A 115343-nucleotide genomic window follows, 5' to 3' on the forward strand; every position below is an offset into this window, starting at 1 on the left:
CCTGGCGTACGGACGCCCAGACGCCCGCCCAAACCTGATCACGATGTAGCGGATACAGCACCGCAATCGGCTGACCGTCGCCTTACAAGTTCGATCACCCCGCTACCGCAATCGGCAGCGTCCGGGATGCACAGGCCACGGGCGGCTACTCAAAGCCATCGCCGTCTGCTGGCGTTGATGTCAATGACTGATGTCAGCCGCAGAGAAGCGGCCGGGTGTAGATGGCGGCCCAAGCTCGGGCATGGCCCGTACTGGAAGGTTCCGCCGATCATCGCAGGGGCCAACAATGCGTGATACTCCAGCTCCTCAAGTCACTCATCTACTGGCATAATCATGAATGCGTCGTCAAAGTTTTCGCCACCGTGGTGCTTATCGTAGGCAACGAGCCCGTGTCCATAAACACCGGTCCACAAGCCTCCATGCAGCGAAATATTATGGTCAGGTACGCGGACGCCATCAGAAGAAATCTCCATGCGCAGCCCTCGATGCATGAATATGCCACGCTGAAGATTCAATAGACGCGGAGGGCCAAAACCTACCCGAGCTTGAATCTTCCTCTCTCCTTCCCTGATCGTTAAAGCTCGCCCAACAAACTCAACGTCCCAGCTTGCCGTCTTGTAGGTGAGCTCGTTCTCGGTGATCAAAACCAGAGGAGACCCTTGCGCGTCATAGAGCTTCAAGGTGACCAGTAGATTTCCCTCCTCAAGCCTCAACCCCAAGAGAGTTTCAGAATTAACGTTGATCAGACTGCAGGCACCTTCTGAGTTGAGCCTCTGGGTGAATTTAAGTGATCCCAGAATCACCTCGAAGCTATCTCCGAAATAATGCAATGCGTGAACAGGGGATGATTCGCGCGAGCGATTAAAGGGCGTCGCATTGGCCTGCCTCACTTTCCCTACCGGGAGCAGTTTCTTCGTCTTCTCCTCGTGATGACTAGCGCAGAGCAGGGTCAAGTTTTCAGCATCGTGGGCACCGCCAAGCGCCCAATCGTGCATATGGTCATACTGATAGATCGGGGAGCCGCACAGTACACACCCGAACCCGCATCGCCTTCTGACTTCTCGCTTAACGTCCTCCGCAATCGACGGCCGTTCAGCCACCTGTACCCTCCTCTACTCCTTACATGGTGTCCGGTCCATGGTCTCTTACCTCGCGGCTCCCGGTCCGGCAGATGGAGAAATAGGGAGAGGTCGACGGAGCGGCTTTGGGCGGGAGCTGCCTTGAGGCGAGAGATCGGGGCCCGTAAGCTTGCAGCGACTCGGGCGGTCTGTGGACCTGCCCGCTAATGCCCGATGTGGGCCCCGATCTTCGAGGCTCGCCCCAAGGTGGCTGCCTAAGAGCGTGTCCTATGTGGTGAGGCGGATCAGTCGCTTGTAGCAGCAGAGGGCTGCGGCCAGGCCGAGGAAGGCCAGGTAGTTGCGGGGATGGCGTTCGTAGCGAATGGTGAGACGGCGGTAGCCGGCCAGCCAGGCGATGGTGCGCTCGATGACCCATCTGCGGCGCCCCAACCGCTCACTGGATTCGACGCCCTTGCGGGCGATTCGCACTCCGATGTGTTTGCCCCATAGCCATTCCCGCAGGTGGGGGACGTCGTAGGCCTTGTCCGCATGGAGACGCTGGGGCTTGAAGTGGCGACCGCGGTGAGGGTCGTGTCTCGTTTGGTGACCGGTCACCATCGGCTTCAGCGCGAGGCTGTCGTGGGTGTTGGCGGCCGAGAGGCCAACGAGGAGGGGCAGCCCTCCTGCATCGGACAGGATGTGCATCTTGGAACCCGGCTTGCCCCGGTCCACGGGGCTCGGACCTGCAAGTTCGCCCCCTTTTTCGCCCGCACGTGGGCGGAGTCGAGCACCACACGGGTCACGTCGATCAGCCCGGCGTCGTCGAGTCGATGGAGCACGGCCTCGTGCAGGCGGCCCCAGACGCCGGCCCGGGACCAGATCAGGAAGCGGCGGTGGGCGGTGGACTTGGAGATGCCGAAGCACGGCGGCAGTGCCCGCCAGGCGCAGCCGGACACCAGGACGTAGACGATCGCGGCGAACACCGCCTCATCAGGGGTGTTCTGGGTCCCGCCGCCCTGCGGCCGCGCCCTCGCCGGCGGAATCAGCGGCTCGGCGAGCTCCCATAGCCCGTCCGGAACGATCCATCCCCACCGGTTACTCCCCATGCCCGGCCCAACGAGCCGACCGCCACATAGGACACGCTCTTAGGCAGCCACCTTGGGGCGAGCCTCGAAGATCGGGGCCCACATCGGGCTATTGCGGGCAGGCCAGGAGCCAGCCCGATTCGCGGCCAGCGTACGGGCCCCGATCTCTCGCCCCAAGGCAGCTCCCGCCCAAAGCCGCTCCACCGACCTACTGCTGCCCCCTGCGCTCCATCTGGGCTCGGCCTTTCTCCAAGGCAGGCGCGTTGTCCCCTCGGAGCCGGGCACGCCACTTCCACCGAGCAACCAACACCGTGACCGGATGGCCAATCAAGATCAACAACCCGACTGTCAGTGCCCAGGCACCTCGGGTGGCCTGTTCGACCACCCAGTCAGGCCCAAAGTCCGTGAGAAGCAGACCAGCTCCTAGAAGGACCGTGCCCACGGTACTAAGCGTCAGTCCAGCCCAGAAGAACGATGCGCGGAAGCTGGCTCCCTTCCAGCCGTACGAAATCTTTGCCTGCATCCTCGGCCCATCCAAGACCCGCAGCCTTAGGTGACCTTGCCTCCGCATCCGGCGGTACCGAGCAATCCTGTCCGCTTCTACTGCGGTCATGCGCCCTCTACGCCGACGTCTTCCCACCCACGCTCCCGCCACCCGACATCGCCTGCCGCTTACGAAAGTAGCCGACCGCTAACCCACAGGTCAGATGGTCAGCCGATGCAAGGGGCCAAGGCCAGCGAGCTACGGCGTTCTTCGGCTTCTGCCCGGAGCCAAGTGTGCCCCGTGCCCCTCCCGTGCCCCATCGAGCGGGGAACCACGGGGAATGGCGGTCACCGACAGTCAGCGGGCACGGCGACGGCCCCCGACCGTGTGCGCCGGTCAGGGGCCGTGGAAGTGCGGAGGCTGTGGGATTTGAACCCACGGTGGTGTCGCCACCACGACGGTTTTCAAGACCGTTCCCTTAGGCCGCTCGGGCAAGCCTCCCCACGCCGCGCCGTGCGGTACGGCGTGGGGGACAGCCTAGCCGGTTCGTCAGTCGCCCTCGCGTGAACCCAGGGTCAGTTCGGCCTCGTTCTCCCTGCCGCCGCGGGTGTAGGTGATCGAGACCTTCTCACCCGGTTCATGGGCCCAGATCTCGCTGATCAGGGTGGGGCCGCTGTCGATCGAGACGCCGTCGAGCTCGGTGATCACGTCGCCCGGCTTCAGGCCCGCCTTGTCGGCCGGGCCGCCCGGGGTGACGGGCTCGCTGCCGTCGTCGGTGTCCTCGATGATGCGGGCGCCGTTGCCCTGGGCGCGCAGGTCGACCTGGACGCCGATGACCGGGTAGACGGGCTCGCCGGTCTCGATCAGGGCCTTGCCCACGCGCTGGGCCTGGTTGATCGGGATGGCGAAGCCGAGGCCGATGCTGCCGGGCGAGCCCTGGCCGAGGCCGCCGCCGGCCGACTGGATGGCGGAGTTGATGCCGATGACCGCGCCCTCGGCGTTGAGCAGGGGGCCGCCGGAGTTGCCGGGGTTGATGGAGGCGTCGGTCTGGAGGGCGCTCATGTAGGAGGCCTTGGAGCCCTGGCCGTCGCTGGAGGCGACGGGGCGGTTCTTGGCGCTGACGATGCCGGTGGTGACCGTGCCGGACAGGCCGTACGGGGCGCCGATGGCGATGGTGGCGTCGCCGACCTGGACCTTGTCGGAGTTGCCGAGCGGCAGCGGGGTGAGCTCGGCGCCGCCGGCGTTCTTCAGCTTGATGACCGCCACGTCGTAGCCCTGGGCCCGGCCGACGACCTCGGCGTCGTACTTGCGGCCGTCGGAGAAGGTGGCGGTCAGCTCGCCGCCGTCGGCCGCGCTGGCCACCACGTGGTTGTTGGTCATGATGTGGCCCTGCTGGTCGTAGACGAAGCCGGTGCCGGTGCCGCTCTCGCCGCCGCCCTCGGCCTGGATCGTCACGACGCTGGGCAGGGCCTTGGCCGCGATGCCGGCGACGGAGTCGGGGGCGCGGTCGACCCGGTCGAGGCTGCCGTCGGCCGAGATGGTCGTCGAGCCGCGGTCCGTGCGGTCGGCGGCCCAGTAGCCGACGCCCGTGCCGACGCCGCCCGCGAGGAGGGCCGCCGCCGCGACGGCGGCGACCAGGCCGCCGAAGCGGCGCTTCTTCCCGCCCTCGGGGGCCGGCGGGGAGGCGGGCGGAGCGCCCCAGGGGGAGGCCGGCCCGCCGCCGGGGGTGCCGGGTGCGCCGGGTGCTCCCGGGGCGGGCTGCGGGGTGCCGTAGGCGTCGTAGCCGCCGCCCGGTGCGCCCCACTGCCCGGCGGAGGGGTGGGGGGCGGGGGAGGCGTACGCGGCGGGGGGCTGCTGCTGCGCGGCGGAGGGGTCCTGCGGGGTGTGGTGGCCCTGCGGAGGTTGCGGGGCGGGGTGGCTCTGCGCAGCGGGGTCCTGCGCGGTGGGGGGCGCGGGCTGGGCGGCCTGCTGTGCCGTCGGCTCGGGGCCTTCCGCCTCGACCTTCCGCAGGAGGGTCGTCGACTCGTCCCTCGGCGCCGCTTCGGGAGCGGGCGCGGGCGCCGGGGCCGGTGCCTGGAGGTCGTAGTCCTCCGGCGGGTTGTCGGTCGGTGTCCTGGGCGCGGCGGCGCCGTTCGCGGCGGACCGGTCGGCCGGCGGGTGCGGCACGGGGGCGTCGGCCGCGTGCTCTCCGGCGGCGCCCTCGTTCTCGGTGCTCACAGCTCTCTCCTCAGGTACACGACAGTCGCACGTCTTTCCGGGGACGGCGTGCGTATTCAGGTGTATGGCGTCAAGCTTCTCCCACCGCACGTCAGACCGGCGTAAGCGCACCCGTCCGGACGGACGCCCGGGCCGCCGCGCACGGGGCGGGGTGGCACCATAACGCGGTGAGCCCTGATCAGCCCCAGGGGTCGCCCGGATCCCGGCGCCCCATCTCAGTCGTCGCCCACCGCGGGGCCTCCGAGGACGCCCCCGAGCACACCCTGGCCGCGTACCGCAGGGCCGTCGAGGACGGCGCCGACGCGCTGGAGTGCGATGTGCGGCTCACCGCCGACGGGCACCTGGTCTGCGTCCACGACCGCCGCGTCAACCGTACCTCCAACGGACGCGGCGCCGTCTCCTCGCTGGAGCTGGCCGAACTGGCCGAGCTGGACTTCGGCTCCTGGAAGGGCCGGCTCGGCGACGAGGAGTCGCCCGAGACCGAGAGCCGCGAGCACACCTCCGTCCTCACCCTGGAGCGGCTGCTGCGCCTGGTGGAGGAGCAGGCCGCCGCGGGGCGCCGGGTGGAGCTGGCCATCGAGACCAAGCACCCCACCCGCTGGGCGGGGCAGGTGGAGGAGGAGCTGCTGCGGGTGCTGGCCCGCCACGACCCGGCCATCCCCGTGCGCGTGATGAGCTTCTCGGCGCGCTCCCTGCACCGGATACGGGCCGCGGCGCCGTGGATCCCCACCGTCTACCTGATGCAGTTCCTGCTGCCGCGCCACCGCGACGGCAGGCTGCCGCCGGGCGTGGGGATCGCCGGGCCGAGCATCCGGATCCTGCGCAACCACCCCGAGTACGTGGCGTGGGCGCACCGCGAGGGCCACCGGGTGCACGTGTGGACGGTGGACGATCCGGCCGACGTGGAGCTGTGCGCGCTGCTCGGCGTGGACGCCATCATCACCAACCGGCCCCGGCGCGTACTGGAACAGCTCGACGAGATGTTCCGGGACTGAGCCGGCCGGACCCCGCGGGCGGGCCGGTCGGCGCACTACGGCGCACTCGGTCCCGCCGGTGGTGAACAGGCGGTGAGGGCTGCGTCACGGTACCGGGTCAGGCGGTTTCCGCCTTCGGGCGAAAGGGCATCCATCACGTGGCGTGGGGCGAACAAGGAGGTCTCGGGGGTGGCGTTGGTGGTTGCACAGGAGGCGCCGACGTCGTCGACGATGGCCGTACCCCACGGTCCGGCGGGCGTGGGTGCGGCGAGGCGCCGGATGCGCGAGGAACTCCTCGACTCCGGTACGCCCGAAGCCGTCGTGGACGACGCGGTTCTCATTCTTTCCGAACTTCTCAGCAACGCGTACCGGCACGCCAGGCCGATCGGCGTGAGCGACTGCGTACGCGCGGCCTGGGGCCGCACCGCCGACGGCGGGGTGAGCGTCTCCGTCACCGACGGCGGGGGCCCGACCAGGCCCCGGCCGTCCAACCCGTCGGTGACGGCGCGGGGCGGCAGGGGGCTGTCGATCATCACCTCCCTCGCCCGCGACTGGGGCGTGCGCGACGACCGGGGCGGCCGCGGGCACGGCCGCGGCCACGGCCACGGCGGAGTGACGGTGTGGGCGGTGGTGGCTCCGTCCGAGAAGGACGCGTTCGCCTCCTCGATGCGCTTCGACCTGTCGGAGCTCGAGGGCCTGGAGGACTTCTGACGTAGCCGTTCCGGGTGGTCTCTCCCGCGTACGCGTGCCGTCCCGGCCCCAAGGGCTAGGCTCGCGCCGACAGCGTCCGTACGACCGGGAGACCCCACCCCATGGCCAAGAAGCGCCGACCCCAGACCAAGGCCGCCAAACCGCAGCTCGCCGACGGTGAGATCCCCGTCGTCGGCGCCCGCGAGCCCTGCCCCTGCGGATCCGGCCGCCGCTACAAGGCCTGCCACGGGCGCGCCGCCGCGCAGGCGGTGACCGAGCTGGTGCGCCGCCCGTTCGAGGGACTGCCCGGGGAGTGCGACTGGGTGGCGCTGCGCGAGCTGGTGCCCGCCGCGACGGTGCCGCTGAAGCTGAGGGAGGGCCTGCCCGAGGACGTCCCCTCCGTGACGCTGGCCACCGTCCTGCCGATGGCCTGGCCCGCGCTGCGCCGCGACAACGGGGCCGTGCTGCTGGGCGTGCAGAACGACACCCCCTCCGGCGACATCAGCCGCGATCTGGCCGACGTGCTGCGGCGGGCCCTGACGGCGAAGCCGGGCACTCCGGTGGCCGCCGAGCGCATCCCCGCCGACGCCCCGCGCCTGCAGGACCTGCTGGACCTCGACGCGCCCTTCGTGCCCGAGGTGCACAGCGGCTTCGAGTTCTGGGTGGAGGACGCCGGCAACCAGAGCCCGGAGGTCGCCGCCTCGCTGGAGCGCGCCAACTCCGCCGCCCTGCCCACCGCCCGGCTGGAGGGCGTGGAGGCCGCGTACTGGTGCGAGACCCCGGAGAAGAACCACCTGCGCTGGGTCATGCCGCACCCGGAGGAGCGGCTGCTGGACGCGCTCGCCCGGCTGCACGCGGCGGGGGCGTCGTCGCTGGGCGAGGGCACGCGGCTGGTCGGTTCCTTCCGGGCGCACGGCCTGATGGTCCCGGTGTGGGATCTGCCGAGCGCGATGGGCGCGCAGGAGTGCGAGAAGCCGGCCGCGGCCTTCGCGGAACGGCTAGCCGAGGCGCTGGAGGCCACCGATCCGCTCACCGCGGAGGAGCGCCGGGCGCGCAGTGGATTCACAAATCGCCAGATCACTCTCAACTGACAGACGAATTCCGGCGAGTACGGAGAGAAAAAGGCAAGTGATTCCCGTCACAACGGGACGTACCCGCAGGTAGATCGGCGGCCGGAAGAGGTCGGTGGAATTTGCGAACGGGCCGTTACTTGTTACGGTTCTTTCAGCCCGGTCGCTGGTGCATCCCCCGTCGCCAGCGACCGGGTCTTTTCATGTCCGCACTTCCGCATATGGGTTCGGCGCGTGCGGACGGCCACTCAACTCCCCTATTTCCACATGGGGCCGGTGCCCCGGTCGCCATCGCCGCCTCCGGCACCCCCGGCGCCGCCGCTTTCGCCGCCGGTTTCACTGCCGGTGCGCAGCAGCAGCCCCTCCCCGTCCGGTGACGCGATCTCCGCCACCGCCGTGTACGGCCGGCCCTCCGGGGACGGGGGCGAGGGCGGTGACGTCCGCTCCGCGCGCCGGCGCGGGGTGTCGCACACGCCCGCCCGGCCGTCCGCGGGCAGTTCGCAGGGCGCGGTGACCGCGCGTCCGCCGGGGCCGAGCAGGCTCAGGGCGCCGTACAGCGCCTCGCCCGTGGTGTTCCGGTGGTACATCCGCCCCCAGACGGCGCCGCCCCGCGTCAGGACGCAGGTCTGCGCCCGTACGCCCTGCGGGGACACGCCCCGGGGGCCGCAGACGGCGGAGGTCTCCGGCAGGTCCGCGCCGGACGGGCCGGACGGGCCGGACGGGCCGGACGCTCCGGGGGAGGGGAGTCCGTGCGGGAAGAGGAGCGGGGAGCGGTCGGTCCCGGGCGCCGGCTGTGGACGCGGCTCCCCCGAGGCGCCGGCTGTGGAGACGGCGGTGGCGACGGCCGTACGCCCGTCGCCCGGACGCGGCTCGCCCGGCCCGGCGGTCGCGGCGGCGAGCGGCAGGGCCGCCGCGAGCGCGATCCCGGCGGCGAGCGCGGTCACACGGAGGTCCGGGCGCTGCTGCGGCTCGGGCATGGCTGTCCACCTGCAACTCGCTGGAGGGAAGGGGGTCTTCGGCAGCCCGAACATATCGGCACGGAGAAGGCGCCCGGCGGACGGAACGCCTGTTTCCCCCCAACTCCGGCGCACCGCCACCCGTAAGAGTGGACCGGGCAGGGGCCGGGCCTGCGGGCCCCTGCCCGCCGCCGACCGCCCGCCGTACGTCGGTGCGCCGCCCTTCAGTACGCCAGCCGGCTGCCCGTTTCCGGGACGGCCGCGCTCGCCCGCACCAGCACGTCCACCAGTGGCTCCATCCTCGGCAGCCACGGCACACCGCCCCCGCGCAGGGTGCCGCGGGCGCCGACGCCCAGCGCGATCGGCGGGCGCTCCCAGCGCAGTTGCCCCGCGCCGGTGCGCGACGGCGGCAGGGCGACGTAGCCGCCCTCGCTGTGGAACCGCAGCGAACTGGGCACCCAGTCCTGGGCGTGGAGCAGCTCGCCCAGCTCCTCCAGGCCGTACGGCGCCACCAGCAGCGTGCAGCGGGTCGGGCTCGCGATCACCGGGCCGGTGCGCAGCCCGAGCCGGTCGAACTCCTCCAGCGCCCGGGCGCCCGCGGCAGCCGGGAGGCTCAGCGCGCAGGGGGCGCGGCCGCCGGTGGCCAGCAGGACCGGCGCGTCGGGGCGGTTGGTCCACCACCAGCGCACCATGCGCTCGTCGGTGGTCGCCGCCGGCAGTTCGGGGTCGAAGGGGTGGGCGCCGGGCACCACGCAGTCGGGCCGGGGACAGGAGCAGCGCCCCCGCGGCTGCCCCGACTGGCGTGCGGTCAGGCGCCTGGACTCCCGCGGCGCCACACCGGGCAGCACGGGCCACCCCCACCGTGTCGCGCAGACGAGCGCCGCGTCGCGCAGCGCCCAGCGGGTCATGCGTCGCCTTCCGAGGATCTCGCGCATCAGCGCTCGTTCCTTTCCGTAACGCCATGGATCGACAAGTACATCGACAAGGACTCAGCAGGACCGAAAGGCCGATCACGGTCTTCCGGTCCCTTACACCTGTACACCTGTGGATCTCGTGTGACCGCACCCGGACCACCGGGCAGTACGTCACCGTGCTGCTCTCCGCGGCCGTGGCCGGGGCGTTCTCGGACCGAGCGCGGAACGCGGCGCGACGGCACGATCCGGACGACGCTCGTGCTCGCCCGTACCGCCCGGTGGGCCTCTGCCTGCCGTGCTCCGGTCCTCTCGGCGCGTACGGCGACACGCCTCGTTCCCACTGCGTGGGACGCACGGGCCCCTCGCCGGGTTCCGGCGGAGCCCGGCCGCTGCCCGTCCGCCCGATCCCTCGTGCCGTAGGTAACCGTGTACCCACGTCAATCGTGATGACGCGCTGCCGTACCGAGGGCCAGTCGACCGCGCGCCGCCCGGCACAGGGTACGTTTTCGGCCAAGCTTGTGGCCACCCCTGTGATGCCTCCGGACCTTCCGGGACACCCGGCGGGCCCGGCCCCGAAACCGGTCGGCGGGTACGTCCGCGGCCTGCCGGGGTGATGCTGGACACCCGTTATCAGGGCGTGTACACCTGAAGACATTGATAGCGGAGCAGCACGACATGGGGGTTTGCGATGCTATTGACGACGCCGGCCCGCACTGAGGGCAGCCGCCCATGAGCGCCCAGCAGCCGCCGAAACTGGCCGGAACCGAATCGACTTCGACTCTCCCCCAGCACACTGTTCCGTCCGCGGCGGCCGCGCCCCACCGGCAGCCCGCCCCCTCCCCCCGGCACCCGGCCGTCGACGACCCCGCCCTCGCACGGCCCGTCGAGCGGCTCGCGGCCGTCCAGGACCGCCTCGCCGGGTGGATCTCCGACCTCACCACCCTCCACGACCTCACCGAACGCCTGGTGCGCACCGACACCCTGGAGGACGCGGTGCACGAGGCGCTGCGTGCCGGAGCCGCCCTCGTGGGCGCCCGGCGCGGACTGATCGCCCTGGAGCCGGCCGACGGGCTCGGCCCCGACACCACCGTCGGACTCGGTCTGGGGGCGGCGGATCTCGGCCACATCGAGACCGTCCCGCGCGACTCGGCCTCCTACGCGCGCCTCCTCGGCGGCCTCCCCGGGGCCGGCGCCGGAGGCGCCGAGAACGCCCAGAACTCCAAAGACGCCCAGAACGCCGAGGACCCCGAGGACACGGACGGCACCGAGGGTGCGGGCACCGGCGGCCCCCGGGGCCTCCGGGAGATCACCCACCCCCACATCGCCCGGGACGAGGACCTCGACCCGCGCCACCGCGAGGTCGCCGCCCGCCTCGGCTACGCCGCCAGCCACGCCGTCCAGCTGACCGCGCGGAGCACCGGGCGGGTGGGCGCCGCCGTCTGGCTGTACGACGAGCCCGCGCGGCCCACCGAGCGCCAGCGCCATCTGCTCGGCCTGTACGTGCGGCACGCCGCCGAGCACATCGCCCGCCAGGTGGACCTCGCCCGCGCCCGCTCCGCGGTGGAGACCGTGCGCGAGGGGCTGCTGCCCGCCCGGCTGCCGCGGGTGCCGGGGGTGCGGCTGGCGGTACGGCACCGCACCGGGCCGCGCGGCGGCGGCGACTGGTACGACGCGCTGCCGCTGCCCGAGGGGGCGCTGGGGCTGTGCGTGGGCGGGGTCACCGGATCCGGCCCGGACGCGCTGGCCGCGATGGGGCGGCTGCGGGCCTCGATGCGGGCGTACGCGGTGATGGAGGGCGAGGACCCGGTCGCGGTCCTGTCCGACCTGGAGCTGCTGCTGCGGCTGACCGAGCCGGCCCGGTCGGCGACCGCGCTGTTCGGGTACGCCGAACGCCCCCCGTCCGCCGCGGGAGGCCGGGAGGAGGGCACCAGGGTCGTGCTGGCCGGGGCCGGTCACTGCCCGCCGCTGATCGTCGGGCCGGAGCGCACGGAGGTCGTCGAGACCGCGCTCTCCGCGCCGCTGGGCATGCTCACCTGCTGGGAGGCGCCCAGCGTCGAGGTGGACCTGGCGCCCGGGGAAACGCTCCTGTTCTACAGCGACGGCCTGCTGCACCGCACCGGCGAGCCGCTGGAGCGCGCCTTCGCCCGGCTCCGGGCCGCGGCCGTCGCCGCCGCCCCGGCCGTACGCGCCGATCCCGACGCGCTGCTGGACCACCTGCTGCGCTCGGTGCTGCCCGGCGAGCGGGGCGGTGCGGACGGTGGCGGGGACGACGGGGACCCCCGGGCTGGCGGGACCGCCGGGGCCGCCGGGGCCGCCGGGGCCGCCGAGGACATCGTGCTGCTGGCCGCCCGCTTCTGAGCCCCTTCCGGATCCTGCTCGAAGACCTGCCCGAGGGTCTGCCCGAAGGTCTGCCCATGGGCCCGTCCAAAGGCACTGTCCACAGGCCCCGGCCGCTCCGAGCAGGCCGGACCTACGATGGGAGGCGGCCCTCACCCGGCCCACACCACCACCAGGAGGAGGCAGCGACGTGGCTGACCAGCAGACGCCGGAGACCCCGGACGAGGCGGCCGTAGAGCCCGAGCCCGAGGGCGAGCCGATCAAGCAGCGGAAGAACGGCCTGTACCCGGGCGTCTCCGACGAGCTCGCCGAGAACATGAAGACCGGCTGGGCCGACACCGAACTGCGCGACCTCGAACCCGTCCCGCAGGCCCCGCACACCGCCGAGCGGCGCGCGCGGCTCTCCGCCCGCTTCCCCGGCGAGCGCCTGGTGATCCCCGCGGGCAACCTCAAGACCCGCTCGAACGACACCGACTACCCCTTCCGCGCCTCCGTCGAGTACGCCTACCTCACCGGCGACCAGACCGAGGACGGCGTCCTGGTCATGGAGCCGAGGGCGGACGGCGGCCACGACAGCGTGCTGTACCTGCTGCCCCGCTCCGACCGCGAGAACGGCGAGTTCTGGCTGGACGGCCAGGGCGAGCTGTGGGTGGGCCGCCGCAACAGCCTCACCGAGGCCGCGAAGCTCTACGGCATGCCCTGCGAGGACGTGCGCACCGTCGCCGGCGTGCTGCGCGAGGCCTCCGGCGACGTACGCGTGGTGCGCGGTCACGACGCGGGCGTCGAGGCCGCCCTCGCCGACAAGACCACCGCCGAGCGTGACGAGGCGCTGAGGGTCTTCCTCTCCGAGATGCGCCTGGTCAAGGACGACTTCGAGATCGGCGAGCTGCAGAAGGCCGTGGACTCGACCGTGCGCGGCTTCGAGGACGTCGTCCGCGTGCTGGACAAGGCGCAGGCCACCTCCGAGCGCTACATCGAGGGCACCTTCTTCCTGCGCGCCCGGGTGGAGGGCAACGACGTCGGCTACGGCTCGATCTGCGCCTCCGGACCGCACGCGACCACCCTGCACTGGGTGCGCAACGACGGCCCCGTCCGCTCCGGCGATCTGCTGCTGCTGGACGCGGGTGTGGAGACCCACACCCTCTACACCGCCGACGTCACCCGCACCATGCCCGTCGACGGCCGCTTCACCGACCTCCAGCGGAAGATCTACGACGCCGTGTACGACGCGCAGGAGGCGGGCATCGCGGCGGTGAAGCCGGGCGCGAAGTACCTGGACTTCCACCAGGCCGCGCAGCGCGTGCTGGCGGAGCGGCTGGTGGAGTGGGGCCTGCTGGAGGGTCCGGTCGAGCGGGTGCTGGAGCTGGGCCTCCAGCGCCGCTGGACGCTGCACGGCACCGGCCACATGCTCGGCATGGACGTCCACGACTGCGCCGCGGCGCGCCGCGAGACGTACGCCGAGGGCACGCTGGAGCCGGGCATGTGCCTGACGGTGGAGCCGGGCCTGTACTTCCAGGAGGACGATCTGACGGTGCCCGAGGAGTACCGGGGCATCGGCGTGCGCATCGAGGACGACATCCTCGTCACCGAGGACGGCAACCGGAACCTCTCCGCCGCGCTGCCGCGCCGCTCGGACGAGGTCGAGGCGTGGATGGCGCGCCTGCGGGGCTGACGTACGGCGTCCCCGCCGGGCCGGTACGGGCGTACCGGCCCGGCGGGGGCCGTCGAAGGGCCGGCGGGCCGGCGGGGGCTGCGGCCCGGGACCGGCCCGGAACCGGCTCAGGACCGGCCCGGAACCGGCTCAGGACCGGATCGGGGCGGGATCAGCCGAAGGCCGCCTCCTTCCAGTCGGTGAGCTCACGGGCCGCGGCGGACAGTTCCGCCTCCGAGACCTCGCCCGCGCCGGAGCCGACGACGAGCGCGACGTGCACCCCGTCGCCGCCGGTGGGCTCGATCAGCAGGCGGTTCGCCGTGGCCGAGCCCTCCTCCCGGTCCACGGAGACCGGGCCCGATCCGGGGCCGGAGTCGGGCAGGCCGCGCACCGACGCCACATCGCCGGCGACGACGGTGTCCGCGGGCCGGAAGGAGGCCGGCAGGTGCAGGGCGGTCGGCGCCCCGGCCGCGTCCGGCGAACCCCGCCATACCAGCACCCCGAACTGCCGGCCGCCCTCCAGCAGCCTGGCGACGTTGGGCAGTTGGGACGGCGGGCGCAGCCAGGTCTCCTCCCGGCCGCCGGCGTCCCCGCCCTCGCGGGCGTAGCCGGAGCGGGCCATGTCCTCGTAGGCGAAGGCGAGGGTGTCGCCGGACACGGCTGTGGGGTAGAGCCGGTCCAGGGCGCGGCGGTCGAGGCGGAGCCGCACGGTGCCGTCGTCGGCGGAGGTGACGACGGAGTGGTCCTCGTCGTTCCAGGCGTCGCCCTCGGTGAGGATCTTGTCCGGGTTCCCGTTCATCGCCTCGCGGTGCCGCCCGCTGTAGACGTCCCAGTGCCAGTGGGTGCCCGAGAGCACGTCCCCGGAGGCGGCGGGGTCCTTCCACCAGCCGGCGCCCCTGGTGCCGTGGTCCATGCCCTGGTACATCGCCCGCGTCATCCACGGGCCGCGGTCGCTGCCCCAGCCCGTCATCCGGTGGCCGAACTCCGAGACGAAGGGGGCCGTGGCCAGTTCGGCGGCGCGGTCGCGGATGCGGCCGGTCGCGGCGGCGTAGGCGCCGTCGCCGGCCGGGGTGGGGTCGACCGTCATACGGGCGCCGTCGTAGTAGTGGCTGTTGAAGACGTAGCGGGGGCCGAGGGGGCCGGTCCCGGTGAAGCCGCCCTGCTCCAGGAAGCCGGTGTTCCAGAACACCAGCGGCTCGGCGAACACCGGCTTGTCCCGCCAGCCCGCCTCGTCCATCGCGGCCCGGAAGCGCTGGTAGAAGGGGAGCAGGTGGTCCTTCTCCCAGCGCGCGCCGGTGGCCCCGTCCAGCCCGCCGTCGTAGGGCTCGTTGAAGGCGTCGAAGCCGGCGATCGCGCGGAAGGAGGACGGCGGCAGGACGCGGCGCAGATGGGTCATGGCGGCCTTCGCCTGGTGCAGGTAGGCGTCCTGGACGGCGACCTCGCCCGCCTCGGTGGTGATCGTGCGGTTGTGCCAGAAGTCGTACGCGGCCTGCCGCACCGCCTTGTTGGTGAGCATGTTCTGCCCCCACATCACGCACACGCCGCAGGACTCCCGGGGGTAGCCGCCGCCGTCCACGACCCACTTCGGCGCGCCGTCGCCGGTGTACCAGCTGCCCTGGTGGAACAGGTGCGAGGAGTACAGGTCCTGGTGGTAGTCGAGCAGGACGTGGAAGCCGCGGTCGGTGAACTGGCGGATCTGCGCGGCGGCCCGGTCGAGGTAGCCGGTGTCGATGCGGTCCGGCGCGGGCTGCACGCCCTCCCAGGTGATCAGGAAGCGGACGGCGTTGGCGCCGGTCAGGTCGCGCATCGCCTGTGCCGACCGGGCGGCGTCCGCGGTGCTGCGGAACGGCAGCAGGCCGTTCTCGTAGAGCTTGGTGCTGCCGGAGACGTTGAAGCCGCGCAGGGTGGTCTCCCGGCCGTGGGAGTCGCGGAAGACCCAGGTGCGACGCCCGTCGGCGCCGGTCTTCGGCGCCACGGACAGCCCTGGGGGCGCGGCGGAGGGCTCGGCGGAGGCGGCGTCCGCGGCGGGGGTGGCGGGCCCGGGGGCGGAGGGCTGCGCGGCCCGGGTGGGGGTGGTGGCGCCGGCCGCCAGCAGGCCGGCCGCCAGCAGGAGGGCCGCCGGTCCTCGCAGGGCTCGTAAGAGGCGCGTCGAGAGGGGGTGTCCCATGGGGGTTCCCTTCAGCCGTGGGGGGTTTCCGGCGGTAACGGTAGTACCGCACCGGAACGCCCGCCACGGTGCGCGGGCCCCGCCCTGCCGCGGAACGGGCGTGGGGCCCGGCCGCGGAACCGGCCGCGAGGTCTGCCCCGGAACCGGCCGCCGGTCCCGTCAGGAGGCCCTCAGCAGCGAGTCCTCCCGCCACTTGAGGAGCTTGTCGAAGCAGACCATGGCGCCGTCCCCCGGGCGGTTGCGGAAGTCGACGTGGTCGGCGAGGGCCTCGATCAGGAACAGGCCCCGGCCGTGCTCGTCGGTGTGGACCCCGTCGCGCGCCCCCTCGCGGAACCCGTCGCGGGCCGGACCCGCGCTTCTGGCGAACAGCGGCCCGAAGGCGGTCGCCGTGTCGAGGTCCGCCGTGCTGTTCGTACCGGTCCTGTCGGTGGCCGTGTCCTCGGCCGTGTCAGTGACCGTGTCAGTGACCGTGTCGGCGTTCGCGGCGCGGGACGCGCTGCGGTACCCGTCCACGAAGCCCGGTCCGTGATCGGTCACCTCGATGCGGCACATGTCGTCATCGATGTACGCCGTCACGTGGTACTCCCCGGCCCCCGCCGGCCCTCCGCTCCCGGGGCCGCCGTGCTCGACCGCGTTGGCGCAGGCCTCGGAGAGCGCGACCGACAGGTCGTAGGAGACGTCGGGGTCGACCCCCGCCGTCTCCATCGCCCCGAGCAGGAGCCGCCGGGCGAGCGGGACGCTCGCAGCCTCGCGCCGCAAGTGGAGGGACCACCAGATGCTCATGCTCAGCCTCCTGGCTGCGGCTCGACATACGCATACGTATTGCCCGGGGCGGCGGCGGTAAGCACGGCGGCGGCACGCTACCCCTCATTCGGCGGACCCGACGAGTTCCACAATGTACGGAAAATGTACGAGGTGATCCCCTCGTCCGGTTGTCAACCGCGTTGGGAGGGTGCCCCGTGTCGCGGCCGAAGGGGTGATGAGATGATGGCCCGGCCATGAGAGCCCCCGTCGCGCGTGCCGCCGCCGACCTGCGACTGCTGCGGGCCGCGGTGTTCGCCGCGGTCTGCGTCACGCTGTCCGCGGCCGGGCACGTGTTCGCCGCCGGGCAGGCCGTGTCGGCGTGGACGCTCCTGGCCGGCTTCGCGGCCGTGCTCGCCACCGCCGTGCCGCTGGCCGGACGCGAGCGCTCACTGCCGGGCATCGCGGCGCTGCTGGCCCTGGGGCAGATCGTGCTGCACTTCCTCTTCTCCTGCGGCCGGGCCGGGCGCACCACCCCGGCCCCGGCCGCCCTCGACCGGGGCGACGGCGGGGTGCTCGCGCTGGCCGGGCGGCTGCTGTGCAACGACCGGGCCGCCGCCGCCCTGAGCGAGGCCGAGGCCCGCCGCATCGTCGCCGATGCCGGGCTCTCCGGCGCCCTCCACGGCGGCCACACCGCCGCGGGCCACACCGCGGCGGGGCAGACCGCGGCGGGTGCCGCCGACACGGTGGCCGGCGCGGTGGCCGGCAGCGCGGCCGACTGCCTGCGGTACGCCGTGCACTCCGCCCTGTCGCTGCTCTCCGCCCCCATGCTGCTCGGCCATCTGCTGGCCGCGCTCGCCATGGGCTGGCTGCTGCGCCGCGGCGATGCCGCGCTGTGGCGGCTGGTGAGGCTGTCGGCCCACTTCGCGGACGGGCTCGGCGGCGGGCTCGGCGGGCCGCTCGTACGCGCCCTGCGCACCGCGCTGCGCTGCGTACGCGCCCTGCTGCGCGGACTGCTGCCCGAGGACGCCGTGCCGGTGCGCGCCCCGCGCGCGGACGCGGCCGGCGGCCCGGTGCCGCCCGCCTCCCTGCTGCCGTCGCACTCGGTGGTCAGGCGCGGGCCGCCCGCCGCCGGGGACCTCGTCCTCGCGGCCTGAAGCGCACCCTCCCCGCTCTCCCGAGTCACGGGTGGGGCGCGCGTACCGCCGCGCACCATGCCCTGGCTCGTCCGGCCGGGAGGCCCAACGCCTCCCCGACCCAGCGCGGTCGCGGCCGGAGAGCGCCCCCATGCCTCATGAGGAGTGTCCTTCAGCATGCAGTCCCAGACACCGTCCGCCGTGCCGTCCACGACACCGTCCACCGCTCGGTCCACCGCTCGGTCCACCGTGCCGTCCGTCCGCCGTCTCGCCGCGGCCGGCGCCGTCGCGGCCGCCCTCGCGCTCGCCGCCGCCGGTCCCGCCGCCGCCCACATCTCCGTCAACCCCGACGAGGCCGAGCAGGGCGGTTACACGACGATCGACGTCAAGGTCCCCAACGAGCGGGACAACGCCTCCACGGTCAAGGTGGAGCTCACCTTCCCCGCCGACCACCCGCTCGCCTCGGTGATGCCCCAGCCGGTGCCCGGCTGGGACGTGAAGGTGACGAAGACCAAGCCGGCCGAGCCCGTGGAGGCCCACGGCCGGAAGCTCACCGAGGTGCCCTCCAAGATCACCTGGACGGAGACCGGCGGCGGCATCGAGCCGGGCACCTTCCAGCAGTTCCCCGTCTCCGTCGGGAAGCTCCCCGAGGACACCGACCGGCTCGTCCTCAAGGCCGTCCAGACGTACAGCAACGACGAGGTCGTGCGCTGGATCGAGGAGCCGCCCGCCGAGGGGGGCGAGGAGCCGGAGCACCCGGCGCCCGTGCTGAACCTCGCCCCGCCCGCCGAGGGCGGGGACGGCCACGGCCACGGCGGCACCGAAGCCGGCGCCGAGTCCGATGCGGGCACCGACCGGGCCGGCGCCGGGACCACCGCCCGCAACGAGGCCGGCGGCGCGGCGGACACCTCCGACACCACCGCCCGCGTCCTCGCCGTCACCGGAATCGTCCTCGGAGCCGGCGGCGTCGCCTACGGAGTCCTGGCAGGACGCCGCCGCACCTCCTGACGCCCGGCCGCCCCCGGAAGGGGCCCGCCCGTCCCGGCGGACCCCTCCGGGCCCGCGGCCGCAGCCCACCACCGCAAGGAAGAAAGCATCCTCATGCACCACACTCCGCGCCGCCACCCCCGGCGCACCCGCCGCGCCCTCGGGCTCGCCCTCGCCACCGCGCTGCTCGCCGCGGGAACAGTTGCCTGCGGCGCCTCCGAGAGCTCCGGAGGCGCCGCGCTCTCCACGGAGGCCACCGACTCCGTGAAGCGCGGCACCGTCCTCGACACCCCCTTCGACAAGCCCGACCTCGTCCTCACCGACACCGGGGGCGAGACCTACGACCTGGTCGAGGAGACCAGGGGCCGCCCGACCCTGGTCTACTTCGGCTACACCCACTGCCCCGACGTGTGCCCCCTGACGATGAGCAACATCGCCGTCGCCAAGTCCAAGCTGCCCGAGGCCGAGCAGGAGAAGCTGCGGGTCGTCTTCGTCACCTCCGATCCCGAGCGCGACACACCCGAGTCGCTCGGCGAGTGGCTGCGCGCCCAGGACCCCGACTTCATCGGGCTCACCGGCGACTTCGAGAAGATCCAGGCCGGCGCCCGCGCCCTGGGCATCGGGCTGGAGCCGCCGGTGAAGGAGGAGGACGGCGACATCGTCTCCACCCACGGCACCCAGGTCCTGGCCTTCCTCCCGAAGGACGACAGGGCTCACGTGCTGTACACCTCGGACGTCCCCGTCGAGGTGTACGAGAAGGACCTGCCCGCCCTCGTCGAGGGGCGGCTGCCGTGAGCCGCGTGCGCGCCCGGCGCGCACGCGCCGCGGCCCTCGCCGCCGCGCTGCTCCTCGGCGCCGCCGCCTGCGGGGACGGCTCCGGCTCCGGCCCCGAGCTGACGGTCGAGGGCGCGTACGTGCCCGAGCCGGTGACCGCCGACACCGCCGGGGGGTTCCTCACCGTCCGCAACAGCGGCGACGCCGACGACGCGCTCACCGCGGTGAGCAGCGACATCTCCGACGACGTACAGATCCACGAGACCGTTGGGGGACGCATGCGCCAGGTGGATTCGCTGCCCGTGCCCGCGGGCGGCACCCTGGAACTGCGCCGCGGCGGCAGCCACCTGATGTTCATGGAACTCGACCGCAGGCCCGCCGAGGGCGAGAAGGTCTCGGTGGAACTGCGCTTCGAGAAGTCCGGCCCGATCACGGTCGAGGTTCCGGTCGAGGCGACCAACCACGTCCCCTGATCCCGCCCGCCCCGCTGCCCCCACCCGCCCGCCCCGCTGTCCCCCACCCGACCGCCTCCCGCGGTCCCGAGCAGTGAGGTAACCGCCGCCATGACCACCGCCGCACCCCGGTCCCGCCGGACCGTACGCGCCGCCCTGCCGGCCGTCGTACTCGCCGTGCTCGCGTCGCTCTGCCTCCTCGGCGGCGCGGGCACGGCCGGCGCACACGCCGCGCTGACCGCGAGCACTCCGGCGCGGGGGGCGGTGGTGGAGGAGGCGCCGAGCGAGGTGACGCTCACCTTCACCGAGGACGTCGCGGTGTCGGACGACTCCATCCGCGTCCTGGCACCGGACGGCGAGCGGGTGGACACCGGGGCCCCGAAGCGGCTCACGGGCGGGCAGGACTTCCGCTACGGGGTCGAGCTGCGGCGCGACGGCCTGCCCGAGGGTACGTACACCGTCGCCTGGAAGGCCGTCTCGGCCGACAGCCACCCCATCGCCGGCGGTTTCACCTTCTCCGTCGGCGCGCCCTCGGAGACCACCGTCGCCGTGCCCGGGCAGGAGGTGGGCGGCGGCCCGGTCGGCGCGCTCTACGGCGCCGCCCGCTGGACCGCCTACGCGGGCTTCCTGCTGCTCGCCGGCGGAGCGGCCTTCGTCCTGGTCTGCTGGCCCGGCGCCGCCCGGGTCCGCCCGGTGCAGCGCCTGGTGGTGGCCGGCTGGGTCGCGCTGACCGCCGCCACCATCGCGGCGCTGTTGCTGCGCGGCCCGTACACCGGCTCGGGCCGGCTCGGCGACGCCCTCGACGCGGACGGGATCCGGGCGGTCCTGGAGACCCGGCCGGGTACGGCACTGGTCTCCCGTCTGCTGCTGCTCGCGGTGGCGGCGCTGTTCGTCTCGCTGCTCTTCGGGGCGTACGCCCGGCGAGACGCCGCTGCCGACGGCGACGGCGACGGCAGCGGCGAGCAGACGCGGCGCGACCGGCGCGACCTGGTCGTCGGCCTGTCCGCCGGCGGCGCGGTCGTCGCCATCGGGCTCGCCGCGACCTGGGCGACGGCCGAGCACGCCTCGGCCGGCATCCAGACCGGCGTGGCGATCCCGGCCCACATCGTCCACCTGCTCGCCGCGGCCGGCTGGCTGGGCGGTCTGGCGGCCCTGCTCACCGCGTTGTGGCGGGGCCCCTCGGTCCCGCGCGAGGCGGTGGCCCGCTTCTCGCGGCTCGCCCTGGGCTGCGTGGCCGTGCTCGCAGCCACCGGCCTCTACCAGTCCTGGCGGCAGGTCGGCGGCTGGCCGGCGCTGACCTCCACCGCATACGGGTGGCTGCTGCTGGCCAAGGTCGCGCTGGTGGCGCTGATGATCGGTGCCGCCCGCGCCTCCCGCCGCCACACCGCGCGGCTGGCGGACGCGGCCGGGGAACCGGCGAAGGCCGCCCCCGGGCCGGTGACCGTCCCGGAGCCGGTGGCCGCCGCCGAACCGGCGCTCGTCACCGGACCGGGTCCGGACGTCACCCCCGAACGCGCCGCCCAGCTCGCCCGCCAGCGCGCCGCCGCCGACGCCGCACGCCGCAAACGGGAGCGCGACGCCGACCCCGTACGGGTCGGGCTGCGGCGTTCGGTGCTCGCCGAGGCGGCCGTCGCGGTCGCCGTCCTCACCGTGACCACCGTGCTCACCGGTACCGAGCCCGCCCGTACCGCCGAGGCCGCCGCCCGCGCTGGCACGGCCGCGACCGGGCAGCCGTCCGCGGACGGCGAGCCCGTCTCCCTGGTCTCGCCCTTCGACACCGGCGGTCCGGAGGGCAGGGGTTCCGTCCAGCTCGACATCGAACCCGGCCGCAGCGGCGACAACACCCTCCGCCTCCGCGTCACCGATCCCCGCGGACGGGCCCTGGACGTTCCCGAGGTGAAGGTCTCCTTCACCCTGGAAGCGCAGGACATCGGTCCGCTGGACGCCACCCTGGAGAAGTCCTCGGCGGGCCGCTGGACGGCCTCCGGCCTCCAGCTCCCCCTGCCCGGCACCTGGAAGGCGGCCGTGACCGTACGGACCTCCGACATCGACCAGACGACCGAGCGGATGACCTTCGACCTCCCCTGACCCCCTCACGATCCCGGCCCCTCACGACCCCGGCCCCCCAGCGGGCCGCGGCACCCTCGGCACACCATGGAGCAGAAGCAGAAGATGAAGAAGGACCAGCGTCCCGGCGACCCGTCCGGCCCCTCCCGCCGCCGTCTGCTCGGCGCCGCGGGCGCGGCCGGCGCCGCCGGGCTGGCGCTCGGCGCGGCGGGCGGCGCCCTGGGCGCGGCCGCCGCCACCGAGCCGCCCACCGCGCTGTCCACGGTCGGCAGCAGCCGCGTCCCCTTCCGCGGCGACCACCAGCCGGGCATCACCGAGCCGGCGCAGGCGCACGGGCACCTCCTCGCCCTCGACCTGGTACCGGGCGCCGGGCGGAAGGAGGCGGCCGCGCTGCTGCGCCGCTGGACGCGGACGGCCGAGGCGCTGATGGCGGGCGAGACGCCCGCCGCCCGGCTGCACGACACCGGCATCGCCCTGGACGCCGGACCCTCCTCCCTCACCGTCACCTTCGGCTTCGGCCGCACCTTCTTCGACCGCACGGGCCTGGCCGCGCGCCGCCCGTCCGCCCTCGCCCCGCTGCCCCCGTTCTCGGCCGACGAGCTGGACGCCGGGCGCTCCGACGGCGATCTGTGGGTGCAGATCGGCGCCGACGACGCCCTGGTCGCCTTCCACGCCCTGCGCGCCCTCCAGCGCGAGGCGGACGGCACCGCCCGGGTGCGCTGGCAGATGAACGGCTTCAACCGCTCCCCGGGCGCCACCGCCACCCCCCGCACCGCCCGCAACCTGATGGGCCAGATCGACGGCACCAACAACCCGAAGGAGACGGACGAGGACTTCCGGCAGCGCGTCTTCGTGCCCGCCGGCGGCGATCCGGAGTGGATGGCGGGCGGCTCGTACGCGGTGGTGCGGCGGATCCGGATGCTGCTGGACGACTGGGAGCGCGTCCCGCTCGACGGGCAGGAGAAGGTGATCGGCCGCCGCAAGTCCGACGGCGCCCCGCTGTCGGGCGGCTCCGAGACCACCCCTGTGGACCTGGACAAGCGGGACCGGGACGGCAACCCGGCCATCGCCGCCGACGCCCACGTACGGGTGACGGCGCCCGCCTCCAACGGCGGCGCGGCGATGCTGCGCCGCTCCTTCTCCTACCACGACGGCTTCCGCGACGACGGGGCGCCGGACGCCGGGCTGCTGTTCGTCGCCTGGCAGGCGGACCCGATGCGGGGCTTCGTGCCCGTGCAGCGCAAGCTCGACCGGGGAGACGCCCTGTCCCGCTTCATCCGGCACGAGGCGAGCGCGCTGTTCGCGGTGCCGGGCGGCGCGCGCAAGGGCGAGTACGTCGGCCAGCGCCTGTTCGAGGGCTGAGACCGGGGGCTGCCCGTCCCCCGGCCGGTCTACTGTGGACGGCATGTCACCCGCGAGCCGCTACACCTACCTGGGCCCCGAGGGCACCTTCACCGAAGCCGCGCTCCGCACCCTTCCGGAGGCGGCCACGCGCGAGCTGGTGCCGATGGTCTCGGTGCCCGCCGCGCTGGACGCCGTGCGCAACGGGGAGGCGGGCGGTTCCCTGGTGCCGATCGAGAACTCGGTGGAGGGCGGGGTCACCGCGACCCTGGACGAGCTGGCCACCGGCCGGCCGCTGATGATCTACCGCGAGGTGCTGCTGCCGATCGCCTTCGCGCTGCTGGTACGGCCGGGCACCGCGCTGGAGGCGGTCAAGACGGTGACCGGGCATCCGGTCGCCCAGCCGCAGGTGCGCCGCTGGCTGGCGGAGCACCTGCCCGACGCCCAGTGGGAGTCGGCGGCCTCCAACGCGGACGGCGCCCGGCTGGTCCAGGAGGGCCGGTACGACGCGGCGTTCGCGGGCGAGTTCGCGGCGGCGACGTACGGTCTGGAGCCGCTGGTGACCGGCATCCACGACGCGGAGAACGCCGCCACGCGCTTCGTGCTGGTCGGCCGGCCGGGGCGGCCCGCGGCGCGGACGGGCGCGGACAAGACCTCGTTGGTGCTGTGGCTCGGCGACGACCACCCGGGCGCGCTGCTGGAGCTGCTCCAGGAGTTCGCGGTGCGGGGCGTGAACCTGGTGCGGATCGAGTCGCGGCCGACGGGCGAGGGCATCGGCCGGTACTGCTTCTCGGTGGACGCCGAGGGGCACATCTCCGACCGGCGGGTGGGCGAGGCGCTGATGGGGCTGCGGCGGATCTGCCCGAAGGTGCGCTTCCTGGGGTCGTACCCGCGGGCGGGTGTGGAGCCGTCGCAGACCACACCGCTGCGGCGGGGGACGACGGACGACGAGTTCGCGGAGGCGGCGGACTGGCTGGCGCGCTGCGTCGACGGCCGCGCCTGAGGGGTGTGCCCGGGGGTGTGCGGCGCCCCGCGGAAGTTATCCACAGGGCAGGCGGCCGTCCTGTGTACAACGCGAAATGACCAAGCGGGCATTTCGGACAAAAGACGCGAATGCTCCTTCTGTGTTCACAACCCCTCAGAACCTCCGCATCAGATCAATTCGATTGATCAGCACCCGAGAGGGTGGCATTTCCATCCGAAAAGGCGTGTAGGAGATGCGAAAGGAGGGAATCGATGGGCGAGCGCGAATCCCGTATGCGCGCCCCCTCCTTCTTCCACAGGATTTCCATAGGGCCTGTGGAAAACTCGGCGGCATCCCCCGAGGCTGTGGATAACGATCGCCGCCTCCCCCGGTCAGAGGCCGTCTCCGGCCCTCACCGCAGGCCCGGGCGAGACCCGGGAAAGAACCGGGAGAAGCCCGGGCGGGACCTCCGCGGCCTCGTGTGCACAGCCTTGTTCACGCCCCTTGCCCACGGTCTTCCGCCAACGCCCCGCCCGTCCACCCTCGTACTCCCGGTCCCCTCTGTACGGTGACATCCGCAATTTCCTTGACGGCCCCTTTCGCCTTTCAAGAGAGACGACAAAAGCCGCATAACGCCACGTACCGCCATATCGGGTCGAGCGGGCCGCACGCCCCCGGTACCCTGGCGGCGTGATTGACCTTCGCCTGCTCCGTGAGGACCCCGACCGTGTGCGCGCCTCCCAGCGCGCCCGTGGAGAGGACGTCGGCCTCGTCGACGCCCTGCTCTCCGCCGACGAGCGGCGCAGGTCGTCCGGCGTCCGCTTCGACGAACTGCGCGCCGAGCAGAAGCAGCTCGGCAAGCTGATCCCGAAGGCCGCCGGCGAGGAGAAGGCCGAGCTGCTGAAGCGGGCGGGCGAACTGTCCGCCGCGGTCAAGGCCGCCGACGCCGAGCGCGACGAGGCCGAGGCCGAGGCGCAGCGGCTCCTCCTCCGGCTCGGCAACCTCGTCCATCCCGAGGTCCCGGTCGGCGGCGAGGACGACTTCGCCGTCCGCGAGACGCACGGCGCCCCGCGCGACTTCGCCGCCGAGGGCTTCGAGCCGAAGGACCACCTGGAGCTCGGCCAGGCGCTCGGCGCGATCGACGTCGAGCGCGGCGCCAAGGTCTCCGGCTCGCGCTTCTACTACCTCACCGGCGTCGGCGCCCTGCTGGAGCTGGCCCTGGTCAACGCCGCGATCGCGCAGGCCACCGAGGCGGGCTTCATCCCGATGCTCACCCCCGCGCTGGTCAAGCCGCGCGCCATGGAGGGCACCGGCTTCCTCGGCCAGGCCGCCGAGAACGTCTACCACCTGGAGAAGGACGACTACTACCTCGTCGGCACCTCCGAGGTCCCGCTCGCCGGCTACCACATGGACGAGATCGTCGAGGCGGACAGCCTCCCGCTGCGCTACGCGGGCTTCTCCCCCTGCTTCCGCCGCGAGGCGGGCTCGTACGGCAAGGACACCCGCGGCATCTTCCGCGTCCACCAGTTCGACAAGGTGGAGATGTTCTCCTACGTGGCCCCCGAGGACTCCGAGGCCGAGCACCGGCGGCTGCTGGAGTGGGAGAAGCAGTGGCTGACCGGCCTGGAGCTGCCGTTCCGGGTGATCGACGTGGCCACCGGCGACCTGGGCGCCTCCGCCTCGCGGAAGTTCGACTGCGAGGCGTGGATCCCCACCCAGGGCAAGTACCGCGAGCTGACCTCGGCGTCGAACTGCAACGAGTTCCAGGCCCGCCGGCTGTCCATCCGGATGCGCCGGGACAAGAAGGTGCGCCCGCTGGCCACCCTCAACGGCACGCTGTGCGCGGTGCCCCGCACCATCGTGGCCCTGCTGGAGAACCACCAGCAGGCCGACGGTTCCGTCCGCGTCCCCGAGGTGCTCCGCCCCTACCTCGGCGGGCGCGAGGTGCTGGAGCCCGTGTCCCGGTGAGCGGCACGGCACCGGGCCCCGGCGCAGCACCGGGCTTCCCGTTCCGGCTGGTCGCCACCGACCTCGACGGCACGCTGCTGCGCAGCGACGACACCGTCTCGGTCCGCACCCGCGACGCGCTCGCCGCCGCCACGGCGGCGGGCGCCGCCCACATCGTGGTGACCGGCCGCGCCGTGCCCTGGACCCGGCACGTCCTGGACGAGCTGGGCTACGACGGCCTGGCCGTCTGCGGGCAGGGCGCGCAGGTCTACCACGCGGGCGAGCACCGGCTGCTGACCTCCGTCACGCTCGACCGGCAGCAGGCCCGGCTGGCGCTGGAGAAGATCGAGACGGAGACCGGACCGCTGGCCGTGGCCGCCTCGCGGGACGGGCTGGACGGCGAGGTGCTGCTCGGACCGGGCTACCGGCCGATCGGCGAGGAACTGCCCGCGATCGCCGGGGCCGACCCGGACGAGCTGTGGGCGGAACCCCTGAACAAGCTCTACATCCAGCACCCCGAACTGGACGACGACACACTGGCCGACGCCGCCCGGCGCATCGCGGGCGACCTGGTGAGCGTGGTGATGGCGGGCGAGGGCGTCGTCGAACTGCTGCCGCTGGGGCTGTCCAAGGCCCGCGGCCTGTCGATCGCCGCACGCCGCCTGGGCCTTTCGGCGACGGCCACGATCGCCTTCGGCGACATGCCCAACGACATCCCCATGTTCGCCTGGTCCGCCCACGGCGTCGCCATGGCCGGCGCCCACCCGGAGCTGCTGGCGGTGGCCGACGAAGTGACCGCGTCCAACGACGAGGACGGCATCGCGGTCGTCCTGGAGCGGCTGCTCGCCGGTCTGTGACCCGCCGGCCCCGTGAGCGCCGTGGGCGGGAGGGCGCCGGGTCGGCTCGGGTCACCCTGGGGTGGCGTGGGTTGGCTTGGGTTGGCTTGGGTTGGCTTGGGTTGGCTTGGGTTGGCTTGGAGCGGCTCGGGTCAGCCCGGTGCCGGACCCTCGCCGGCGCTCTCCAGCACCGCCCGGCAGATCTCGTGGAGCTGCCGGGTCTGCTCGGAGGTGAGGTTGTCGAACAGGGAGAGCCGGACCTGCTCCACATGGCCGGGCGCGATGCCCTCCAGCTCGGCCAGTCCCTCGTCGGTCAGCGTGGCCAGGGTGGTGCGGTGGTCGGCCGGGTGCTGGCACCTGCTGACCCATCCCTTGGCCTCCAGCCGGGCGACCGCGTGGGAGAGCCTGCTGGCCGAGGAGCGGGTGGTCCGGGCGAGCCGGCTCATGGTCAGGGTGCGCTCGGGCGCCTCGGAGAGCATGGCCAGGATCTGGTAGTACGCCAGCGGCATCCCGGCGTCGCGCTGCAACTGCCGGTCCAGTTCCTCGCGTACGCGCTGGGTGGCCGCCAGGAACGCCCGCCAGGTCCGCTGCTCTTCGTCGTCCAGCCACCGTGTCGTGCCCATGCTTCCAGCGTACGAGGCCGGAGGGCGGTGCCCTCCGGCCTCGGTGCGCGGTGCCCGTACGCGGTGCGCGGTGGTCCGGTGCGCGGTGGTCGGCGCCCGGTCACTCCTCGCCGGCGAGGGTGAGGGTGCGCAGCTTCCGCCCGGCGTACCAGGCGCCGGCGACGGTCACCACCGCCAGCAGCACCGCGGCGACCGGCAGTCCGACGTCTGAGGTGATGCCCGCGCCCGGCGCGGTCTTCTCGGCCAGCGCCAGGGCCCACTGCTGGACGCTGAGGGTCCGGGCGCCGGGGACGAGGCTGCCGATCAGCGCCTCCCAGATCAGGGCGTAGACCAGGCCGAAGACGACGGCCTGCCGGCTGACCGTGCCCAGCAGCAGGAAGAGCGCGCTGTAGGCGACGGACGCGGCGACCGCGGCGACGGCGTAGGCGACGGCGATCTGCCGGCTGTTGCCGTTGAGGACGAACCCGGCGATCAGCATGGGGACGGCGGAGAACACCATGGTGACGCCGACGGCGACGGTCAGCTTGGTGAGGATGATCGTCGGCCGCTTCAGCGGCTTGGCCAGCAGGTAGACGATCGAGCCGTCGTCGATCTCCGGGCCGATCGCGCCGGTCCCGGCGATCACGCCGATCAGCGGGACCATGGTGGCCAGCGCGAAGCCGCCGAGCACCTGGTTGGCGACGTCGTCGTCGGCCCCGACCAGGAGGCGGACCGCGACGGAGATCACGATCAGTACGACGGGCAGGACGAACAGGATCAGCGCCCGGCGTCGGCCGAGCAGGGCCCGGTAGGTGAGCCGGGCGACCGTGGGGTCGTACATCGGTGTGGGGCTCCTTGGTTCTCAGGCGGTCTCGGGGTTCTCGGGCGGCCCGGGCGTTCTCAGGCCGTGACGAGGTAGGAGAAGACGCTCTCCAGGGACTCGTCCGAGGGCGAGACCGTGAGGAGCCGGATCCCGTGCTCGCGGGCGATGCGCGGGAGCTGCTCGGTGAAGCGCGCGAAGTCGATCGCCTGGACGCGCAGGGCGCGTTCGGACCAGTCGAGTTCGATGCCCGCCGTGCTGGGGTCGGCGATCAGCGCGGCGGCCAGCGCGCGGTCGTCGCTGGACCGCACCAGATAGCGGTGGGGGCGGTCGGTCATCAGCCGGCGGATGCGCCGGAAGTCGCCGGAGGCCGCGTGCCGTCCCGCGACGACCACCTCGATGTGGGAGGCGAGCTGCTCGACCTCCTCCAGGATGTGGGAGGAGAACAGCACCGTGCGGCCCTCGGCGCCCATCCGCCGCAGCAGCTCCATCAGCTGCATGCGCTGGCGCGGGTCCATGCCGTTGAACGGCTCGTCCAGCAGCAGCACGGACGGGTCGTGGACGAGCGCGGAGGCCATCTTCACGCGCTGCCGCATGCCCTTGCTGTAGGTGGAGACCTTCCGGTCCTGGGCGTACTCCATCTCCACGGTGGCCAGGGCCCGCCGCGCGGCCTCGCCCGCATCGGGCAGGCCGTGCAGCTCGGCGTTGGCCAGCACGAACTCGCGGCCGGTGAGGAAGTCGTACATCGCCTCGCGCTCGGGGACGACGCCGATCTCCCGGTAGACCTGCTCGTTGCGCCAGATCGCCGCGCCGTCGAGGGTGACGGATCCGGTGGAGGGGGCCAGGAAGCCGCCCATCATGTTGATCAGGGTGGACTTGCCCGCGCCGTTGGGGCCGAGCAGCCCGGTGACGCCCGGGCCGATGTCCATGGTCACGTCGTTGACGGCGACCACGTTGCCGAACCAGCGGGACACATGGTCGATGCGGATGGTGGTCATGGGTCAGGCCGCCTTCTCGTTCCTCGTCCGATCCTTCGCCGTCCGGCCCCTCACCGTCCGGATCGCCGCCGCCCGGGCCCTCTCCGCCCGGTACCCGGCCGTCACAGGCCCGCCTTGCGGTAGCGGGCCATCAGCGCCGCCCAGCAGCCGGCGATCAGGGCGAGGGTGACCAGGACGTAGACGGCCGCCGCGGCGGTGCCGGGCTCGTGGAAGCCGGGGAAGCCGGAGGTGCCGCCGAGGAGCGCCGACTGGATGCCGTCGACGAGCGTGCCGGGGGAGGCCAGGCCGAGCCAGGTGACGGCGGTGGCGCTGCCCGCCTGGAACTCGGCGACCGCCTGGACGGTGGTGACCGCGAAGTAGGGGATGGTCAGCACCGCGATGACCGCGGCGACACCGAAGCCCCGGCGCGGGGTGAGCGCGGCGACCAGCAGGCCGATGCCCGCGTGGAGCACGGAGAACACCGCGGTGGAGCCCAGCCCCTGGAGGAACTGCGTGCTCTGGTCGGCGAAGCCGAGCTTCGCCAGCAGCCCGCCCGCGTACAGCACCACCAGCGGCAGGGAGGTGAACAGGAACAGCGCCGCCGTCATGGCCGCGTACTTGGCCCCCACGTAGTCGACGCGCTCGATCGGGCGGGAGAAGTACAGCGGCACGGTGCGGAAGCGCAGGTCCAGGGAGACCGACTGGGGGGCCTGGGCGGCGAGGTAGAGGCCGATGACCGGCTGCATCACCAGCACGTAGTCGGTGTACCGCAGCGGCAGTTCGTCGGCGCCGGTGACGATGGTGATCGCGACCATGGCGCCCGCGGGCAGGACCATCACGGCCAGCAGGATGAACGGCAGCACCTTGGACTTCGCCGAGCGGCCCAGGCCGTACGCGCCGCGCAGGGACTGGACCAGCAGCGACCACCGGGCGTAGGAGCGGCCCAGACGGGGGCCGTCGTAGTGGCGGTAGCCGATGTTGTGGATGCTGGCGTCCTCGCCGCGCTGGGCGGGGACGGCGGCTCCGGGATGGGTGCCGGGGTGGTTGCCGGTGTCAGGCCGCATCGGTGCTGCCTCCCTTCTGCGTGCTCTTCTCGGCGGCCTGCTCCGCGGCCTGCTCGGTGGTGCCGGCGGTGCCGGACGCGGTGCCGGGCGTCTGGAAGACCTCGGCGATGCGGTGCCTGCGCTGCTCCATGCGGACCAGGCCCAGGCCCAGCTCCGCGACCGTGTCGCGGACGGTGTCGTGGACGGCCTCGGAGCCCGCCTCGACCAGCAGCACGTGCCCGGCGCCCGGCAGGCCCTCGCCGCCCGCGCCGGGAGGCGCCACGGTGAGCCCGGCCCCGGCCAGGGCGGCGCGCAGGGCGGCGGTGCCGTCGGGGTGGGCGTCGGTGTCGGTGACCTCGACGGCCAGGGTGGTCGTCTCCTGGGTGAAGCTGGCGGTGGAGGAGGAGCGCAGCAGCTTCCCGCCGTCGATGACCACGACGTGGTCGCAGGTGCGCTCCAGCTCGCCCAGCAGGTGGGACGTGACCAGCACCGAGATGCCGAAGTCGGTGTGGACGCGGCGGATCAGGCCGAGCATGTCGTCGCGGCCGACCGGGTCGAGGCCGTTGGTGGGCTCGTCCAGCAGCACCAGCCGCGGATCGTGGACGAGCGCCTGGGCCAGCTTGACCCGCTGCTTCATGCCCGTCGAGTAGCCGCCCATGGGGCGGTAGCGCTCCTCGTAGAGGCCGACGTGGCGCAGGGTGTCGGCGGTGCGCTCGCGGGCGGCGGAGGCGGGCAGGCCGGACATCCGCGCCATGTGGACGACGAACTCGGTGGCCGACACGTCGGGCGGCAGGCAGTCGTGCTCGGGCATGTACCCGACGCGCTCGCGGATGGCGCCGCCCTCGGTGGCCACGTCCAGGCCGAGCACGGAGGCGTTGCCCTCGCTGGCCGGGGCCAGGCCCAGGAGGATCTTGATCAGGGTGGACTTGCCCGCGCCGTTGGCGCCCACCAGTCCGGTCACCCCGGGTTCGATCTGCATGGTGAGCCGGTCGAGCGCGGTCACCTTCGGGTACCGCTTGCTGAGGCTTTCGGTCGCGATCACAGTCACGCCCCCGACCGTAGTGCCGCGGTGTGCCGGTCGCGTCAGCCCGGGGGCGTGATTGTCCCTCGTACTGGAGGTGTAGATGCCCCTAAGGGCTCCTCCGGCGGGGTAGGTCCCGGTCGGATCCGGTGTCATGCCGGGGAGACCGGCTACCCGGGGTACGGGAGTGCCGGGCGAGGCGGAGGAGAGGCGCGTATGGAGACGGCGGCGGGATCGGGACCGGCGGGGCCAAGGGGTCTCGGGGGCGCGCGCGAGCGGCGCGTGCCCGGAGCGGACGGGGTGGAGCTGTGCGTCGCCGAGCTGGGCGAGGCGGTGGGAGCGGACGGGAGCCGCCGCCCCACGGTGGTCCTGCTGCACGGTTACCCGGACTCCAAGGAGGTCTGGGCGCCGGTGGCCGAACGGCTGGCGGACCGCTTCCACGTGGTGCTGTACGACGTGCGCGGCTGCGGCCGGTCCGCCGCCCCGAAGCCGCTGCGCGGCGGCTTCACCCTGGAGCGGCTGACCGGCGACTTCCTGGCGGTCGCGGACGCGGTCAGCCCCCGCGACCCGGTGCACCTGGTCGGGCACGACTGGGGTTCGGTGCAGGGCTGGGAGTTCGCCACGGCCGAGCGCACCCGGGGCCGGATCGCCTCCTTCACCTCGATGTCCGGGCCGTCCCTGGACCACTTCGGGCACTGGTTCCGCAGGCGGCTGACCCGTCCCACCCCGCGGCGCCTGGCCCAGGCGCTGGGGCAGGGCGCCCGCTCCTGGTACGTGTACGCGATGCATGTGCCCGTCCTGCCGGAGCTGGCCTGGCGGGGGCCGCTGGGCAGGGCCTGGCCGGGCATGCTGCGGCGCTCCGAGGGCATCTCGGGCGACGGCTACCCCGCGTCCTCGCTGCCGCGCGACGCCGCGCACGGCCTGTGGCTGTACCGCGACAACGTGCGGGCCCGGATGCGCCGGCCGCGCGAGGACGCCTACGCCCATGTGCCCGTGCAGCTCGTCACCCCGACCGGCGACCCGTTCCTCTCCCCCGCGCTGCGGGACGAGGCGGAGCGGTGGACGCCCCGTCTGACGTGCCGCGCCCTGCCGGCCGGCCACTGGGCGCCGCGTACCCGGCCCGACCGGCTGGCCGCCTGGATCGGCTCGTTCGTCGAGGACTGCGAGGCGTACGGGGCACGCGGCGGTGGAGACGGCGGTGGAGACGGCGGTGAGGTGGGCGCACCGGCGACGGTACGGCGCGGCGGCCTGCGCGGGCGCCGGGGGCGCGCGCGGCAGGAGGAGTACGCGGAGCACTTCGGCGGCCTGCTGGTGCTGGTCACCGGCGCGGCCCGGGGCATCGGCCGCGAGACGGCGCTGGCCTTCGCCCGGGCCGGCGCCCGGGTCGTCGCCGTGGACGTCCGGGGCGAGGAGGCGGCGCGTACGGCCGAGCTGGCCCGGCGGGCCGGCGCGCAGGGCGCGTGGGCCGAGACCGTCGACGTCGCCGACGGGGCGGCGATGGAGGCGCTGGCGCGGAAGGTGGCCGCCGAGCACGGCGTGGTGGACGTGCTGGTCAACAACGCCGGGATCGCGGCGGCCGGGCCGTTCCTGGAGCACACCGCGGACGACTGGGAGGCGGTCCTGGGCTCCAACCTGTGGAGCGTCATCCACGGCTGCCGCCTCTTCGGGCGGCAGATGTCCGAGCGGGGGCAGGGGGGCCACATCGTCAACGTCGTCTCCTGCGCCGCCTACGAGCCCTCCCGGGCCCTGCCCGCGTACTGCACCTCCAAGGCGGGGGCGCTGATGCTCAGCCAGGTGCTGCGCGCGGACCTGGCCGGCGAGGACATCGGGGTCTCGGCGGTCTGCCCCGGCATCGTCAGCACCTCGATCATCGAGGACACGCGCTTCCGCGGCACCGACGAGCGGGACGCCGAGCGCCGCCGCAGGAGGGCCCTCCAGGTCTACCGGATCCGCAGGTTCGCCCCGGAGAGGGTCGCCGACGCGGTGCTGCGCTCGGTCGTCCGGAACAAGGCGGTGGTCCCGGTGAACCTGGAGGCGTGGGGCGGTGTGGTGCTGGCCCGGCTGGCGCCGAGCGTCCTGCGGGCCTTCGCGCGGATCAACGTGCGGGCGTGAGGAGGCGTTGGCGGCCCCGGCGAACGTGAAAACGAGGTGCGCCGCGGTGAGTCCCGGGGCACCCTGGCCGGATATGGACGACCGGCGCCGCAAGCGGATCTCGAAGTACGTCGCACGGCATCTGCGGCACGCTCCCGAGCGGATCGGGCTCACCCTGGACGCCCACGGCTGGGTGGGTGTCGGGGAACTGCTGGACGCCGCGGCGCGCGACGGCTTCCGGCTCACCCGCGAGGAGTTGGAAGAGGTCGTCGTCACCAACGACAAGCGGCGCTTCACACTCGATCCCGAGCGGGACCGCATCCGGGCCGCCCAGGGGCACACCGTCGGCGTGGATCTGGGCCTGCACCCCGCCGAACCGCCTCCGTACCTCTTCCACGGGACGGTCGGGCGGTACGTGGCGGATATCCGGCGGGACGGCCTGCGGGCGATGGCGCGTCACGACGTCCACCTCTCGCCCGACCGCGAGACGGCCGCCGCCGTGGGCGCGCGGCGCGGGAAGCCGGTGGTGCTGGTGGTGGACGCCGGGGCGATGCACCGGGACGGGTACACGTTCCGGGTCAGCGACAACGGGGTGTGGCTGGTGCCGCGGGTACCACCGGAGTACCTGCGCCTGCCCGGCTGACGCGGGGCCGCCCGGCCGGGGACCGGCGGCGTGCCGCACGTAGGCTCGTGGCATGCGTCTGAGCACCGTGATCCTTCCCGTCGACCGCTGGCACGAGGGGGGCCGCGCGAAGTGGCGGCGCGCCGAGGAACTCGGCTTCCACGCCGCGTACACCTACGACCACCTGTCCTGGCGCATCCCGTTCCGCGACGGGCCGTGGTTCGGTGCCGTGCCCACGCTGACGGCCGCCGCGGGCGTCACGGAGCGGATGCGCCTGGGCACCCTCGTCACCTCCCCCAACTTCCGGCACCCGGTGACGCTCGCCAAGGAGCTGATCTCGCTCGACGACGTCTCGGGCGGCCGGATCACCCTGGGGATCGGTGCGGGCGGCAGCGGCTTCGACGCGACCGCGCTCGGCCAGGAGCCGTGGACGCCGCGCGAGCGCGCCGACCGCTTCGGCGAGTTCGTGCCGCTGCTGGACCGGCTGCTGACCGAGGGCTCGGTCTCGCAGCGGGGCGCCTTCTACTCGGCGAGGGAGGTGCGGAACCTCCCCGGCTGCGTCCAGCGGCCCCGGCTGCCGTTCGCGGTGGCGGCCACCGGGCCGCGCGGGATGAGGCTGGCCGCCCGGTACGGGCAGGCGTGGGTGACCACCGGCGACCCGAAGCTGTACGAGACCGGGACGCCCCAGCAGTCGGTGGCGGCGCTGCGCGGGCAGGTCGAGCGGCTCGGCGAGGCGTGCGCGGAGCTCGGCCGGGACGCGGCCGAGCTCGGCAAGGTCCTGCTGCACGGCTTCACCCCGGACCGGAACGGGCCGCTGGAGTCGGTGGAGGCGTTCGTCGACTTCGCGGGCCGCCACCGCGAACTGGGCTTCACCGAGATCGCGGTCCACTGGCCGATCCCCGGCTCGGGCTTCGCCGCCGACCAGGCCGTCTTCGAGCGCATCGCCACGGAAGCGGCCGCCCGGCTCGGATGAGTGGGGCCGGATTCCCGGCGTGCCCCGTGCGGTGGGCCTCCTCCGTGCCGGCGGCGGGGCCGGTCCCGTGGGTGGAAGCGGGGCGGCGGGCGGCGGGCGTTTCGCGCCATGCCCGGTGCGGCCCGTGGACGATTCGTGGCGTTCTCCCTGCGCGGACGGCCGGACGTCCATGAGTTCGGCTGTCCGTGTCCACCCGGTTTCGGATGCGTTCGCCCCGTGGCTCATTCGGGCACCTTGGCGCACGCCTGTGCGGGCATATGCGGGACCATGGGGAGCGTGACCCATGTTCCCGCGCCCCCGATGACACGCCCGCGCCTCATCGCCACCGATCTTGACGGCACACTGCTGCGCGACGACAAGTCCGTCTCCGACCGCACGGTCGCGGCACTCGCCGCCGCCGAGGAGGCCGGGATCGAGGTCTTCTTCGTCACCGGGCGGCCGGCCCGCTGGATGGGTGTGGTCAGCGACCACGTGCACGGGCACGGTCTGGCGATCTGCGCCAACGGCGCGGCCGTCGTCGACCTGCACCGGGGGCGGCGGATCGTGCAGGTCCGGGAGCTGCCGCGCGAGACCGCCCTGACCGTGGTGGAGGAGCTGCGGACGGCCGCCCCCGACGTGAGCTTCGCGGTCGAGCGGACCGGGGGCATCCACTACGAGCCGCAGTACCCTCAGTTCCACCTCGACCCCGGCGCACTGATCGCACCGGCCGAGAAGCTGCTGGCGGACGAGGCCGAGTACGCCGACGAGCCGGTGCTCAAGCTGCTGGCCCACCACACCGAACTGGTTCCGGACGAGTTCCTGGGCATGGCGCGCGAGGCGGCGGGCCACCACGCGGAGTTCACCCGCTCCAGCCCGAGCGCACTGCTGGAGGTCAGCGGTCCCGGCGTCAGCAAGGCCAGCACCCTGGCCCGGTGCTGCGCGCAGCGCGGGGTGGCGGCCGAGGAGGTCGTCGCCTTCGGCGACATGCCCAACGACCTGGAGATGCTGTCCTGGGCCGGCACCTCGTACGCCATGGCCAACGCCCATCCGGCGGTGCTGGCCGCGACCACGCACCGCACGGCCGCCAACGAGGAGGACGGCGTGGCCGCCGTCATCGAACGGCTGCTGGAGCTGCCGCCGGCCGGCTGACGGCCGCGGATGCGCGCGGGGTGCGGGAACGTTCCGGCGGCGAACGTTCCGGCAGCGAACGTTCCGGCAGCGGGCTACTCCGGTTCGCACGCCGGCGGCGCTTGCCCTGGAGTGCCCTCCAAACGCCAGCATGGGCCTCCGAGCGCGGCGGTGACGCCGCACGGACGAGAGGACCGCCGGTGAACACACCGTATTTCGCCCTGGGCGCCATGGACTTCGGCACCCGGCTGGACCCGGGTACCTCGATGGCTCTGCTCGACCGCTTCGTCGAGCGGGGCGGGCGGTGGATCGACACCGCCAACTGCTACAGCTTCTGGATGGACCCCTCCGGCGTCGGCGGGCAGAGCGAGACCGTGATCGGCCGGTGGCTGGCCGCCCGGCCCGGCGTACGCGACCGGGTGCTGATCAGCACCAAGGTGCGCCAGCAGCCGACCGTGCCGGGGAAGTGGCCGGAGTCCGCCGAGGGGCTGTCGGCGCCCGCCGTGCGCTCGGCGGTGCGGGAGAGCCTGAGACGGCTGGGCACGGAGTGGATCGACCTGTACTGGGCGCACGCGGAGGACCGCGACGTGCCCCTGGAGGAGACCGTCGGCGCCTTCGGCGAGGTGGTCTCGGAAGGGCTCGCCCGCCGGCTCGGCGCCTCCAACCACGCCGCCTGGCGCGTGGAGCGCGGCCGTGCGATCGCCCGTGCGGCGGGGGTGGCGGGCTGGACCGCCCTGCAGCTGCGGCACTCCTACGTCCGGCCGCGGCCGGGGGTGGTCCTCCCCGAGAGCGGGCACCGGCTCGCGACCGCCGAGTCGCTCGACTACGTGCGCAGCGAGCCGGACGTGGACCTGTGGGCCTACTCCTCGCTGCTGTGGGGCTCCTACACCCGCTCCGACCGCCCGCTGCCCGAGCACTACGACCACCCCGGTACGGCGCGGCGCCTGGCCGTGCTCGGGGAGGTGGCCGCCGAGACCGGGGCCACCGCGAACCAGGTGGTGCTGGCATGGCTGACCGGCGGGGACCCGGCCGTCGTGCCGATCGTCGGGGTGAGCCGGACCGAGCAGCTCGACGAGGCGTTCGGCGCGATGGAGCTGCGGCTGGACGAGGGGCAGCGGCGGCGGCTGGACGAGGCGGCCTGAGGGCGGCCCCGGGACGGGGCCCACCGGCCGGTGCACCCGTCGTCAGCCCGGGGCCGCGACCGGTTCCCCGGTGGCCCGCTCCCGCTCCAGCATCCGCCGGAAGGGGCCGTCCGCCGCGGCCAGTTCCCCGTACGGGCCGCGCTGGACGGCGCGGCCGCCGTCGAGGACGACCACCTCGTCCACCGCCTCCAGCCCGGCCAGCCGGTGGGTGATCAGCACGGTGGTGCGGCCCTCGGTGGCGGCCAGCAGATCGGCGGTCAGGGCGTCCGCGGTGGCCAGGTCCAGGTGCTCGGCGGGCTCGTCCAGCACGAGGACGGGGAAGTCGGCGAGCAGCGCGCGGGCCAGTGCCAGACGCTGGCGCTGGCCGCCGGAGAGCCGCGCGCCGAACTCGCCGACGAGGGTGTCCAGGCCGTCGGGCAGCTCGCCGACCCAGTCGTCGAGACGGGCGGCGGCCAGGGCGGCGTGGAGGTCGCCGTCGGTGGCCGGCGGCCTGGCCAGGCGGAGGTTCTCGCGCAGGGAGCTGTCGAAGATGTGCGCGTCCTGGGCGCACAGGCCGACGAGGCGGCGTACGTCGTCGGGGTCGAGGGTGAGGGCGTCGGCGGCGTCCGCGCCGAGGGTGTAGCCGCCGGACTCGGGGTCGAGGAAGCGCAGCAGGACGTGGGCCAGGGTGGTCTTGCCCGAGCCGGAGGGGCCGACGACCGCGACGCGCCGGCCGGGGGTCAGGGTCAGGTCCACCTCCCGCAGGGCCGGGTGGTCCTGGCCCGGGTGGCGGGCGGTGAGGGCGGTGAGGACCAGGGGGAACGGGTCGGCGGGCGCCGGGGCGGGGTCCTCCGGCTCGCGTACGGGGGCGGGCGCGTCGATCACCTCGTGGACGCGTTCGGCGGAGCGGCGGGTGCGCTGCCGGTGCTGGGCGGCGAGCGGCATCCCGGAGACCGCCTCGAAGGCGGCCAGCGGGGTGAGCACGACCACCGCCATGAGAAGGCCGTCCAGCCGCCCCCCGTGGACGGCCGCGGCGCCGGACCAGGCGGCCGCGGTGACGGTGAGCCCGGCGGCGAGCGCGGACAGCCCGCCGCCGAGCGCGGTGACGGCGGAGCTGCGGGCGGCCAGGCGGGTCAGCGCGGCGTCGGCGTCGCGTACGGCCCGGATACGGCGGGGCAGCGCTCCGGCGACGGTCAGCTCGGCGGTGCCGGTGAGCAGGTCGACGGTGCGGACGGTCAGCTCGCCGCGGGCGGGCGCGAGGCGGCGCTCGGTGCGGCGGGAGACGGCGGCGGCGAGCGCGGGGACGGCGACGCCGGCGGTCAGGAGGCCGACGGCGAGGGCCGCCCCCGCCTCGGGCAGGAGCCACGCGGTGAAGACGGTGGCCGAGAGGGAGACGGCGGCGGCGACCGCGGCGGGGAGCAGCCAGCGCAGGAAGTAGTCCTGGAGGGTGTCGACGTCGGCGACGAGCCGGGCGAGCAGGTCGCCGCGCCGGGTGTGGCGCAGTCCGGCGGGGGCGAGGCGCTCCAGCCGGCGGTAGACGGTGACGCGCAGGTCGGCCAGGACGCGGAAGACGGCGTCGTGGGAGACGAGTCGCTCGGCGTAGCGGAAGACGGCGCGGCCGATGCCGAAGGCGCGGGTCGCGGTGACGGCGACCATCAGGTACAGCACGGGCGGCTGCTGGGAGGCGCGGGAGATCAGCCAGCCGGAGGAGGCCATGAGGCCGACGGCGCTGAGGAGGGCGAGGGAGCCGAGGAGCAGGGCGAGCGCGAAGCGGCCGCGCAGGGGGCGCGCGACGCGGCGTACGCGGGTGAGGGGGTGGGGGGCGGGTGCGTTCCCGGGTGCGGGTGCGTCGGTGGGGGCTGTGGGGGCGGTGCGTGCGGGGGCCGGGGCCGGTCCGGGTGCGGGGTGGTCCGCCCGGCGGGCGGGGGGCTCCGTCCCCTCCGGCGCGCTGCCGGGGACGGGTGGGGTGACCTCCGTTGCGCCGGTGGGGGTGAGGCGGACGACGCGGTCGGCGAGGGGGAGCAGCGCGGGGCGGTGGACGATCAGGATGACCGTGCGGTCGCGGGCGAGACGGGCGATCGCGTCGACGACCTGGGCCTCGGTGGCGCCGTCGAGGGCGGCGGTGGGTTCGTCGAGGAGGACGACCGGGCGGTCGGCGAGGAAGGCGCGGGCGAGGGCGACGCGCCGGCGCTGGCCGGCGGAGAGGCCGGCGCCCGCCTCGCCGAGGGCGGTGTGCGGGGAGAGGTCGGGGGCTCCGGCGTCGGCCAGGGCCCGCAGGACTTCGGCGTCGGTGGCGCCGGGGCGGGTCAGGCGGACGTTGTCGGCGATCGTCCCGGCGAAGAGGTGGGGGTGCTGGGGGACCCAGGCGATCTGGGAGTGCCAGGTGGCCGGGTCGAGGGTGGACAGGTCCTGGCCGCCGACGGTGATACGGCCGGCGGTGGGGGTGGTGAGGCCGAGGAGGGCGGTCAGCAGTGTCGTCTTGCCGGCGCCGGAGGGGCCGGTGACGGCGACGGTCTCGCCGGGGGCCACGGTGAGGGTGGTGGGGGGCAGCGAGTCGGTGGCGCGGCCCTCGTGGCGGACGGCGAGGCCGTCGAGGGCGATGGTCGCGGTGCGCGCGTCGGGGGCGGGGGTGGTGCCGGTGGGGGCGGGTTCGGTTTCGAGGGTGGAGAAGACCTCCTCCGCCGCGGACAGGCCCTCGGCCGCGGCGTGGTAGTGGACGCCGACCTGGCGCAGGGGGAGGTACGCCTCGGGGGCGAGGATCAGCACGACCAGGCCGGTGTAGAGGTCGAGTTCGCCGTGGACCAGGCGCATGCCGATGCCGACCGCGACGAGGGCGACGGAGATCGTCGAGAGCAGTTCGAGGACGAAGGAGGAGAGGAACGCGATCCGCAGGGTGCGCAGGGTCGCGCGGCGGTAGTCGGCGGTGATGGCGCGGATGTTCTCCGCCTGGGCCTTGGCCCGGCCGAAGACCTTGAGGGTGGGCAGGCCCGCGACGACGTCGAGGAAGTGGCCGGACAGGCGGGACAGCAGGCGCCACTGGCGGTCCGTGCGGGCCTGGGTCGCCCAGCCGATCAGGACCATGAAGACCGGGATCAGGGGGAGGGTGACGGCGATGGTCGCCGCCGAGATCCAGTCGTCGGTGAAGATGCGCGCGATCAGGGCGGCGGGGACGACGACGGCCAGCGCGAGCTGGGGGAGGTAGCGGGCGAAGTAGTCGTCGAGGGCGTCGATGCCGCGGGTGGCGAGGTTGGCCAGTTCGCCGGTGGGCTTGTCCAGGCGGGCGGGGCCGAGGGTGGTGGCGTGGGTGAGCAGGCGCAGGCGCAGTTCGGACTTGACCGCGGCGGAGGAGCGGTGGGCGGCCAGCTCGGTGAGCCAGGAGACCAGGGCGCGGCCCAGGGAGACGGCGGCGAGGAGGACGAGCGGGGTGGTGAGTTCGGCGGGGGGTGTGTGGTGCTGGAAGGCCCGTACGACGATCTCGGCGATGAGCATGGCCTGGGCGATGACCAGGCCCGCTCCGGCCAGGCCCAGCGCCACGGCGGCCGCGAGGAAGACGCGGGTGGTGCGGGCGTACCGGAGCAGGCGGGGGTCGACGGGCTTCATGTGCGGGTGGTTTCCGGTTCCGGGTTCGGGGTGTCGGGGGCCGTGTCGGCCGGGTCCGCGATGTGCTGGGTGCCGATGCGCTTGCGGAAGACCCAGTATGTCCAGCCCTGGTAGAGCAGCACGAGCGGAGTGGCCAGGGCGGCCAGCCAGGTCATGATCGTCAGGGTGTAGGGGGAGGACGCGGAGTTGGTGACCGTCAGGCTCCAGGCGGGGTCGAGCGTGGAGGGCATGACGTTCGGGTAGAGCGCGAGGAAGAGCATGGCGACGGCCGCCACGACGGTGACGCCGGAGAGGGTGAAGGACCAGCCCTCGCGTCCGGCGGCGATCGCGCGGACGGCCGCGAGCAGGGCGAGGGCGGCGACCGCCAGGGCGGCCAGGGTGGCGGTGTCACCGCGGTCGAGCTGGGTCCAGCCGAGGAAGGCGACCGCGAGGGCGGCGGTGAACAGGCCCACGCGCACGGCGAGGGCACGGGCCCGGACGCGGATGTCGCCGACGGTCTTCAGGGCGGTGAAGACGGCGCCGTGGAAGGTGAACAGGGCGAGGGTGGTCGCGCCGCCGAGCAGGGCGTAGGGGTTCAGCAGGTCCAGGAGGCCGCCGGTGTACTCCTTCTCCGCGTCGATGGCGACGCCGCGGACGATGTTGGCGAAGGCCACGCCCCACAGGAAGGCGGGGAGCAGGGAGGTCCAGAAGATGGCCCGCTCCCAGTTGGTCTGCCACTCCTCCTCCGGCCGCTTGGCGCGGTACTCGAAGGCCACGCCCCGCACGATCAGGCAGACGAGGATGAGGAGGAGGGGCAGGTAGAAGCCGGAGAAGAGGGTGGCGTACCAGTCGGGGAAGGCGGCGAAGGTGGCCCCGCCGGCCGTCAGCAGCCAGACCTCGTTGCCGTCCCAGACCGGTCCGATGGTGTTGATCAGTACGCGGCGCTCGCGGCGGTCGCGGGCCAGTGTCCGGGTGAGGACGCCGACTCCGAAGTCGAAGCCCTCCAGGAAGAAGTAGCCGATCCACAGGACGGCGATCAGGACGAACCAGACGTCGTGGAGTTCCATCGGGAAACCTCGGTTGGACCTAGTAGGAGAAGGCCATGGGGCGGTCGGCGTCGTCCTTGTCGTGGCCGCCGATCCGGGCGGGCGGGTTGAGGTCGGTCTCGGTGAGCTCGGGCGGCCCGGCCTTGACGTACTTGGCCAGCAGCTTCACCTCGATCACGGCGAGGGCCGCGTACAGGAGGGTGAAGACGGTCATCGAGATCAGCACCTCGAGCTGGGAGACGCCGGGGGAGACGGCGGAGGAGGTGCGCAGCAGGCCGTAGACGACCCAGGGCTGGCGGCCCATCTCGGTGAAGATCCAGCCCCAGGCGTTGGCGATGAGCGGGAAGCCGAGGGTGAGGAAGGCGAGCTGCCAGTAGCGGCGGCTGAGGGCGGGGCCGAGCAGGCGGGTGGGGGTGAGGGCGAGGTTGGGGACCTCGTTCTCGGTGGTGCGGTGGTGTTCGGCCAGGAGGAGGCGGCGGCGGGTGAGCCACAGGCCGAGTGCGCCGAGGGCGGTGGAGGCCATGCCGAAGCCGATCATCCAGCGGAAGCCCCAGTAGGCGACGGGGATGTTGGGCCTGTAGTCGCCGGGGCCGTACTTCTCCTGGAGGGCCTCGTTGGTGTCGTTGATGCCGGGGACGGGGCTGGAGAAGTCGCTGTGGGCGAGGAAGGAGAGCAGACCGGGGATCTCGACGGCGACCTTGTTGTGGCCCTCGTCGACGTCGCCGTAGGCGAAGACGGAGAACGGCGCGGGCCCCTCGGTCTCCCACAGTGCCTCGGCCGCGGCCATCTTCATCGGCTGCTGCTCGTACATGATCTTGCCCAGGTGGTCGCCGCTGACGGCGGTGAGCGCTCCGGCGGCGACCATGGTCACCAGGCCCAGGCGCAGCGAGGTGCGCATCACCGGGATGTGGCGGCGGCGCATCAGGTGGTACGCGGCGATGCCGGCCATGAAGGCGCCGCCGGTGAGGAAGGCGGCGGTCATGGTGTGGAAGAACTGCGCCACGGCGGTGTTCTGGGTGAGCACCGCGAGGAAGTCGGTGAGTTCGGCGCGGCCGGACTCGGGGTCGACGCGGTAGCCGACCGGGTGCTGCATCCAGGAGTTGGCGGCCAGGATGAAGTACGCGGACAGGACCGTGCCGATGGAGACCATCCAGATGGTGGCCAGGTGGATCCTCTTCGGCAGCTTGTCCCAGCCGAAGATCCACAGGCCGATGAAGGTGGACTCGAAGAAGAACGCGATCAGCGCCTCGAAGGCGAGGGGCGCTCCGAAGACGTCCCCGACGAAGCGGGAGTAGTCGGACCAGTTCATGCCGAACTGGAACTCCTGCACGATGCCGGTGACGACGCCCATCGCGATGTTGATCAGGAACAGCTTGCCCCAGAACTTCGTCGCCCTGAGGTAGACCTCGCGGCCGGTGCGCACCCAGGCGGTCTGGAGGCCGGCGGTGAGGGCGGCGAGCGAGATGGTCAGGGGGACGAAGAGGAAGTGGTAGACGGTGGTGATGCCGAACTGCCACCGCGCCAGGGTCTCCGGGGCCAGAGCTAGGTCCACGGCATTCTCCCAAAGTGGACATGGTGTGACGTAACACACGCGCTCGTGAATGCGTTCACATTCACAAGAAGTATGACGCACTTATGTTCATTCCCTCCCACCGGGGGGTGGGAGGGAATGAACGTCCCGTTCGGGGGGTCTTTGGTCCCGGGCCGGTGGGGCTGGAGGTCCTTACCGCACGTCCTTGCGGAAGTCCTGCGCGGCCTTGAGGAAGAGGTCGTTGGCCTCCGTCTCGCCGATCGTGACGCGGACCCCCTCGCCCGCGAACGGCCGCACCATCACGCCCGCCGCTTCGCAGGCCGCGGCGAAGTCGCCCGTGCGCTCCCCCAGCCGCAGCCAGACGAAGTTCGCCTGCGTCTCGGGAACCGTCCAGCCCTGCGCGGTCAGCTCGCGCACCACCCGGGTCCGCTCGGCGACCAGGGCGTCCACGCGTTCCAGCAGCGCGGCCTCGCTGCGCAGCGAGGCGACCGCCGCGTCCTGCGCGATCTGGCTCACGCCGAACGGCACCGCCGTCTTGCGCAGCGCCGCCGCCACCGGCTCGTGGGCGACGGCGAAGCCGACCCGCAGCCCGGCCAGGCCGTACGCCTTGGAGAAGGTCCGCAGCACGCAGACGTTCGGGCGGTCGCGGTACAGCTCGATGCCGTCCGGGATCTCCTCGTCGCGGACGAACTCGCGGTACGCCTCGTCCAGCACCACCAGCACGTCGCCGGGGACGCGGTCCAGGAAGCGCTCCAGCCCGGCGCGGCGGACGGCGGTGCCGGTGGGGTTGTTGGGGTTGCAGACGAAGACCAGGCGCGTGCGCTCGGTGACGGCGTCGGCCATCGCGTCCAGGTCGTGCCTCTCGTCGCCGTCCAGCGGCACCCGGACGGAGGCCGCGCCGGAGATCTGGGTGATGATCGGGTACGCCTCGAAGGAACGCCAGGCGTAGACCACCTCGTCGCCGGGGCCGGCGGTGGCCTGGAGGAGCTGCTGGGCGACGCCGACGGAGCCGGTGCCGGTCGCGATGTGGCTCATCGGCACCCCGAAGCGGTGCGACAGCTCCGACGTCAGGAGGCCGCAGGCCATGTCCGGGTAGCGGTGGAAGGAGCCGGCGGCGGTGGTGGCGGCCTCCAGGACCCCGGGCAGCGGCGGGTAGGGGTTCTCGTTGGAGGACAGCTTGTACGCGGCGGGGCCGCCGGCGGCCGCCGGACGACCCGGCCTGTAGGTGGGGATCCCCTCCAGCACCGCGCGCAGTTTCGGGGCCATCTCCGTCATGCCAGGTCCTCCTCGACCCTTCGGGGCCAGTCGTGGAGCGGCCGTGCCGCCGCTCATACCACCAATGCTGCACACCTTAGAAGGATTCCCCGGAACGGCGTAGGGCCCGGTGAGAAGGGCGCATTCGCAGAAGCGTGCGCCGGTGGCGCGCGCCCTGGCGCGCATCACCCGTGGAGGTGAGTTGAGACAGCTTTGAGACCTCCCCCCTTCTGCTGGAGCAAGCGGTGAAGTATCCGCAGAAAAGATGGCCCGGCGGCTCAACTACCGTCTATTCCATGGTCGTTACCACTGATCCGGCTTGCAGAATCGTCTCTTCTCCTGTTGTCCTGTACACCCCCGCAAACGGCGCGGCGCGGCCCTAGTATCAGCACGCCATGACAGCAGCAGGGAAGCACCAGGTGAGCCGGGCCCACGGCCGTCGGCTGGGGCGGGCGGGCATCCGGGACGTGGCCGCGGCGGCCGGCGTCTCGATCACGACCGTCTCCGACGCGCTCAACGGCAAGGGCCGCCTGCCCGACGCCACCCGACGCCACGTCCGCGAGGTCGCCGACCGGCTCGGCTACCGCCCCTCCGCGGCGGCCCGCACACTCCGCACCGGCAAGTCGGGGCTGATCGGACTGACGGTCACGACCTACGGCGAGGAACCCTTCACCTTCACCGAGTTCGCCTACTTCGCCGAGATGGCCCGCGCCGCCTCCTCCGCGGCCCTGGCCCGCGGCTACGCCCTGGTGATCCTCCCCGGCAGCACCCGGCAGAGCCCCTACGACGTCTGGTCCAACGTCGCCCTCGACGGCACCGTCGTCATCGACCCCTCCGACCGCGACCCCGTCGTCACCGAGCTGGTCCGCCAGGGCATCCCCGTGGTCTCCGACGGCCGCCCCTGCGGCGACCTGCCCGTCACCGCCTGGGTCGACAACGACCACGAGGCCGCGGTCACCGGCCTGCTCGACCACCTCGCCGCCGCCGGCGCCCGCCGCATCGGCCTGCTCACCGGCACCAGCACCGACACCTACACCCGGCTTTCCACCAAGGCCTACCTGCGCTGGTGCGAGCGCGCCGGGCAGGACCCGGTGTACGAGGCCTACCCGGCCCACGACCCCTGCGCGGGCGCCGTCGCCGCCGACAGACTGCTGGCCCGGCCCGACCGCCCCGACGCCGTGTACGGGCTCTTCGACCCCAACGGCACCGACCTGCTCGCCGCCGCCCGCCGGTACGGGCTGCGCGTCCCCGACGACCTGCTGCTGGTGTGCTGCAGCGAGTCCGCCGTCTACGCCGGCACCGAGCCGCCCATCACCACCCTGTCGCTGAAACCCGGGCGCATCGGCACCACCGTCGTCCAGCTGCTGATCGACGCCATCGAGGGCACCGGCGGCGGCCGCCCCGTCCAGCGGATCATGCCCACCGACCTGATCGTCCGCACGTCCTCGCAGCGCCGCCGGGCGCGGACGACGGTGAGCGCCCCCCGCTCCTCCGAAGACCGCGGCCGGTCCTAGGGCCCGTTCATTCCGGGGCGAACCGACCGCTCTCCGGCTCCCGTCCGGCCCCGGCCCGAATTGCCGTCCCCCGGGTGCGTCACAAGGCGCGACCTGCGTTCCTATGATGGGCCCACGACACCGGGACCGGCTCTCGACACGGGGCGACCCGCGGGAGGCGGAGAGAGGTCCGGCAGGTGCAGGCGCGCGCGATGGTGGAGGGGCCGATGACTCAGGGGGCCGGTCGGGGATCCGACATGTGGCACGGCGCGGGCGTGACGGGTTCGGGCGTGGTGAGTTCCGGCCCGGTGAGTTCGGGTGCGACGGGTCCGGGTGCGATGGGTTCCGGGGCTCCGGGCGCCGCCGAACCGCGCCCGGAGGGGTACACCCCCACCCAGCGCGACCTGCCCGTCATCGGCGCGGCCTCCACGGTCCCCACCCCCACACTGGTCGACACGCCCTCGCCCGCCGCCGGCGGCGGCGAGCAGGGCCCGCTGTACGTCGTCGGCGACGTCCACGGCTATCTGGACGAGCTGCGCACGGCCCTGCTGAACCAGGGGCTCATCGACACCGAGGACCACTGGATCGCGGGCAACGCCCGGCTGTGGTTCCTGGGCGACTTCACCGACCGCGGCCCGGACGGCATCGGCGTCATCGACCTGGTGATGCAGCTCTCCGCCGAGGCCGCCGCCGCCGGCGGCTACTGCAAGGCGCTGATGGGCAACCACGAGCTGCTGCTGATCGGCGCCAAGCGCTTCGGCGACACCCCCGTCGGCTCCGGCGCGGGCACCGCCTCCTTCCAGGCGGCCTGGCTGCTCAACGGCGGGCAGCGCTCCGACATGGAGCGGCTCCAGGAGCACCACGTCCAGTGGATGTCCCGGCTGGACGCCATGGCCCTGGCCGACGACCACCTGCTGGTGCACTCCGACACCACCGCCTACCTGGAGTACGGCGCCACCATCACCGACGTCAACGACGCCGTCACCGAATCCCTCACCCACCACGACGCCGACGAGACCTGGGACCTGTTCCGCAAGTTCACCAAGCGCTTCGCCTTCCGCGACGAGGCCGGCGCCGCGGCGGCACGCGAACTGCTGGCCACCTACGGCGGGCGGCGCATCGTCCACGGCCACAGCCCGATCCCCTACCTGCTGGGCGAGGTCGGCTCCGAGGACGGCGAGGACGGCGCGCCCCAGGTGCACGGACCGCACGTCTACGCCGACTCGCTCGCGGTCGCCATGGACGGCGGAGTGACCATGGCCGGAAAGCTACTGGTGTCCCGGCTCCCCCTCCCCGCCTGAGCGGTGTCTCCCCCGGTGTCCGCTTGATCCGCCCCCCTCATGCCGCCCGGAGGGTGAACACCGCCCGGTAGAGGCGCGTATTTTCCGGAAACACCCTGTCACCACCGGAACGAACCGCTCTACCATCGGGTCCCTGTCTCAAGCGAGCTCTCCTCCGTTTCCGGCCCCGCGGGCCTTACGGAGCACCGGGGGATGCACATGAACACCGCTCCGCACCTGCGTCTTGAGGACCGCCCCGAGTTCGAACGGGTCCTCGACGAGGCACTGCGCGCCGTACGCGACCGCCCCGAACCGGCCGCCGGAAGACGGCTGACCACCGAGCAGCTGCGCACCATGGCGATCGGCGCCGCCGCGGCGATCGCCGCCTGCGCGGCGGCGGAGTACGAGCACTTCGTGTCGCTCCGCGACGAGCTGCGCCGCCCCGGCCACGCGCCCTCCTCGCAGGGGGCCGCGGGCGTGCCCGGAGGATCTGGTTCCGATCCCGTTTCGAGCGGTGCCGGACTGTTCGCCACGCTCTCCGTCCTGGCGCCCGTACTGGCCGGGTCCGCGGCACTGATCTTCCTCCTGGTCGGCCATCTGCTGCGGGTGATGGACCCCGAACCGTCCATCGCCGCGCCGATGCGTACCGCGGGCTGGGCCTTCGCCGCCCTGACCGCCGCCTCGCTGCTGGCCGCGTGCGTCGGGCTGCTGGTCACCGCGGTGCGCCACGGCGCCGGCGCGATCCGGGCGGGCGGGCCCAGCGGGCAGAGCGCACTCGCCGACGAGGTGGCGCGGGCGCGCACGGTCTGGCGCACGGCACTGCTGGAGCGCGGGGTGCGGCCCTTCCTCGGCGAGGCGCTGGCCGGATCCGCCGCGGAGACCGAGGAGACCGCGGAGGCCACTGGGTCCGCGGGCGCGCTGGAGACATCCGGGATCCCGGGGGCGGGGAAGGCGCCGCGGGAAAGCCGCCACCCCAGGCTGGGCTACAGCCATCCGGGCTTCTCCAGCCCGGCCTCGAAAGTGCCCCGCGACACGGACGCCGGGCCCCGCTTCACCAGCCCGGACTTCAGCAGCCCCGACTTCGGCGGCCCCGAGCACCCCCTCGACCGGGCCCCGGACCGGGCCGCCGACTGAGCCGCCGACCGGGCCGTCGACCGGGCCGTCGACCGGGCCGCCTCCGGACCCCGGCACCCGTAAGGCGGCCGGGCCCGTAAAGCGGTGGGACCGGCGGGTTCCCGCTGGCATCCTGGGGAGGGTGACGGACCGACCACAGACTCCCGGCGGCTCTCCGCCGCCCCGCGGACTGCTCCTCCGCGTCTCCCCCGAACTGCGGATCTTCCTGCCCTCGCGCCACCGCGGCGCCGAACTCCTCCCCGTGCCCCACGACGGCACCTCCTCGCTCGTCCACGTCGTGCAGTCCGCGGGCATCCCGCTGACCGAGGTGGGCGCGCTCGTCCTGGAGGACGCCGCCGGGAACAGCGGCGGGGAGCGGCGGGTGGAGCCCTCGTACCGCCCCGAGGCGGACCGGACGGTCCGGATCGAGTCCGTCGTACGCCCGCAACGGGTCCCGGACGGGCCCCCGCGCTTCCTGCTGGACGTCCACCTGGGCACGCTGGCCCGGCGGCTGCGCCTGGTGACCGGCGCCGACACCGCCTACCACAACGACATGGACGACCCCGCCCTGGTCGAGCAGGCCAACGCCGAGCGGCGCGTCCTGCTCACCCAGGACCGCGGGCTGCTGATGCGGCGGCAGCTGTGGATGGGCGCCTATGTGCGCGGCTCGCGCCCGGACGACCAGCTCGCCGACGTCCTGGACCGTTTCGACCTGCCGCTGGCGCCGTGGACGCGGTGCACGGCGTGCAACGGGCTCCTCGCCGACGTGCCCAAGACCGAGGTCGAGCACCTGCTCCGCCCCGGCACCCGCCGCACCTACGACACCTTCGCCCGCTGCCGCGACTGCGGGCGCGTCTACTGGCGCGGGGCCCACGGGGACCGGCTGGAGGCGCTGGTGGCGGAGGCCGCCGGGACGGCGGGCGAGCGGGAGGCCGGCACGCCGTAGGCGCTCAGTCGATCAGCCCCAGGCGCGCGGCGCGCACCCCCGCCGCGAACCGGCTCCCCACCCCCAGCTTCTCGGTGATCCGGGTCATCATCCGCCGCAGCGTCCGCTCGGAGCAGCCGAGCCGCCGGGCGATGCTCTCGTCCTTGGTGCCGGTCGCGAGCAGGGCGAGGATCTCCCGCTCCTGCTCGGTGTACTCGTCGGCCGGGTGGGAGCCGTCGGCGCGCCGGACCCGGCCCGCGCCGTCGGGGTAGGGGCGCGCCACGTCCCACTCGTGTTCGAAGACCTGCGCGAAGCACAGCGCGACCCGCGAACTGCGCAGCAGCACGTCGCCGTCGCCGCCCAGGGGGTCGTCACCGGCGGGCATCAGCGTGACCGTGCGGTCCACCACGTGGAGGTAGAGGGGCAGGGCGGCGGCGACGCGGACCCGGGCGCCGGCCTCCCGCAGGGCATCGAGGTAGGCGGCGGCCCCCGGCCCGCGCGTCGCGCCGACGGTGGCCAGCATCCTGATCTCGGTTCCCCGGGCCAGGATGCGGCGGTCGTGGACGAGACTGGCCTCCAGCACCTCGGGGCCGGGGAAGGCGGTCCGCATGCACAGCACCTCCCGGCGCCCCACCGGCTCGAACTCGTCCAGCCGCTTGCGGAGCCGGTCGCGGTCCTCGATGAACTCCACCTCGACGCTCTCGTGTCCCGGCCCCCGGAACTCCGGGAGCAGGTCGAGGATGTCGTCGACGGCACGGAGGTTGCGGTCCAGGGTCTCGGCGGCCGACCGCAGCCAGGCGCGCTGCTCGCCGAACAGCTCCCGCAGGGCCCTCTCCGGTGAGCTGACCCCCTGGCCCTCGGGGTCGAGGAGCCTGCGCTCGGCGAGCCAGCGCCTGACCTCCTCGGGCATCTCCCCCGGCTGCGGGACTCGTGCCGCGCGGGTGCTCCTGAGCGTTCCGACCAGTTGCGTGTAGGCCTGCCTGGCCTCGGTCCCGATCTCGACCGCGTCGTCGCTGTCAGCGGACATGCCAAAAAAGTAGCCCGTGACCCGGACCTTCTCCATAGTGCGGCCGGCACGGAAGCCGCGCCCGGAGCTGGCCGGGTCCGGCCACGCCGGTTCCGACCCGGTCCCCGCACCGGATCACCGGGCTTAACGTGACGCCGCGGCACCGGGAACCGGAGGCCGCCGCCGCGTCACGCGGTGTCCCCCCTCAACGTGCCGGCGTACACCCGACGCGCCGGCCGACCACCGGAAGGTGTGCACCCCCATGAGACGAACGCACCTGGGCGCGCTGCTGCTCGCCATCCCCACCGCGCTGATACCCGCCGTCGCCTCCGCGGCCCCCGCCGCCGACTCCGCGCGTGCCGAGGCACCGCTGGTCAAGGTCGCACAGGCCCCGGACGCGCTGGTCGTCGAGGGGAACTACATCGTCACCCTGAAGCCCGGCGCCAAGGCTTCGAAGCTCGCCGGCGACAGGGGCATCAAGACCCGGCACGTCTACTCCGAGGCGCTCAACGGGTTCGCCGCGAAGCTGACGGACGGCCAGCTCAAGGCGCTCCAGCGCCACCCCTCCGTCGCGGCGATCGAGGAGGACCAGAAGATCACCGCCAGCGCCACCCAGTACAGCCCGCCCTGGGGCCTGGACCGGATCGACCAGCGCAACCGCCCGCTGGACGGCGCCTACACGTACAACCGCAACGGCGCCGGGGTGACGGCGTACATCATCGACACCGGCATCGACACCTCGCACCCCGACTTCGGCGGCCGGGCGCGCAACGTCTTCGACGCCTTCGGCGGCAACGGCCAGGACTGCCAGGGCCACGGCACCCATGTCGCCGGCACCGTCGGCGGCGCGACGTACGGCGTCGCCAAGGGCGTGGCGCTGCGCGGCGTCCGGGTGCTCAACTGCCAGGGCAGCGGCTCGTACTCGGGCATCATCGCCGGTTTCGACTGGGTCCGGCAGAACGCCGTCAAGCCCGCCGTGGCCAACGCCTCCCTGGGCGGCGGCTACTCGTCCGCGGTGAACACGGCCGCCACCAACCTGGCCAACTCCGGCGTCCACCTGTCCGTCGCCGCCGGCAACGAGAACCAGAACGCCTGCAACGTCTCCCCGGCCAGTGCCTCCGGCGTCCTCACCGTGGCCGCCTCGGACAGCTCCGACCGCAAGGCGTCCTTCAGCAACTGGGGCTCCTGCACCGACCTGTACGCCCCCGGCGTCTCCGTCACCTCCACCCGCATGGGCGGCGGCAGCACCGCGCTGAACGGTACGTCGATGGCGTCCCCGCACGCCGCCGGGGTGGCCGCGCTGTACAAGTCCGCCTACGGCGACGCCTCGTCCTCGACCGTCAGCAACTGGCTGACCAGCAACGCCACCGCCAACGTGATCAGCGGCAACGTCAGCGGCACGCCCAACCGCCTGCTGTTCAAGAACACTCTCTGACACACCCTCCGGCCGGCGCGAGCCGGCCGGAGCGGCCGCGGGCCGCCCCCGGTGCCGGGCGGTCCGCGGCGGCAGCACTCCGGGGGCGGGGAGGGCCCGGACATCCGTCCGGCCCTCCCCGCACGGTCGCGCCGACTCCACTCCTCCACAGGGCGATTGGCCTGAATCGATCGGTTCGGAACGATTGCCGGGACTGTCCGGGGAAACGCGTAGCGCATCGGACGACGATGCCTTCTCAGGGAACCGGAGGAGACGCGATGGCGCGCGTGTCACGCAGGACCAGGACGGGTGTGGTGGCGGCGGCCGGACTGCTGGCCGGCACGACGCTGATCGGCGGCTGCGGCGGTGAGCAGGATTCCGGGCCGAGGGCCGGTGCCGGCTCCGAGGCCGGGGAGGAGAGCGCGACCGGAGGCGGCGGGGACGGCGCGGAGGGCGACGAAGCGGCCGCCGAGGTCGTACGGACCGCGCACGAGAAGACGGTCGCGGCCGAGACCGCGAAGATGACGCTGAAGGTGCGTGCCGCCATGGGCGGGCAGCAGCAGACCCTCACCGGTGACGGCACCGTGGACCTGGCCGACGGCACGAGCGACCTGACCTTCGAGGCGGGCGGCGGTGAGCGGATCGAGCAGCGGGTGGTGGACGAGACCCTCTACCAGCGGCTGCCGGACCAGGCGCGGGAGCAGCTCGGGGTGGACAAGCCGTGGGTCAGCGTCGACCTGCGGGAACTCGCCGGAAGCGACGGCACCGTGGGCGGTGTGCGGATCAACGACCCGATCAGGGGACTCGACTACACCAGGGCCCTGGACGACGACGCCACCCGTGTCGGCACCGAGGAGGTCGGCGGCGTGGCGACCACCCGCTACCGCGTGAACGTCGACGTGGAGGAACTCGCGGGTGAGAACACGGCCGAGTCCGAGCGCCTGCGGCAGCAGCTCGGCGACTCCCTGCCGATGCACCTGTGGCTCGACGACCAGGACCGCATCCGCCGCCAGCAGTTCGAGATCTCCCTCGACGGCGAGGCGGCACGGTCGAACTCCCGGGCCCAGTCCCAGCCGCCGTCCCGCGAGACCCGGGACGCGACAGTCCGCACCGTCATCGAGTTCAGCGACTTCGGCACCGAGGTCGAGGTCTCCCCGCCCCCGGCCGGGAAGACCGAGGACGTCACCGACAAGCTCGCCCGGCGGGCCGACCGCTCCCCGAACGGGTGAGATCCCCCGGCCGCCGACGAGTTCCGTCGGCGGCCGGCGTCACACCTCCACAGACGCCCCCGGCGGCGGGGACCGACGGGACCCGTGGGAACCGGCGGGACACGAGGCGAGATGAAGTACGGCCCCGGCCGGCGCTTCTGACACCCCTGGGGGCAGTGCCCGGCGCGGACCCGGAGCGCTCACCGCCTGCCGGGCCGTACGCGGCGGGCGCGCTCTGGGATGCTGAGGCGATGACGGCACCGGAAGCACGGTGGGAGCGGCGGCTCGAGAAGCTGTGGGCCTCCTTCGACGACCACGAACCCGACGATTTCCTGCGGCGGATCGAGACGCTGGCCGCCGAACTCCCGCCCGGCGACGCCGTCGCCCTTTACGAACTGGCCTCCGCCCACGACGCACTCGACCGTGAGGAGGAGGCCGCCGCCCTCTACCGCCGGTCCCTCGCGGCCGACCCGCCCGGTGGACGACGCCGACGGGCGGTGATCCAGCTGGCCAGCACCCTGCGCAATCTGGGGCGGGTGGAGGAGAGCATCACACTGCTGACGGCCGAACGGGAGACGCACTCCGACGAGTTGGACGACGCGGTCACCGCGTTCCTGTCCCTGGCGCTCGTCGACGCCGGGCGGGAACGGGAGGCGGCGGCCCTCGCCCTCACCGCCCTCGTCCCCCACCTGCCGGAGTACCGCCGCTCACTGACGCACTACGCCCGCGCCCTCACCGCCGGGGAGCGCACCTGAACCGGCTCCGACACAGCTGCCGTACCAGGCGGGCCCCCGGGAAAGACCGAGGCCAGGTGCGCGGCCCGGCTGCGGGCATGGGGCGGGTCCCGGACCTCGACGCGTTCGGAACCCGCCCTCTTTCTTCCGGCTTCTGCGGTCAGTCCGTCAGCGGCAGATAGACGCGATTGCCGCTCGCTGCGAACTCCTCGGACTTCCGCCTCATGCCCTCCTCCGGATCCAGGGCGAGGTCGCCGCCGTGCTCGCGGCGGATGTCCTGGGAGATCTTCATCGAGCAGAACTTCGGCCCGCACATCGAGCAGAAGTGCGCCGTCTTCGCCGGCTCCGCCGGCAGCGTCTCGTCGTGGAAGGCGCGGGCCGTGTCCGGGTCGAGGGCCAGGTTGAACTGGTCCTCCCAGCGGAACTCGAAGCGGGCGTCGGACAGTGCGTCGTCCCACTCCTGGGCGCCGGGGTGGCCCTTGGCCAGGTCGGCGGCGTGGGCGGCGATCTTGTAGGTGATGACGCCCGTCTTCACGTCGTCGCGGTCCGGCAGGCCCAGGTGCTCCTTGGGCGTGACGTAGCAGAGCATCGCCGTGCCCCACCAGGCGATCATCGCCGCACCGATGCCGGAGGTGATGTGGTCGTACGCCGGGGCGATGTCGGTGGTGAGCGGGCCGAGGGTGTAGAAGGGCGCCTCGTCGCAGATCTCCTGCTGGAGGTCGACGTTCTCCTTGATCTTGTGCATCGGGACGTGCCCGGGGCCCTCGATCATCGTCTGCACGTCGTGGGACTTGGCGATGCGGTTCAGCTCGCCCAGCGTGCGCAGTTCGGCGAACTGCGCCTCGTCGTTGGCGTCCGCGATGGAGCCCGGGCGCAGTCCGTCACCCAGGGAGAAGGTGACGTCGTAGGCGCGCAGGATCTCGCAGAGCTCCTCGAAGTGGGTGTAGAGGAAGCTCTCCTTGTGGTGGGCCAGGCACCAGGCCGCCATGATCGAGCCGCCGCGCGAGACGATGCCCGTCTTGCGCCGGGCGGTCAGCGGGACGTAGCGCAGCAGGACGCCGGCGTGGACGGTCATGTAGTCCACGCCCTGCTCGCACTGTTCGATGACGGTGTCCTTGTAGATCTCCCAGGTCAGTTCCTCGGCCTTGCCGTCGACCTTCTCCAGCGCCTGGTAGAGGGGGACGGTGCCGATGGGGACGGGGGAGTTGCGCAGCACCCACTCGCGGGTGGTGTGGATGTTGCGGCCGGTGGAGAGGTCCATGACGGTGTCGGCGCCCCAGCGGGTGGCCCACGTCATCTTCTCCACCTCCTCCTCGATGGAGGAGGTGACGGCGGAGTTGCCGATGTTGGCGTTCACCTTCACCAGGAAGTTCTTGCCGATGATCATCGGCTCGGTCTCCGGGTGGTTGACGTTCGCCGGCAGGACGGCGCGGCCCGCGGCGATCTCGTCGCGCACGTGCTCCGGCGAGCAGCCCTCCCGCAGCGCCACGAACTCCATCTCGGGGGTGATCTCGCCCCGCTTGGCGTACGCGAGCTGCGTGACGGCGGTGGTGCCGCCGCGGCCCCGGCGCGGCAGGCGGGGGCGGCCGGGGAAGACGGCGTCCAGGTTGCGCAGCCCACCGCGCGGCGAGGTGTGCCTGACGCCGTCGTCCTCGGGCCGCACCTCGCGGCCCGGGTACTCCTCGGTGTCCCCTCTGGCGATGATCCAGTTCTCCCGCAGCGGTGCCAGACCGCGGCGGACGTCGGTGTCGATGTTCGGATCGGTGTACGGGCCGGACGTGTCGTACAGCGTCACGTCGCGGCCGTTGGTGAGGTGCACTCTGCGGACGGGCACCCTGATGTCGGGGCGCGAACCGCTCAGATAGCCCTTGTGCCAGCCGGTCGCGCGCTCCTCGGCGCTCCCGGAGGCGGTTTCGGGCGTACGTGCGTCCTGCGAGGTCATGAGACCCAACTCCCTACGCCGGCATTACCCGGTAACAGGTTCGGCGGTCGACGCAGCCGTTTCCGTGGCGGTGTCCACGGAGGTCAGCGTCCTCTCAGCCCCGTGCTCGGAGCTCCCGCGGTGTGCAAAAGCGCCCCCACGCTAACGGCTGACACCGGGCGTGCGCCAGGGCGCCCCCTGCCGCGCCTGCGATGATCGGGCCGTGGACTCCTCCTCCCCGTTTCCCCCGCCGTCCCGCTCGCCGGTCCCCCCACCGGTGCCACCGGTGCCGCCCACCCCGCCGTCACAGCGCCCGTCGCCCGGCCACGGGACCGGCCACGAACCCGGCCACGGGCAGGCGCCGCACGCGCACGGACACTCGCACGGCCACCACCACGGGCCGCCCGCCCCCGTCTCGGCACGGCTGCGCAAGGTGGTCGCGGTGGTGCTGGTCCCGTTCGCGGTGGCGGTGCTCGCCGGGCTGGTGGCACTGTGGCCTGGCGGCGCGCCCGAGGGGAAGGACTCGCCCAGCGGCGTCGGCTTCGACCGGCAGACGCTCGGCGCACGGGTCACCGCGGTCGAGGAGGTCGACTGCGCGGAGGTGGGCGCCGCCCAACCGCCCGGCGGCCCGGGCGGCGCCGGGAACGCCGGCGGCGACGGGGGCGCGCAGGACGGCGGAAGCGGCGGCTCGGGCGCCCTGCCGGAAGGCTCCGGGAAGGGCACCTGTCTGCGGGCGACCGTCGAGGTCGCCGAGGGCAAGGACGCGGGCCACACGTTCCCGGAGATCGTCACCCCGGACGCCACGCGCCGGCTGAGCCCCGGTCAGGACGTGGTGGTGGCGTACGCGCCCGACGCCCCGCGCGAGTTCCAGTACAGCGTGGTGGACGTGGCGCGCGGGGTGCCCATGGTGGTCCTGGCGGGCGTCTTCGCGCTGGCGGTGGTGGTCGTGGGACGGCTGCGCGGGCTGCTGGCGCTGGTCGGACTGGTGGCCAGCTTCGGGGTGCTGACGCTGTTCATCCTGCCCGCGATCCTCCAGGGCTCCAATCCGCTGCTGGTGGCGGTGGTGGGCGGCAGCGCGATCATGCTGGCCACGCTGTACCTGTGCCACGGCGTCAACGCCCGTACCTCCGTCGCCGTCCTGGGCACCCTGGTGTCGCTGCTGCTGATCGGGCTGCTGGGCTCGGCGTTCATCGGATGGGCCGCGCTGACGGGCAACACCGACGACCAGACCGGGCTGGTGCACGGGCTGTATCCGGACATCGAGATCCGCGGGCTGCTGCTGGCCGGTGTGCTGATCGGTTCGCTGGGCGTGCTGGACGACGTGACGGTGACGCAGACCTCGGCGGTGTGGGAGCTGCGGCAGGCCGACCCGTCGGCCGGCTGGCGAAGGCTCTACGGCGCGGCGATGCGCATCGGGCGCGACCACATCGCGTCGGTGGTGAACACGCTGGTGCTGGCGTACGCGGGGGCCGCGCTGCCGCTGCTGCTGCTGTTCTCGATAGCGGAGAGCGGAATGGGCCAGGTGGCCACCAGCGAGCTGGTGGCGGAGGAGATCGTGCGGACGCTGATCGGCTCGATCGGCCTGGTCGCCTCGGTCCCGGTGACCACGGCGCTGGCGGCGCTGGTGGCGGTCGCCGACCGCCGGGGGCCGTCCGGCCGCGAAGGGGCCTCCGGCGGGGGGACCGCCGGCGGGCAGGGGCGTGCCCGGGGCCGGGGCGGCAGGCGGCGGGCGCGGCGCTGAGCCGCGCCCGCGGCGCCCTTGCCGGGGCACGGCGCCCCGGATCCCGTCAGCCTCCCGAGGAGGAGCCCGAGGAGGTGAACTTCCGCACCAAGTAGACCAGCGCGCCGACCAGCGCCACGAACAGCAGGAGCTTGAAGAGCAGCTTCACGACGAAGCCGACGACGGCGAAGATCAGACCGCCGAAGACGAAGAGCGCGATGAGCGGGATCGCGACCCACTTCACCCACCACGGCAGCGCCGCGAAGGTCTCCTTGAGATCCATGAGCGTTACCCGCTTCCTGAAGTCTCCGGCCGCCGGGCATGCCCGGCGCGCCGGTTGCGTCCGGTGCTTCCGGCTCCGATGCTAGGCGGGCGGACTCCTCGCCGGGACGCCGCGGGCCCGGGTCCTTCCCTGACCGGCCCCCTAAGGAGGACGGGTCCGTGCCGTCAGCCCTCGGGGGGAGAGAAGACCACCAGGACCCGCAGGTCCTCGGTGATGTGGTGGAACCTGTGCGGCACCCCTGCCGGCACGTAGACCACGCTGCCGCGCGCGACCGGGGTGGTCTCGTCCCCGACGGTGATCAGCGCCCGGCCGCTGGCGACGAAGTACACCTCGTCCTGCCGGTGCGGCTGCTGCGGGTCGAGCGCGCCCCGGTCCAGGGCGTACAGTCCGACGGACATGTTCCTCTCGCGCAGGAACTGCAGGTACGCGCCGTCGTTGGCGGCCCGCTCCGCCTCCAGCTCCTCCAGCCGGAACGCCTTCATGAGACCTCTGCCCCTCACCGGTAGGCGACCGTCCCCGTTTCTGGAACGATCTCGGACATGGTGAACTTCCTCGTCAGAACGATCGCCAACGCGGTGGCCCTGGCCGTCGCCGTCTGGCTGCTGGACGACATCACGCTCACGGGTGACGACACCGCGGGCAAGACCTTCACGCTGGTCCTCGTCGCGCTGATCTTCGGCCTCGTCAACGCCGTGGTCAAGCCGATCACGAAACTGCTGTCCCTGCCGCTGCTGATCCTCACGCTCGGCCTGTTCACTCTGGTGATCAACGCGCTGATGCTGCTGCTCACCTCCTGGCTGGCCGAGCAGTTCGACCTGGCCTTCCGGGTGGAGGGCTTCTGGACGGCGGTGCTCGGCGCCCTGGTGATCTCCATCGTGTCGTGGGCGGTGAGCGTGGTGCTGCCCGAGGGCGACTGACCGCCGCGCGGAGGCGGGCGGGGGACGGGGGCCGGGCGCGTCGCCGATGATGGAGGGCATGCGCACCTCTGACCCCGGCGCCCCCGGCACCCCCGGTGGTGTCCGTACGCCGTACCGCGTCTGCTTCGTCTGCACCGGCAACATCTGCCGCTCCCCCATGGCCGAGGCCGTCTTCCGCGCCCGCGTGGCGGAGGCCGGTCTGGCGGAGCTGGTGGAGGTGAGCAGCGCGGGGACGGGCGGCTGGCACGTGGGCGACGGCGCCGACTCGCGCACCGTCGCGGTGCTGACGGCAGCCGGATACGTCCACGAACACGTGGCACGGCAGTTCCGGCGCGACTGGTTCGAGCGGCTGGACCTGGTGATCGCCCTGGACGAGGGGCATCTGCGGGATCTGCGGAGGCTGGCGCCCGGCCCCGAGTACGCCCGCAGGGTCCGGCTGCTGCGCTCGTACGCCCCCGGCGCCGGCGAGGGCCTGTGCGGGCTGGACGTGCCCGACCCGTACTACGGCGGGCCGGAGGGCTTCGAGGAGTGCCTGGCCCTGGTCGAGGAGGCCGTACCGGGCCTGCTGGAGGAGGTGCGGGCCGCCCTCGGCCGACCGGCCGGCGGCAGGGCCGGTGACGGCGACGGGGCGGCGGTGCGGTGACGGGCGGGTCCGGAGGTCCCGGGGGAGGCGTCGCCGGACGGGTGGCCGCCCTGACCGGCTCGGCCGCCGGGCATGCGCGGCCCGTGGGCGGCGGCGACATCTGCGACGCGTACCGGATCGCGCTCGCGGACGGCCGTACCGTCTTCGCCAAGACTCTTCCCGGCGCTCCCCGCGGCTTCTTCGCCGCCGAGGCCGCCGGCCTGGAGCTGCTGCGCTCCACCGGTGCGGTGGCCGTGCCGGAGGTGATCGGCGCCGAGGCGGACGTGCTGGTGCTGGAGTGGGTCGAGCCGGGCGCGGCGAGCGCCGGGCAGGCCGAGCGGCTGGGCCGCGAGCTGGCCGCCCTGCACTCCGCGCCGGCCCCGGTCTGGGGCGGCGCGGACCCCGACCTCCCCGTCCACCTGGGCTCGGTGCCCCTGCCCTCGCCGCCGGAGCCGCCCTCGGGGGCGGAGGACTGGCCGGCCTTCCACGCCCGGTGGCGGCTGCTGCCCCTGCTGCGGCGGGCGGTGGACGGCGGGGGTATCGGGAAGGGGGACGCCCGGGACGTGGAGCGGCTGTGCGAGCTGCTGGCCGCGGACGGGGCGGCGGGCGGCGAGGTGGCGGGTCCTCCGCAGCCGCCCGCCGTCGTCCACGGCGATCTGTGGTCGGGCAACGTCCTGTGGTCCGCCGACGGCCGCGCCCGTCTGATCGACCCGGCCGCGCAGGGCGGCCACCCCGAGACGGACCTGGCGGTGCTGGAGCTGTTCGGCTGCCCGCACCTGGGGCGGCTGCTGGCGGCGTACGAGGAGGTCCGCCCCCTGCCCGGCCGGAGCGGGCGCGTGCCGCTGCACCAGCTCCAGCACCTGCTGGTGCACGCCGTCCTCTTCGGCCCCGGCTACGGCGCCCGCTGCGGTGCGGCGGCCCGGGCGGCGCTCGGCTGATCGGCGCACGTACGCTCGAAGGCGCCGGACGGGCTGGCGGGGGAGAGCGACGAGGAGCGGGCATGACGCGCGAGCGGGACGGGCGGGACGGGCGGGACGGGCGGAACGGGCCGGTCCCGCGCGGTGACGGGACGCGGGTGGTACGGGCCGGGCTGCCGGAGGAGGAGCCGTACGCGCCGCCGCTGCCGGGCCCGGTGCTGGCCGCGCACTTCCACCTGCCCGGGGATCCGGCGCAGGCCCCCTACACCTACGGCCGCGACGGCAACCCCACCTGGACGGGCCTGGAGCAGGCCATCAGCGAGCTGGAGGCCCCCGGCGACGAGGCGGCGCGCACGACCGTCTTCGCCTCCGGCATGGCCGCGATCTCCGCGGTCCTGCTGTCGCGGACGCGGCCCGGCGACGTGGTGGTGCTGCCCTCGGACGGCTACAACCTGCTCGTCCCGATGCGCGAGCGGCTGGAGGGCTGGGGGGTGGAGGTGCGCACCGCGCCCACCGGCGGCGACGCGCAGCTCGACGCCCTGGACGGGGCGGCGCTGCTGTGGATCGAGTCCCCCTCCAACCCCGGCCTGGACGTGTGCGACATCCGCCGCCTGGCCGACGCCGCCCACGAGCGCGGCGCGCTGGTCGCGGTGGACAACACCCTGGCCACCCCGCTGGGCCAGCGCCCGCTGGAGCTGGGCGCCGACTACGCGGTGGCCAGTGGCACCAAGGCGCTGACCGGCCACGGTGACGTACTGCTGGGCTACGTGACGTGCCGGGATCCGGAGCTGGCGGCGTCGGTGCGGCTGTGGCGCAAGACGGTCGGGGCGATCCCGGGGCCGGTGGAGGCGTGGCTCGCGCACCGCTCCCTGGCCACGCTGGAGCTGCGCACCGAGCGGCAGGCCGCGAACGCGCTCGCCGTCGCCGAGGCGCTGCGCGAGCGGCCGGAGGTGCGCGACGTACGGCACCCGGGGCTGGCGGACGACCCGGCGCACCCGGTGGCGGCGCGGCAGATGCGGCGCTTCGGCTGCGTGGTCTCCTTCACGCTGCCGGACAAGGCGTTCGCCGAGCGGTTCCTGGCCGCGCTGCGGCTGGTGGACGACGCGACGAGCTTCGGCGGGGTGCGTTCCACGGCCGAGCGGCGCGGCCGGTGGGGCGGGGACGCGGTGCCGGAGGGCTTCGTGCGGATGTCGGTGGGGGTGGAGGACGCGGCCGATCTGGTCGCCGACATCCGGGCGGCGCTGGACGGCGCCGGGCGCGGCTGACGTACGGGCCGGTGCGGAGGCGTGCGGCGGGGCTCGGCGGGGGCTGGGCGGGAAGCGATGGGGCGCGGGGCGGCTTGAAGCTCCCCCCTCATGCCTCAAGCCGCCCCGTGCGACGCGCGTAAACAGCGCATGGTCAAGGTTAGTTGACTGAGCGTTATTGTCCAGTCGCCGGATCGGCGCCCGCCCGCCCTCCTGTCCGCCCGTCCCCTCCCCGTCCGCCCCGCGCGGGCGGGGGCGGCGGCCGGGAGCCGCGGGTCACCAGGGGCGCGCGGGGCCGGCGCGGGCGCCCGTGGCAGAGCCGGAAGGTTTCGCCGGCCCCGGCGCGGGCCAGACCTTCCCCATGACCGCCGACGCGCGCCCCGTGGTCAAACGCACCGCCCGGGCCATCCTGCTCGATGACGACGAGATGATCCTGATCAAGCGGACCAAGCCCGGCCGCGAGCCGTACTGGATCACCCCGGGCGGCGGCGTCGAGACGGGGGACGCCACCGTCGTCGACGCCCTCCACCGCGAACTGGACGAGGAGCTGGGGGCGAAGGTGACCGACGTGGTCCCCGCCTTCGTCGACACCGTCCCCTACGACCCGGCCGAGGACGCGGGCAGCGGCGCGGCGGTCCTCGCACCGTGGGCCGCCAGGGCGCCGGACGCCGCGAGGGGCGCGGTGAAGGTGCAGTTCTTCTTCGCCTGCCGGCTGGCCTCGATGGACCTGTCGCGCAGGCACGGGCCGGAGGTCGACGAGCCGCGCGGCGAGTACGAGGTCGTCCGCGTCCCCTTCACCCGCGCGGGCATCGCCTCGGTGGAGGTGGTGCCCCCCTCGCTGCGGGCCTACCTCGACGCCAACGTCGAGGGCGTGCGCGCCCTGCTGGCCCCGGATCTGGGCTGACGTCCGCAGGACCGTCCGCATCCTGGCCGGTCGGGCCTGCCGGGCCGGGGGCGGCGGGGAGGCCGCTCAGCCGAACCAGCCGCGGAACGGCGTCCGTTCGTCCTCCTCCCGGCGCTGCCGGGCCTTGGCGAGCAGCCGCTCGGCGTGGGCGCGCCAGGCCGCCGGGTCGTCGGAGGGCGGCACGGGCCCGCCCGGCCCGCCCGTGCGAGCGTGCTCGCGCGACGGCCGCGCGGCGGCGGGCCCGCCGCGCCGGCGCGCCTCCTCCGCCACCCCGAAGAAGTCCCCGCCCTTGCGCCGCTGGTCGTCCGTGCCCCAGTCGCGCGGGGTCCCCTTGGGCGCCCGCTGCAGATGCGGGATGTGCTTGGCGCAGTGGATGTACGCTTCCTCCACCGTCACCCGCACCCACACCAGCGCCCGCCGGCCGGGCACGGGGTCGGACGGCAGGTCCGGATGGACCGAGCGCAGCTCGGCGTCCTCGACGACCTCGGCACGGCCGTTGACGTGCAGACCGATCCGGGCCTGGAAGAAGTCGACCATCAGGATGCCCAGATGCGGGTTCTCCTGGATGTTGCCGAGGCTGGCGTGCACGCCGTTGCCGCGGTACTCGGGATAGACCAGGGTCCGCTCGTCGATCACGTGCAGGAAGCCGGGCGGCCCGGCCCGGAAGGAGTTGTCGCACTCGCCGTGCCGGTCGGCGGTGGCCAGGAAGAACATCTCCTGCCGGCCGATGAACTCCCGCATCCGCTCGTTGAGGTGGTCGAGCATCTGCTCGCCGTAGAAGCGGTCGGCGCGCTCGGTCGTGCCCAGACGCCGCTGCATCGCGTGCTCGCCGTCGCTGCCGGGGCGTACGGGCCCGGGTTCGGCCTCGGGTTCGGCGACCGGATCCGGGGCGGGAGCCGGGCCGGGAAAGGGAGGCGGGGCCGGGGCGAAACCGGCCGCCTGCCGGTGCCGCCCGGCCGGCGCCGTGTCCTCCGGCTCGTCCACCGCCCACGCCGGGCGTGCCGCCGTACGTGCCGCCCCGCCCGGCCCGGGCACCGTCCGGACCGTTCTGAGCATCATGGTGGCGTCGACTGCTTCCGTCGCGTCCACGTCGTGGTTCACGTGGTGGTTCCGTCCTGTCTCGCTGTCGCGTCCGCTTCGTCCGCCCGCCGTTCCCGGGCTTCCCGTGCCTGTGCGGGGCCCCGCGGGCCTCAGCCCCGCAGGGCGGCCAGCCCGTCGAGGGAGTCGTGCCGTATCCGGTCGGAGGGGATCCCCGCCCCCACCAGCGCGTCCACCCCGCTGCGGATCATCCCCGGCGGGCCGGACAGATAGCCGTCGAAGGCGTGCCACGGCCCGCCCTGCCGTACCGCGTCCGGAAGCCGGCCGACGATCCCGCCCGACGGCCCCTCGACCACCGGGCGGACCGACAGCCACGACAGCCTCCGCTCCATCTCGCGCAGGGTGTCCAGGTCGTACAGGTCCAGGTCGCTGCGGGCGCCGTAGAACACCTCCACCGGGCGGGCGCGGCCGTGCCCGGCGACGTCCTCGACCAGCGCCTTGATGGGCGCGATGCCCGTGCTGCCGCCCAGGCAGAGCAGGCCGTTGCCGGAGGAGTGGTCCACCGTCATCGATCCGGCCGGCCCTCCCAGCCGCAGCACGTCGCCGGGGCGGGCCCGGTGGACGAGCGCGCGCGAGACCCAGCCCGCGGGCACGGCCTTGACGTGGAAGACCAGCAGCCCGTCGGGGCGCGGGGCGCAGGCCAGTGAGTACTGCCGCCACACCCTCGGCCACCAGGGCGTCTCGACACTGGCGTACTGGCCGGCCAGGAACGGGTAGGGCTGGTCGGGCCGGACGGTGATGACGGCGATGTCGGAGGTGCGCATCTCGTGCGAGACCACCTCGGCCTGCCACAGCGCGGGCGCCTTCCGCGCGTCCTCGGCCGCGGCGTCGATCATGATCTGGGAGATGGCGGTGTAGGCGCGCACCCAGGCGGCCTCCGCCTCCTCGCCCCAGGTGCGCGGGGCGTAGCGGGCCAGCGCGTCGATCAGGCACTCGCCGACGGCGGGGTAGTGCTCGGGTCTGGTGCCGTACTTGCGGTGGCCGCGGCCGAGGTGGGACAGGTACTCCACCAGCGTGCGGCGTTCGTCGACCAGCCCGGCGGCGGTGAGCAGCGCCTTGAACAGCCGGTCGCGCTGGGCGTCCATGGCGGCGGGGAACAGCGTGCGCACACCCGGGTTCCGGGTGAACAGCAGGGCGTAGAAGTACGAGGTGAGTGCCTGGGAGACCGGTTCCACCTCGTCCAGGACGCGGCGTATCAGCTCCGCGTCGCGGGAGGGCTCGAACCGCCCGTAGCCGGGGTTGGCGGTGAACTCCGGGACCGGACCGGGCGCGGAGGGCGCGGGCCCCGGTGCGGGCCCGGGGCGGGACGGCGGTGCCATGTGCTCCTCCCCCTCACCCGGTTTCGGAGCGAACCAGCTCCAGTCACCGCCTCCGCCGCCGTCGGTGGGAGGCCCACCGGCCGCGCGCTGGGGAGTTCCGTTGCCCGCCGACGTAGTGGCCATGGTCTGTCTCGCCTCGTACATCTTCCGATCGGTCCGGTCGCTTACAGAGCGGAAACCACCTGTACGGAGTCCCCCGTTTCGTCGGCTGCGGATATGCGTGAGCGGTGATGCGCGGTCTCGACCATACCGGTGCACGATCGATACACAACCCCCGCTCGGACTTCCACCGAATTCCACGGACTCGGCCACCCCTCGGAATTGCGATGCGCCCGCTCCCGACGCCGGGCCCCTGCGCAGGGCGGCCGGGAAAAACCCGAACACCCTTCCGGTCAGGTGGTATCACCGTGCCATACCTCTCGGTCGCGGCGCGGGAGGCGCGGCGGGAGGACCCTTCGCGCCGGATCGGTCACCCCGGATCCGCCACACCCTCCATACGCTATCTTCACTTTTCCGGCGGAGAGTGCGGAAAGTAGCGGAGAGTTCTCTGTCCGTGCTTTTCCAGAGCGACCCCGCTCCCTTTCCAGTCGGCTTGCGAATTCCGGCCGGACGCGCCCGGAAAAGCGGCGAAAGCGTGTACCCGGAAAGTTCCGGGGCATGCCCCGCGCCCGCGGCGGCCGGTACGCGGTGGGCACGGGCGGGGAGGATGTGCGTAAACCGGTGGCCGCCCCGGTGCCCGTCGGCCAGGCTGTACGTCCGTGACACCCGCTCACTCACGGCCCCCGTACCCGCTCCCGCCCGTCCGCCGCCTCGCCCTCGCCGATCTGCCCGCCTGCCTCGATCTCGCCGCCGACCGCGGCTGGACGCGCGAGGAGCACAAATGGCGGCTGCTGCTGACCGCCGGGCAGGGCTACGGCATCGACGCCCCCGGTGGCGACCCCCGCGGCGGCCTGATCGGCGCCTACGTCCTCACCTCCTACGGACCGCAGCCCGCCTCCCCCGACCCGCGTGCCCGCACCTGTGTCGGCATGGTGCTGGTCGCCGAGCGCCACGCCCGCCGGGGCCTGGGCCGCCACCTGATGCGGCACGCGCTGGAGGAGTCCGGGGACGCCGTCGCGTTCCTGACCGCCACCCCCTACGGCCGCCCCCTCTACGAGGAGCTCGGCTTCGCCCCCGTCGGCACCACCGTCATGCTCACCGGCCGCCTCGCCCCCACCCGCTCCCCGGAGCCGCCCGTCCCCGTACGCGACGCCACCGCCGCCGACCTGCCCGCCGTACTCGCCCTGGACGCACGGGCGTTCGGTGCCGACCGCGCCCATCTGATCGTCCGGCTGCCGTCCTTCGCCGACCACTTCGTCGTCGCCGCGCCCCCGGCAGGGCCCGGCGTCCCGCCGGGCGGCGAGGCCCCGGGTGGGATCGCCGGCTTCGCGGCCGCCTGGCCGAACGAGGGCACCACCGTGATCGGCCCGGTCGTGGCCGAGGGGGAGACCACCGCCCGGTCCCTGATCAACGAACTCGCCTCCCGCACCGACGGCCCGGTCCGCTACGACGCCGACCTCCGCCACCGGGGACTGGTGGACTGGCTGCGCTCGGGCGGCCTGGACGGGGACTTCACCACCACCGTGATGGTGCGCGGCGCGCCGGACGTCCCCGGTGACCTCGGCCTCCGGTTCGCCCCCTACTCGGTGGCGCTGGGCTGAGGCCCGGACCCGGGCACCGGCACGGAGCCGGGGCGCCGGGCCGTGGCACGGGCGTCCGGGCGCGGGGTCACCCCGCGCGCCACCCCCGCGGGTCCACACCGCCCGGAACGGGCGCGTCCGGGTCGTACGGGGCCCGGGTGAAGACGAACGTGCCCAGGTCCAGATGGCTCACCGACCCGTCCTCCTCGCGCACCACCCGCAGCGTCTCGCCCGCGTAGTAGCCGTCCAGTCCGGTCCAGGTGCCGTCCGCCTCCGGCCGGAAGCGCGAGGCCCGCCCGGTGCCGCCGGCCGGGACCAGTTCCAGCGCCCGCCCCTCGCGCACCCGCAGCGCGAACGCCGCCGGCCCCCAGTACCACGGCCCCGTCAGCGCCAGCAGCTCCGGATCGGCCTGCGAGCGCGGACGCCACGGCTCGGGGAGGGACGGCTCGCGCTCGGCGACGATCCCCAGCAGATCCGCCGCCAGACCGCCCACCGGCAGCCCCGAGGTCGCGTTGACCAGCGCCACACTCGCCAGCCGCTCCCCGGGAGCGGTCCACACGGCCGCGAGGAAACCCGGCATGGAACCGGTGTGCCCGGCCAGCAACCGCCCGCCGGAGCGCACCAGCTGCATCCCCAGCCCGTACGCCTGGTCCCACGCCTCCGCCTCCGGCGCCACCGCCGGCGCCCGCATCCGGGCCAGGCTCTCCGCTCCCAGCACCCGGTCGTCGCCCGCCGTCAGGAACGCCGCGAAGCGGCCCAGGTCCCGGGCCGTGGACCAGAGCTGCCCCGCCGGCGCCATCCGCCCGGTGTCCGCGAGCGGTTCGGGCAGCACCGCGTCCGCCCACGGGTGCACGGCCCACCCCCGGGCGTACGGCTCACCGGGCAGCGGCGTCGTACGGTCCATGCCCAGCGGGTCGAGCACCTCCTCGCGCAGTACGTCGTGCCAGGGCGCACCGCGCAGCCGCTCCACCAGGGAGCCCAGCAGCGCGTAGCCCAGGTTGGAGTAGTGGTGCCTCCGGCCGGCCGGATGCCGCACGGGCCGCTCGCCGAACAGGTCGGCCGTCTCGGGGCGCAGTCCGCCGGGCGTCCGCTCCCACCAGGGGCCGCGCGGCTCGGCGGCCAGCCCGGCGGAGTGGGACAGCAGCTGGGCGACCGTCGCCGAGGCCACCTCGTCCCCGGCCCCGGCGGGCACCTCCAGATGCTCACCGAGCGGATCGGACAGGTCCAGCAGCCCCTCGTCGCACAGCCGCATCACCAGCACGGCGACGAACGTCTTGGTGATCGAACCGATCCGGTACCGGGTGTCCGCGGTCGGCGCCCCCTCCGTCTCCCCCGGCTCGCCGGGCGGGCCGACCGCACCGCCCCGCACCCCCGTCCACACCGTCCGTCCGTCCCGCACCACGGCCCCGACCGCCGACGGCACCCGCCCCTCGGCCTGGGCGACGGCCAGCCTGTGGAGGAGTGCGCGACGGGTCTCCGGCAGCAGCTCGGCGTCCATGTCCCCGCTGGAATCGATCATCCGCCCACTCTCCCCGGCGACACCCGGCGGAGGCCAGCGTTTTCCGCCGCGCCGCCCCATGGTGACGAGTGTGCCGCGGATGTGGACGACTCCCGCCGGCGGCCCGGGACGGGACTCCTCGAAGGGGACCTGTCCCAAGCTCCCGCACCGGCGCGAGAGTTCGCACGCTTTCATGCCATTCGATCGTGTCTTCACATGTTTCACCTCGTTCTCACGGTGAGGGGCGGGGCCATCGGGGTGACGCCCGAACGGAGGAGACGGCGACGGTGAACGAGGAAGTCCTGCTGGAGTCGAGGACGCTGCGCGAGAGCGTGGCCGAACACACGGGCGCGCTGGACAAGGTGAAGGTGCTCTCCGTCCTGCCGGACGGGATGCATGTCACGACACGGATGGTGGCCGATTACTTCGAGGTGGGGGAGACCGTCATCCGCGCCGTCGTCCACGACCACCGCGACGAGTTGGAGGCCAACGGCTACCGCGTCCTGACAGGTCCGGAACTGAGTTGCTTGAAGCAACTCTGTGGACTGCACCCGCGCACCCGCTCCGTCGCGGTCTTCTCCCGGCGCACCGTCCTCAACGTCGCGATGCTGCTGCGCGACAGCGTCGTCGCACGTCAGGTGCGTGCCTACCTGCTGGACGCCGAACGGAACACCCGCCCCCAGCCTGTGGACAACCTTTTCCACATCGACCTCGATGCCCTGGACGAGCGCATCACGCGCATCAGCGCGGAGACCGCGGGCCGGCTCATCGGACGGACCATCGTCCCGATGCTGAACCACCTCATCCACGCCTCCGGCGAGCAGCGCCGGGAGCTGACCGCGATCCGCGAGGACCTCGAACGCGTCGAGCGGACCCTTCAGGAGAGGGGGCTCACAGGAGCGGTGGCGGCCATGGACGCGATGGGACGGCGCGAGTTCGAGAACCACGTCGCGGGGCTCTGCCGCCGTGACGGATGCACCGTGGCGAACACCGGATCCGGCAGCGGCCTGAGCGCCGGCCTCGTCGGGCGCACCGCCGACGGGCGGCGGCTGGTGGTGCGGTGCGAGCACTCCGCGCCGCACCGGGTCGTGGGGAGCGCGGCGATGCGGAGGTTCACCGGTGTGGCCAAGCTCGAGTACGAGGCGGAGGTGGCGCTGTTCGTCACCACCTCCACGTTCACCCCCGCCGCACTCGACCTCGCGGCCCGCCACGGCATCACCGCCGTGCATCGCGCGCTGCTGGAGGCATGGAGCACGGGGACGGCGCTCCAGGTGCTGCGCTGACGGCCGGCACGATCGGTACGCACGACACGGCCAGTACGCGCGGCACGACCGCGTACGAAGGCCCGAAGTCGCAAGCGGAAGTTGCGGCTTCGGGCCTCGCGCAGTCTAGCGGCGGCCGCCGCCCCCATGCGGTGGTTCCGATCAGAGCGCCAGCTTGAATCCCACGTGCGAGGCCGTGAAGCCCAGCCGCTCGTAGAACCGGTGGGCGTCCGTGCGGGTGGCGTCGGAGGTGAGCTGGACCAGGGCGCAGCCCAGGCGCCGCGCCTCCTCGACCGCCCACTCGATCAGCCGGGTGCCCAGGCCCCCGCCGCGCTCGCCGGAGTGGACGCGTACGGCCTCGATGAGCGCACGGCTCGCGCCGCGCCGCGACAGCCCGGGGACGACGGTGAGCTGGAGCGTGCCGACGACCCGGCCGCCGCGGACCGCGACGACCAGGTGCTGGTGGGGGTCGGCGGCGATCTCCTCGAATGCCTCGCGGTAGGGGGCGAGGTCACCGGGCGACTCGCGGCGGGCGCCCAGCGGGTCGTCGGCGAGCATGTCCACGATGGCACCCAGGTCGTCCGCCGTCGCCGGGCGTATGTCGAAGTCGCTCATGATCGGCACCCTATGCCGCCCGGCGCGGCGGCACCGGTCCGTCCCGCCGGTCCGTCCCGTGTCCGTCGCACCGGTCCGCCCGCCGCACACGTCCGATTCCTTCAAGACCTCCGGACCGGAGCCGCCCTAACGTGGCCGCATGGCACCCCGTATCGATCTCTTCGGCCTTGTCACCTCCGACATGGCCGCCTCGCTCGCGTTCTACCGCCTCCTCGGCCTCGACATCCCCGCCGACGCCGACGGGCAGCCCCATGTGGAGGTCCCGCTGCCCGGTGGGCTGCGCATCGCCTGGGACACCGTCGAGACCATCCGGTCCTTCGACCCCGGCTGGACTCCACCGAGCGGCGGCAGCCGCGTCGAACTCGCCTTCGCCTGCGACGATCCGGCCGACGTCGACCGGCAGTACGCCGAGCTGACGCGGGCCGGCCACACCGGGCACAAGGAGCCCTGGGACGCCTTCTGGGGCCAGCGGTACGCCGTCGTCCTCGATCCCGACGGCAACGCGGTCGCCCTCTTCGCCCCGCTGCGGGACGGCGCGCCCGGCGATCAGCCCTCCGGTGGTCAGCCCCCTGGCGGTCAGCCCTCCGACAGCAGCACCGAGAGCTGAATCCCGGCCAACGCCCTGACCTCGCGCGACAGATGGGCCTGGTCCGCGTACCCGGCGACGGCCGAGGCCGTCGCCGGCGGCACGCCGCCGCGGACCAGGCGCAGAGCGTGCCGGAACCGCAGCACCCGGGCCAGGGTCTTGGGGCCGTATCCGAAGGCCGCCAGCGAGCGGCGGTGGAGCTGCCGCTCGCTCAGCCCCACCCCGCGCGCCACCTCGGCCACGCTCACACCGTCCCGCAGCCCGCTCGCCACCGCCGTCACCGCCGCCACCGCCGACGGGTCGCCCGGCGCCCGGCGCAGCCGCATCGCGGCCGCCTCCTCCAGTACCGCCGCCCCGTCCCGCGCTCCGGCCACACGCTCGGCCAGCTCCCGCGCCTCGCGCTCCGGCCAGAGCGCCTCCAGCGGCACCCGCGCGTCACGCAGCTCGCACGCCGGCACGCCCAGGACGCGCGGCCCCGTGCCGGGCGGGAACCGCAGCCCCACACAGCCGGTCCCCGGCGGATCGTCGGTCAGGTGGGCTCCGGTGTCCGGCCCGGCCACCAGCAGTCCGCCACCCGTCCAGATCAGGTCCATGCACCCGTCCGGCAGCACCCGCACCCGGTGGGGGTGCGCGAGGGCCTCCCGGCGCCACACCACCGTGCCGGCCACCCGCCGCGATCCCCGCTCCTCGTACACCCCTCCAGCCTCCCACCGCCCCTCCACGGCGGCGGCCCGGACATCAGGTCTGGGCCATGTCCACGAAGCGCGAGTAGTGCCCCTGGAAGGCCACGGTGATCGTCGCCGTCGGGCCGTTGCGGTGCTTGGCCACGATCAGGTCCGCCTCACCCGCCCGCGGCGACTCCTTCTCGTAGGCGTCCTCGCGGTGCAGCAGGATGACCATGTCCGCGTCCTGCTCGATCGAGCCCGACTCGCGGAGGTCCGAGACCATCGGCTTCTTGTCGGTGCGCTGCTCGGGGCCTCGGTTGAGCTGGGAGAGCGCGATCACCGGAACCTCCAGCTCCTTGGCCAGCAGCTTGAGGTTCCGGGACATCTCCGAGACCTCCTGCTGACGGCTCTCGGGACGGCGCGAGCCGCCCGACTGCATCAGCTGGAGGTAGTCGATGACGACCAGCCGCAGATCGTTGCGCTGCTTGAGGCGGCGGCACTTGGCGCGGATCTCCATCATCGTCAGGTTCGGCGAGTCGTCGATGTACAGCGGTGCGCCCGTGACCTCGGGCATCTGGCGCGCCAGCCGGTTCCAGTCCTCGTCCGTCATGCTGCCCGACCGCATGTGGTGCAGCGCCACCCGCGCCTCGGCGGACAGCAGGCGCATCGCGATCTCGTTGCGCCCCATCTCCAGCGAGAAGATCACGCTGGGCAGATTGTGCTTGATCGAGCAGGCCCGGGCGAAATCCAGCGCCAGGGTGCTGTTATGCGTGGGGACCATGGACCGGCTGCACAGGTACAGGTGTGCCGGGTTGTCGACCTGGACGCACCGCACCGGAACGGATTCGATCTCCTCCACGCTCGTGATGAACCGCTGCCCCGGCTTCGGCGTGGACGGGCGGAGGCGGTCCCGGTGCGCCTGCTTCTTGCGGCCCAGCCGGAACACCTCGTCGTCGGTGGTGAAGGTGACCGTGTAGCGGGTCGAGGACTCCTCCGATCTGCCCTTGACGCGCTTGGTCGCCATCCCGCACCGGTACCCGAGGCTCATGACCAGCTCCCGGAACCCTTCGGCGAGAGCGTGGTTGGTGACGGCGAACTGCACGGAGCCGGTGCGGGAGACGGTGCCGTCGGTGTCGAGAAGCCCCGCCAGCAGTGCTCTCCGCTGGGCGATGGACCCTCGCAGGTACTCGGTGGGAATGTGCTTGTTCCCCAGCACGCCCAGTTCTCGGAGAAGGACGAGGAAGCTGCCGTGCCGCCCGGTGCACGGGGCGCAGGACCGCTCGAGGCGTTCCGGTGCGTCCACTGTCGGGGACAGAGCGTAGGTGACTTCCGTGTTGCCGACCGGGCGGGTGGTGATGCCGTCCTTCTGAACGTACTCCAGGATCTCGGGGTCCACGGTGGTCAGGCGTGCGGCGGTGCTTGAGCCGTCTCCGAGCCAGACGCCCAGGGTGTAGGGCGGGATCGGGAGCGCTCGTTCGGGCAGGTCAAGCGGAGCGGTGTTGCGCACGGAGTGGTTCGTGCGCCGGTCGGCGGTCAGGCACCGTACCGTCTCCGCGATCTCCTTCGTGGTCTTCACCGTCGCGGCTCGGTGGGCGTAGCGCCGGGAGGAGCGGGTGTCGGTGAGCCACTGGTGCTCGGCATCCGCGACAACCGTGGTTCCGTCATCGAAGGTGATCCGGTAGCACGGGCGGCCGTGCATGACGTCGGTCGCGGCGACTACGCGGGTGGGGCGCCCGTCGGCGTCGAGGAGATACTCCCCTTCGCGGACTTCACCCATCGTGGTCCACCCGTCAGGGGTGGGAAGCGGGGTGTCGAGCGCCAGCGCCTTCCCCATCGCGGGCCTGGCCGCGATGACGATCATCTGGCCCGGGTGGAGGCCGTTGGTCAGCGAGTCCAGGTCGGTGAAGCCCGTCGGCACGCCCGACATCTGGCCGCTGCGCGAGCCGATCGCCTCGATCTCGTCGAGCGCGCCCTCCATGATGTCGGCGAGTGGGAGGTAGTCCTCCGAGGTGCGCTGCTCGGTGACGGCGTAGATCTCCGCCTGGGCCGAGTTGACGATCTCGTCCACGTCGCCGTCGGCCGCGTACCCCATCTGCGTGATGCGGGTGCCCGCCTCCACCAGGCGGCGCAGGACGGCTCGTTCGTGGACGATCTCCGCGTAGTACTGGGCGTTGGCCGCGGTGGGGACGGCCTGGACCAGGGAGTGCAGATAGCCGGGGCCGCCGACCTTGGCGATCTCGCCGCGTCTGGTCAGCTCGGCGGCGACGGTGATGGGGTCGGCCGGCTCGCCCTTGGCGTAGAGGTCGAGGACGGCCTGGTAGATCGTCTCGTGGGCCGGACGGTAGAAGTCCTGGCCCTGAAGGGTCTCCACCACGTCCGCGATGGCGTCCTTGGACAGCAGCATGCCGCCCAGGACGGACTTCTCGGCGTCGAGGTCCTGCGGGGGGACGCGGTCGAAGCCGCCCACCGGGCCCGAGGGCCAGGTGTCGGCGCCGCGGTCGTGGCGCTCGCCGTCCGCGGCCGCGTCACGGCTGCGGCGGGAGACGGGGAGGTGGTCTCCCGGGCCCGGGGCCCCAGTGGCGTATCCGGGTGCCGGGCTGTCGACGTGCTCGGACTGCGTCACCCCGCCACCTCCCTCCCGTTCCTCACGACCCGCGCGCCCCTCTTTCCTACGGCACGGCTCTGACACTGGGCTCGCCCGCTCTCCGGTCGCGGCACGGCTGCGGACCGGGCGAAGAAGAGGGGAACAGCGGGCGGGCGCCGGACAACGGTAGGGCTACGGGAGCCTCCAGCCAATCCAGTTATCCACAGGGCGTGTGGATGAACGACCGCATCCTGTGGAGAACTCGGCGAATCCTGTGCACGGGGCGGGGGACAGCCCTGTGGAGAAGTCGGAAGGCCGACTTTTACACAGGGTCTGACCTGCTGTTTTCCCATCCACCGGCTGTGCAGGAGAAAAACTTCGCGACTCGCGCCAAGATCACGACAAACGGCGCAGAGGATCTCACCCCGGGTGAGGAATGGTAATGGTCACACATCTATTGCAACTATTACTTGTGGATGTTTGGATCGGATCATGACACCCGCTCCCCCGCCCGCCGGACGCACCGCGGCCCGCCGCCACGACCGCGAGATCATCGCGCTGGCGCTCCCCGCCTTCGGGGCACTCGTCGCGGAGCCGCTGTTCGTCATGGCCGACAGCGCGATCGTGGGTCATCTGGGCACCCCTCAGCTCGCCGGACTCGGCGTCGCGGCCACCCTGCTGACGACCGGGGTGAACGTCTTCGTCTTCCTCGCCTACGCCACCACCGCCGCCGTCGCGCGCCGCGTCGGGGCCGGCGACCTGCCCGCCGCCATCCGGCAGGGCATGGACGGGATCTGGCTGGCGCTGCTGCTCGGCGCGGCGGTGGTGGCCGCCGTGCTGCCCGCCGCGCCCGCGCTCGTCGATCTGTTCGGAACGTCCGCGACCGCGGCGCCGCACGCGGTGACGTATCTGCGGATCAGCGCGCTGGGCATCCCGGCGATGCTCATGGTCCTGGCCGCCACCGGCGTGCTGCGCGGACTGCAGGACACCCGGACCCCGCTGTACGTGGCCGTCGGCGGCTTCTCCGTCAACGTCGTGCTCAACTTCGCCCTGGTCCACGGAGCCGGGCTGGGCATCGCCGGCTCGGCCTGGGGCACGGTGATCGCGCAGTGCGCGATGGCGGCCGTCTACCTGGTGGTGGTGGTCAGGGGCGCCCGGCGGCACGGGGCCTCGCTGCGGCCGGACGCCGCCGGGATCCGGGCCTGCGGCCGGGCCGGGGCGCCGCTGCTGGTCCGCACCCTGTCGCTGCGCGCCGTGCTGGTGCTGGCGACCGCCGTCGCGGCGCGACTGGGGGACGTCGAGGTGGCCGCGCACCAGATCACGCTGACCGTCTGGTCGCTGCTGGCCTTCGCCCTGGACGCCATCGCCATCGCCGGACAGGCGATCATCGGCCGTTACCTGGGCGCGGGGGACGCGGCGGGGGCGCGGGCCGCGTGCCGGCGGATGGTGCGGTGGGGGGCCGCCTCCGGGGTGGTGCTGGGGCTGCTGGTGGTCGCGGCGCGCCCGCTGCTGCTGCCGCTGTTCACACCGGACACCGCCGTGCACGACCGGCTGACGCCCGCGCTGCTGGTGGTGGCGGTGACCTCGCCGGTCGCGGGGGTGGTATTCGTGCTGGACGGGGTGCTGATGGGTGCCGGAGACGGACCGTACCTGGCGTGGGCGGCGCTGGCGACGCTGGTGGTGTTCGCCCCGGCGGCGCTGGCGGTCCCGGCGCTGGGCGGAGGCCTGACCGCGCTGTGGTGGGCGGTCGCCGGACTGATGATGGGGATGCGGCTGGTCACCCTGTGGCTGCGGGCCCGCTCGGGCCGCTGGGTCGTCACCGGGGCGGTACGCGCCTGAGGGCACGCCGTGCCCGGCGGCTCCGCCGGACACGGCGCAGGGCCGCGGCCCCCTCGCGGGGACCGCGGCCCTGTTCAACGGCTGCGTGCCGGCCGTACGCCGGCTGTGCGCCGCCGCCGTACGGCCGGGGCCGTACCGCCGCGGGTGCCGTCAGGCGGCGCCGACCTCGACGCCGATCTTGGCGACGACCTCGGGGTGCAGACGCACCGAGACCCGGTGCGAGCCCAGGGTCTTGATCGGGGTGTCCAGCTCGATGCGGCGCTTGTCCACGTCCGGACCGCCCGCGGCCTTCACCGCCGAGGCGACGTCCGCCGGGGTGACGGAGCCGAACAGACGGCCCTGGTCGCCGGCGCGGACCTTCAGGCGCACGGTGACGCCCTCCAGCTTGCCCTTGATCTCGTTGGCCTGCTCGATCGTGGCGATCTCGCGGATCTTGCGGGCGCGGCGGATCTGCTCGACGTCCTTCTCCCCGCCCTTGGTCCAGCGGATGGCGAATCCGCGGGGGAGCAGGTAGTTGCGGGCGTACCCGTCCTTCACCTCGACGATGTCGCCGGCGTTGCCGAGACCCGAGACCTCGTTGGTCAGGATGATCTTCATGAGTCGGTCATCCTTCCCTTATCGAGCGGTCGAGGTGTAGGGCAGCAGCGCCATCTCACGGCTGTTCTTCACGGCCGTGGCGACGTCACGCTGGTGCTGGGTGCAGTTGCCGGTGACACGACGGGCACGGATCTTGCCGCGGTCGGAGATGAACTTCCGCAGCAGGTTCGTGTCCTTGTAGTCGACGTACTTGATCTTTTCCTTGCAGAACACGCAAACCTTCTTCTTCGGCTTGCGAGCAGGCGGCTTCGCCATTGTCTCTCTCCGTTTGGTTCAAGAAGTCTGTGCCTGTGAGCGCAGCCCTTCCCGGAACCCCTGGGGGTACCTCAGAAGGGGGGCTCGTCCGAGTAGCCGCCGCCGGAACCGCCGGAGCCACCGCCCCAGCCGCCACCGCCGCCGCCACCCTGCTGGCCGCCGGCCGGAGCGCCGGTCGCCCACGGGTCGCCCGCGGGTGCGCCGCCGCCCTGCTGGCCGCCGCCGGGGCCGCCCCAGCCGCCACCGCCGCCGCCCTGCTGACCGCCGCCGCGGCCGGTGGTCTTGGTGACCTTGGCCGTGGCGTTGCGCAGGCTGGCGCCGACCTCGTCGACGTCCAGCTCGTAGACCGTGCGCTTGATGCCCTCGCGGTCCTCGTAAGAGCGCTGCTTGAGCCGGCCCTGCACGATGACGCGGGTGCCCCGGGTGAGGGACTCGGCGACGTTCTCCGCCGCCTGCCGCCACACCGAGCAGGTCAGGAACAGGCTCTCGCCGTCCTTCCACTCGTTGGTCTGGCGGTCGAAGGTGCGGGGGGTGGACGCGACGCGGAACTTCGCGACCGCCGCACCGGAGGGGGTGAAGCGCAGCTCGGGGTCGTCGACCAGATTGCCGACGACCGTGATGACGGTCTCGCCTGCCATGGGTGAACCTCTCGGCGGGGTGCTACTGGCTGCTGGTGATGCTGTGGTGCCGGTGCTTCCGGAGTGCCGGAGGCGCTACCGGTTCCCTGCGATCCGCTGAGCGGGAGCGCTCAGTGGGTCTCGGGGCGGAGGACCTTGGTCCGCAGAACCGACTCGTTCAGGTTCATCTGACGGTCGAGCTCCTTGACGACCGCGGGCTCGGCCCGCAGGTCGATGACCGAGTAGATGCCCTCGGGCTTCTTCTTGATCTCGTACGAGAGACGACGACGGCCCCAGGTGTCGACCTTCTCGACCTTCCCCTCGCCCTCGCGGACGACGGAAAGGAAGCTCTCGATCAGCGGGGAGACAGCGCGCTCCTCGAGATCGGGGTCGAGGATGACCATCACCTCGTAGTGACGCATGTGGAACCCACCTCCTCTGGACTCGGCGGCCACGGTCGTTCCGTGGCAGGAGGGTCGTGATGCGTGAGCAACGGTATCGGCCGGCACCGACAGTCCCGGTCCGTTCCCCGGAAAGTCCCCGGTCCGTTCCCGGATCCGGTCGCCGCCGGGGCAGACACCGCGCAGACGGTACAGAGTACCCGCACCGCCACTCGGGTTGAAATCCGGCGCCCGCTCGCCGCAACCTGGACACAGGGGACGTGATACGCGTCACCCGCCGCACCCTCGCAAGTCCGGCGGATGCGGCTCGTCCGCCCCGTCCGGAGGAGCGGACGGGCCGAGCGGCCCCGGAAGGGCCACCGCAGCTCGCGGACCCGGCAGTCCGGACGGTCCCGCAGGAGGTTCCCCATGGCACAGGCGGTACGGAGGAGCCCGGTCTCCTCCCTCCTCAACACCGACGGCCGGCGGCACCCGGTCGAGAACCGGTTCGTCGCCGTGACCGCGGTGCTCGGCGTGGTCGCGTTCGTCACCGGCTTCTTCCCCGGTCTCAGCCTGCTCGCGTCCTGGGCCGGGCTGCTGGGGATCGTGTCCGGCGGCTGGGGGCAGATGATCTCCGCGACCACCGGCGAGCGGTTCGCGCTGGTCGTCAGCATGGGAGCGGCGGCGGTCGGCTTCTACCTGGGGATGTCGAACGGCGGGCTGTTCGGCTGACCCGGCGCCGCCCGCCCGGCGGGGCGCGGCGGGCCGGGGCGGGGCCCGCCCCGGCTCGCCGCGGCCCCGTACTGGCACGTCCGGGGCGCGTGCCTGCGCAGTAGGCTTCCGGCCAGACCCTGCGAAGTACGCCGGAGGAGCGCCCCGTAATGAGCCTGACCCTGAGGACGATCAGTCGCGAGCAGCACCTGGCGTATATCCGGAGCCTGCCATCGGCCAGCCACATGCAGGTCCCCGCGTGGGCGGACGTGAAGGCCGAGTGGGGCGCGGAGAACCTGGGCTGGTTCGACGCGAGCGGCGAGCTGGTCGGGGTGGGCCTGGTGCTGTACCGCCAGCTGCCGAAGGTCAAACGCTATCTGGCCTACCTGCCCGAGGGACCGGTGATCAACTGGTTCGCGCCGAACCTGGAGGAGTGGCTGCGCCCGATGCTGGCGCACCTGAAGGCCAAGGGCGCGTTCTCGGTGAAGATGGGCCCGCCCGTGGTGATCCGGCGCTGGGACGCCTCCGCGATCAAGGCCGGCATCCAGAACCCGGACGTGAAGCGGCTGCGCGACGTCGAGGCCACCCACATCGAGCCGCGCGCCTTCGAGGTGGCCGACCGGCTGCGGCGGATGGGCTGGCAGCAGGGCGAGGACGGCGGCGCCGGCTTCGGCGACGTCCAGCCGCGCTACGTCTTCCAGGTGCCGCTGGAGAACCGCTCGCTGGACGAGGTGCACAAGGGCTTCAACCAGCTGTGGCGGCGCAACATCAAGAAGGCCGAGAAGGCCGGCGTCGAGGTCGTGCAGGGCGGCTACGACGACCTGCCGGTGTGGCAGGAGCTGTACGAGGTGACGGCCGAGCGCGACCGCTTCCGGCCGCGCCCCCTGGGGTACTTCCAGCGAATGTGGAAGGCGCTGAACTCCGAGGACCCCAACCGGATGCGGCTGTACTTCGCCAAGCACGAGGGCGAGGCGGTGGCCGCGGCGACCATGCTGATCGTGGGCGGGCACGTGTGGTACTCCTACGGCGCCTCGGCCAACCACAAGCGCGAGGTGCGCCCCTCGAACGCCATGCAGTGGCGGATGCTGCAGGACGCGTACGCGCTCGGGGCGAGCGTGTACGACCTGCGCGGCATCAGCGACTCCCTGGACGACTCCGACCACCTCTTCGGCCTGATCCAGTTCAAGGTGGGCACCGGCGGCCAGGCCGCCGAGTACCTCGGCGAGTGGGACTTTCCGCTCAATAAGCTGCTGCACAAGGCGCTCGACATCTACATGTCGCGCCGCTGACGCCCTGCTCCACGCACGTCCGGCGAGACCGGTGGGACGGAAGACGGCCCGCCGGCGCACGCCGGGACCGATGAGAAAGGTTCCGTACGGCCATGGCGCTCTCCCTCTACGTCGACACCGAACGCTGGCGGGCGCACCAGCGGACGGTGCTCCGGCAGTTCCCGGGACTGGTCCCGGTCTGCAAGGGCAACGGGTACGGCTTCGGCCACGAGCGGCTGGCCGAGGAGGTGACCCGCTTCGGCTCGGACGTCATCGCCGTGGGCACGACGTACGAGGCCGCCCGGATGAAGGACTGGTTCAGCGGGGACCTGCTGGTGCTCACCCCGTTCCGCCGCGGTGAGGAGCCGGTGCCGCTTCCGGACCGGGCGATCCGCACGGTCTCCTCGGTGGACGGGGTGAACGCGTTGGTCGGAGCCCGTGTCGTCATCGAGGTGATGAGCTCGATGAAGCGGCACGGGGTGGTGGAGGAGGATCTGGGCAAGCTGCGCGCCTCGATCGACGACGTGCGGCTGGAGGGCTTCGCGATCCACCTGCCGCTGGACCGCACCGACGGCACGGACGCGGTGGACGAGGTAATCGGCTGGATGGACCGGCTGCGGGCGGCCCGTCTGCCACTGGAGACGGTGTTCGTCAGCCATCTGAAGCCGGAGGAGTTCGCTCTGCTCCAGCAGCAGTTCCCGCAGACCCGCTTCCGGGCCCGGATCGGCACGCGGCTGTGGCTGGGCGACCACGACGCGACCCGGTACCGGGGCTCGGTGCTGGACGTCACGCGGGTGGTCAGGGGCGACCGCTTCGGCTACCGGCAGCAGAAGGCGCCGGGCGACGGCTGGCTGGTGGTGGTGGCCGGCGGCACCTCGCACGGGGTGGGCCTGGAGGCGCCGAAGGCCATGCACGGGATGACCTCGCGGGCCAAGGGCGTGGCGCGGGCCGGGCTGGCGACGGTGAACCGCAACCTCTCGCCCTTCGTGTGGGACGGCAAGCAGCGCTGGTTCGCCGAGCCGCCGCACATGCAGGTGTCGATCCTGTTCGTGCCGGAGGAGGCCGCGGAGCCGAAGGTGGGCGACGAGCTGACGGCGATCCTGCGGCACACGACGACGCAGTACGACCGGCTGGTCGACAACTGAGCGGACACGCGCGGCGGCGGGCTCCGGATCGCCCGGCCGTACGCCGCGCCGCATCACGGCGAGGGGCCCGGACACGAAACCGTGTCCGGGCCCCTCGCCGTGATGCGCTGCCGGATGCGTCCCGGCCGTCCGGCGCGGTGTCTCCCGGGCGTCTCCCGGGCGTGTCCCGGTCGCCTCCCGGATACCCGCCGGGTGCCTACCGGGTGCTCTCCGGGTGGATTCCTAGCGCTCCACCTCGCCGTTGATGAACTTCTCCACGTTCTCCCGGGCCTGGTCGTCGAAGTACTGGACCGGCGGGGACTTCATGAAGTAGGAGGAGGCCGAGAGGATCGGGCCGCCGACACCGCGGTCCTTGGCGATCTTCGCGGCGCGCAGGGCGTCGATGATGACACCGGCGGAGTTCGGGGAGTCCCAGACCTCCAGCTTGTACTCCAGGTTCAGCGGGACGTCGCCGAACGCGCGGCCCTCCAGGCGGACGTAGGCCCACTTGCGGTCGTCCAGCCAGGCCACGTAGTCCGAAGGGCCGATGTGGACGTTGTCCTCGCCCAGGTCCCGGTCGGGGATCTGGGAGGTGACGGCCTGGGTCTTGGAGATCTTCTTGGACTCCAGGCGCTCGCGCTCGAGCATGTTCTTGAAGTCCATGTTGCCGCCGACGTTGAGCTGCATCGTGCGGTCGAGGACGACACCGCGGTCCTCGAAGAGCTTGGCCAGCACGCGGTGCGTGATGGTCGCGCCCACCTGGGACTTGATGTCGTCGCCGACGATCGGGACACCGGCCTCGGTGAACTTGTTCGCCCACTCCTCGGTGCCGGCGATGAAGACCGGCAGGGCGTTGACGAAGGCGACCTTGGCGTCGATGGCGCACTGCGCGTAGTACTTCGCGGCGTCCTCGGAGCCCACCGGGAGGTAGCACACCAGGACGTCGACCTCGCGGTCCTTGAGGACCTGCACGACGTCGACCGGCTCCTCGGCCGACTCCTCGATGGTCTGGCGGTAGTACTTGCCCAGGCCGTCGAGGGTGTGGCCGCGCTGGACGGTCACGCCGGTGGTGGGCACGTCGCAGATCTTGATGGTGTTGTTCTCACTGGCGCCGATGGCGTCGGCGAGGTCGAGGCCCACCTTCTTGGCGTCCACGTCGAACGCGGCCACGAACTCGATGTCCGAGATGTGGTAGTCGCCGAACTGCACGTGCATCAGACCCGGCACGCGGCTCTTCGGGTCGGCGTCCTTGTAGTACTCGACGCCCTGCACCAGCGAGGCGGCGCAGTTGCCCACGCCGACGATGGCTACGCGAACCGAACCCATTGGCGGTTGCTCCCTGTGTTTGTTCCGTGTCGTTTCCGACGGTGGTCTTGGTGCTGGCCCGCTCGGTGCGGACCTTCACGCGGTGTCATCGGACGGATCGGGCGGGGTCTCCCCCCGATGCTGATCACGCCCCGCCCGCTCGCTCTCGATGAGTTCGTTGAGCCAGCGGACCTCGCGCTCCACGGACTCCATTCCGTGTCGCTGCAGTTCGAGGGTGTAGTCGTCCAGCCTCTCCCGGGTGCGGGCCAGGGCGGTGCGCATCTTGGCGAGGCGCTCCTCCAGGCGGCTGCGGCGGCCTTCCAGCACTCGCATCCGCACATCGCGCGAGGTCTGGCCGAAGAAGGCGAAGCGAACGCCGAAGCCCTCGTCCTCCCAGGTGTCCGGCCCGGTCTGGGAGAGGAGTTCCTCGAATCGCTCCTTTCCTTCGGCCGTGAGCCGGTAGACGATCTTGGCCCGGCGGCCGGCGAGCGGTGCCGCGAGGGAGTCCTCGGGCTCGTCGCCGGGCTCCTCCGCCAGCCATCCGCGCTGGACCAGCGTCTTCAGGCAGGGATAGAGGGAGCCGTAGCTGAAGGCCCGGAAGACACCCAGCGATGTGTTGAGCCGTTTACGCAGCTCGTAACCGTGCATGGGTGACTCACGGAGCAGTCCGAGGACGGCGAACTCCAGGATTCCCGAGCGCCTGCCCATCGCCGTCACTCCTTCCGCCGGTGTCCGCCGGCCGGCCCGTCCCCGGGCGGCCGCCTCGGGCTCGTGCCCCGTCGTCCTGTGCCATTGTCTCTCGCCGATGTATCGAGTCGATACATCGGAGTGATAGCGACGACGATAGAACGCCTTCGAAGGCGCGACAAGGGGGGATGGGCGCGGGAGGGAGTGAGCGGTTTCACATCGCTCCTTCACTACAGCTCAGTAGCCCCCCTTTCTCCTGAATGCCGGATAAGGGGTTTTTGGGTCTGCGTAGTCTGTCCGCTGTGCAGAAGGCCACCGGGAACCAACGAGGCGCCGGACGCGTCCTCGTCCCGGGTGCAGTGCGGCCAGTTCTGGGAACGTGGGCGGGCCGCACTTCGGGGGACTGGAAGTACACTGCCGCCTTCCGGCGCGAGCGCCTGCCCGAGGAGTAGCTGTTCCACATGAGCGAGCACCGTCGTAAGCCACCGCAGTCACGTGGCCGGCGCGCCGCACAGCCGCCGTCAGGCGGTCGGCGTGCCGCACAGCCGTATGGCTCCACCGCCGGCTCCCACGGCATGCCCTCGGACCGCCCCCACGGCGGCCGGGCGGAGGCCCGGCGCGCGGCGCAGCGCGCCGGGGGCGGCAGACGCCGCGCGGCCGACGCCGCCGGAGGCGTCACGGTCGTCGGCCGGGGGCGGGGGCGCTACGAGCCCGAGAAGAAGCGCTTCATCGACTACCCCAGGTCCGGCAAGTACGGCTGGCGGCGCTGGATGCCGTCCTGGAAGCTGGTCACCGGCCTGGCCCTGGCCTTCATGGGGATGCTGATCGGCCTCGGCGGGCTGGCGCTGGCCATGGTGGAGGTGCCGAGCGAGAAGAACGCCCTGGCCCTCCAGCAGAACAACGTCTACTACTGGTCCGACGACACGGTCATGGCCAGAGCCGGAAAGACCAACCGGCAGAACATGAAGCTGGAGGACATCCCCAAGTCGATGCAGCAGGCGGTCGTCGCCGCCGAGAACGCCACCTTCTGGGACGACAGGGGCATCGACCCGGTGGGCATCGGCCGGGCGGTGTTCAACATGGCCACGGGCGGTGACACCCAGGGCGGCTCGACCATCACCCAGCAGTTCGTCAAGAACAACTATCTGAGCCAGGACCAGACCATCAGCCGCAAGGTCCGGGAGCTGTTCATCTCCATAAAGGTCAACGCCAAGATGGACAAGGAGGACATCCTCCAGGGCTACCTCAACACCAGCTACTACGGACGTGGTGCGCACGGCCTCCAGGCCGCCTCCCAGGCGTACTTCGAGAAGAAGGCCGAGGACCTCACCCCTGCCGAGAGCGCACTGCTCACCACCGTCCTCAAGGGCGCGGACCTGTACGACCCGGCCGGTGGTCTGGGGCCCAACTCCTCCCCCAAGGAGAACCGCGAGCGCGCCGTGAAGCGCTGGAACTGGGTGATGGACCGACAGGTCGAGCTGAAGCTGATGAGCCAGAGCGAGCGGGACAAGTACGAGTTCCCCGAGATCGCCCCGCGCAAGGCCCAGGCCGGACTCAACGGGCAGACCGGCTATCTGGCCGCCCTCGCCGAGGCCGAGGTCAGGAAGACCCTGGGCATCAGCAAGCAGCAGTTCGAGCAGGGCGGCTACCAGATCTACACGACCTTCGACAAGAACAAGACCGCCGCGATGGAGAAGGCGGTCAACAAGATCACCAAGCAGTACATCGATCCCGAGGGAAACCCTGAGACCGACAAGTTCGTCCAGTTCGGCGCCGCCTCGGTGGAGCCCGGCACGGGCAGGGTCGTCGCCGTCTACGGCGGTCCGGGTTTCGAGAAGGGGCACTTCACCAACAACGCGGACACCCTGGGCGTCCCGGTGGGTTCGACGTGGAAGCCGTTCGTGCTGGCCGCGGCCATGGAGCACGGCACCTACAGGAGCGACGGCGTGGGCATCGCGCCGAGCAGCGAGTACAACGGTGACAACAAGCTGAAGGTCAAGCTGCAGGACGGCACCGACTACCTGGACAAGGAGGGCAACCCCTTCTACCAGGTGAACGACGCCGACAAGGATCACGGCTACATCACCCTGCGCCGGGCCATGGAGGTCTCCGCCAACACGCCGTTCGTCCAGCTCGGCATGGACGTGGGCATGGACAAGGTCCGGGACATGGCGGCGAGCGCGGGCATCGAGAAGGACAGCTTCGACCCGAACCTCAACCCGTCCTTCGCACTGGGCACCTCCACCCCGGGCGCCATCGAGATGGCCAACTCCTACGCGACCTTCGCCGCCTCGGGGACCCATGTCGACACCTACACGGTGCGGAAGGTCGAGCACAACGGCGAGGAGAAGGCCGGCTTCGAGAAGCCCCAGAAGGAGACGGCGATGGACTCCGACATCGCCGACAACATCACCGACGTGCTGCGCGGAGTCATCGAGAAGCAGCACGGCACGGGCACCAGGGCTCAGGGGCTGGGCCGCCCCGCGGCGGGCAAGACCGGTACGACCGACAAGAACAAGTCCGCCTGGTGGGTGGGGTACACCCCGCAGCTGTCCACCGCGGTCACGCTGTTCCGCACGGACCCGGACGAGGGCACCCTGCTGTCGATGAACGGCACGGGCGGCTTCCCGTCCATCCACGGTGGCCGGCTGCCCACCGAGGTGTGGACGGCGTACATGAAGGACGCCCTCAAGGGGGTGCCGGTGAAGGACTTCCCCGAGGCCGGCCCGATCGGCAAGAAGATCGACCAGGTCGGCGTCCCGTCTCCGACGCCGTCGCCGTCGGAGAGCGAGGAGCCCGAGCCGTCGCCGTCGGAGACCGAGGAGCCCGAGCCCAGCACGGAGCCGTCTCCGTCCCAGAAGACGCCATCCGGTCCTCCGTCGAACACCTGCCGTCCCAACGACTGGTTCTGTGACGACACCGGAGGCACGGACAACGGCGGAACCGACACCGGCGGAACCGACAGCGGAGGCACGGACACCGGCGGAACCGACACCGGAGGCACGGACACCGGCGGAACCGACACCGGAGGCACGGACACAGGCGGGAACGGCAACGGCGGGAACGGCAACAACGGCGGGATCTGGGGCCAGGACGGCTGAGGCGGTTCTCGGGCAGTAACCGCCCTCCCGGGAGAGAACCTCTGAGGAAGGTCCGGGAGAGGCTTGGGGAAGCGGCGTCGGAAACGGCGCCGCTTCCGGCTTTCCCGGGTCCGGCCGGTCGGGCGGCGGAGCCCGGCGTCCCACCGCCTCGTGTACCGCATGCCCGGATCCGCCATACGGCAGGATGTGGCCCATGACGAGCGCGCACCAGGAGCAGCAGGCACCGGTACGGCCTACCGCCCAGGACGAGATCGCCGCCGCGGGCAGCGAGCTGATCGGCGGGCCGATCGGCAGGCGCGCGCTGACCGGAGGGTCCTGGTGGACGCCGGTACGGGTCGTGCTGCTGGTGATGCTGGGCATGTTCGCGCTCGGCATGGTGCAGAAGCTGCCCTGCTATGAAAGCGGCTGGTTCCGCGGGGCGACCAGCCAGTATGTGCACGCCTGCTACTCCGACATCCCGCACCTCTACACCGGCCGCGGCTTCGCCGCCGATCTCACGCCGTACTTCGACCGCATCCCCCAGGAGATCTCCGGGGGGATGGAGTATCTGGAGTACCCCGTGCTGACCGGGGTGTTCATGGAGGTGGCGTCCTGGCTCACACCGCAGGGCGGCGAGATGATGCAGCGGCAGCAGATCTACTGGATGGTCAATGCCGGGATGCTGATGGCCTGCGCCGCCGTCCTGGTGGTGTGTGTAGCCCGTACACACCGGCGGCGCCCATGGGACGCGCTGCTGGTCGCGCTCGCCCCGGCCCTGGCGCTCACCGCTACGATCAACTGGGACCTGCTGGCGGTGTCCCTGACCGCCGCCTCGATGCTGATGTGGGCACGCAGCCGTCCACTCGCCTCAGGGGTGCTGCTGGGGCTCGCGACCGCCGCCAAGTTCTATCCGTTCCTGCTGCTGGGACCGCTGCTGGTGCTCTGCTGGCGCGCAGGGCGCTGGAGGGCGTTCGGTACGGCGCTGGGCGGGGCCGTGGCCGCGTGGCTGGCGGTGAACCTGCCCGTCATGTTGCTCGCCCCGGAGGGGTGGGGGAAGTTCTACGTCTTCAGCCAGGAAAGGAACATCGACTTCGGGTCGTTCTGGCTGATCATCTCGCAGCGCACCGGCAACCCGCTGGAGCACGCCAACACCTATGCCACGCTGCTGGTACTGCTGGGCTGTGCGGCGATCGCCCTGCTTGCCCTGCGCGCGCCGCGTCGTCCGCGCTTCGCACAGCTCGCCTTCCTCGTGATCGCCCTGTTCATCGTGACCAACAAGGTCTACTCGCCGCAGTACGTGCTGTGGCTGATCCCGCTGGCCGCCCTGGCCCGGCCGCGCTGGCGCGACTTCCTGATCTGGCAGGCGTGCGAGGTGATGTACTACCTCGGCATCTGGTTCTACCTGGCCTACACGGGCAGTGGGGACGACCACCATGGGCTGCCCACCGAGGGCTACCAGTTCGCGATCCTGATCCATCTGCTCGGCACGCTGTATCTGTGTGCCGTGGTGGTGCGCGACATCCTCCTGCCGGAACGCGATGTGGTCCGTCTCGATGGCTCCGACGACCCCTCCGGGGGTGTCCTCGACCACGCGCCCGATGTCTTCGCCCTGGGCTCCCGAAAGGGCGGGCATCCGGCTCTCCCCGACCCTCAGGAACAGACGGTGCGGTGGGAGCCCCGCACCGGAAGTGAGTGATGCCCACCGGGTCCGATCGGTGTTTCACGTGAAACGCCGCTGGGACCGATCGTGTCCCGGGGGCGCTGCACCTCCCTCCTGGGCGAGTGTGTGAGGCTGACCGCATGGCTGTTGTGCGTGATCTGCGCGTGCTCCTGCGCTTCTCCGGTTTCCGCCGGCTGCTGGCGGTACGGCTGCTGTCCCAGTCGGCTGATGGGGTCTTCCAGGTCGCGCTTGCCACCTATGTGGTCTTCTCGCCCGAGCAGCAGACCTCTCCCGCCGCCATCGCCTCCGCAATGGCCGTCCTGCTGCTGCCGTACTCGCTGCTCGGCCCCTTCGCCGGGGTACTGCTCGACCGGTGGCAGCGGCGGCAGGTGCTGCTGTTCGGCAACCTGCTGCGCGCCGTACTGGCGACCGCGACCGCGGCACTGGTGCTGACTTCAGCACCGCTGTGGCTGTTCTACCTCGCCGCACTCTCGGTCACCGCTGTCAATCGTTTCGTCCTCGCCGGACTCTCGGCCTCACTGCCGCATGTGGTGGACGGTGAACGGCTGGTGATGGCGAACTCCTTGTCCCCTACCGCGGGCACCCTGGCGGCCACCGCGGGAGGCGGGCTCGCCTTCCTCATACGGATCCCCGCTCCGGACGGCGCCGGTGCGGATGCCATGGTGGTGATTCTCGGCGCCTGCCTCTATCTGCTGGGCGCCCTGGCGTCGCTCCGGATCGGCCGTGGCACGCTCGGACCGGACACGATCACCCGAACCCGGCTGAGCGTCGCGTTGGCCGGTGTCGCACGCGGACTGATCGCCGGACTGCGTCATCTGAGGGAGCGGCGCAGGGCCGCCCAGTCGCTCGCCTCGATGGCGGTACTGCGGTTCTGCTACGGCGCGCTGACGGTGATGGTGCTGATGCTGAGCCGATACGCCTGGGACAGCAGTGGCGGGGGAGGCAGCGGCGGCAACGGAGGCGTACTGGGGGGAATGGCGCTCCTGGGAGTGGCCGTTGGCGTCTCCGGACTGGGCTTCTTCACTGCGGCCGTCGTCACCCCCTGGGCCGTACAGCGTGTCGGCCGGTTCGGCTGGATCGCACTGTGTGCCGCGGGGGCAGCGGTGCTGGTGCCCGCCCTGGCGCTGTCTTTTCTGCCCGCGCCCGTACTGGGCGCCGCCTTCGTGGTGGGACTGGCCACTCAGGGCGCGAAGATCACCACAGACACGATTGTGCAGTCATCGGTGAACGACGCCTTCCGGGGAAGGATCTTCTCCCTGTACGACATGCTCTTCAACGTCGCCTTCGTCGGTGCCGCCGGTGTGGCCGCCCTGATGCTTCCCCCGGACGGCCGCTCACCGGCTCTGGTGATGACGGTGACGGCGCTGTACGCAGCGGTGGCCGTTGCGGTGTTTCACGTGAAACACCGCAACGGCCACCGTGAGGGCAACAGCGGTACGGTCAGCCCCGATCGGCCCACCACTGCCTGAGGGCCTCGGTCGCGGCTTCATGCCCCATCGGGCCGTGCTCCAGCCGCAGTTCCAACAGGTGCCGGTAGGCCTCGCCCACCTCGGGACCGGGACGCAACCCGAGGATTTCCATGATCTCGTTGCCGTTGAGATCCGGGCGGATGGAGTCCAGTTCCTCCTGCTCCTTCAGCCTCGCGATGCGATTCTCCAGGCCGTCGTACGCACGCGACAGAGCGTTGGCCTTGCGCTTGTTGCGAGTGGTGCAGTCCGACCGCGTCAGCTTGTGCAGCCGCTCCAGCAGCGGGCCGGCGTCGCGGACGTAGCGCCGTACGGCCGAGTCGGTCCACTCTCCGGTGCCGTAGCCGTGGAAGCGCAGATGGAGCTCGACCAGACGCGAGACGTCCTTCACCATCTCGCCCGGGTACTTGAGCTTGGTCATCCGGGCCTTGGTCATCTTCGCTCCCACCACCTCGTGGTGGTGGAAGGAGACACGCCCGTCCTTCTCGAACCGGCGCGTCCTCGGCTTGCCGATGTCGTGCAGCAGGGCCGCCAGCCTCAAGGTGAGGTCCGGGCCGCCCTCCTCCAGGTCGATGGCCTGCTCCAGCACGGTCAGGGTGTGCTCGTAGACGTCCTTGTGCCGGTGGTGCTCATCCCGCTCCAGACGCAGCGCGGGCAGCTCGGGAAGAACCCGGTCGGCCAACCCCGTCTTCACCAGCAACTCCAGGCCGCGCCGGGGGTGATCGGCGAGGATCAGTTTGTTCAGCTCGTCCCGTACCCTCTCGGCCGAGACGATCTCGATCCGCTCGGACATCGCCGACATCGCGGCCACGACGCCGTCCTCCACCTCGAAGCCGAGCTGGGCGGCGAAGCGGGCGGCCCTCATCATCCGCAGCGGGTCGTCGGAGAAGGACTCCTCGGGGGTGCCGGGCGTACGCAGCACCCGGCGCGCGAGGTCGTCCAGACCTTGGTGCGGGTCCACGAAGGTCTTCTCGGGCAGCACGACCGCCATCGCATTGACGGTGAAGTCCCGGCGGACGAGGTCCTCCTCGATCGAGTCGCCGTAGGAGACCTCGGGCTTGCGCGAGGTCCGGTCGTACGACTCCGACCGGTATGTCGTGACCTCGATCTGGTAGTCGTCCTTGCGGCAGCCCACCGTGCCGAAGGCGATGCCCACCTCCCACACCGCGTCCGCCCACGGCCGGACCAGGGCCAGGATGTCCTGCGGCCGGGCGTCGGTGGTGAAGTCCAGGTCGTTGCCGAGCCTGCCCAGCAACGCGTCGCGCACTGAACCGCCGACCAGGGCCAGGGTGAATCCGGCATCCTTGAAGCGGCCGGCCAGATCATCGGCGACGGGGGACACCCGCAGAAGTTCGCTCACGGCTCTGCGCTGGGCTTCCCCCAGAACCGCTGGAGGAGCCCCTCGGGTGGGCCCGTGGGCCTGCTGCTGGGGATGGCTGTCAGTGTTGGCATTCGGCACAGCAGAACAGGGTACGTGGCCCGTCTCCCCCGGTCCTCCCCGTTACCTCCTCAGTCCTTCAGCCCTTCGGCTCCTGGCCGACTCCGTGGCACTCACAGCCGGCAGGGATCGTTAGCATCTGAGTGCGTCACAGCAGCGGCAGACCAGTAGCAGGCCAGCGGCAGACCATTGGCAGATCGGCAGCGCACCGGTACGGACGACCGGCGGACAGGATGGACGAGGCACGTGGCCGAGGCGGCACAGACCCCAGGGACCCCCATCGCTCCTGCCTTCCGCCGATGGCCGGGGCGCTGCGTGGCCGTGCTGGCCGCCTCCCTGCCGCTGCTGGCGGGAGCGGTCGTCCAGCCTCATGCCGAGGCCGTCGCCGCCCCCTCCGCGCTCCCAGCCGCCCCCTCGGCCCCATCCGTCCAGGCAGCACCTGCCACCCCGGCCGCCGACGAGTCCCGTACGGTCTCGGTGTCCATCACCGGGCTCGCCCCCTCGGCGCCCGGCAAGGGCGACACGATCACCGTCTCCGGCCGCGTCAGCAACAGAACCCCGTCCGACATCATCGAGGCCAAGGTCGCGCTGCGTCCCGGTGCCCGGTTGACCACGCGCAGCGCGATCGACCGCGCCGACTCGCGTACCGCCTACGTGCCCGGGGTCGACGGTGAGGAGATCGGACGCAAGGGAACCGTGAAGATCGGTGACCTCCCCTCGGGGGCGGGTTTCTCCTTCACCCTGAGCGTGCCGGCCGACAAGCTGCCGTTCGACGAGCCCGGGGTGTACCAGCTCGGTGTGTCACTGTCGGGCCGGATGGCCGGCGAGGCGTACGGACGCGTCCTGGGTATCGAGCGGACCGTCCTGCCGTGGCAGACTTCCGCGCCCGAGCAGACCACACAGCTGACCTTCCTGTGGCCGCTGATCTCCTCCACCCATGTCACCGCCCGCACCGAGTCCGGGGACCGGCGGCGGATGCCGGTGTTCGAGGACGACGACCTCGAAGCCGAGATCGCACCCGGCGGACGGCTCCAGCAGATGGTCGCCCTGGGCAGGAAGCTGCCGGTCACCTGGGTGGTCGACCCGGATCTACTCGCCTCCGTCGAGGCGATGACCAACAACTACAAGGTGCTGACCGAGGACGGCCGGGAGGTCGCCGGCAAGGGCCAGGCCAACGCCCGGAGGTGGCTGCACGAACTGCGGCAGGCAGTGGAGGACGGAGAGGTCGTGGCCCTGCCCTTCGGCGACCCGGACCTCGCTTCCCTCGCCCACCGGGGAAAGAAGGTCTCCGGCGCGCTCAGCCACCTGGGCCCGGCCACCGAGCTGGGCCGGATGACGGTGGAGACCACCCTGCTCACCGAGCCCAGCACCGACTTCGCCTGGCCGGTGGAGGGCGCCGTCGACCCCTCCATCGTCTCCGTGGCCACCTCGGCCGGTGCCCACAACGTCATCGCCCGCAGCGACAGCATGCGCGAACCCGACTCCCTGAACCACACCCCCACAGCCGCCCGGCCGATCGGCGGCGGCACCACCGCGATCGTGGCGGACGCCCGGCTGTCGAAGCTGTTCCAGGGTGACATGACCCGGGCGGACGACTCCACAGAGGCCGTACAGCGGTTCCTGGCCCACACGCAGTCGATCACCGCACAGCAGCCGGGCCGGCAGCGCAGCATCGTGGTGGCTCCCCAGCGGATGCCCACCGTCAGCCAGGCCCAGGCGATGGCCCGTGCACTCGACACGCTCCAGCTCGACGGGCGCTGGGTGGAGTTCGTGAGCCTGGCCGAGGCCGCGGAGGCCGATCCGGATCCGCAGGCCGGCCGGAAGGTGCCGGGTCAGGGTTCGTATCCGGCCTCGCTGCGCAAGCGGGAACTGCGGACCGAGGCCTTCGAGGAGATCCGCACCATCCGGAACACCCTGGACGATTTCAAGAGCATCCTGTCCGAGCCGGCCCGGGTGGAGACGCCCTTCAACAGCGCGCTCCACCGCTCGATGTCCGTCTCCTGGCGTGATGACCGCGAGGCGGCGGCGGAGTACCGGGACTCGGTGGGCGGCTACCTGGAGGAGCTGACGGACGGTGTCCGGCTGATCGAGAAGTCGGACATGAAGCTGTCCGGCCGCAGCGCCACCATCCCGGTGACCGTCCAGAACAAACTTCTCCAGGACGTGGAGAACCTGGAGCTGCGGCTGGTCTCCGGGCGCCGGATCGGCCTGGACGTCGGTGAGGCGCAGCCGGTCACGGTGGAAGGCGGGCACAGCCAGTCGGTGAAGGTCCCCACCACCGCCAAGGCCAACGGCCGCACCTGGGTCGAGGCCCGGCTCTACACCGAGGACGGCGAGCCCTGGGGCGAGGCCATGAGGTTCCAGGTGGAGGTCACCGAGATCACCTCCGCGGTGATGCTGGTGATCTCCGGCGGAGTGCTGCTCGTGGTGCTGGCCGGGGTGCGGATGTACACCCAGCGCAAGCGCATCGGCGAACGGCCGGACCCGGACGCCCCTCTGGTGCGGCGGTCCGAGGAGCCGCAGGAGCACGGTGCTTCGGAGGGCCCCGCGGAGTCCGGCGGGAACTCCGCGGGAGAAGACGGGGACGGGCAGGCGGGTGACCCCGCCGAGAACACCGGGGCCGGACGTCGCGACCCCTCCGGTGCGGGTGAGAAGGTGGAGCGTTGAGCGAGCTGTCGGGGCCGGGGAAGACGGCCGCGGACGATGAGGTGGGGTTGCAGCGATGAACGCGCCGTACGACCGTGACCGCGGTGATGCACCCGGCGGCGAGGACCCGGCCGCTCCGGGCGGCCAGGACGCGCAGGAGCGGTACCCGTACCGGCAGTACCCGTACGGCCGGAACACCTCCCACCCCGCCCCTCACGGCACCCACGGGCAGCCGGGGAGGGGCGGGGACTCGGCGACCGTGCGCTTCACGGGCGTGGACGACATGCTGGACAGAGGAGCGCAGGAAGGCGGAGGCCGCACCCGCGACGATGCCTTCGCCCACCTCTTCCACGACCAGCAGGCGTCCCCTTCCCAGGAGCACCGGCAGTACCCGCCGCCCCGGCAGCCGGCCGGGCCGCAGGGAGAGCCGTACGAACAGGGTCGGCCGTACGAGCGGCACCAGGCCTCGGCACCGTACGCTCCGCAGGAGCCCTACGCACCGCGAGAGGCCCGGGAAGCCCAGGAGGCCCAAGGGGCCCAGATGGCCCAGAGTCCCCACGGACAGCGGGAGCCCTACGGGCAGCCTCCGCAGCCCGGCCCACAGCAGCCTCCGTCCCCGGCCGTCTCCGCGCCCCAGCCTCCCCCGCCACCGCAGGCGGCAACGGAACCGGAGGGCGCCACCGCAGGCCCGCCTCCCTCGGCAGCGGGCAAGGCCTCTCGCGGGGGCGGCGGCATACTGAAGTCCAGCGCCATCATGGCCGCGGGCACGATGGTCTCCCGGCTCACGGGTTTCGTCCGCACCCTGGTGATCACCGCCGCACTCGGTGCCGCGCTCCTCGGTGACGCCTACACCGTGGCGTACACCCTGCCGACGATGATCTACATCCTGTCCATCGGCGGCGGTCTGAACTCCGTCTTCGTGCCACAGCTCGTGCGCGCCATGAAGGACGACGAGGATGGTGGCGAGGCGTATGCCAACCGTCTCCTCACCCTGGTCATGGTCGTCCTCGGCGGCCTGGTCGCCCTCACCGTGCTGGGTGCGCCACTGCTGGTCCGGGCGCTGTCCGTGCAGATCGCCGACGACCCGGACGCCAACAACGTGGCGGTCACCTTCGCCCGCTACTGCCTGCCGACGATCTTCTTCATGGGCATCCACGTCGTCATGGGCCAGATCCTCAACGCCCGAGGCCGCTTCGGCGCGATGATGTGGACCCCCGTTCTGAACAACATCGTCATCATCACCACCTTCGGCCTCTTCATCTGGGTGTACGGCACCGCCCGGACCTCCGGAATGAGTGTGGAGACGATCCCGCCCGAGGGGGTCCGGCTCCTCGGTGTCGGCACGCTGCTGGGCCTGGTCGTCCAGTCGCTGGCGATGATCCCGTATCTGCGCGCCACCGGCTTCCGCATCCGCCCGCGCTTCGACTGGCGCGGCCACGGCCTGGGCAAGGCAGCCCGCCTCGCCAAGTGGACCTTCCTGTTCGTCCTGGCCAACCAGGCGGGCGTCCTGGTCGTCACCCAGCTCGCGACATGGGCCGGCAAGGCCGCCGACGCCGACGGCCACCCGGGCACCGGAATCCTCGGCTACAGCAACGCCCAGCTGATCTGGCAGATGCCGCAGGCCATCATCACCGTGTCGGTGATGGCCGCACTGCTGCCGAGGATCTCCCGCGCCGCCCACGACGACGATCCGGCCGCCGTCCGCGACGACATCTCGCACGGACTGCGCACCTCGGCCGTCGCCATCGTGCCCGTGGCCTTCGCCTTCGTGGCCCTCGGCGTACCGATGTGCCTGCTGATGTACTCCTCCGCGACCGTCGACGCGGCCACCTCGATGGGTTACATCCTGATGGCCTTCGGCCTCGGCCTGATCCCCTATTCCGTGCAGTACGTGGTCCTGCGTGGCTTCTACGCCTATGAGGACACCCGCACCCCCTTCTACAACACGGTGATCGTGGCCGCCTGCAACGCCGCCGGCTCCGCGCTGGCCTTCCTTCTGCTGCCCAGCCACTGGGCGGTCGCCGGAATGGCCGCCGCCTACGGCCTGGCCTACGCCGTCGGCGTAGGCGTCGCCTGGAAGCGGCTCCGCAGGAAGCTGGGCGGCGATCTGGACGGCCCCCGCATCGTGCGCACCTACGCCAGGCTCTGCGGCGCCGGCATCCCGGCCGCCCTGGCCGGCGGCGCGATCGCCTACGTCATCGTCCGGGCCCTCGGCCCCGGTGCCGTCAGCGGCGCCGCGGCCCTGGCCGCGGGCGGTCTGGTGCTGGGCGCGGTCTTCGTTCTGGCGGCCCGGCGTATGCGGGTGGAGGAGCTGACCGCCATGATGGGCATGGTCCGCGCGAAGCTCGGCCGCTGACGGCCTTCCGGGGTCCGTCGCACAACCTTCGGCCCCACCCGCGTGTCGTGCACAGCGGCGGACTGTGGGCACAATTGTCTCTGGCTGTGTTGGGAAACAGGCTGCAACGAATGGGGAGGCGGGAGCGACGGTGGCGGAACGGAGCACGGCTGCCGTCGACGTGGCCGACGAGAGCGGCGGGACGGACGGCAAGGACAAGCCGTCGTCCACCGCTGTCGGGCGGACCACGGCCGACGGTTCCACGGACCACGACGGCGATGACGGTGCAACGGCGGACGTTCCCGGCGCCTCTGATACCACCGACGCGGTGACACCGGCGTCCCAGTCCTCCCAGTCCTCCCAGTCCCCGCAGCCGCCCGAGCTGCACAGCGGTCACAAGCTCGCCCGGCGCTACCGCCTGGAGGAGTGCGTCACCCGCCTGGACGGCTTCAGCAGTTGGCGAGCCGTCGACGAGAAACTGCGCCGCGCCGTCGGCGTCCACCTCCTCGCAGCCGACCACCCCCGCGCCCGGCCGGTCCTGGCCGCCGCCCGCTCCGCAGCCCTCCTCGGTGACCCCCGCTTCGTGCAGGTCCTGGACGCGGTCGAGGAGAACGACCTCGTCTACGTCGTCCACGAGTGGCTGCCGGACGCCACCCCCCTCACAGCCCTCCTCGCCTCCGGCCCGCTGCCCACCCACGAGGCCTACCAGCTCGTCACCCAGATCACCCAGGCGATGGCCGCCGCCCACCGCGAGGGTCTGGCCCATCTGCGGCTGACCCCCGGCTGCGTCCTGCGCACCGCCGCCGGCCAGTACCGCATCCGCGGCCTCGCCGTGAACGCCGCACTGCGCGGCATCACCTCCGACCACCCCCAGCGCACCGACACCGAGGCGATCGGCGCCCTGCTCTACGCCTCCCTCACCCACCGCTGGCCGTACGGCGAGGATGCCTACGGCCTCAGCGGCATGGCCGAGCTGACCGGCGACTCCCTCGTCCCCCCGGACCAGGTACGCGCCGGGGTGCACCGCGGGCTCTCCGAGCTGGCCATGCGCGCGATGGTCAACGACGGTGCCACCGCCTCCCGCCAGGAGCAGCCCTGCACCACTCCCGAGGAGCTGTCCAAGGCGATCGCCGCGCTGCCGCGCATCCGGCCGCCCGAGCCCGAGTTCACCGCTCCGCCCCCCTACCAGAGCCCCGGCTACCGGCAGGGAAACTACGGCGGTCCCGTGACCCGTCCTCCCGCAGGGCCCGTCGGCGCACCCGCCGTGACGGCGCCGACGGCGCCTCCCGCACTGCCCGGCCGCGCCGGCAAGGTACTGAAGTGGAGCGTCTCCGCTCTGCTCATCGCCGCACTGGGGCTGGGAAGCTGGCAGTTGGCCGACGCCCTCCTGAACGGCGGCGAGTCTCCGGCGCCGAATCCCGGACAGAGCGGGATCGAGCAGCAGAAGCAGCCGGAGGCCGCTCCCACGGGCAAGCCGGTCGAGATCTCCCTCGCCAAGGACTTCGACCCGTTCGGTAGCGACCCTTCCGAGAACAGCGACCGGGTCGGCGATGCGATCGATGGCGATGCCGGCACCTTCTGGCAGACCATGTACTACAACAACGCGAAGTTCGGGAATCTCAAGGACGGAGTGGGGCTGATCCTCGACCTGGGCGAGTCCCAGCAGATCAGCACCGTCAAGGTCGCTTTCAAGGGCAGCACCTCCGTCGACTTCCTGGCGGCGGACGAGGACACCGCCCAGATGCCCGACTCGCTGAGCGGCTTCAGCAAGGTCAGCAGCGGCTCCGGAACCGACGTGGAGCTCAAGGCCAAGAAACCGATCAGGACACGGTACGTCCTGGTGTGGCTCACCGAACTCCCCCTGACGGAGGAAGGCAACTACCGTGGCCGCATCACGGAGGTCGAGGTCCTCAGCTGACCCGCCACCCGTGGAGACAGCGGACTGAGGAGGGGATCGGCGGGTGGGCGACAAGGTGACGGGCAGTGCCGTCGACGACGCCGGTGGCACGAACGGTCCCGACGGTGCCGGCAGAGTCGACGACCGGGAACTCCTCGCCCGCCATGTCGCCGGCGATCCGCACGCCTTCGGTGAGATCGTACGCCGCCATCGCGACCGGCTCTGGGCCGTCGCCCTGCGTGTTCTGAGAGACCGGGAGGAAGCCGCCGACGCCGTCCAGGACGCCCTGGTCTCCGCCTACCGGAGTGCCCACACCTTCCAGGGCCGGTCCGCCGTCACCACCTGGCTGCACCGCATCACCGTGAACGCCTGCCTGGACCGCGCGCGCAAGGCGGCCAGTCGCCGAACCTCTCCCATCGCCGAACCCGAGCGCCTGGAACAGCTTCTGGAGCCGCACGAGTCCGCCGCCGTACCCGCCGAGCGCCGGGATCTCCACCGTCAGCTCATCGCCGCACTCTCCCAACTCCCGCCGGAGCAGCGGGCGGCACTCGTCCTCGTCGATATGCAGGGCTATCCGGTCGCCGAAGCGGCCCGCATCCTCAACGTCGCCGTCGGAACCGTCAAGAGCCGCTGCGCCCGGGGCAGAGCCCGGCTGCTCCCACTGGTCGGCCATCTACGCTCGGAGAGTCCAGCTGGAGGAAGCCGAGCGGGCACCAGCAGAAGGAACCGGACACAGGGGGCATCCGTCCCACCGGCAAGAGGGAAACCAGGCACCGGGGCCGTGAAGGGCGGAGGTGAGCACGCATGACGTCCATGTCTTCCGCGTCGTTCGGCGCTGACGGGCATCCCGAGGTCGATGAGATCTCCGACCTCACCGAAGGGCTGCTCTCCCCGGAACGCTCGGCCGATGTACGCGCCCATCTGTCAGGCTGCGAGCTGTGCGCGGACGTGCGGGCATCCCTGGAAGAGATCCGCAACATGCTGGGCACCCTTCCGGAACCGACTCCGATGCCATCCGATGTGGCAGGCCGCATCGACGCCGCCCTGGCCGCCGAGGCCCTGCTCGACGCCTCCAGTCCATCCGACGGGGAAAGCCGGGGCGCTTCCCCCTCGACATTTCCGGTGGACACACCGAACTCTGTTTCACGTGAAACGATCCGCTCCGGTCGGCCCTCCGGTCGCTCTGCCGGTCGGCCTGCGGGCCGACCGCAAGGTGCCAAGGGCCCAGGAAGGCCCGGTGGCAGGCGACCACATCGCTGGCGCACCGCTTTGCTCGGCACCGCGGGCGCTGCAGCCCTCCTCACCCTTGGCGCAGTCTTCCTGCCGAGTCTGGGAGAAAGCTCCTCCGGAGGCATGGACGAGAGCGCGGCCTCAGACGCGGGCGCGCAAGACGACCGGAATGACCAGGCTCTGGAAGCCCGCGTACGGTCTCTGCTGGCCGGCAGCAAACCGGGGAAGCCGGAGCAGGAGAGTCAGGGGGTTCTGAAAGAGACGGATCCCGGCTCTCCCGACTTCAGCCTCAAGGCGAGCCCCGGTTCCCCGAGCGCACCCGCGGCCACCGTGCCGCAGTGCGTCCGTGAGGGCGTCGACCGTGACGAGGCACCTCTGGCCGTTGGTATGAGCGAGTACGAGGGGCGGCAGGCGTACATCGTGGTCCTGCCGGATGAAGCCGACGGCTCCCGGGTGGACGCCTACGTGATCGACGCCGACTGCGTCGGCAAGGTGCCTCCCACCCCCGGCACGGTGCTGACCATTCGCACCTACCCCCGCTGAGCGGTCCGCGCGCGCAATACCACGGCCGGGAATGCCTGGCTCCTAGGATTCGTTGGGTGGGGTAAGCCTCCCCGAGGCGATGCTCCAGACAGGCATCGGTAAACCCATCGGCAGACAAGGAAGACTCCGTGAGCGACGTCCGCAACGTGATCATCATCGGCTCCGGGCCGGCGGGGTACACCGCAGCGCTCTACACCGCCCGCGCCGCCCTGAAGCCGCTGGTCTTCGAAGGCTCGGTGACCGCCGGCGGCGCGCTGATGAACACCACCGAGGTGGAGAACTTCCCCGGTTTCCGCGACGGCGTCATGGGTCCGGACCTGATGGACAACATGCGGACCCAGGCCGAGCGGTTCGGTGCCGAACTGGTCGCCGACGACGTCACCGCGGTCGACCTCGAGGGTGAGATCAAGACCGTGACCGACTCGGCCGGCACCGTGCACCGGGCGCGGGCGGTCATCGTCGCCACCGGCTCGGCCTACCGCAAGCTCGGTCTGCCCCGGGAGGAGGAGCTGTCCGGCCGCGGTGTGTCCTGGTGCGCCACCTGCGACGGGTTCTTCTTCCGCGGACAGCACATCGCGGTAGTCGGCGGCGGCGACACCGCCATGGAGGAGGCCACCTTCCTCTCGCGCTTCGCGGAGAAGGTCACCGTCATCCACCGCCGCGACACCCTGCGGGCGTCGAAGGCCATGCAGGAGCGGGCCTTCGCCGACGAGAAGATCGAGTTCGTCTGGAACAGCGAGGTCGCCGAGCTTCACGAGGAGGGCGGCAAGCTGTCCGGGGTGACCCTGCGCGACACCGTCACCGGCGCGATCTCCCAGCTGCCGGTGACCGGGCTGTTCATCGCCATCGGTCACGACCCGCGCAGCGAGCTGTTCCACGGCCAGCTCAACCTGGACGACGAGGGCTACCTGACCGTCGACGCGCCCTCCACCCGCACCAACATCCCCGGTGTCTTCGCCGCCGGCGACGTGGTCGACCACACCTACCGCCAGGCCATCACCGCCGCCGGCACCGGCTGCTCCGCCGCCCTGGACGCCGAGCGCTACCTGGCCGCCCTGGTCGACGCCCCCGAGAAGCACCACGCCGAGCCCGAGAAGACCGACGAGGCCGCGGCAGCCGCCGCCGCACTCTGAGACCACCGCAACCACCCTTACCCCGAGGAACAAGGAGATCGTTATGGCCACCGTGACCGCCACCGACGCCAACTTCGAGGAAGTCGTCCTCAAGAGCGACAAGCCGGTCCTGGTCGACTTCTGGGCGGCCTGGTGCGGTCCGTGCCGTCAGATCGCCCCGTCGCTGGAGGCGATCTCGGAGGAGCAGGCCGACAAGCTCACCATCGTCAAGCTCAACATCGACGAGAACCCGGCGACGGCCGCCAAGTACGGGATCATGTCCATCCCGACGATGAACGTCTACCAGGGCGGCGAGGTCGTGAAGACCATCGTCGGTGCCAAGCCCAAGGCCGCCATCGAACGGGACCTGGCCGACTTCATCGGCTGACGTTTCACGTGGAACGGGCCCACCCCATCTCGGGGCGGGCCCGTCGCCTTTCCGCCACCACGGAAATCACAACGGTCTGAGAGCGGGCTCCTTCTGCACAGCCCCCAGCAGACGGTCGATCGCCAGCTCCACGTCCTGTTTCCAGGAAAGAGTCGTACGCAGCTCCAGCCTCAGTCTGGGATAGGCGTAGTGCGGCCGGACCGTCTTGAAGCCCACAGCGAGAAGATGATCCGCGGGGAGCAGGCAGGCGGGCTCCTTCCAACGAGCGTCCCCGAACGCTTCGACCGCCTTGAATCCCCGCCTCAGTACATCCTTGGCCACGGTCTGCACCATCACCCGGCCCAGCCCCTGCCCCTGATACCCGGGCATCAGCCAGGCTGTGATCAGCTGTACCGCATCCGGCGAGACGGGACTGGTGGGAAAAGCCGTCGAGCGCGGCACATAAGCAGGTGGCGCGTACAGCACGAAGCCCACTGGTACATCATCGACATAGACGAGCCGTCCGCAGGAACCCCACTCCAGCAGCACCGCCGATATCCAGGCTTCCTTCTCCAGATCGGGTCGGCCCGCCTTCACCGCGGCATCACCGCTGACGGGGTCGAGTTCCCAGAAGACGCACCTGCGGCAACGCTTCGGCAGGTCCGGCAGGTTGTCCAGGGTGAGCGGAACGAGTTGACGCCCCATGGAGACATGGTATCCATGGGGCGTCGTACAGCGATGTTCTTGACCGTGTCCTCGGGTCCTCGGAGTCACTCGCCGCTTTCGTCGTCCCCCTGGGTGAGCTGCTGCTCCAGGAGCTGGTTCTCGCCGGGCGCGAACTGACTCAGAATCCTCTCCAGGTCCTCCATCGAGGCGAACTCGACGACGATCTTCCCCTTCTTCTGCCCAAGGTCCACCTTGACCCGGGTTTCGAAGCGGTCCGAGAGGCGGCTCGCCAGATGGTCCAGCGCGGGGGAGACCCGTTTGCCGGCCCGTGGCCCCCGAGCCCTGCTCTTTCCCTTCGGCTTGGTGTCCATCAGGGTCACGATCTCCTCGACCGCGCGCACCGACAGCCCTTCGGCCACGATGCGGTGGGCGAGACGGTCCTGCTCCTCGGAGTCCTCCACCGACAGCAGCGCGCGCGCATGCCCTGCGGACAGCACCCCAGCCGCCACACGGCGCTGCACCGACGGTGAGAGACGCAGCAACCGGAGGGTGTTGGAGACCTGAGGACGCGAACGACCGATACGGTCCGCCAGCTGGTCATGGGTGCAGTTGAAGTCCTTCAGCAGCTGGTCATAGGCTGCCGCTTCCTCCAGAGGGTTCAGCTGCGCCCGGTGCAGATTCTCCAGCAGGGCATCCAGAAGAAGCTTCTCGTCCTCCGTGTCCCGGATGATCGCCGGAATCCGCTCCAGGCCTGCTTCCCGGCAGGCCCGCCAGCGCCGCTCTCCCATGATGAGCTCATACTGCTCCGGGCCCGTCTGCCGAACGACCACCGGCTGCAGAAGGCCCACTTCCTGGATGGAGGTCACCAGCTCCGCCAGAGCGTCCTCATCGAACACCTCGCGCGGCTGCCGAGGGTTGGGAGTGATCGCGTCAACCGGCACCTCGGCGAAGTGGGCCCCTGCCGCTTCACCGCCCGCGGCGCCGTCCATGGCTTCGGTTTCACGTGAAACACCGGCGCCGTGCTGCCCGTCACCATCGGGCAGGTTGGTCACCTTGGCCGCCGCCACACCACGCCCCGGGGTCAGCACCGGAACCGCGGTCGGCGAAAGCGCGCCGTTCTCTCCCACCACCGGGCTGACAATGTCGTCCGGTCCGGTCGGCGCCGCGGGAATCAGCGCGCCGAGTCCTCGACCCAGGCCTCTACGTCGTTCCGTCACTGAGTCCCCTCCACCATGTGCTGTTCCTGCTGCTTGTCGGCGCCTCGCAGCGCGATCTCCCGGGCCGCCTCCAGATAGGAGAGCGAACCGCTGGAACTCGGATCGTAAGTGAGCACCGTCTGCCCGTAGCTGGGCGCCTCCGAGATGCGCACCGACCGCGGGATATTGGTCCGCAGGACCTCCTTGCCGAAGTGTCCTCGCACCTCCTCGGCCACCTGGGAGGCCAGCCGAGTACGGCCGTCGTACATCGTCAGCAGAATCGTCGAGACATGGAGCTTGGGGTTGAGGTGCCCCTTCACCAACTCGACGTTCCGCAGAAGCTGCCCCAGGCCTTCGAGTGCGTAGTACTCGCACTGGATCGGGATGACCACCTCCGCGCCGGCGACCAGCGCATTGACGGTCAGCAGACCCAGCGAGGGCGGGCAGTCGATGAAGATGTAGTCCAGTGGCTGCTCGTAAGCGGAGATCGCCTTGTGCAGACGGCTCTCCCTCGCCACCAGCGATACCAGTTCGATCTCCGCACCGGCGAGATCGATCGTGGCCGGGGCGCAGAAGAGTCCCTCCACCTCCCGTACCGGCTGGACGACGTCGGAGAGCGGCTTGCTGTCCACCAGGACGTCGTAGATCGACGGCACCTCGGCGTGGTGGTCTATCCCCAGGGCGGTAGACGCGTTGCCCTGCGGGTCCAGGTCGATCACCAGGACCCGGGCACCGTGGAGAGCCAGGGACGCGGCGAGGTTGACCGTGGTCGTGGTCTTGCCCACTCCGCCCTTCTGGTTGGCGACCACCATCACTCGAGTCTCCTCGGGCCTGGGGAGCCCCTCACCGGCACGGTTCATCGCCTCGACCGCCTGCTGAGCGGCACGGCCGACGGGGGCGGAGACATCCCCTTCGTACCGGGGGGAGGCGTCCATCGGAGGCGGTGTCTCACTCATCGTTTCACGTGAAACATCCGCCGTTTCAGAACGGGGACCCGGGACCGGATCGGTCATCGGTCCCGCGATATGGCCGTCGGACCGCAACGGTTCACTCTCCTCGACGTCAGGCTCGCAATGAGAAGAGCCTGCCATGCTCTCCCGGTCGGGAACCAGCGAGCCCCGCTCACCTGTGGATGAATCCACCTCTGAGCGGGGCTCGGATGGGTCTGACGCGTCAGCCGCGCGCCCTCGACGGATGAATCCATGCAGAAAGCGACGTTTCACGGGAAGCACGATGCATCCACGCCCGCCCCCGACCGTGACGACACTCCGCATGGTCTGTCTTTGGCGACTCTACGGAGTAACGGAACTCCTCATAGGAGGCACTGCCGGTCTCCGGGAATCACCGTCGGCGGCGCGCGCTCCGCGACCGTCCCGCCCTGGCGGCCTTCGCCCTCTTGGCCGCGAAGCGCACCCCGCCCGGACTCTCACCGACCTCGACACGGACCACAGTGGCCGCCGGCTCCACCAGGCCCGCACCGATACGGAGCACCGAGGAGTCCACCGCGCCGAGCTTCTGAAGCGCGGACCGCGCCGCCTTCAGCTCCTCCTCGGCCGTGTCCCCCTTGAGGGCCAGCATCTCGCCGTACGGCCTCAGCAGCGGTACGCCCCAGCCGGCGAGCCTGTCCAGTGGAGCCACGGCCCGGGCCGTCACCACATGCACCGGAGGGAGCGAGCCCAGAACCTCCTCGGCCCGGCCCCGCACCACCGACACATGGTCCAGCCCCAGCAGCTCGACGATCTCCTGGAGGAAGGTCGTACGCCGCAGCAGCGGCTCCAGCAGCGTGATCTTCAGGTCCTGCCGGACCAGCGCGAGCGGAACACCCGGCAGGCCGGCACCGGAGCCGACGTCGCAGACCGTCACTCCGTCGGGCACGACCTCGGAGAGCACCGCGCAGTTCAGCAGATGGCGCTCCCACAGTCGGGGCACCTCGCGCGGTCCGATCAACCCGCGCTTGACCCCGATCTCCGCCAGCAGTTCGGCGTACCGGACGGCATCGTCGAAGCGGTCACCGAAAACCTCCCGCGCCACCTCGGGCGCGGGAGGAAGGGGCGACGACACGTCGTCCGTCACGGCAGCACGACCACGCAGCGCTGCGGCTCCTCGCCCTCGGACTCGCTGCGCAGCCCCGCCGCGGCCACCGCGTCATGCACCACCTTGCGTTCGAAAGGCGTCATCGGCTTCAGCTTCACCGGCTCGCCGGTGCGCTGCACCTCCTTGGCGGCCTTGGTGCCCAGTGCCGACAGCTCCTCGCGCTTGCGGGCCCGGTAACCGGCGATGTCCAGCATCAGCCGGCTGCGGTCACCGGTCTCGCGGTGCACCGCGAGCCGCGTCAGCTCCTGCAGGGCCTCCAGCACCTCGCCGTCCCGGCCGACGAGCTTCTGCAGGTCCCGGCTGTCACCGTCGCTGATGATCGACACGGCGGCACGGTCGCCCTCGACGTCCATGTCGATGTCACCGTCGAGGTCCGCGATGTCGAGGAGCCCCTCGAGATAGTCGGCCGCGATCTCACCCTCCTGCTCAAGGCGGGTCAGGGTGTCGGTGCCCTCTGCGGTCGTGTCCGTCACGAGTGGACTCCTTACTTCTTGGACGGGTGCTTGGGACGCTGCGAGCCCTTGCGCTGCCCGGGCTTCTTCTTGGACTGCTGCCCGGGCCGCGCCGACGGGGAGTCCTCGGAGGCCTCCTTGCTCAGCGAGGTCTTCTGCCCGGCCGCCTTCTTCGCCTTGGCATCCGCCTCCGCCTGGGCCGCGGCGGCCTGGCGCTGCGCCTTGGTCATGCGCTTGGGCTGCTGGCGGTTGGCACGGGCGGCCTCGACGGCCTTCTTGGCCTCGACCTCCGCCGGGTCCTCCTTGAGCTTGCCCTTCGCCCGCAGCTTCTCCTGACGCTGCTTGTAGGCCAGCGATCCCGGCGTCGGGTTGCGCTTGATGATGTACATCTGCTGCCCGAGGGTCCACACGTTGGTGGTCAGCCAGTAGACGAGGACACCGACGGGGAAGTTGATGCCGAAGACGGCGAAGATGATCGGGAAGACGTACATCAGCATCTTCTGCTGCTGCATGAACGGCGTCTTCACCGTCAGGTCGACGTTCTTGGTCATCAGCTGGCGCTGCGTGTAGAACTGCGACGCCGACATCAGCAGGATCATGATGACCGTGACCACACGCACGTCGGTCAGCGTGGCGCTCAGCGCCTCGACCTTCTCGGCGCTGTCCATGAACCGGGCCGCGATCGGGGCACCGAAGATGCTCGCGTTACGGGCGCTGTCCACCAGCCCGGCGTCCATGACGCCGACCGCCTGGTTGTTCGCGATCTTGTTCAGCACCTGGTAGAGCGCCAGGAAGAACGGCGACTGCGCGAGAATCGGAAGGCAGCTGGAGAGCGGGTTGGTGCCCGTCTCCTTGTACAGCTTCATCATCTCTTCCGACTGGCGCTGCCGGTCGTTCTTGTAACGCTCCTGGATCGCCTTCATCTTCGGCTGGATCGCCTGCATGTTCCGCGTCGCCTTGATCTGCTTCACGAAGAGCGGGATCAGGGCGATGCGGATCACGATCACCAGCGAGACGATGGACAGACCCCAGGCCCAACCGCTGTCCTCGTCGAACGCGAGGCTGTACAGCTTGTGGAACTGGACGATGATCCAGGAAACAGCGGTATAGAGAGGACCGAGGATCGTGTCGATCGTGTCCACGAGTCAGGCTCCTTGGGCATTGGACTGGGACCGGTGCTGCCAGCGGTCACGCATCCGCTGGTGCCAGACCGGATGCTTCCGGGCGGGAACGTGGTCGACCCCACCGGGCGACCACGGATTGCAGCGCAGAATGCGCCAGGCGGTCAGCGCCGTCCCCTTCACCGCGCCGTGCCGTCGGATGGCTTCGTAGCCGTAGTGCGAACACGACGGGTAGTACCGGCACACCGGGCCGAGCAGCGGGCTGATGGTCCACTGGTACAACTTGATCAACCACAGCAGCGGGTATTTCACGACGGGCCTCCAAGCAGCCGCTGCAGTGCGGTGTCCAGATCGCGGGCCAGCCTGTCGTGGTCCGCCTCGCCCGCACCGGGCAGCGCCCGTATGACCATCAGGCTACCGGGCGGCAGAACGTCAAGCCTCTCCCGGACCAGATGACGCAGTCGCCGCTTCACAAGGTTGCGAACCACCGCGTTGCCCACTGCCTTGCTCACGACGAAACCCGCACGCGCCGGGGGAACGACTCCCTCGGCGGCGTGCGGGTCCGTACGTTCCCCGGATTCGCTCCGGGGCGACGCCCTGCGCAGATGGACGACGAGGAACGGGCGTCCGGCCCGGCGTCCTCGGCGTACCGCGGCCGCGAAATCCTCGCGCCGCCTCAGCCGGTTCTCGGTGGGCAGCACGTCACGGATCCGCGGTCTGACTTACCGGGTCGGTCAGGCCGACAGACGGGCGCGGCCCTTGCTGCGGCGGGACGCGAGGATCGCGCGGCCGGCACGGGTCCGCATGCGCAGCCGGAAACCGTGGGTCTTCGCACGACGGCGGTTGTTCGGCTGGAAGGTGCGCTTGCTCACTCGGGGCTCCAGGAATGCTTGTGTCTCGTGTGAGACGTGTGGGGCGCCGACTGGCTGTCACCGTGCGCCCACGAGTAGCTCGCAACGCCCGAGTGCACCGCTTCTATGATCACCAGGATCTTGCCCATCGGAGGCAGGCGGCAGCAGCCATCGACAACTCGACCTGGTTACGGTACGCGCGCCCGCACCATCAGGTCAAACCAGGGCCGGCCGGGGGGTTCTGTACACAGCCTGTGGACAACGACTTGAACCACGCACGCCGCGCTGACTACCGTGGCCGAACTTCCGTTTCCTCCCGACCGTCCCAAGCACCACACATGGGTGGGACTGTCGAAGCCCGAACGAACCCATCCAGCGAGTGAGTGAGAGAGCGTGCCCTGTGGCTGACCTACCTGCCGATCTTGCCGCAGTGTGGCCACGCGTGCTGGAACACCTCCTCGCCGACGGCCAGGGAGTGGAGGCCAAGGACCAGCGGTGGCTCAAAGACTGCCAGCCCCTGGTGCTGGTCTCCGGCACCGCGCTGCTCGGCGTGCCCAACGAGTACGCGAAGGGCGTACTGGAGGGACGGCTCTCCCCGCTGATCACCGACGCGCTCAGCCGCGAGTGCCAGCAGCCGATCCGCCTCGCGATCACCGTCACGGGGCCGGTCCCCGAGCCCCAGGCCCCGGCGCCTCCCGCTCCGCCGGCCTCCCCGGAGCCGCCGCAGCACCGCCGGCCGGCACCGCACCAGCAGCCGCCGCTGCACTTCGACGAACCGCATTACGACGCTCCGCAGCACGGCGGCCGGCACGCCCGGCAGCACGGCCCCCAGCACGGTGGCCCCCAGCACGAGGACCGGCAGCAGGAGCTCGAGCTGCCCAGCGCACGGCCCGCGTACCCGGACTATCCGCACGCCCCCCAGCAGCACCAGCCGGGTGCCTGGCCCCGCCCCCAGGACCCCGACGCCTGGCAGCCGCCGCGCGACCCGTACCAGTCGCAGAGCCCGTCGTACGAGCCGCCCTCCTACGACGGGCGGCACCGCGCCTCCCCCTACGACCAGCCGCCGGTGCCGCGCTATGACGGCGCCCGGGGCACCGGCCGCCCCGACCCCCAGCACCTGCCCGCGCCCAGCGGCGCCCCCGGCCCGCTCGCCGCGCAGCCCGCGCCCGCGACCGGTCCCGGCGAGCCGACGGCCCGGCTGAACCCGAAGTACCTCTTCGACACCTTCGTCATCGGCGCCTCCAACCGCTTCGCGCACGCCGCGGCGGTGGCCGTGGCCGAGGCGCCGGCCAAGGCGTACAACCCGCTGTTCATCTACGGCGAGTCCGGTCTGGGCAAGACGCATCTGCTGCACGCCATCGGGCACTACGCCCGCAGCCTCTATCCGGGCACCCGGGTGCGGTACGTGAGCTCGGAGGAGTTCACCAACGAGTTCATCAACTCCATCCGCGACGGCAAGGCGGACGCGTTCCGCAAGCGCTACCGCGACATGGACATCCTGCTGGTCGACGACATCCAGTTCCTGGCGAGCAAGGAGTCCACCCAGGAGGAGTTCTTCCACACCTTCAACACCCTCCACAACGCCAACAAGCAGATCGTGCTCTCCTCCGACCGGCCGCCCAAGCAGCTGGTCACCCTGGAGGACCGGCTGCGCAACCGCTTCGAGTGGGGGCTGATCACCGACGTCCAGCCGCCGGAGCTGGAGACGCGCATCGCGATCCTGCGGAAGAAGGCCGTCCAGGAGCAGCTGAACGCCCCGCCGGAGGTGCTGGAGTTCATCGCCTCGCGGATCTCGCGCAACATCCGCGAGCTGGAGGGCGCGCTGATCCGGGTCACGGCCTTCGCCAGCCTCAACCGGCAGCCGGTCGACCTGGGCCTGACGGAGATCGTCCTCAAGGACCTCATCCCCGGCGGCGAGGACGCCGCCCCGGAGATCACCGCGGCCAACATCATGGCGTCGACGGCCGACTACTTCGGGCTGACGGTGGACGACCTGTGCGGCTCCTCGCGCAGCCGCGTCCTGGTCACCGCCCGGCAGATCGCCATGTACCTGTGCCGCGAGCTGACCGATCTGTCGCTGCCGAAGATCGGTGCCCAGTTCGGCGGCCGGGACCACACCACCGTCATGCACGCCGACCGCAAGATCCGCGCGCTGATGGCCGAGCGGCGGTCCATCTACAACCAGGTCACCGAGCTGACCAACCGCATCAAGAACGCCTGACGCCTGTGCGGCCGGCGCCGGCCGGGCACCGCGCCCCCGGCACCGGTCGCGCAGGCCACGCCGACCGCACAAGCCGCAGGCAGGCCCACAGCAGGACGCACGGACGGCGAGAAGCCCCCGGGAGACGGCTCCCGGGGGCTTCTCGCTGTTCGAATCCCCAGCCCGGAAGAAGAGTGATCCACAGATTCACCGACTTTCTTCCGTCCACACTCTGGGGACCACCGGGTTGTCCCGATAGCGTCCACAGGCACACCGCATGATGATCGAATGGACCTGGTCAGGTGCCTGGGGATCTGTGGTCAGAAGTTTTCCACAGGCTGTGGACGGTGATTCCGCCCACAAGCGGCAGATCGGATTGTCCACCGCCCGCCCACAGCCCCGGCCGCGTTGTGCACAGCTTTCACCAGCTTCTCCACAGGGCTGTCCACTGTTCGACAACATGGCGCGCGATGTCACCGGTCCGTGTGAAAGGCGTCACACGGAGGGGCTGGGTTGGGCTGTTGAGAAGGTGGGTAAAACTGTGGGCGGCCCTGGGGAGAAGTCCCGGACCGCTGTGCACGGGATGTGCAGAACTTTCCGGCGTCCACAGGAGCCCCCTCTCCGTCCACGTCCCCACCCACAGGGGCGGTGGACAAAACTTCCGGCCTGACCTGCGTGGATCGAGTTATCCCCGGTTTCCACAGGCCCTACTACTACGACCACGGAGATAAAGAGCGGACTTCGATCGGAAACGGGCCCTGTGCACAACTCGGCCCGACCGCGCTCCGCGTCCCTCCCGTCGACTTGACCCCGACCCGCCCCGGCTGTCAGCCGGGTGCGTCAGACTGGTCCCCGGCGACAAGCCGACGACGAAGACCAGCAAGGCGAGCAGCCAGCAACAGCGGGAGGCGGCTTAAGTGAAGATCCGGGTGGAGCGCGACGTCCTCGCGGAGGCGGTGGCCTGGGCCGCCCGCAGCCTGCCGGCCCGGCCCCCGGTGCCGGTCCTCGCGGGACTGCTGCTGAAGGCCGAGGAGGGCTCGCTGAGCCTGTCCGGTTTCGACTACGAGGTCTCGGCGCGGGTCTCGGTGGAGGCCGACGTGGAGGAGGACGGGACGGTCCTCGTCTCCGGCCGCCTGCTGGCCGACATCTCGCGGGCCCTCCCCAACCGCCCGGTGGAGATTTCCACAGACGGTGTACGGGTGAGCGTCGTCTGCGGATCCTCGCGGTTCACACTCCACACACTGCCTGTGGAGGAGTACCCGGCGCTTCCCCAGATGCCGGGCGCGACCGGCACGGTCCCCGGCGAGGTCTTCGCCGCCGCCGCGGCCCAGGTCGCCATCGCGGCCGGACGCGACGACACCCTGCCGGTACTGACCGGCGTGCGGATCGAGATCGAGGGCGACACGGTCACCCTGGCGTCCACCGACCGCTACCGCTTCGCGGTCCGCGAGTTCCTGTGGAAGCCGGAGACGCCGGACGCCTCCGCGGTGGCCCTGGTCCCGGCCAAGACGCTGCTGGACACGGCGAAGTCCCTCAGCGGCGGTGACAACGTGACGCTGGCGCTGTCGGGCTCCGGCGCGGGCGAGGGCCTGATCGGCTTCGAGGGCAACGGACGGCGGACCACGACACGGCTGCTCGAGGGCGACCTGCCGAAGTACCGCACGCTCTTCCCGACGGAGTTCAACTCGATCGCGGTGATCGAGACGGCCCCCTTCGTGGAGGCGGTCAAGCGCGTCTCCCTGGTGGCCGAGCGGAACACCCCGGTGCGGCTCACCTTCGAGCAGGGCGTCCTGATCCTGGAGGCGGGATCCAGCGACGACGCACAGGCTGTGGAGCGGGTGGACGCACAGCTGGAGGGCGACGACATCTCGATCGCCTTCAACCCCGGTTTCCTGCTGGAGGGCCTGAGCGCCATCGACGCCCCGGTCGCGCAGCTTTCCTTCACCACCTCGACCAAGCCCGCCCTGCTGAGCGGCAAGCCGGCGACGGACGCGGAGGCGGACGAGGCGTACAAGTACCTGATCATGCCGGTGCGGCTGTCGGGCTGAGGCCGGGGAACGGGAGGGTCCGCGGCTCCCGGCCGGGTGTGCGAGGGTCGCCCCTCACGGACCGCGGTGTGCCGGTGCGGCCGCCGGGCCGGGGTCGCCGGGGCGGTTTCAGGGCTCCGTCCGCGCGCATACGAGCGGAGTGTGCCCGCAGTTGTGCGCCACCCCCTCCGTCGTAGGCTCGTACCCGGGTACGCAACACCAGGACACCGAAGAAAGGCCCCCTGATGGAGCTCGGTCTCGTCGGTCTCGGCAAGATGGGCGGCAACATGCGCGAGCGCATCCGCCGCGCAGGCCACACCGTCGTCGGATTCGACCGCAACCCGGATCTCGCCGACGTCCACAGCCTCGAGGAGCTCGTGGACTCGCTGAAGGCTCCGCGGGTGGTGTGGGTCATGGTCCCGGCCGGCGGCCCGACGCAGTCGACCATCGACGCGCTGGGCGAGCTGCTCTCCCCCGGCGACGTGGTCGTGGACGGCGGGAACTCCCGCTGGACGGACGACGAGCGGCACGCGGAGGAGCTGGCGGCCAAGGGCATCGGCTTCGTGGACTGCGGCGTCTCCGGCGGTGTGTGGGGCCTGGAGAACGGCTACGCGCTGATGTACGGCGGTGACGCCGAGCACGTCGCGAAGGTGCAGCCGGTCTTCGACGCCCTCAAGCCGGAGGGCGAGTTCGGCTCCGTGCACGCCGGCCGGGTGGGCGCGGGCCACTTCGCGAAGATGGTCCACAACGGCATCGAGTACGCGATGATGCAGGCCTTCGCCGAGGGCTGGGAGCTGCTGGAGGCGGCCGAGGCCGTCACCGACGTCCGCGAGGTCTTCCGCTCCTGGCAGGAGGGCACCGTCATCCGCTCCTGGCTGCTGGACCTGGCCGTCCGCGCGCTGGACGACGACGAGCACCTGGGAGCGCTGCGCGGCTACGCGGCCGACTCCGGCGAGGGCCGGTGGACGGTGGAGGCGGCGATCGACCACGCCGTGCCGCTGCCCGCGATCACCGCGTCGCTGTTCGCCCGCTTCTCCTCGCGCCAGGACGACTCCCCCCAGATGAAGATGATCGCCGCGCTGCGCAACCAGTTCGGCGGCCACGCGGTGACCGCCGCGGCCGGCGCCGAGAAGGGCGCCGACGCGCCGGGCGCGGACGTCGACCCGCCCGTCGGCGGCTGACCGGCCCCGAAGCGGATCCGATGCACGTCACGCATCTGTCGCTGGCCGACTTCCGGTCCTACGCCCGGATCGAGGTTCCGCTCGATCCGGGCGTCAGCGCTTTCGTCGGTCCGAACGGCCAGGGCAAGACCAATCTCGTCGAGGCGGTCGGCTATCTCGCGACGCTGGGCAGCCACCGGGTCTCGTCCGACGCGCCGCTGGTGCGGCAGGGCGCCGACCGCGCGGTGGTGCGGGCGGTGGTGCGGCAGGGGGAGCGGCAGCAGCTGGTGGAGCTGGAGCTGAACCCGGGGCGGGCCAACCGGGCGCGGATCAACCGCTCCTCGCAGGTCAGGCCGAGGGATGTGCTGGGCATCGTGCGCACGGTGCTGTTCGCCCCGGAGGACCTGGCGCTGGTGAAGGGCGACCCCGGGGAGCGCCGCCGTTTCCTGGACGAACTGGTGACGGCGCGCTCGCCGCGGATGGCGGGGGTGCGGTCGGACTACGACCGGGTGCTCAGGCAGCGCAACACCCTGCTGAAGACGGCGGCGATGGCACGCCGGCACGGCGGGGGCTCCGGCGGCGGGGCGCTGTCCACCCTGGATGTGTGGGACCAGCATCTGGCCCGTGCCGGGGCGGAGTTGCTGGCGCACCGGATGTCGCTGGTGGCGGCGCTGGGTCCGCTGGCGGACAAGGCGTACGAGCGGCTGGCCCCGGGCGGCGGGCCGGTGGTGCTGGAGTACCGCTCGCCGGTGGAGGGCGGTACGCGCGAGGAGCTGTACGAGGGACTGCTGACCGAGCTGTCCCGGGCACGCCGCCAGGAGATCGAGCGCGGCGTGACGCTGGTGGGTCCGCACCGTGACGATCTCGTGCTGAGGCTGGGGGAGTTGCCGGCCAAGGGGTACGCGAGCCACGGGGAGTCGTGGTCGTATGCGCTGGCGCTGCGGCTGGCGTCGTACGACCTGCTGCGCGGCGAGGGCAACGAGCCGGTGCTGGTCCTCGACGACGTCTTCGCCGAGCTGGACGCCAGGCGGCGGGAGCGGCTGGCGGAGCTGGTGGCGCACGGTGAGCAGGTGCTGGTGACGGCGGCGGTGGAGGAGGACGTCCCCGAGCTGCTGGCGGGGGCGCGGTACGCGGTCGGCGGTGGGGAGGTGACCCGGCTGTGAGGCGGGAGGATCTTCCGGACGGACCGGCGGGTTCCGCGGAGGTGCGGATTCCGGGGCCGGCGGCCGAGCCGTCGGGCGTCGATCTGGCCAGGGTGGCGCTGCGGGCGGCCCGGGAGCAGGCGCGGGCGCGCGGCGGTGCGGCGCGGCAGAAGCGGCAGGCGCGCACCGAAGGCGGTCTGCGGTCGGGGGCGCGGCGGGACGGCCGCGATCCGCTGCCGCTGGGGGCGGCGATCGAGCGGCTGAAGACCGAGCGCGGCTGGGAGATGCCGATGGCGGTCGGCGGTGTGATGGGCCGCTGGCCGGAGTTGGTGGGTCCGGAGCTGGCGCGGCACTGCGTACCGCAGTCCTACGACGAGCAGGCGCGGGTGCTGTCGGTGCGCTGCGACTCGACGGCGTGGGCGACGCAGGTGCGGCTGCTGGCTCCGCAGCTCGTGGCGCGGCTGAACGCCGATCTCGGGCAGGGGACGGTGAAGTCGATCAGGGTGCGGGGGCCGGAGGCGCCGGACACCCGGCACGGTCCGCTGCGTGCGCCGGGCAGCCGGGGACCGGGGGACACCTACGGCTGACGGGACCGTTCCGGGCCCGTGGACAGGCCTCTGACCGGCCCGGATCCCCGGTTCGGGAAGAGGGGTGGAACATCTCGTTCCGTGAGTGCGCTCACAGTGACGGTCCATTGACATGCCGAGGCGCTGAGGGCCGTCGTGAGCGTCCTGGGGGGCCGGTCCGCATATGGGGAGTCGGCGGATGCCGGTTCAGGGCGGCACATGCGGCCCCAGGTACCGGCAAACCCCCATCGATGTCAGTGGTACCGGTAGACTGGAGACACACCCGCCTTACTGCGGAACATGTCGAACGACGCAGCCGCTCCTGCCGTGCGGACAGGGTCTCCGGGAGGTCTCCCGGGCTCTTCCCTCCGGTCGCAGGGGAAGGCTTGTGCTGTGCCAGAAAGGGCGCTTCGTGGCCGATTCCGGCAACTCCAACGAAACCATCCCCGTTTCCGGCGGGGAGTCCCCTGTCCCGTCCGCGACCCCGCCCGTCTCCGGAGCCGGTGGCGGTGAGCCGTCGTACGACGCCAGTGCGATCACGGTCCTGGAGGGCCTGGACGCGGTCCGCAAGCGGCCCGGCATGTACATCGGTTCCACCGGTGAGCGCGGCCTCCACCACCTCGTGCAGGAGGTGGTGGACAACTCCGTCGACGAGGCGCTGGCCGGCCACGCGGACACCATCGACGTGACGCTGCTGGCCGACGGCGGCGTCCGGGTCGTGGACAACGGCCGTGGCATCCCGGTGGGCATCGTGCCCTCCGAGGGCAAGCCGGCCGTCGAGGTCGTGCTGACGGTGCTGCACGCGGGCGGCAAGTTCGGCGGCGGCGGCTACGCGGTCTCCGGCGGTCTGCACGGTGTGGGCGTCTCGGTGGTCAACGCGCTGTCCACCAAGGTCTCGGTCGAGGTGAAGACCGACGGCTACCGCTGGACGCAGGACTACAAGATGGGCGTGCCCACCGCTCCCCTCCAGCGGCACGAGGCCACCGACGAGACCGGTACGACGGTCTCGTTCTGGGCCGACGGCGACATCTTCGACACCACCGACTACTCCTTCGAGACGCTCTCGCGGCGCTTCCAGGAGATGGCCTTCCTCAACCGCGGTCTGACGATCACCCTGACCGACGAGCGGGCGGCGGCCAAGCAGACGGCCGGCGCCGACACCGCGGACACCTCCGAGGACGACAAGCCGCGCCACGTCCGCTACCACTACGAGGGCGGCATCTCGGACTTCGTCCGCCACCTCAACTCCCGCAAGGGCGAGCCCGTCCACCCCTCGGTGATCGACATCGAGGCGGAGGACAAGGAGCGCAAGATCTCGGTGGAGATCGCGATGCAGTGGAACACCCAGTACACCGAGGGTGTCTACAGCTTCGCGAACACCATCCACACCCATGAGGGCGGCACCCACGAGGAGGGCTTCCGGGCCGCGCTGACCGGTCTGGTCAACCGCTACGCCCGCGACAAGAAGCTGCTGCGCGAGAAGGACGACAACCTCACGGGCGAGGACATCCGCGAGGGTCTGACGGCGATCATCTCGGTGAAGCTGGGCGAGCCGCAGTTCGAGGGCCAGACGAAGACGAAGCTGGGCAACACCGAGGCCAAGACCTTCGTCCAGAAGATCGTCCACGAGCACTTCGGCGACTGGCTG

At 72.2% G+C, this 115343-nt stretch carries 97 protein-coding genes, 1 tRNA gene, 1 pseudogene and 1 riboswitch (2 of these 100 cut by a window edge); of the genes and pseudogenes, 56 read left to right on the forward strand and 43 right to left on the reverse strand.

Annotation, left to right across the window (positions count from 1 at the left end):
- Positions 1–49: the final stretch of an Imm10 family immunity protein gene (locus tag QPK52_RS12340; protein WP_410537514.1), read on the forward strand. 365 nt of this gene lie to the left of the window's left edge; the window shows 49 of its 414 coding nt (coding positions 366–414); its start codon lies beyond the left edge, outside the window; it ends in the stop codon at positions 47–49.
- A gap of 262 nt (positions 50–311) precedes the next feature.
- Here QPK52_RS12340 and QPK52_RS12345 read toward each other — a convergent pair whose 3' ends face one another.
- The 4 genes from QPK52_RS12345 to QPK52_RS12360 form a co-directional block, all read right to left on the reverse strand.
- Positions 312–1100, reverse strand: coding sequence for an HNH endonuclease (locus QPK52_RS12345; protein WP_410537515.1), 789 nt, complete (start codon positions 1098–1100; stop codon positions 312–314).
- A 246-nt stretch (positions 1101–1346) separates the two neighbouring features.
- Positions 1347–2164, reverse strand: a protein-coding gene (locus QPK52_RS12350; protein ID WP_410537516.1) for an IS5 family transposase whose coding sequence is annotated in 2 segments (ribosomal slippage) — positions 1347–1822 and positions 1822–2164 — 819 coding nt in all. Because the reading frame shifts where the segments join, the coding sequence is not laid out codon by codon here.
- A gap of 877 nt (positions 2165–3041) precedes the next feature.
- Positions 3042–3128: transfer RNA gene (locus tag QPK52_RS12355), tRNA-Ser, on the reverse strand.
- 48 nt (positions 3129–3176) lie between these two features.
- On the reverse strand, positions 3177–4844 hold the full coding sequence (locus QPK52_RS12360; RefSeq protein ID WP_410537517.1) for a S1C family serine protease: 1668 nt from the start codon (positions 4842–4844) through the stop codon (positions 3177–3179).
- Between the two features lie 167 nt (positions 4845–5011).
- On the opposite strand from QPK52_RS12360, the gene QPK52_RS12365 reads away from it, so the two are divergent.
- The 3 genes from QPK52_RS12365 (at position 5012) to QPK52_RS12375 (ending at position 7599) form a co-directional block, all read left to right on the forward strand.
- Positions 5012–5839, forward strand: a complete 828-nt coding sequence (locus QPK52_RS12365; protein WP_410537518.1) for a glycerophosphodiester phosphodiesterase — start codon at positions 5012–5014, stop codon at positions 5837–5839.
- Positions 5840–5911: 72 nt separating this feature from the next.
- Positions 5912–6529 carry an ATP-binding protein gene (locus tag QPK52_RS12370; RefSeq protein WP_410537519.1) on the forward strand — a complete coding sequence of 206 codons (618 nt, stop codon included), beginning with the start codon at positions 5912–5914 and terminating at the stop codon, positions 6527–6529.
- Between the two features lie 101 nt (positions 6530–6630).
- A complete protein-coding gene (locus QPK52_RS12375; RefSeq protein WP_410537521.1) occupies positions 6631–7599 on the forward strand; it encodes a DUF5926 family protein in 969 nt (322 codons plus the stop codon).
- A gap of 236 nt (positions 7600–7835) precedes the next feature.
- Here QPK52_RS12375 and QPK52_RS12380 read toward each other — a convergent pair whose 3' ends face one another.
- Entirely contained in the window at positions 7836–8555 is a 720-nt protein-coding gene (locus QPK52_RS12380) for a hypothetical protein (protein ID WP_410537523.1), read from the reverse strand.
- 203 nt (positions 8556–8758) lie between these two features.
- Positions 8759–9469: a bifunctional DNA primase/polymerase gene (locus tag QPK52_RS12385; protein WP_410537524.1), complete on the reverse strand. Its 711-nt coding sequence runs from the start codon at positions 9467–9469 to the stop codon at positions 8759–8761.
- A gap of 708 nt (positions 9470–10177) precedes the next feature.
- On the opposite strand from QPK52_RS12385, the gene QPK52_RS12390 reads away from it, so the two are divergent.
- Both QPK52_RS12390 and QPK52_RS12395 read left to right on the forward strand, forming a co-directional pair.
- Positions 10178–11806: a PP2C family protein-serine/threonine phosphatase gene (locus tag QPK52_RS12390; RefSeq protein WP_410537525.1), complete on the forward strand. Its 1629-nt coding sequence runs from the start codon at positions 10178–10180 to the stop codon at positions 11804–11806.
- Positions 11807–11975: 169 nt separating this feature from the next.
- Positions 11976–13457, forward strand: a complete 1482-nt coding sequence (locus tag QPK52_RS12395; protein WP_410537527.1) for an aminopeptidase P family protein — start codon at positions 11976–11978, stop codon at positions 13455–13457.
- A 151-nt stretch (positions 13458–13608) separates the two neighbouring features.
- On the opposite strand, the gene QPK52_RS12400 is transcribed toward QPK52_RS12395, so the two are convergent.
- Positions 13609–15603 (reverse strand): cellulase family glycosylhydrolase, encoded by a 1995-nt coding sequence (locus QPK52_RS12400; protein WP_410537529.1) that lies wholly within the window; start codon positions 15601–15603, stop codon positions 13609–13611.
- Positions 15604–15762: 159 nt separating this feature from the next.
- A complete protein-coding gene (locus tag QPK52_RS12405) occupies positions 15763–16386 on the reverse strand; it encodes an ATP-binding protein (RefSeq protein ID WP_410537530.1) in 624 nt (207 codons plus the stop codon).
- A 215-nt stretch (positions 16387–16601) separates the two neighbouring features.
- Here QPK52_RS12405 and QPK52_RS12410 point away from each other — a divergent pair, with 215 nt between their 5' ends.
- The 9 genes from QPK52_RS12410 (at position 16602) to QPK52_RS12450 (ending at position 26869) form a co-directional block, all read left to right on the forward strand.
- Positions 16602–17501, forward strand: a complete 900-nt coding sequence (locus QPK52_RS12410) for a hypothetical protein (protein ID WP_410537531.1) — start codon at positions 16602–16604, stop codon at positions 17499–17501.
- A 156-nt stretch (positions 17502–17657) separates the two neighbouring features.
- Entirely contained in the window at positions 17658–18488 is an 831-nt protein-coding gene (locus QPK52_RS12415; RefSeq protein WP_410537532.1) for a YcnI family protein, read from the forward strand.
- A 93-nt stretch (positions 18489–18581) separates the two neighbouring features.
- Positions 18582–19262 (forward strand): SCO family protein, encoded by a 681-nt coding sequence (locus QPK52_RS12420; protein ID WP_410537533.1) that lies wholly within the window; start codon positions 18582–18584, stop codon positions 19260–19262.
- Positions 19259–19714, forward strand: coding sequence for a copper chaperone PCu(A)C (locus QPK52_RS12425; RefSeq protein ID WP_410537534.1), 456 nt, complete (start codon positions 19259–19261; stop codon positions 19712–19714). Before QPK52_RS12420 ends, QPK52_RS12425 begins: the two co-directional genes overlap by 4 nt.
- A 90-nt stretch (positions 19715–19804) precedes the next feature.
- Positions 19805–21781 (forward strand): copper resistance CopC/CopD family protein, encoded by a 1977-nt coding sequence (locus tag QPK52_RS12430; protein ID WP_410537535.1) that lies wholly within the window; start codon positions 19805–19807, stop codon positions 21779–21781.
- 66 nt (positions 21782–21847) lie between these two features.
- Entirely contained in the window at positions 21848–23122 is a 1275-nt protein-coding gene (gene efeB / locus QPK52_RS12435; RefSeq protein WP_410537536.1) for an iron uptake transporter deferrochelatase/peroxidase subunit, read from the forward strand.
- 43 nt (positions 23123–23165) lie between these two features.
- Positions 23166–24104, forward strand: coding sequence for a prephenate dehydratase (gene pheA / locus QPK52_RS12440; RefSeq protein WP_093657797.1), 939 nt, complete (start codon positions 23166–23168; stop codon positions 24102–24104).
- Between the two features lie 651 nt (positions 24105–24755).
- Entirely contained in the window at positions 24756–26033 is a 1278-nt protein-coding gene (gene serS, locus QPK52_RS12445; protein ID WP_410537537.1) for a serine--tRNA ligase, read from the forward strand.
- Complete coding sequence (locus QPK52_RS12450; RefSeq protein ID WP_410537538.1) at positions 26030–26869, forward strand: HAD family hydrolase; 840 nt, start codon at positions 26030–26032, stop codon at positions 26867–26869. Before serS ends, QPK52_RS12450 begins: the two co-directional genes overlap by 4 nt.
- Before the next feature lie 131 nt (positions 26870–27000).
- Here QPK52_RS12450 and QPK52_RS12455 read toward each other — a convergent pair whose 3' ends face one another.
- From QPK52_RS12455 to QPK52_RS12475, 5 genes are all read right to left on the reverse strand, one after another.
- Entirely contained in the window at positions 27001–27471 is a 471-nt protein-coding gene (locus tag QPK52_RS12455; protein ID WP_410537539.1) for a MarR family winged helix-turn-helix transcriptional regulator, read from the reverse strand.
- Positions 27472–27571: 100 nt separating this feature from the next.
- Positions 27572–28291: an ABC transporter permease subunit gene (locus QPK52_RS12460; protein WP_410537540.1), complete on the reverse strand. Its 720-nt coding sequence runs from the start codon at positions 28289–28291 to the stop codon at positions 27572–27574.
- Positions 28292–28350: 59 nt separating this feature from the next.
- Positions 28351–29268 carry an ABC transporter ATP-binding protein gene (locus tag QPK52_RS12465; protein ID WP_093657236.1) on the reverse strand — a complete coding sequence of 306 codons (918 nt, stop codon included), beginning with the start codon at positions 29266–29268 and terminating at the stop codon, positions 28351–28353.
- A 101-nt stretch (positions 29269–29369) separates the two neighbouring features.
- A complete protein-coding gene (locus QPK52_RS12470) occupies positions 29370–30311 on the reverse strand; it encodes an ABC transporter permease (protein ID WP_410537542.1) in 942 nt (313 codons plus the stop codon).
- Positions 30301–31338 carry an ABC transporter ATP-binding protein gene (locus tag QPK52_RS12475; protein WP_410537543.1) on the reverse strand — a complete coding sequence of 346 codons (1038 nt, stop codon included), beginning with the start codon at positions 31336–31338 and terminating at the stop codon, positions 30301–30303. The genes QPK52_RS12470 and QPK52_RS12475 overlap by 11 nt, the downstream gene beginning before the upstream one ends.
- 189 nt (positions 31339–31527) lie before the next feature.
- On the opposite strand from QPK52_RS12475, the gene QPK52_RS12480 reads away from it, so the two are divergent.
- The 5 genes from QPK52_RS12480 to QPK52_RS12500 all read left to right on the forward strand — a co-directional run bounded on the left by QPK52_RS12480 (position 31528) and on the right by QPK52_RS12500 (position 37246).
- Complete coding sequence (locus QPK52_RS12480) at positions 31528–33423, forward strand: SDR family oxidoreductase (protein WP_410537544.1); 1896 nt, start codon at positions 31528–31530, stop codon at positions 33421–33423.
- Between the two features lie 73 nt (positions 33424–33496).
- The gene (locus QPK52_RS12485) at positions 33497–34045 is read left to right on the forward strand and encodes an RNA 2'-phosphotransferase (protein ID WP_410537545.1); all 549 of its coding nucleotides are present in this window, start codon (positions 33497–33499) and stop codon (positions 34043–34045) included.
- Positions 34046–34097: 52 nt separating this feature from the next.
- The gene (locus QPK52_RS12490) at positions 34098–34997 is read left to right on the forward strand and encodes an LLM class flavin-dependent oxidoreductase (protein ID WP_410537546.1); all 900 of its coding nucleotides are present in this window, start codon (positions 34098–34100) and stop codon (positions 34995–34997) included.
- Between the two features lie 267 nt (positions 34998–35264).
- Positions 35265–36125 (forward strand): Cof-type HAD-IIB family hydrolase, encoded by an 861-nt coding sequence (locus QPK52_RS12495; protein WP_093657226.1) that lies wholly within the window; start codon positions 35265–35267, stop codon positions 36123–36125.
- A 209-nt stretch (positions 36126–36334) separates the two neighbouring features.
- Complete coding sequence (locus QPK52_RS12500; RefSeq protein WP_410540310.1) at positions 36335–37246, forward strand: aldo/keto reductase; 912 nt, start codon at positions 36335–36337, stop codon at positions 37244–37246.
- Between the two features lie 42 nt (positions 37247–37288).
- Here QPK52_RS12500 and cydD read toward each other — a convergent pair whose 3' ends face one another.
- The 4 genes from cydD to hisC form a co-directional block, all read right to left on the reverse strand.
- Positions 37289–40825: a thiol reductant ABC exporter subunit CydD gene (gene cydD / locus QPK52_RS12505; protein WP_410537547.1), complete on the reverse strand. Its 3537-nt coding sequence runs from the start codon at positions 40823–40825 to the stop codon at positions 37289–37291.
- The gene (gene cydB / locus QPK52_RS12510) at positions 40822–41871 is read right to left on the reverse strand and encodes a cytochrome d ubiquinol oxidase subunit II (protein ID WP_410537548.1); all 1050 of its coding nucleotides are present in this window, start codon (positions 41869–41871) and stop codon (positions 40822–40824) included. The genes cydD and cydB overlap by 4 nt, the downstream gene beginning before the upstream one ends.
- Before the next feature lie 19 nt (positions 41872–41890).
- The gene (locus tag QPK52_RS12515; protein ID WP_410537550.1) at positions 41891–43402 is read right to left on the reverse strand and encodes a cytochrome ubiquinol oxidase subunit I; all 1512 of its coding nucleotides are present in this window, start codon (positions 43400–43402) and stop codon (positions 41891–41893) included.
- A 171-nt stretch (positions 43403–43573) separates the two neighbouring features.
- Positions 43574–44656: a histidinol-phosphate transaminase gene (gene hisC / locus QPK52_RS12520; RefSeq protein WP_410537551.1), complete on the reverse strand. Its 1083-nt coding sequence runs from the start codon at positions 44654–44656 to the stop codon at positions 43574–43576.
- Between the two features lie 374 nt (positions 44657–45030).
- Between hisC and QPK52_RS12525 the strand changes: the two genes are divergently transcribed.
- From QPK52_RS12525 to QPK52_RS12540, 4 genes are all read left to right on the forward strand, one after another.
- The gene (locus QPK52_RS12525; protein WP_410537552.1) at positions 45031–46149 is read left to right on the forward strand and encodes a LacI family DNA-binding transcriptional regulator; all 1119 of its coding nucleotides are present in this window, start codon (positions 45031–45033) and stop codon (positions 46147–46149) included.
- Positions 46150–46466: 317 nt separating this feature from the next.
- Positions 46467–47429 (forward strand): metallophosphoesterase, encoded by a 963-nt coding sequence (locus tag QPK52_RS12530; protein ID WP_410537553.1) that lies wholly within the window; start codon positions 46467–46469, stop codon positions 47427–47429.
- Positions 47430–47627: 198 nt separating this feature from the next.
- Positions 47628–48542 (forward strand): hypothetical protein, encoded by a 915-nt coding sequence (locus QPK52_RS12535; protein WP_410537554.1) that lies wholly within the window; start codon positions 47628–47630, stop codon positions 48540–48542.
- A 169-nt stretch (positions 48543–48711) separates the two neighbouring features.
- Positions 48712–49467 carry a Mut7-C RNAse domain-containing protein gene (locus QPK52_RS12540; protein ID WP_410540311.1) on the forward strand — a complete coding sequence of 252 codons (756 nt, stop codon included), beginning with the start codon at positions 48712–48714 and terminating at the stop codon, positions 49465–49467.
- Positions 49468–49471: 4 nt separating this feature from the next.
- Here the strand turns inward: QPK52_RS12540 and QPK52_RS12545 are convergent, their stop codons facing one another.
- Positions 49472–50473, reverse strand: coding sequence for a LuxR C-terminal-related transcriptional regulator (locus QPK52_RS12545; RefSeq protein ID WP_410537555.1), 1002 nt, complete (start codon positions 50471–50473; stop codon positions 49472–49474).
- Between the two features lie 241 nt (positions 50474–50714).
- Between QPK52_RS12545 and QPK52_RS12550 the strand changes: the two genes are divergently transcribed.
- From QPK52_RS12550 to QPK52_RS12560, 3 genes are all read left to right on the forward strand, one after another.
- Positions 50715–51887 carry a S8 family peptidase gene (locus tag QPK52_RS12550; protein WP_410537556.1) on the forward strand — a complete coding sequence of 391 codons (1173 nt, stop codon included), beginning with the start codon at positions 50715–50717 and terminating at the stop codon, positions 51885–51887.
- 257 nt (positions 51888–52144) lie between these two features.
- Positions 52145–53095, forward strand: a complete 951-nt coding sequence (locus QPK52_RS12555) for a hypothetical protein (RefSeq protein ID WP_410537557.1) — start codon at positions 52145–52147, stop codon at positions 53093–53095.
- A gap of 230 nt (positions 53096–53325) precedes the next feature.
- Positions 53326–53829, forward strand: a complete 504-nt coding sequence (locus QPK52_RS12560; RefSeq protein WP_410537558.1) for a tetratricopeptide repeat protein — start codon at positions 53326–53328, stop codon at positions 53827–53829.
- A 139-nt stretch (positions 53830–53968) separates the two neighbouring features.
- Here the strand turns inward: QPK52_RS12560 and thiC are convergent, their stop codons facing one another.
- Positions 53969–55750 carry a phosphomethylpyrimidine synthase ThiC gene (gene thiC, locus QPK52_RS12565; RefSeq protein WP_410537559.1) on the reverse strand — a complete coding sequence of 594 codons (1782 nt, stop codon included), beginning with the start codon at positions 55748–55750 and terminating at the stop codon, positions 53969–53971.
- Positions 55744–55879: riboswitch (TPP riboswitch) on the reverse strand. Its footprint overlaps the gene before it by 7 nt.
- Positions 55880–56015: 136 nt before the next feature.
- On the opposite strand from thiC, the gene QPK52_RS12570 reads away from it, so the two are divergent.
- The gene (locus QPK52_RS12570) at positions 56016–57470 is read left to right on the forward strand and encodes a YibE/F family protein (RefSeq protein ID WP_410537560.1); all 1455 of its coding nucleotides are present in this window, start codon (positions 56016–56018) and stop codon (positions 57468–57470) included.
- A gap of 46 nt (positions 57471–57516) precedes the next feature.
- On the opposite strand, the gene QPK52_RS12575 is transcribed toward QPK52_RS12570, so the two are convergent.
- Together QPK52_RS12575 and QPK52_RS12580 are read right to left on the reverse strand one after the other, a co-directional pair.
- A complete protein-coding gene (locus QPK52_RS12575; protein ID WP_410537562.1) occupies positions 57517–57732 on the reverse strand; it encodes a DUF5326 family protein in 216 nt (71 codons plus the stop codon).
- 164 nt (positions 57733–57896) lie between these two features.
- Entirely contained in the window at positions 57897–58214 is a 318-nt protein-coding gene (locus QPK52_RS12580) for a cupin domain-containing protein (RefSeq protein WP_093851904.1), read from the reverse strand.
- Positions 58215–58271: 57 nt separating this feature from the next.
- Between QPK52_RS12580 and QPK52_RS12585 the strand changes: the two genes are divergently transcribed.
- The 5 genes from QPK52_RS12585 (at position 58272) to QPK52_RS12605 (ending at position 62336) form a co-directional block, all read left to right on the forward strand.
- Positions 58272–58649, forward strand: coding sequence for a phage holin family protein (locus QPK52_RS12585; protein WP_410537564.1), 378 nt, complete (start codon positions 58272–58274; stop codon positions 58647–58649).
- Between the two features lie 58 nt (positions 58650–58707).
- Positions 58708–59292: a low molecular weight protein-tyrosine-phosphatase gene (locus QPK52_RS12590; protein ID WP_410537565.1), complete on the forward strand. Its 585-nt coding sequence runs from the start codon at positions 58708–58710 to the stop codon at positions 59290–59292.
- Between the two features lie 41 nt (positions 59293–59333).
- Positions 59334–60209, forward strand: coding sequence for a fructosamine kinase family protein (locus tag QPK52_RS12595; protein WP_410537566.1), 876 nt, complete (start codon positions 59334–59336; stop codon positions 60207–60209).
- Between the two features lie 62 nt (positions 60210–60271).
- The gene (locus QPK52_RS12600; protein WP_410537568.1) at positions 60272–61453 is read left to right on the forward strand and encodes a cystathionine gamma-lyase; all 1182 of its coding nucleotides are present in this window, start codon (positions 60272–60274) and stop codon (positions 61451–61453) included.
- A 340-nt stretch (positions 61454–61793) separates the two neighbouring features.
- Positions 61794–62336 carry an NUDIX domain-containing protein gene (locus QPK52_RS12605; RefSeq protein WP_410537569.1) on the forward strand — a complete coding sequence of 181 codons (543 nt, stop codon included), beginning with the start codon at positions 61794–61796 and terminating at the stop codon, positions 62334–62336.
- Positions 62337–62402: 66 nt separating this feature from the next.
- Here QPK52_RS12605 and QPK52_RS12610 read toward each other — a convergent pair whose 3' ends face one another.
- Positions 62403–63155, reverse strand: coding sequence for a pyridoxamine 5'-phosphate oxidase family protein (locus tag QPK52_RS12610; protein WP_410540312.1), 753 nt, complete (start codon positions 63153–63155; stop codon positions 62403–62405).
- A 371-nt stretch (positions 63156–63526) separates the two neighbouring features.
- Complete coding sequence (locus tag QPK52_RS12615; protein ID WP_410537570.1) at positions 63527–64897, reverse strand: globin domain-containing protein; 1371 nt, start codon at positions 64895–64897, stop codon at positions 63527–63529.
- 614 nt (positions 64898–65511) lie between these two features.
- On the opposite strand from QPK52_RS12615, the gene QPK52_RS12620 reads away from it, so the two are divergent.
- Positions 65512–66453, forward strand: coding sequence for a GNAT family N-acetyltransferase (locus QPK52_RS12620; protein WP_410537572.1), 942 nt, complete (start codon positions 65512–65514; stop codon positions 66451–66453).
- A gap of 67 nt (positions 66454–66520) precedes the next feature.
- On the opposite strand, the gene QPK52_RS12625 is transcribed toward QPK52_RS12620, so the two are convergent.
- Positions 66521–67951: a serine hydrolase domain-containing protein gene (locus QPK52_RS12625; protein ID WP_410537573.1), complete on the reverse strand. Its 1431-nt coding sequence runs from the start codon at positions 67949–67951 to the stop codon at positions 66521–66523.
- Between the two features lie 266 nt (positions 67952–68217).
- On the opposite strand from QPK52_RS12625, the gene QPK52_RS12630 reads away from it, so the two are divergent.
- Complete coding sequence (locus QPK52_RS12630) at positions 68218–69213, forward strand: restriction endonuclease (RefSeq protein ID WP_410537574.1); 996 nt, start codon at positions 68218–68220, stop codon at positions 69211–69213.
- Positions 69214–69354: 141 nt separating this feature from the next.
- Here QPK52_RS12630 and QPK52_RS12635 read toward each other — a convergent pair whose 3' ends face one another.
- A complete protein-coding gene (locus QPK52_RS12635; RefSeq protein ID WP_093657181.1) occupies positions 69355–69807 on the reverse strand; it encodes a GNAT family N-acetyltransferase in 453 nt (150 codons plus the stop codon).
- A gap of 139 nt (positions 69808–69946) precedes the next feature.
- Between QPK52_RS12635 and QPK52_RS12640 the strand changes: the two are divergent.
- Positions 69947–70330, forward strand: a pseudogene (locus tag QPK52_RS12640) (VOC family protein); the annotation flags it as partial.
- 53 nt (positions 70331–70383) lie between these two features.
- Here QPK52_RS12640 and QPK52_RS12645 read toward each other — a convergent pair.
- A complete protein-coding gene (locus QPK52_RS12645) occupies positions 70384–71088 on the reverse strand; it encodes a helix-turn-helix domain-containing protein (RefSeq protein WP_410537575.1) in 705 nt (234 codons plus the stop codon).
- Positions 71089–71131: 43 nt separating this feature from the next.
- The gene (dnaB, locus tag QPK52_RS12650; RefSeq protein WP_410537576.1) at positions 71132–73681 is read right to left on the reverse strand and encodes a replicative DNA helicase; all 2550 of its coding nucleotides are present in this window, start codon (positions 73679–73681) and stop codon (positions 71132–71134) included.
- 453 nt (positions 73682–74134) lie between these two features.
- Between dnaB and QPK52_RS12655 the strand changes: the two genes are divergently transcribed.
- Positions 74135–75481 (forward strand): MATE family efflux transporter, encoded by a 1347-nt coding sequence (locus tag QPK52_RS12655; RefSeq protein WP_410537577.1) that lies wholly within the window; start codon positions 74135–74137, stop codon positions 75479–75481.
- Positions 75482–75631: 150 nt separating this feature from the next.
- Here QPK52_RS12655 and rplI read toward each other — a convergent pair whose 3' ends face one another.
- The 4 genes from rplI to rpsF all read right to left on the reverse strand — a co-directional run bounded on the left by rplI (position 75632) and on the right by rpsF (position 77372).
- On the reverse strand, positions 75632–76078 hold the full coding sequence (gene rplI, locus QPK52_RS12660; RefSeq protein WP_093657171.1) for a 50S ribosomal protein L9: 447 nt from the start codon (positions 76076–76078) through the stop codon (positions 75632–75634).
- Between the two features lie 18 nt (positions 76079–76096).
- Complete coding sequence (rpsR, locus tag QPK52_RS12665) at positions 76097–76333, reverse strand: 30S ribosomal protein S18 (RefSeq protein WP_027765513.1); 237 nt, start codon at positions 76331–76333, stop codon at positions 76097–76099.
- A gap of 71 nt (positions 76334–76404) precedes the next feature.
- Positions 76405–76971, reverse strand: a complete 567-nt coding sequence (locus QPK52_RS12670) for a single-stranded DNA-binding protein (protein ID WP_410537578.1) — start codon at positions 76969–76971, stop codon at positions 76405–76407.
- A 110-nt stretch (positions 76972–77081) separates the two neighbouring features.
- Positions 77082–77372 (reverse strand): 30S ribosomal protein S6, encoded by a 291-nt coding sequence (gene rpsF / locus QPK52_RS12675; RefSeq protein WP_093657167.1) that lies wholly within the window; start codon positions 77370–77372, stop codon positions 77082–77084.
- Positions 77373–77759: 387 nt separating this feature from the next.
- Between rpsF and QPK52_RS12680 the strand changes: the two genes are divergently transcribed.
- From QPK52_RS12680 to QPK52_RS12690, 3 genes are all read left to right on the forward strand, one after another.
- A complete protein-coding gene (locus QPK52_RS12680; RefSeq protein WP_093657164.1) occupies positions 77760–78062 on the forward strand; it encodes a hypothetical protein in 303 nt (100 codons plus the stop codon).
- A 149-nt stretch (positions 78063–78211) separates the two neighbouring features.
- Positions 78212–79330, forward strand: a complete 1119-nt coding sequence (locus tag QPK52_RS12685; protein ID WP_093657162.1) for a lipid II:glycine glycyltransferase FemX — start codon at positions 78212–78214, stop codon at positions 79328–79330.
- 92 nt (positions 79331–79422) lie between these two features.
- Positions 79423–80454 (forward strand): alanine racemase, encoded by a 1032-nt coding sequence (locus QPK52_RS12690; protein WP_410537579.1) that lies wholly within the window; start codon positions 79423–79425, stop codon positions 80452–80454.
- 222 nt (positions 80455–80676) lie between these two features.
- Here the strand turns inward: QPK52_RS12690 and QPK52_RS12695 are convergent, their stop codons facing one another.
- Complete coding sequence (locus QPK52_RS12695; RefSeq protein ID WP_410537581.1) at positions 80677–81759, reverse strand: inositol-3-phosphate synthase; 1083 nt, start codon at positions 81757–81759, stop codon at positions 80677–80679.
- Between the two features lie 75 nt (positions 81760–81834).
- Positions 81835–82446, reverse strand: coding sequence for a PadR family transcriptional regulator (locus QPK52_RS12700; protein WP_093657156.1), 612 nt, complete (start codon positions 82444–82446; stop codon positions 81835–81837).
- A gap of 440 nt (positions 82447–82886) precedes the next feature.
- On the opposite strand from QPK52_RS12700, the gene QPK52_RS12705 reads away from it, so the two are divergent.
- The 3 genes from QPK52_RS12705 to QPK52_RS12715 all read left to right on the forward strand — a co-directional run bounded on the left by QPK52_RS12705 (position 82887) and on the right by QPK52_RS12715 (position 88655).
- Positions 82887–85526, forward strand: coding sequence for a transglycosylase domain-containing protein (locus tag QPK52_RS12705; protein ID WP_410537582.1), 2640 nt, complete (start codon positions 82887–82889; stop codon positions 85524–85526).
- Between the two features lie 193 nt (positions 85527–85719).
- Complete coding sequence (locus QPK52_RS12710) at positions 85720–87201, forward strand: glycosyltransferase family 87 protein (protein ID WP_410537584.1); 1482 nt, start codon at positions 85720–85722, stop codon at positions 87199–87201.
- A 104-nt stretch (positions 87202–87305) separates the two neighbouring features.
- A complete protein-coding gene (locus QPK52_RS12715) occupies positions 87306–88655 on the forward strand; it encodes an MFS transporter (protein WP_410537585.1) in 1350 nt (449 codons plus the stop codon).
- On the opposite strand, the gene QPK52_RS12720 is transcribed toward QPK52_RS12715, so the two are convergent.
- Positions 88627–90111 carry a CCA tRNA nucleotidyltransferase gene (locus tag QPK52_RS12720; protein ID WP_410537586.1) on the reverse strand — a complete coding sequence of 495 codons (1485 nt, stop codon included), beginning with the start codon at positions 90109–90111 and terminating at the stop codon, positions 88627–88629. The genes QPK52_RS12715 and QPK52_RS12720 overlap by 29 nt on opposite strands.
- Before the next feature lie 225 nt (positions 90112–90336).
- Between QPK52_RS12720 and QPK52_RS12725 the strand changes: the two genes are divergently transcribed.
- The 7 genes from QPK52_RS12725 to trxA all read left to right on the forward strand — a co-directional run bounded on the left by QPK52_RS12725 (position 90337) and on the right by trxA (position 100241).
- The gene (locus QPK52_RS12725) at positions 90337–92757 is read left to right on the forward strand and encodes a DUF6049 family protein (protein ID WP_410537587.1); all 2421 of its coding nucleotides are present in this window, start codon (positions 90337–90339) and stop codon (positions 92755–92757) included.
- A gap of 55 nt (positions 92758–92812) precedes the next feature.
- On the forward strand, positions 92813–95092 hold the full coding sequence (gene murJ / locus QPK52_RS12730) for a murein biosynthesis integral membrane protein MurJ (protein ID WP_410537588.1): 2280 nt from the start codon (positions 92813–92815) through the stop codon (positions 95090–95092).
- A gap of 130 nt (positions 95093–95222) precedes the next feature.
- On the forward strand, positions 95223–96989 hold the full coding sequence (locus QPK52_RS12735; protein WP_410537589.1) for a serine/threonine protein kinase: 1767 nt from the start codon (positions 95223–95225) through the stop codon (positions 96987–96989).
- A gap of 55 nt (positions 96990–97044) precedes the next feature.
- Positions 97045–97776: an RNA polymerase sigma factor SigM gene (sigM, locus tag QPK52_RS12740; RefSeq protein ID WP_410540313.1), complete on the forward strand. Its 732-nt coding sequence runs from the start codon at positions 97045–97047 to the stop codon at positions 97774–97776.
- On the forward strand, positions 97773–98741 hold the full coding sequence (locus QPK52_RS12745) for an anti-sigma factor family protein (RefSeq protein WP_410537590.1): 969 nt from the start codon (positions 97773–97775) through the stop codon (positions 98739–98741). The genes sigM and QPK52_RS12745 overlap by 4 nt, the downstream gene beginning before the upstream one ends.
- A gap of 128 nt (positions 98742–98869) precedes the next feature.
- Positions 98870–99874 carry a thioredoxin-disulfide reductase gene (trxB, locus tag QPK52_RS12750; RefSeq protein WP_410537591.1) on the forward strand — a complete coding sequence of 335 codons (1005 nt, stop codon included), beginning with the start codon at positions 98870–98872 and terminating at the stop codon, positions 99872–99874.
- A 37-nt stretch (positions 99875–99911) separates the two neighbouring features.
- The gene (trxA, locus tag QPK52_RS12755; protein ID WP_093657781.1) at positions 99912–100241 is read left to right on the forward strand and encodes a thioredoxin; all 330 of its coding nucleotides are present in this window, start codon (positions 99912–99914) and stop codon (positions 100239–100241) included.
- A gap of 66 nt (positions 100242–100307) precedes the next feature.
- On the opposite strand, the gene QPK52_RS12760 is transcribed toward trxA, so the two are convergent.
- From QPK52_RS12760 to rpmH, 9 genes are all read right to left on the reverse strand, one after another.
- Positions 100308–100925, reverse strand: a complete 618-nt coding sequence (locus QPK52_RS12760) for a GNAT family N-acetyltransferase (protein WP_093657139.1) — start codon at positions 100923–100925, stop codon at positions 100308–100310.
- A 65-nt stretch (positions 100926–100990) separates the two neighbouring features.
- On the reverse strand, positions 100991–102103 hold the full coding sequence (locus QPK52_RS12765; protein WP_410537592.1) for a ParB/RepB/Spo0J family partition protein: 1113 nt from the start codon (positions 102101–102103) through the stop codon (positions 100991–100993).
- Positions 102100–103173: a ParA family protein gene (locus tag QPK52_RS12770; protein WP_093657135.1), complete on the reverse strand. Its 1074-nt coding sequence runs from the start codon at positions 103171–103173 to the stop codon at positions 102100–102102. The genes QPK52_RS12765 and QPK52_RS12770 overlap by 4 nt, the downstream gene beginning before the upstream one ends.
- 250 nt (positions 103174–103423) lie before the next feature.
- Positions 103424–104155, reverse strand: a complete 732-nt coding sequence (gene rsmG / locus QPK52_RS12775; protein ID WP_410537593.1) for a 16S rRNA (guanine(527)-N(7))-methyltransferase RsmG — start codon at positions 104153–104155, stop codon at positions 103424–103426.
- Entirely contained in the window at positions 104152–104649 is a 498-nt protein-coding gene (locus tag QPK52_RS12780) for a protein jag (RefSeq protein WP_093657131.1), read from the reverse strand. Before QPK52_RS12780 ends, rsmG begins: the two co-directional genes overlap by 4 nt.
- An 11-nt stretch (positions 104650–104660) precedes the next feature.
- A complete protein-coding gene (gene yidC / locus QPK52_RS12785; RefSeq protein WP_410540314.1) occupies positions 104661–105761 on the reverse strand; it encodes a membrane protein insertase YidC in 1101 nt (366 codons plus the stop codon).
- Positions 105762–105773: 12 nt separating this feature from the next.
- The gene (yidD, locus tag QPK52_RS12790) at positions 105774–106061 is read right to left on the reverse strand and encodes a membrane protein insertion efficiency factor YidD (RefSeq protein ID WP_093657129.1); all 288 of its coding nucleotides are present in this window, start codon (positions 106059–106061) and stop codon (positions 105774–105776) included.
- Positions 106058–106450 carry a ribonuclease P protein component gene (gene rnpA, locus QPK52_RS12795; protein WP_410537594.1) on the reverse strand — a complete coding sequence of 131 codons (393 nt, stop codon included), beginning with the start codon at positions 106448–106450 and terminating at the stop codon, positions 106058–106060. Before rnpA ends, yidD begins: the two co-directional genes overlap by 4 nt.
- Before the next feature lie 33 nt (positions 106451–106483).
- The gene (gene rpmH, locus QPK52_RS12800) at positions 106484–106621 is read right to left on the reverse strand and encodes a 50S ribosomal protein L34 (RefSeq protein WP_003956500.1); all 138 of its coding nucleotides are present in this window, start codon (positions 106619–106621) and stop codon (positions 106484–106486) included.
- Positions 106622–107000: 379 nt separating this feature from the next.
- On the opposite strand from rpmH, the gene dnaA reads away from it, so the two are divergent.
- The 6 genes from dnaA to gyrB form a co-directional block, all read left to right on the forward strand.
- A complete protein-coding gene (gene dnaA / locus QPK52_RS12805; RefSeq protein ID WP_410537596.1) occupies positions 107001–108821 on the forward strand; it encodes a chromosomal replication initiator protein DnaA in 1821 nt (606 codons plus the stop codon).
- An 896-nt stretch (positions 108822–109717) separates the two neighbouring features.
- Positions 109718–110848 (forward strand): DNA polymerase III subunit beta, encoded by a 1131-nt coding sequence (dnaN, locus tag QPK52_RS12810; RefSeq protein ID WP_410537597.1) that lies wholly within the window; start codon positions 109718–109720, stop codon positions 110846–110848.
- 224 nt (positions 110849–111072) lie between these two features.
- Complete coding sequence (gene gnd, locus QPK52_RS12815) at positions 111073–112008, forward strand: phosphogluconate dehydrogenase (NAD(+)-dependent, decarboxylating) (protein ID WP_410537598.1); 936 nt, start codon at positions 111073–111075, stop codon at positions 112006–112008.
- A 20-nt stretch (positions 112009–112028) separates the two neighbouring features.
- Entirely contained in the window at positions 112029–113150 is a 1122-nt protein-coding gene (recF, locus tag QPK52_RS12820; protein ID WP_410537599.1) for a DNA replication/repair protein RecF, read from the forward strand.
- A 41-nt stretch (positions 113151–113191) separates the two neighbouring features.
- The gene (locus QPK52_RS12825; RefSeq protein WP_410537601.1) at positions 113192–113716 is read left to right on the forward strand and encodes a DUF721 domain-containing protein; all 525 of its coding nucleotides are present in this window, start codon (positions 113192–113194) and stop codon (positions 113714–113716) included.
- Positions 113717–114083: 367 nt separating this feature from the next.
- Positions 114084–115343: the 5' portion of a DNA topoisomerase (ATP-hydrolyzing) subunit B gene (gene gyrB, locus QPK52_RS12830; protein WP_093657117.1), read on the forward strand. The gene runs 837 nt beyond the window's last position; 1260 of the gene's 2097 nt are visible here — the first part of the coding sequence; the start codon lies at positions 114084–114086; its stop codon lies beyond the right edge, outside the window.

The organism is Streptomyces sp. KL2 (assembly GCF_046529545.1).
Classification (GTDB): Bacteria; Actinomycetota; Actinomycetes; order Streptomycetales; family Streptomycetaceae; genus Streptomyces; species Streptomyces radiopugnans.

Excerpts from the sequence above, each read along its gene's own strand:
- QPK52_RS12410 (WP_410537531.1), top strand. The coding sequence starts at position 16,602 with ATGAGAGCCCCCGTCGCGCGTGCCGCCGCCGACCTGCGACTGCTGCGG.
- murJ (WP_410537588.1), top strand. The coding sequence starts at position 92,813 with ATGAACGCGCCGTACGACCGTGACCGCGGTGATGCACCCGGCGGCGAG.
- QPK52_RS12525 (WP_410537552.1), top strand. The coding sequence starts at position 45,031 with ATGACAGCAGCAGGGAAGCACCAGGTGAGCCGGGCCCACGGCCGTCGG.
- QPK52_RS12590 (WP_410537565.1), top strand. The coding sequence starts at position 58,708 with ATGCGCACCTCTGACCCCGGCGCCCCCGGCACCCCCGGTGGTGTCCGT.
- QPK52_RS12550 (WP_410537556.1), top strand. The coding sequence starts at position 50,715 with ATGAGACGAACGCACCTGGGCGCGCTGCTGCTCGCCATCCCCACCGCG.
- QPK52_RS12490 (WP_410537546.1), top strand. The coding sequence starts at position 34,098 with ATGCGTCTGAGCACCGTGATCCTTCCCGTCGACCGCTGGCACGAGGGG.
- rplI (WP_093657171.1), bottom strand. The coding sequence starts at position 76,078 with ATGAAGATCATCCTGACCAACGAGGTCTCGGGTCTCGGCAACGCCGGC.
- QPK52_RS12705 (WP_410537582.1), top strand. The coding sequence starts at position 82,887 with ATGAGCGAGCACCGTCGTAAGCCACCGCAGTCACGTGGCCGGCGCGCC.
- QPK52_RS12390 (WP_410537525.1), top strand. The coding sequence starts at position 10,178 with ATGAGCGCCCAGCAGCCGCCGAAACTGGCCGGAACCGAATCGACTTCG.
- QPK52_RS12655 (WP_410537577.1), top strand. The coding sequence starts at position 74,135 with ATGACACCCGCTCCCCCGCCCGCCGGACGCACCGCGGCCCGCCGCCAC.
- QPK52_RS12600 (WP_410537568.1), top strand. The coding sequence starts at position 60,272 with ATGACGCGCGAGCGGGACGGGCGGGACGGGCGGGACGGGCGGAACGGG.
- QPK52_RS12695 (WP_410537581.1), bottom strand. The coding sequence starts at position 81,759 with ATGGGTTCGGTTCGCGTAGCCATCGTCGGCGTGGGCAACTGCGCCGCC.
- QPK52_RS12745 (WP_410537590.1), top strand. The coding sequence starts at position 97,773 with ATGACGTCCATGTCTTCCGCGTCGTTCGGCGCTGACGGGCATCCCGAG.
- QPK52_RS12530 (WP_410537553.1), top strand. The coding sequence starts at position 46,467 with ATGGGTTCCGGGGCTCCGGGCGCCGCCGAACCGCGCCCGGAGGGGTAC.
- QPK52_RS12580 (WP_093851904.1), bottom strand. The coding sequence starts at position 58,214 with ATGAAGGCGTTCCGGCTGGAGGAGCTGGAGGCGGAGCGGGCCGCCAAC.
- QPK52_RS12500 (WP_410540310.1), top strand. The coding sequence starts at position 36,335 with ATGGACTTCGGCACCCGGCTGGACCCGGGTACCTCGATGGCTCTGCTC.
- QPK52_RS12535 (WP_410537554.1), top strand. The coding sequence starts at position 47,628 with ATGAACACCGCTCCGCACCTGCGTCTTGAGGACCGCCCCGAGTTCGAA.
- QPK52_RS12670 (WP_410537578.1), bottom strand. The coding sequence starts at position 76,971 with ATGGCAGGCGAGACCGTCATCACGGTCGTCGGCAATCTGGTCGACGAC.
- pheA (WP_093657797.1), top strand. The coding sequence starts at position 23,166 with ATGTCACCCGCGAGCCGCTACACCTACCTGGGCCCCGAGGGCACCTTC.
- QPK52_RS12635 (WP_093657181.1), bottom strand. The coding sequence starts at position 69,807 with ATGAGCGACTTCGACATACGCCCGGCGACGGCGGACGACCTGGGTGCC.
- QPK52_RS12700 (WP_093657156.1), bottom strand. The coding sequence starts at position 82,446 with ATGGGCAGGCGCTCGGGAATCCTGGAGTTCGCCGTCCTCGGACTGCTC.
- QPK52_RS12465 (WP_093657236.1), bottom strand. The coding sequence starts at position 29,268 with ATGACCACCATCCGCATCGACCATGTGTCCCGCTGGTTCGGCAACGTG.
- QPK52_RS12485 (WP_410537545.1), top strand. The coding sequence starts at position 33,497 with ATGGACGACCGGCGCCGCAAGCGGATCTCGAAGTACGTCGCACGGCAT.
- QPK52_RS12385 (WP_410537524.1), bottom strand. The coding sequence starts at position 9,469 with ATGCGCGAGATCCTCGGAAGGCGACGCATGACCCGCTGGGCGCTGCGC.
- QPK52_RS12555 (WP_410537557.1), top strand. The coding sequence starts at position 52,145 with ATGGCGCGCGTGTCACGCAGGACCAGGACGGGTGTGGTGGCGGCGGCC.
- QPK52_RS12605 (WP_410537569.1), top strand. The coding sequence starts at position 61,794 with ATGACCGCCGACGCGCGCCCCGTGGTCAAACGCACCGCCCGGGCCATC.
- QPK52_RS12375 (WP_410537521.1), top strand. The coding sequence starts at position 6,631 with ATGGCCAAGAAGCGCCGACCCCAGACCAAGGCCGCCAAACCGCAGCTC.
- QPK52_RS12430 (WP_410537535.1), top strand. The coding sequence starts at position 19,805 with ATGACCACCGCCGCACCCCGGTCCCGCCGGACCGTACGCGCCGCCCTG.
- QPK52_RS12615 (WP_410537570.1), bottom strand. The coding sequence starts at position 64,897 with ATGTACGAGGCGAGACAGACCATGGCCACTACGTCGGCGGGCAACGGA.
- QPK52_RS12400 (WP_410537529.1), bottom strand. The coding sequence starts at position 15,603 with ATGGGACACCCCCTCTCGACGCGCCTCTTACGAGCCCTGCGAGGACCG.
- QPK52_RS12480 (WP_410537544.1), top strand. The coding sequence starts at position 31,528 with ATGGAGACGGCGGCGGGATCGGGACCGGCGGGGCCAAGGGGTCTCGGG.
- cydB (WP_410537548.1), bottom strand. The coding sequence starts at position 41,871 with ATGGAACTCCACGACGTCTGGTTCGTCCTGATCGCCGTCCTGTGGATC.
- QPK52_RS12560 (WP_410537558.1), top strand. The coding sequence starts at position 53,326 with ATGACGGCACCGGAAGCACGGTGGGAGCGGCGGCTCGAGAAGCTGTGG.
- thiC (WP_410537559.1), bottom strand. The coding sequence starts at position 55,750 with ATGACCTCGCAGGACGCACGTACGCCCGAAACCGCCTCCGGGAGCGCC.
- QPK52_RS12420 (WP_410537533.1), top strand. The coding sequence starts at position 18,582 with ATGCACCACACTCCGCGCCGCCACCCCCGGCGCACCCGCCGCGCCCTC.
- QPK52_RS12680 (WP_093657164.1), top strand. The coding sequence starts at position 77,760 with ATGGCACAGGCGGTACGGAGGAGCCCGGTCTCCTCCCTCCTCAACACC.
- QPK52_RS12690 (WP_410537579.1), top strand. The coding sequence starts at position 79,423 with ATGGCGCTCTCCCTCTACGTCGACACCGAACGCTGGCGGGCGCACCAG.
- QPK52_RS12585 (WP_410537564.1), top strand. The coding sequence starts at position 58,272 with ATGGTGAACTTCCTCGTCAGAACGATCGCCAACGCGGTGGCCCTGGCC.
- QPK52_RS12415 (WP_410537532.1), top strand. The coding sequence starts at position 17,658 with ATGCAGTCCCAGACACCGTCCGCCGTGCCGTCCACGACACCGTCCACC.
- hisC (WP_410537551.1), bottom strand. The coding sequence starts at position 44,656 with ATGACGGAGATGGCCCCGAAACTGCGCGCGGTGCTGGAGGGGATCCCC.
- QPK52_RS12760 (WP_093657139.1), bottom strand. The coding sequence starts at position 100,925 with ATGGGGCGTCAACTCGTTCCGCTCACCCTGGACAACCTGCCGGACCTG.
- QPK52_RS12545 (WP_410537555.1), bottom strand. The coding sequence starts at position 50,473 with ATGTCCGCTGACAGCGACGACGCGGTCGAGATCGGGACCGAGGCCAGG.
- QPK52_RS12405 (WP_410537530.1), bottom strand. The coding sequence starts at position 16,386 with ATGAGCATCTGGTGGTCCCTCCACTTGCGGCGCGAGGCTGCGAGCGTC.
- QPK52_RS12470 (WP_410537542.1), bottom strand. The coding sequence starts at position 30,311 with ATGCGGCCTGACACCGGCAACCACCCCGGCACCCATCCCGGAGCCGCC.
- QPK52_RS12460 (WP_410537540.1), bottom strand. The coding sequence starts at position 28,291 with ATGTACGACCCCACGGTCGCCCGGCTCACCTACCGGGCCCTGCTCGGC.
- QPK52_RS12715 (WP_410537585.1), top strand. The coding sequence starts at position 87,306 with ATGGCTGTTGTGCGTGATCTGCGCGTGCTCCTGCGCTTCTCCGGTTTC.
- rpsF (WP_093657167.1), bottom strand. The coding sequence starts at position 77,372 with ATGCGTCACTACGAGGTGATGGTCATCCTCGACCCCGATCTCGAGGAG.
- QPK52_RS12625 (WP_410537573.1), bottom strand. The coding sequence starts at position 67,951 with ATGATCGATTCCAGCGGGGACATGGACGCCGAGCTGCTGCCGGAGACC.
- QPK52_RS12495 (WP_093657226.1), top strand. The coding sequence starts at position 35,265 with ATGGGGAGCGTGACCCATGTTCCCGCGCCCCCGATGACACGCCCGCGC.
- QPK52_RS12685 (WP_093657162.1), top strand. The coding sequence starts at position 78,212 with ATGAGCCTGACCCTGAGGACGATCAGTCGCGAGCAGCACCTGGCGTAT.
- recF (WP_410537599.1), top strand. The coding sequence starts at position 112,029 with ATGCACGTCACGCATCTGTCGCTGGCCGACTTCCGGTCCTACGCCCGG.
- QPK52_RS12770 (WP_093657135.1), bottom strand. The coding sequence starts at position 103,173 with ATGGCAGGCTCTTCTCATTGCGAGCCTGACGTCGAGGAGAGTGAACCG.
- efeB (WP_410537536.1), top strand. The coding sequence starts at position 21,848 with ATGGAGCAGAAGCAGAAGATGAAGAAGGACCAGCGTCCCGGCGACCCG.
- rpsR (WP_027765513.1), bottom strand. The coding sequence starts at position 76,333 with ATGGCGAAGCCGCCTGCTCGCAAGCCGAAGAAGAAGGTTTGCGTGTTC.
- QPK52_RS12380 (WP_410537523.1), bottom strand. The coding sequence starts at position 8,555 with ATGCCCGAGCCGCAGCAGCGCCCGGACCTCCGTGTGACCGCGCTCGCC.
- QPK52_RS12455 (WP_410537539.1), bottom strand. The coding sequence starts at position 27,471 with ATGGGCACGACACGGTGGCTGGACGACGAAGAGCAGCGGACCTGGCGG.
- cydD (WP_410537547.1), bottom strand. The coding sequence starts at position 40,825 with ATGAAGCCCGTCGACCCCCGCCTGCTCCGGTACGCCCGCACCACCCGC.
- QPK52_RS12710 (WP_410537584.1), top strand. The coding sequence starts at position 85,720 with ATGACGAGCGCGCACCAGGAGCAGCAGGCACCGGTACGGCCTACCGCC.
- QPK52_RS12575 (WP_410537562.1), bottom strand. The coding sequence starts at position 57,732 with ATGGATCTCAAGGAGACCTTCGCGGCGCTGCCGTGGTGGGTGAAGTGG.
- QPK52_RS12610 (WP_410540312.1), bottom strand. The coding sequence starts at position 63,155 with ATGCAGCGGCGTCTGGGCACGACCGAGCGCGCCGACCGCTTCTACGGC.
- gnd (WP_410537598.1), top strand. The coding sequence starts at position 111,073 with ATGGAGCTCGGTCTCGTCGGTCTCGGCAAGATGGGCGGCAACATGCGC.